This window comes from Sphingomonas sp. 3-13AW (genome assembly GCF_049311085.1).
Classification (GTDB): domain Bacteria; phylum Pseudomonadota; class Alphaproteobacteria; order Sphingomonadales; family Sphingomonadaceae; genus Sphingomonas.
This window is the reverse complement of sequence record NZ_JASNVZ010000008.1, coordinates 1-113,840: the sequence shown is the minus strand read 5'-3', so window position 1 is coordinate 113,840 and position 113,840 is coordinate 1. Positions and strand designations below refer to the sequence as shown.

At 66.8% G+C, this 113,840-nt stretch carries 102 protein-coding genes, 3 tRNA genes, 1 pseudogene and 1 other annotated feature (1 of these 107 running past the window's edge); of the genes and pseudogenes, 56 read left to right on the top strand and 50 right to left on the bottom strand.

The window, feature by feature from the left end; genetic code table 11:
* Positions 1-31: the start of a GTP cyclohydrolase I FolE gene (folE, locus tag QP045_RS10955; RefSeq protein WP_422515012.1), read on the bottom strand. It extends 593 nt beyond the left edge of the window; 31 of the gene's 624 nt are visible here — the first part of the coding sequence; it begins with the start codon at positions 29-31; its stop codon lies beyond the left edge, outside the window.
* Positions 32-412: 381 nt separating this feature from the next.
* Between folE and QP045_RS10950 the strand changes: the two genes are divergently transcribed.
* Complete coding sequence (locus QP045_RS10950; protein WP_422515011.1) at positions 413-691, top strand: SWIB/MDM2 domain-containing protein; 279 nt, start codon at positions 413-415, stop codon at positions 689-691.
* Positions 692-841: 150 nt separating this feature from the next.
* Positions 842-897 (top strand) — a sequence feature (sul1 is cis-regulatory element that is thought to sense ions involved in sulfur or methionine metabolism; They are found in Alphaproteobacteria).
* Between the two features lie 67 nt (positions 898-964).
* Positions 965-2,458: a SulP family inorganic anion transporter gene (locus QP045_RS10945; protein WP_422515010.1), complete on the top strand. Its 1,494-nt coding sequence runs from the start codon at positions 965-967 to the stop codon at positions 2,456-2,458.
* Positions 2,459-2,466: 8 nt separating this feature from the next.
* Here QP045_RS10945 and QP045_RS10940 read toward each other — a convergent pair whose 3' ends face one another.
* Both QP045_RS10940 and QP045_RS10935 read right to left on the bottom strand, forming a co-directional pair.
* Complete coding sequence (locus QP045_RS10940) at positions 2,467-2,904, bottom strand: MerR family transcriptional regulator (RefSeq protein WP_422515062.1); 438 nt, start codon at positions 2,902-2,904, stop codon at positions 2,467-2,469.
* Between the two features lie 14 nt (positions 2,905-2,918).
* Positions 2,919-4,610: a long-chain-fatty-acid--CoA ligase gene (locus QP045_RS10935; RefSeq protein WP_422515009.1), complete on the bottom strand. Its 1,692-nt coding sequence runs from the start codon at positions 4,608-4,610 to the stop codon at positions 2,919-2,921.
* A gap of 225 nt (positions 4,611-4,835) precedes the next feature.
* Here QP045_RS10935 and QP045_RS10930 point away from each other — a divergent pair, with 225 nt between their 5' ends.
* The 9 genes from QP045_RS10930 to QP045_RS10890 all read left to right on the top strand — a co-directional run bounded on the left by QP045_RS10930 (position 4,836) and on the right by QP045_RS10890 (position 15,826).
* Positions 4,836-5,975, top strand: coding sequence for a thiolase family protein (locus tag QP045_RS10930; RefSeq protein WP_422515008.1), 1,140 nt, complete (start codon positions 4,836-4,838; stop codon positions 5,973-5,975).
* Complete coding sequence (locus tag QP045_RS10925; protein ID WP_422515007.1) at positions 5,972-8,293, top strand: 3-hydroxyacyl-CoA dehydrogenase NAD-binding domain-containing protein; 2,322 nt, start codon at positions 5,972-5,974, stop codon at positions 8,291-8,293. Before QP045_RS10930 ends, QP045_RS10925 begins: the two co-directional genes overlap by 4 nt.
* Positions 8,294-8,336: 43 nt before the next feature.
* Positions 8,337-10,127, top strand: coding sequence for an acyl-CoA dehydrogenase C-terminal domain-containing protein (locus tag QP045_RS10920; RefSeq protein WP_422515006.1), 1,791 nt, complete (start codon positions 8,337-8,339; stop codon positions 10,125-10,127).
* 16 nt (positions 10,128-10,143) lie between these two features.
* Positions 10,144-11,049, top strand: coding sequence for an NAD(P)H-dependent flavin oxidoreductase (locus QP045_RS10915; RefSeq protein ID WP_422515005.1), 906 nt, complete (start codon positions 10,144-10,146; stop codon positions 11,047-11,049).
* Positions 11,046-11,795 carry an electron transfer flavoprotein subunit beta/FixA family protein gene (locus QP045_RS10910; protein ID WP_422515004.1) on the top strand — a complete coding sequence of 250 codons (750 nt, stop codon included), beginning with the start codon at positions 11,046-11,048 and terminating at the stop codon, positions 11,793-11,795. Before QP045_RS10915 ends, QP045_RS10910 begins: the two co-directional genes overlap by 4 nt.
* On the top strand, positions 11,792-12,727 hold the full coding sequence (locus QP045_RS10905; RefSeq protein WP_422515003.1) for an electron transfer flavoprotein subunit alpha/FixB family protein: 936 nt from the start codon (positions 11,792-11,794) through the stop codon (positions 12,725-12,727). Before QP045_RS10910 ends, QP045_RS10905 begins: the two co-directional genes overlap by 4 nt.
* Positions 12,728-13,392: 665 nt before the next feature.
* On the top strand, positions 13,393-13,710 hold the full coding sequence (gene sugE, locus QP045_RS10900; protein ID WP_422515061.1) for a quaternary ammonium compound efflux SMR transporter SugE: 318 nt from the start codon (positions 13,393-13,395) through the stop codon (positions 13,708-13,710).
* A 381-nt stretch (positions 13,711-14,091) separates the two neighbouring features.
* Positions 14,092-14,505, top strand: coding sequence for a DUF2147 domain-containing protein (locus QP045_RS10895; protein WP_422515002.1), 414 nt, complete (start codon positions 14,092-14,094; stop codon positions 14,503-14,505).
* Between the two features lie 34 nt (positions 14,506-14,539).
* The gene (locus QP045_RS10890) at positions 14,540-15,826 is read left to right on the top strand and encodes an OmpP1/FadL family transporter (protein ID WP_422515001.1); all 1,287 of its coding nucleotides are present in this window, start codon (positions 14,540-14,542) and stop codon (positions 15,824-15,826) included.
* Positions 15,827-15,942: 116 nt separating this feature from the next.
* Here QP045_RS10890 and QP045_RS10885 read toward each other — a convergent pair whose 3' ends face one another.
* The 7 genes from QP045_RS10885 to QP045_RS10855 form a co-directional block, all read right to left on the bottom strand.
* Entirely contained in the window at positions 15,943-16,884 is a 942-nt protein-coding gene (locus tag QP045_RS10885) for a glycosyl hydrolase family 8 (RefSeq protein ID WP_422515000.1), read from the bottom strand.
* Between the two features lie 118 nt (positions 16,885-17,002).
* Positions 17,003-17,467, bottom strand: a complete 465-nt coding sequence (gene bcsD / locus QP045_RS10880) for a cellulose biosynthesis protein BcsD (protein ID WP_422514999.1) — start codon at positions 17,465-17,467, stop codon at positions 17,003-17,005.
* Entirely contained in the window at positions 17,464-20,877 is a 3,414-nt protein-coding gene (locus QP045_RS10875) for a cellulose synthase subunit BcsC-related outer membrane protein (protein ID WP_422514998.1), read from the bottom strand. Before QP045_RS10875 ends, bcsD begins: the two co-directional genes overlap by 4 nt.
* Positions 20,877-25,226, bottom strand: coding sequence for a UDP-forming cellulose synthase catalytic subunit (gene bcsA, locus QP045_RS10870; protein ID WP_422514997.1), 4,350 nt, complete (start codon positions 25,224-25,226; stop codon positions 20,877-20,879). The genes QP045_RS10875 and bcsA overlap by 1 nt, the downstream gene beginning before the upstream one ends.
* Before the next feature lie 14 nt (positions 25,227-25,240).
* On the bottom strand, positions 25,241-25,951 hold the full coding sequence (locus QP045_RS10865; protein ID WP_422514996.1) for a cellulose synthase operon protein YhjQ/BcsQ: 711 nt from the start codon (positions 25,949-25,951) through the stop codon (positions 25,241-25,243).
* The gene (locus tag QP045_RS10860; RefSeq protein ID WP_422514995.1) at positions 25,948-26,307 is read right to left on the bottom strand and encodes a hypothetical protein; all 360 of its coding nucleotides are present in this window, start codon (positions 26,305-26,307) and stop codon (positions 25,948-25,950) included. The genes QP045_RS10865 and QP045_RS10860 overlap by 4 nt, the downstream gene beginning before the upstream one ends.
* A gap of 537 nt (positions 26,308-26,844) precedes the next feature.
* Positions 26,845-26,921, bottom strand: a tRNA-Arg gene (locus tag QP045_RS10855).
* Positions 26,922-27,087: 166 nt separating this feature from the next.
* Here QP045_RS10855 and QP045_RS10850 point away from each other — a divergent pair.
* Positions 27,088-28,587, top strand: coding sequence for an ATPase domain-containing protein (locus QP045_RS10850; protein ID WP_422514994.1), 1,500 nt, complete (start codon positions 27,088-27,090; stop codon positions 28,585-28,587).
* The gene (locus QP045_RS10845; RefSeq protein ID WP_422514993.1) at positions 28,577-30,628 is read left to right on the top strand and encodes an ATP-binding protein; all 2,052 of its coding nucleotides are present in this window, start codon (positions 28,577-28,579) and stop codon (positions 30,626-30,628) included. Before QP045_RS10850 ends, QP045_RS10845 begins: the two co-directional genes overlap by 11 nt.
* A gap of 4 nt (positions 30,629-30,632) precedes the next feature.
* On the opposite strand, the gene QP045_RS10840 is transcribed toward QP045_RS10845, so the two are convergent.
* From QP045_RS10840 to QP045_RS10825, 4 genes are read right to left on the bottom strand one after another with little or no spacing between them, the layout of a single operon-like run.
* Entirely contained in the window at positions 30,633-31,070 is a 438-nt protein-coding gene (locus tag QP045_RS10840; RefSeq protein WP_422514992.1) for a DUF1178 family protein, read from the bottom strand.
* Positions 31,067-31,891, bottom strand: coding sequence for a carbon-nitrogen hydrolase family protein (locus QP045_RS10835; protein ID WP_422514991.1), 825 nt, complete (start codon positions 31,889-31,891; stop codon positions 31,067-31,069). Before QP045_RS10835 ends, QP045_RS10840 begins: the two co-directional genes overlap by 4 nt.
* Entirely contained in the window at positions 31,888-32,145 is a 258-nt protein-coding gene (grxC, locus tag QP045_RS10830) for a glutaredoxin 3 (protein ID WP_422514990.1), read from the bottom strand. Before grxC ends, QP045_RS10835 begins: the two co-directional genes overlap by 4 nt.
* Positions 32,146-32,176: 31 nt before the next feature.
* Entirely contained in the window at positions 32,177-32,908 is a 732-nt protein-coding gene (locus QP045_RS10825; RefSeq protein WP_422514989.1) for a ComF family protein, read from the bottom strand.
* 43 nt (positions 32,909-32,951) lie between these two features.
* On the opposite strand from QP045_RS10825, the gene QP045_RS10820 reads away from it, so the two are divergent.
* Positions 32,952-33,785 carry a methyltransferase domain-containing protein gene (locus QP045_RS10820; RefSeq protein WP_422514988.1) on the top strand — a complete coding sequence of 278 codons (834 nt, stop codon included), beginning with the start codon at positions 32,952-32,954 and terminating at the stop codon, positions 33,783-33,785.
* Between the two features lie 3 nt (positions 33,786-33,788).
* Here QP045_RS10820 and QP045_RS10815 read toward each other — a convergent pair whose 3' ends face one another.
* Positions 33,789-34,202, bottom strand: a complete 414-nt coding sequence (locus QP045_RS10815) for a (deoxy)nucleoside triphosphate pyrophosphohydrolase (protein WP_422514987.1) — start codon at positions 34,200-34,202, stop codon at positions 33,789-33,791.
* 288 nt (positions 34,203-34,490) lie between these two features.
* On the opposite strand from QP045_RS10815, the gene QP045_RS10810 reads away from it, so the two are divergent.
* Positions 34,491-34,673 (top strand): Flp family type IVb pilin, encoded by a 183-nt coding sequence (locus QP045_RS10810; protein WP_422514986.1) that lies wholly within the window; start codon positions 34,491-34,493, stop codon positions 34,671-34,673.
* Positions 34,674-34,738: 65 nt separating this feature from the next.
* Here QP045_RS10810 and QP045_RS10805 read toward each other — a convergent pair whose 3' ends face one another.
* The 4 genes from QP045_RS10805 to QP045_RS10790 form a co-directional block, all read right to left on the bottom strand.
* Positions 34,739-35,686, bottom strand: a complete 948-nt coding sequence (locus QP045_RS10805; protein ID WP_422514985.1) for an acetyl-CoA carboxylase carboxyltransferase subunit alpha — start codon at positions 35,684-35,686, stop codon at positions 34,739-34,741.
* A gap of 83 nt (positions 35,687-35,769) precedes the next feature.
* A complete protein-coding gene (locus QP045_RS10800; RefSeq protein WP_422514984.1) occupies positions 35,770-36,690 on the bottom strand; it encodes a tyrosine-type recombinase/integrase in 921 nt (306 codons plus the stop codon).
* Positions 36,687-38,465, bottom strand: a complete 1,779-nt coding sequence (locus QP045_RS10795) for a hypothetical protein (protein WP_422514983.1) — start codon at positions 38,463-38,465, stop codon at positions 36,687-36,689. Before QP045_RS10795 ends, QP045_RS10800 begins: the two co-directional genes overlap by 4 nt.
* Positions 38,446-38,583 carry a hypothetical protein gene (locus QP045_RS10790; protein ID WP_422514982.1) on the bottom strand — a complete coding sequence of 46 codons (138 nt, stop codon included), beginning with the start codon at positions 38,581-38,583 and terminating at the stop codon, positions 38,446-38,448. The genes QP045_RS10795 and QP045_RS10790 overlap by 20 nt, the downstream gene beginning before the upstream one ends.
* A gap of 81 nt (positions 38,584-38,664) precedes the next feature.
* Here QP045_RS10790 and QP045_RS10785 point away from each other — a divergent pair, with 81 nt between their 5' ends.
* Together QP045_RS10785 and aroB are read left to right on the top strand one after the other, a co-directional pair.
* Positions 38,665-39,204 carry a shikimate kinase gene (locus QP045_RS10785; RefSeq protein ID WP_422514981.1) on the top strand — a complete coding sequence of 180 codons (540 nt, stop codon included), beginning with the start codon at positions 38,665-38,667 and terminating at the stop codon, positions 39,202-39,204.
* Positions 39,201-40,301, top strand: coding sequence for a 3-dehydroquinate synthase (gene aroB, locus QP045_RS10780; RefSeq protein ID WP_422514980.1), 1,101 nt, complete (start codon positions 39,201-39,203; stop codon positions 40,299-40,301). Before QP045_RS10785 ends, aroB begins: the two co-directional genes overlap by 4 nt.
* Before the next feature lie 3 nt (positions 40,302-40,304).
* On the opposite strand, the gene QP045_RS10775 is transcribed toward aroB, so the two are convergent.
* The 6 genes from QP045_RS10775 to QP045_RS10750 form a co-directional block, all read right to left on the bottom strand.
* Positions 40,305-40,640 (bottom strand): DUF423 domain-containing protein, encoded by a 336-nt coding sequence (locus QP045_RS10775; protein WP_422514979.1) that lies wholly within the window; start codon positions 40,638-40,640, stop codon positions 40,305-40,307.
* 28 nt (positions 40,641-40,668) lie between these two features.
* On the bottom strand, positions 40,669-42,450 hold the full coding sequence (locus QP045_RS10770; RefSeq protein ID WP_422514978.1) for a cation:proton antiporter: 1,782 nt from the start codon (positions 42,448-42,450) through the stop codon (positions 40,669-40,671).
* Positions 42,450-42,893, bottom strand: a complete 444-nt coding sequence (locus QP045_RS10765; protein ID WP_422514977.1) for an iron-sulfur cluster assembly scaffold protein — start codon at positions 42,891-42,893, stop codon at positions 42,450-42,452. The genes QP045_RS10770 and QP045_RS10765 overlap by 1 nt, the downstream gene beginning before the upstream one ends.
* A 48-nt stretch (positions 42,894-42,941) precedes the next feature.
* Positions 42,942-43,484 carry a CvpA family protein gene (locus QP045_RS10760; RefSeq protein WP_422514976.1) on the bottom strand — a complete coding sequence of 181 codons (543 nt, stop codon included), beginning with the start codon at positions 43,482-43,484 and terminating at the stop codon, positions 42,942-42,944.
* Between the two features lie 68 nt (positions 43,485-43,552).
* Entirely contained in the window at positions 43,553-44,923 is a 1,371-nt protein-coding gene (gene radA, locus QP045_RS10755) for a DNA repair protein RadA (protein ID WP_422514975.1), read from the bottom strand.
* Between the two features lie 67 nt (positions 44,924-44,990).
* Positions 44,991-45,203 (bottom strand): DUF2945 domain-containing protein, encoded by a 213-nt coding sequence (locus tag QP045_RS10750; protein ID WP_422514974.1) that lies wholly within the window; start codon positions 45,201-45,203, stop codon positions 44,991-44,993.
* Positions 45,204-45,295: 92 nt separating this feature from the next.
* On the opposite strand from QP045_RS10750, the gene QP045_RS10745 reads away from it, so the two are divergent.
* A complete protein-coding gene (locus tag QP045_RS10745) occupies positions 45,296-46,447 on the top strand; it encodes a glycosyltransferase family 4 protein (RefSeq protein WP_422514973.1) in 1,152 nt (383 codons plus the stop codon).
* Positions 46,448-46,466: 19 nt separating this feature from the next.
* On the opposite strand, the gene QP045_RS10740 is transcribed toward QP045_RS10745, so the two are convergent.
* Positions 46,467-46,796: a DUF2218 domain-containing protein gene (locus tag QP045_RS10740; protein WP_422514972.1), complete on the bottom strand. Its 330-nt coding sequence runs from the start codon at positions 46,794-46,796 to the stop codon at positions 46,467-46,469.
* Positions 46,793-47,431, bottom strand: a complete 639-nt coding sequence (locus QP045_RS10735; RefSeq protein ID WP_422514971.1) for a PadR family transcriptional regulator — start codon at positions 47,429-47,431, stop codon at positions 46,793-46,795. The genes QP045_RS10740 and QP045_RS10735 overlap by 4 nt, the downstream gene beginning before the upstream one ends.
* Before the next feature lie 107 nt (positions 47,432-47,538).
* Between QP045_RS10735 and QP045_RS10730 the strand changes: the two genes are divergently transcribed.
* From QP045_RS10730 to QP045_RS10720, 3 genes are all read left to right on the top strand, one after another.
* Positions 47,539-48,870, top strand: a complete 1,332-nt coding sequence (locus QP045_RS10730; RefSeq protein WP_422515060.1) for a replication-associated recombination protein A — start codon at positions 47,539-47,541, stop codon at positions 48,868-48,870.
* The gene (locus QP045_RS10725; RefSeq protein WP_422514970.1) at positions 48,822-49,730 is read left to right on the top strand and encodes a hypothetical protein; all 909 of its coding nucleotides are present in this window, start codon (positions 48,822-48,824) and stop codon (positions 49,728-49,730) included. Before QP045_RS10730 ends, QP045_RS10725 begins: the two co-directional genes overlap by 49 nt.
* A gap of 17 nt (positions 49,731-49,747) precedes the next feature.
* Positions 49,748-49,823: transfer RNA gene (locus tag QP045_RS10720), tRNA-Thr, on the top strand.
* Between the two features lie 52 nt (positions 49,824-49,875).
* Here QP045_RS10720 and QP045_RS10715 read toward each other — a convergent pair.
* From QP045_RS10715 to QP045_RS10700, 4 genes are all read right to left on the bottom strand, one after another.
* On the bottom strand, positions 49,876-51,219 hold the full coding sequence (locus QP045_RS10715; RefSeq protein ID WP_422514969.1) for a hypothetical protein: 1,344 nt from the start codon (positions 51,217-51,219) through the stop codon (positions 49,876-49,878).
* A gap of 9 nt (positions 51,220-51,228) precedes the next feature.
* A complete protein-coding gene (locus tag QP045_RS10710) occupies positions 51,229-53,403 on the bottom strand; it encodes a GumC family protein (protein WP_422514968.1) in 2,175 nt (724 codons plus the stop codon).
* Between the two features lie 401 nt (positions 53,404-53,804).
* Positions 53,805-54,746 (bottom strand): hypothetical protein, encoded by a 942-nt coding sequence (locus QP045_RS10705; protein WP_422514967.1) that lies wholly within the window; start codon positions 54,744-54,746, stop codon positions 53,805-53,807.
* 84 nt (positions 54,747-54,830) lie between these two features.
* Positions 54,831-56,144 (bottom strand): aldehyde dehydrogenase family protein, encoded by a 1,314-nt coding sequence (locus QP045_RS10700; RefSeq protein WP_422514966.1) that lies wholly within the window; start codon positions 56,142-56,144, stop codon positions 54,831-54,833.
* A gap of 303 nt (positions 56,145-56,447) precedes the next feature.
* On the opposite strand from QP045_RS10700, the gene QP045_RS10695 reads away from it, so the two are divergent.
* The 3 genes from QP045_RS10695 to QP045_RS10685 all read left to right on the top strand — a co-directional run bounded on the left by QP045_RS10695 (position 56,448) and on the right by QP045_RS10685 (position 60,065).
* Positions 56,448-57,806 (top strand): UDP-glucose dehydrogenase family protein, encoded by a 1,359-nt coding sequence (locus QP045_RS10695; protein ID WP_422514965.1) that lies wholly within the window; start codon positions 56,448-56,450, stop codon positions 57,804-57,806.
* Positions 57,803-58,816, top strand: a complete 1,014-nt coding sequence (locus QP045_RS10690; protein ID WP_422514964.1) for an NAD-dependent epimerase/dehydratase family protein — start codon at positions 57,803-57,805, stop codon at positions 58,814-58,816. The genes QP045_RS10695 and QP045_RS10690 overlap by 4 nt, the downstream gene beginning before the upstream one ends.
* Before the next feature lie 130 nt (positions 58,817-58,946).
* Complete coding sequence (locus QP045_RS10685; protein WP_422514963.1) at positions 58,947-60,065, top strand: glycosyltransferase family 4 protein; 1,119 nt, start codon at positions 58,947-58,949, stop codon at positions 60,063-60,065.
* Here the strand turns inward: QP045_RS10685 and QP045_RS10680 are convergent.
* Positions 60,062-60,358: a hypothetical protein gene (locus tag QP045_RS10680; RefSeq protein WP_422514962.1), complete on the bottom strand. Its 297-nt coding sequence runs from the start codon at positions 60,356-60,358 to the stop codon at positions 60,062-60,064. The two genes, QP045_RS10685 and QP045_RS10680, sit on opposite strands and share 4 nt — an antisense overlap.
* Positions 60,359-60,595: 237 nt before the next feature.
* Here QP045_RS10680 and QP045_RS10675 point away from each other — a divergent pair, with 237 nt between their 5' ends.
* The 4 genes from QP045_RS10675 (at position 60,596) to QP045_RS10660 (ending at position 65,442) form a co-directional block, all read left to right on the top strand.
* Positions 60,596-62,782, top strand: a complete 2,187-nt coding sequence (locus QP045_RS10675; RefSeq protein ID WP_422514961.1) for a calcium-binding protein — start codon at positions 60,596-60,598, stop codon at positions 62,780-62,782.
* A gap of 163 nt (positions 62,783-62,945) precedes the next feature.
* Positions 62,946-64,142 carry a glycosyltransferase gene (locus tag QP045_RS10670; protein ID WP_422514960.1) on the top strand — a complete coding sequence of 399 codons (1,197 nt, stop codon included), beginning with the start codon at positions 62,946-62,948 and terminating at the stop codon, positions 64,140-64,142.
* Positions 64,139-64,702 (top strand): polysaccharide biosynthesis/export family protein, encoded by a 564-nt coding sequence (locus QP045_RS10665; protein ID WP_422514959.1) that lies wholly within the window; start codon positions 64,139-64,141, stop codon positions 64,700-64,702. The genes QP045_RS10670 and QP045_RS10665 overlap by 4 nt, the downstream gene beginning before the upstream one ends.
* Positions 64,702-65,442, top strand: a complete 741-nt coding sequence (locus QP045_RS10660; RefSeq protein ID WP_422514958.1) for a serine acetyltransferase — start codon at positions 64,702-64,704, stop codon at positions 65,440-65,442. The genes QP045_RS10665 and QP045_RS10660 overlap by 1 nt, the downstream gene beginning before the upstream one ends.
* Here QP045_RS10660 and QP045_RS10655 read toward each other — a convergent pair.
* From QP045_RS10655 to QP045_RS10635, 5 genes are read right to left on the bottom strand one after another with little or no spacing between them, the layout of a single operon-like run.
* On the bottom strand, positions 65,418-70,364 hold the full coding sequence (locus tag QP045_RS10655) for a beta strand repeat-containing protein (protein WP_422514957.1): 4,947 nt from the start codon (positions 70,362-70,364) through the stop codon (positions 65,418-65,420). The genes QP045_RS10660 and QP045_RS10655 overlap by 25 nt on opposite strands.
* Before the next feature lie 12 nt (positions 70,365-70,376).
* Entirely contained in the window at positions 70,377-71,675 is a 1,299-nt protein-coding gene (locus QP045_RS10650; RefSeq protein ID WP_422514956.1) for an outer membrane beta-barrel protein, read from the bottom strand.
* Positions 71,672-72,589, bottom strand: a complete 918-nt coding sequence (locus QP045_RS10645; RefSeq protein WP_422514955.1) for an endonuclease/exonuclease/phosphatase family protein — start codon at positions 72,587-72,589, stop codon at positions 71,672-71,674. The genes QP045_RS10650 and QP045_RS10645 overlap by 4 nt, the downstream gene beginning before the upstream one ends.
* Positions 72,586-73,539: a glycosyltransferase family 2 protein gene (locus QP045_RS10640; RefSeq protein ID WP_422514954.1), complete on the bottom strand. Its 954-nt coding sequence runs from the start codon at positions 73,537-73,539 to the stop codon at positions 72,586-72,588. The genes QP045_RS10645 and QP045_RS10640 overlap by 4 nt, the downstream gene beginning before the upstream one ends.
* The gene (locus tag QP045_RS10635; RefSeq protein WP_422514953.1) at positions 73,539-74,408 is read right to left on the bottom strand and encodes a glycosyltransferase; all 870 of its coding nucleotides are present in this window, start codon (positions 74,406-74,408) and stop codon (positions 73,539-73,541) included. Before QP045_RS10635 ends, QP045_RS10640 begins: the two co-directional genes overlap by 1 nt.
* A 225-nt stretch (positions 74,409-74,633) precedes the next feature.
* On the opposite strand from QP045_RS10635, the gene QP045_RS10630 reads away from it, so the two are divergent.
* The 5 genes from QP045_RS10630 to QP045_RS10610 are packed head-to-tail and all read left to right on the top strand — an operon-like array spanning position 74,634 to position 81,485.
* Positions 74,634-75,395 carry a glycosyltransferase family 25 protein gene (locus QP045_RS10630; RefSeq protein ID WP_422514952.1) on the top strand — a complete coding sequence of 254 codons (762 nt, stop codon included), beginning with the start codon at positions 74,634-74,636 and terminating at the stop codon, positions 75,393-75,395.
* Complete coding sequence (locus tag QP045_RS10625) at positions 75,385-76,866, top strand: oligosaccharide flippase family protein (RefSeq protein ID WP_422514951.1); 1,482 nt, start codon at positions 75,385-75,387, stop codon at positions 76,864-76,866. The genes QP045_RS10630 and QP045_RS10625 overlap by 11 nt, the downstream gene beginning before the upstream one ends.
* Positions 76,863-77,879: a polysaccharide pyruvyl transferase family protein gene (locus tag QP045_RS10620; protein ID WP_422514950.1), complete on the top strand. Its 1,017-nt coding sequence runs from the start codon at positions 76,863-76,865 to the stop codon at positions 77,877-77,879. The genes QP045_RS10625 and QP045_RS10620 overlap by 4 nt, the downstream gene beginning before the upstream one ends.
* Positions 77,880-77,892: 13 nt before the next feature.
* On the top strand, positions 77,893-80,094 hold the full coding sequence (locus QP045_RS10615; RefSeq protein WP_422514949.1) for a type I secretion system permease/ATPase: 2,202 nt from the start codon (positions 77,893-77,895) through the stop codon (positions 80,092-80,094).
* Positions 80,091-81,485 (top strand): HlyD family type I secretion periplasmic adaptor subunit, encoded by a 1,395-nt coding sequence (locus tag QP045_RS10610; RefSeq protein ID WP_422514948.1) that lies wholly within the window; start codon positions 80,091-80,093, stop codon positions 81,483-81,485. Before QP045_RS10615 ends, QP045_RS10610 begins: the two co-directional genes overlap by 4 nt.
* Before the next feature lie 4 nt (positions 81,486-81,489).
* On the opposite strand, the gene QP045_RS10605 is transcribed toward QP045_RS10610, so the two are convergent.
* Complete coding sequence (locus tag QP045_RS10605; RefSeq protein WP_422515059.1) at positions 81,490-82,878, bottom strand: exopolysaccharide biosynthesis polyprenyl glycosylphosphotransferase; 1,389 nt, start codon at positions 82,876-82,878, stop codon at positions 81,490-81,492.
* A 443-nt stretch (positions 82,879-83,321) separates the two neighbouring features.
* Between QP045_RS10605 and QP045_RS10600 the strand changes: the two genes are divergently transcribed.
* Positions 83,322-83,873, top strand: coding sequence for a sugar O-acetyltransferase (locus tag QP045_RS10600; protein WP_422514947.1), 552 nt, complete (start codon positions 83,322-83,324; stop codon positions 83,871-83,873).
* Positions 83,874-83,885: 12 nt separating this feature from the next.
* Here the strand turns inward: QP045_RS10600 and QP045_RS10595 are convergent.
* Together QP045_RS10595 and QP045_RS10590 are read right to left on the bottom strand one after the other, a co-directional pair.
* Positions 83,886-83,970, bottom strand: a tRNA-Leu gene (locus QP045_RS10595).
* A 119-nt stretch (positions 83,971-84,089) separates the two neighbouring features.
* The gene (locus QP045_RS10590; protein ID WP_422514946.1) at positions 84,090-85,595 is read right to left on the bottom strand and encodes a YifB family Mg chelatase-like AAA ATPase; all 1,506 of its coding nucleotides are present in this window, start codon (positions 85,593-85,595) and stop codon (positions 84,090-84,092) included.
* Positions 85,596-85,843: 248 nt separating this feature from the next.
* Between QP045_RS10590 and rpmH the strand changes: the two genes are divergently transcribed.
* The 5 genes from rpmH to yihA are packed head-to-tail and all read left to right on the top strand — an operon-like array spanning position 85,844 to position 88,939.
* Positions 85,844-85,978, top strand: coding sequence for a 50S ribosomal protein L34 (rpmH, locus tag QP045_RS10585; protein ID WP_422515058.1), 135 nt, complete (start codon positions 85,844-85,846; stop codon positions 85,976-85,978).
* Entirely contained in the window at positions 85,975-86,301 is a 327-nt protein-coding gene (rnpA, locus tag QP045_RS10580) for a ribonuclease P protein component (protein WP_422515057.1), read from the top strand. Before rpmH ends, rnpA begins: the two co-directional genes overlap by 4 nt.
* A 43-nt stretch (positions 86,302-86,344) precedes the next feature.
* Positions 86,345-86,557 carry a membrane protein insertion efficiency factor YidD gene (gene yidD / locus QP045_RS10575; protein WP_422514945.1) on the top strand — a complete coding sequence of 71 codons (213 nt, stop codon included), beginning with the start codon at positions 86,345-86,347 and terminating at the stop codon, positions 86,555-86,557.
* A 25-nt stretch (positions 86,558-86,582) separates the two neighbouring features.
* Positions 86,583-88,283: a membrane protein insertase YidC gene (gene yidC / locus QP045_RS10570; protein WP_422514944.1), complete on the top strand. Its 1,701-nt coding sequence runs from the start codon at positions 86,583-86,585 to the stop codon at positions 88,281-88,283.
* Complete coding sequence (gene yihA / locus QP045_RS10565; RefSeq protein ID WP_422514943.1) at positions 88,280-88,939, top strand: ribosome biogenesis GTP-binding protein YihA/YsxC; 660 nt, start codon at positions 88,280-88,282, stop codon at positions 88,937-88,939. The genes yidC and yihA overlap by 4 nt, the downstream gene beginning before the upstream one ends.
* A 12-nt stretch (positions 88,940-88,951) precedes the next feature.
* On the opposite strand, the gene QP045_RS10560 is transcribed toward yihA, so the two are convergent.
* A complete protein-coding gene (locus QP045_RS10560) occupies positions 88,952-89,575 on the bottom strand; it encodes an exopolysaccharide biosynthesis protein (RefSeq protein WP_422514942.1) in 624 nt (207 codons plus the stop codon).
* 64 nt (positions 89,576-89,639) lie between these two features.
* On the opposite strand from QP045_RS10560, the gene QP045_RS10555 reads away from it, so the two are divergent.
* Positions 89,640-90,308 carry a glutathione S-transferase family protein gene (locus tag QP045_RS10555; RefSeq protein WP_422514941.1) on the top strand — a complete coding sequence of 223 codons (669 nt, stop codon included), beginning with the start codon at positions 89,640-89,642 and terminating at the stop codon, positions 90,306-90,308.
* Here the strand turns inward: QP045_RS10555 and QP045_RS10550 are convergent.
* Positions 90,305-90,751, bottom strand: a complete 447-nt coding sequence (locus QP045_RS10550; RefSeq protein WP_422514940.1) for a cupin domain-containing protein — start codon at positions 90,749-90,751, stop codon at positions 90,305-90,307. The two genes, QP045_RS10555 and QP045_RS10550, sit on opposite strands and share 4 nt — an antisense overlap.
* Here QP045_RS10550 and dapE point away from each other — a divergent pair.
* Positions 90,751-91,902 carry a succinyl-diaminopimelate desuccinylase gene (gene dapE / locus QP045_RS10545; protein ID WP_422514939.1) on the top strand — a complete coding sequence of 384 codons (1,152 nt, stop codon included), beginning with the start codon at positions 90,751-90,753 and terminating at the stop codon, positions 91,900-91,902. The two genes, QP045_RS10550 and dapE, sit on opposite strands and share 1 nt — an antisense overlap.
* Before the next feature lie 4 nt (positions 91,903-91,906).
* Here dapE and QP045_RS10540 read toward each other — a convergent pair whose 3' ends face one another.
* The 4 genes from QP045_RS10540 to QP045_RS10525 form a co-directional block, all read right to left on the bottom strand.
* On the bottom strand, positions 91,907-93,529 hold the full coding sequence (locus tag QP045_RS10540) for a putative bifunctional diguanylate cyclase/phosphodiesterase (protein ID WP_422514938.1): 1,623 nt from the start codon (positions 93,527-93,529) through the stop codon (positions 91,907-91,909).
* Positions 93,530-93,647: 118 nt separating this feature from the next.
* On the bottom strand, positions 93,648-93,941 hold the full coding sequence (locus tag QP045_RS10535; RefSeq protein ID WP_422514937.1) for a Smr/MutS family protein: 294 nt from the start codon (positions 93,939-93,941) through the stop codon (positions 93,648-93,650).
* A gap of 247 nt (positions 93,942-94,188) precedes the next feature.
* Complete coding sequence (locus QP045_RS10530; RefSeq protein WP_422514936.1) at positions 94,189-95,457, bottom strand: murein transglycosylase A; 1,269 nt, start codon at positions 95,455-95,457, stop codon at positions 94,189-94,191.
* Between the two features lie 5 nt (positions 95,458-95,462).
* Positions 95,463-96,107 (bottom strand): Tim44/TimA family putative adaptor protein, encoded by a 645-nt coding sequence (locus QP045_RS10525; protein WP_422515056.1) that lies wholly within the window; start codon positions 96,105-96,107, stop codon positions 95,463-95,465.
* 171 nt (positions 96,108-96,278) lie between these two features.
* Between QP045_RS10525 and secB the strand changes: the two genes are divergently transcribed.
* The 3 genes from secB to trpS are packed head-to-tail and all read left to right on the top strand — an operon-like array spanning position 96,279 to position 99,441.
* Positions 96,279-96,794 (top strand): protein-export chaperone SecB, encoded by a 516-nt coding sequence (gene secB, locus QP045_RS10520; RefSeq protein WP_422514935.1) that lies wholly within the window; start codon positions 96,279-96,281, stop codon positions 96,792-96,794.
* A gap of 40 nt (positions 96,795-96,834) precedes the next feature.
* Entirely contained in the window at positions 96,835-98,397 is a 1,563-nt protein-coding gene (gene murJ, locus QP045_RS10515) for a murein biosynthesis integral membrane protein MurJ (protein WP_422514934.1), read from the top strand.
* 39 nt (positions 98,398-98,436) lie between these two features.
* On the top strand, positions 98,437-99,441 hold the full coding sequence (gene trpS, locus QP045_RS10510) for a tryptophan--tRNA ligase (protein ID WP_422514933.1): 1,005 nt from the start codon (positions 98,437-98,439) through the stop codon (positions 99,439-99,441).
* 91 nt (positions 99,442-99,532) lie between these two features.
* Here trpS and dnaA read toward each other — a convergent pair whose 3' ends face one another.
* The 3 genes from dnaA to mutM form a co-directional block, all read right to left on the bottom strand.
* A complete protein-coding gene (gene dnaA, locus QP045_RS10505; protein WP_422514932.1) occupies positions 99,533-100,954 on the bottom strand; it encodes a chromosomal replication initiator protein DnaA in 1,422 nt (473 codons plus the stop codon).
* 463 nt (positions 100,955-101,417) lie between these two features.
* Positions 101,418-101,681, bottom strand: a complete 264-nt coding sequence (gene rpsT, locus QP045_RS10500) for a 30S ribosomal protein S20 (RefSeq protein WP_229361971.1) — start codon at positions 101,679-101,681, stop codon at positions 101,418-101,420.
* A gap of 97 nt (positions 101,682-101,778) precedes the next feature.
* The gene (gene mutM, locus QP045_RS10495) at positions 101,779-102,591 is read right to left on the bottom strand and encodes a bifunctional DNA-formamidopyrimidine glycosylase/DNA-(apurinic or apyrimidinic site) lyase (RefSeq protein WP_422514931.1); all 813 of its coding nucleotides are present in this window, start codon (positions 102,589-102,591) and stop codon (positions 101,779-101,781) included.
* Positions 102,592-102,650: 59 nt separating this feature from the next.
* On the opposite strand from mutM, the gene QP045_RS10490 reads away from it, so the two are divergent.
* The 9 genes from QP045_RS10490 to QP045_RS10450 are packed head-to-tail and all read left to right on the top strand — an operon-like array spanning position 102,651 to position 109,978.
* Positions 102,651-103,382, top strand: coding sequence for a class I SAM-dependent methyltransferase (locus QP045_RS10490; protein ID WP_422514930.1), 732 nt, complete (start codon positions 102,651-102,653; stop codon positions 103,380-103,382).
* Between the two features lie 31 nt (positions 103,383-103,413).
* Positions 103,414-104,946, top strand: a complete 1,533-nt coding sequence (gene ubiB, locus QP045_RS10485) for a 2-polyprenylphenol 6-hydroxylase (RefSeq protein WP_422514929.1) — start codon at positions 103,414-103,416, stop codon at positions 104,944-104,946.
* Positions 104,946-106,049 carry a hypothetical protein gene (locus QP045_RS10480; protein ID WP_422514928.1) on the top strand — a complete coding sequence of 368 codons (1,104 nt, stop codon included), beginning with the start codon at positions 104,946-104,948 and terminating at the stop codon, positions 106,047-106,049. The genes ubiB and QP045_RS10480 overlap by 1 nt, the downstream gene beginning before the upstream one ends.
* Positions 106,046-107,227, top strand: a complete 1,182-nt coding sequence (coaBC, locus tag QP045_RS10475) for a bifunctional phosphopantothenoylcysteine decarboxylase/phosphopantothenate--cysteine ligase CoaBC (protein ID WP_422514927.1) — start codon at positions 106,046-106,048, stop codon at positions 107,225-107,227. The genes QP045_RS10480 and coaBC overlap by 4 nt, the downstream gene beginning before the upstream one ends.
* Positions 107,214-108,008, top strand: a complete 795-nt coding sequence (locus QP045_RS10470) for a hypothetical protein (RefSeq protein WP_422514926.1) — start codon at positions 107,214-107,216, stop codon at positions 108,006-108,008. The genes coaBC and QP045_RS10470 overlap by 14 nt, the downstream gene beginning before the upstream one ends.
* Complete coding sequence (gene dut / locus QP045_RS10465) at positions 108,005-108,454, top strand: dUTP diphosphatase (RefSeq protein ID WP_422514925.1); 450 nt, start codon at positions 108,005-108,007, stop codon at positions 108,452-108,454. Before QP045_RS10470 ends, dut begins: the two co-directional genes overlap by 4 nt.
* A complete protein-coding gene (locus QP045_RS10460) occupies positions 108,451-108,882 on the top strand; it encodes a hypothetical protein (RefSeq protein WP_422514924.1) in 432 nt (143 codons plus the stop codon). Before dut ends, QP045_RS10460 begins: the two co-directional genes overlap by 4 nt.
* Entirely contained in the window at positions 108,879-109,631 is a 753-nt protein-coding gene (locus tag QP045_RS10455; RefSeq protein ID WP_422514923.1) for a HesA/MoeB/ThiF family protein, read from the top strand. The genes QP045_RS10460 and QP045_RS10455 overlap by 4 nt, the downstream gene beginning before the upstream one ends.
* Entirely contained in the window at positions 109,619-109,978 is a 360-nt protein-coding gene (locus tag QP045_RS10450; RefSeq protein WP_422515055.1) for a DsrE family protein, read from the top strand. Before QP045_RS10455 ends, QP045_RS10450 begins: the two co-directional genes overlap by 13 nt.
* A gap of 31 nt (positions 109,979-110,009) precedes the next feature.
* Here the strand turns inward: QP045_RS10450 and galU are convergent, their stop codons facing one another.
* Positions 110,010-110,879, bottom strand: a complete 870-nt coding sequence (gene galU, locus QP045_RS10445; RefSeq protein WP_422514922.1) for a UTP--glucose-1-phosphate uridylyltransferase GalU — start codon at positions 110,877-110,879, stop codon at positions 110,010-110,012.
* Between the two features lie 112 nt (positions 110,880-110,991).
* Between galU and wecB the strand changes: the two genes are divergently transcribed.
* From wecB to QP045_RS10430, 3 genes and pseudogenes are all read left to right on the top strand, one after another.
* Entirely contained in the window at positions 110,992-112,131 is a 1,140-nt protein-coding gene (gene wecB, locus QP045_RS10440; RefSeq protein WP_422514921.1) for a non-hydrolyzing UDP-N-acetylglucosamine 2-epimerase, read from the top strand.
* Between the two features lie 13 nt (positions 112,132-112,144).
* The gene (gene wecC / locus QP045_RS10435; RefSeq protein WP_422514920.1) at positions 112,145-113,413 is read left to right on the top strand and encodes a UDP-N-acetyl-D-mannosamine dehydrogenase; all 1,269 of its coding nucleotides are present in this window, start codon (positions 112,145-112,147) and stop codon (positions 113,411-113,413) included.
* Positions 113,414-113,683: 270 nt separating this feature from the next.
* A pseudogene (locus QP045_RS10430) lies at positions 113,684-113,840 on the top strand (IS630 family transposase); the annotation flags it as partial.

Below are 113,840 nucleotides of genomic sequence, written 5' to 3'. Positions count from 1 at the left end.
CGTCTTCGGTCGCGGGATTGTCGGCTTGCATTCTGCTTTCCTTGGCCGGTTGGTGCCCAAAACTTGTGCGAACACATCGTTCGGGCCAACAAAACGTCACGCCCGGCGCACAGCGCGTTGACGTCGCGAAGAAGGCAGCGTTAATTCTTCGACGCGCAAAAGGAAACCGCGGCCGTGGCGGGCCGCGTGGCGCGAGGGGGAGGACGCGTGCATCGGGACGAAGGGGCACGGCAAGTCGGCAGCGACGGGAGCGGTGCAGACGCACAGCCCGGCCGCGCCGGGCGAGGTCTTGCCCGGCCCCAAATCAGACCGCACGATCTTCACGAGCGACAAGTGCCCTCGAACCGCGCATAAGCAAGGCAACCACGCGGCCGGACCGGGGTTCGGATCGCAGGATATAAGGAGAACCAGAATGGCCAAGACTTCGACCGCCACCAAGACCGGCGCCGCCCGCGGCGGTATCGCCAAGCCCGTCACGCCGTCGGAAGACCTGGCGAAGATCACCGGCAAGGACCCGCTGCCCCGCAGCGAGGTGGTCAGCAAGATGTGGGAGTACATCAAGAAGCACGACCTGCAGAACCCGCAGGACAAGCGCGAGATTCTCGCGGACGAGACGCTCGAGAAGCTCTTCGGCAAGAAGAAGGCTTCCATGTTCGAAATGAACAAGCTGCTCAACGCGCACATGAGCTGAGCCTGTCGGAGCCGCCCGGCCATCCGGGCGGCTCCACAGCAACTGCGCCCGCCCCACGGGCGGCGCCCTTTTTCTCCTGAACTGCCCGCTGCCGCCCTCGCGCACGGGCTTGCAACCGCGAGCCAGCCCCCATAGAGGCGGCGCAACTCGCAAGGACCCGGTGCAAAACCGGGTGGCTATTCCGGCCGCCGATCCGCCGGACAACAGATCACATGGACTGCGAAGAATCGTCGCACCGGATGCGGCGCCATGTGCCTGCTTGTGGTTTTTGCATTGCCCCAGACCCTTTCCCGCTTCCGGACCGAATGGTTCACCAGCGCCGGTGAGGCGCGCCGTGACGTGCTCGCCGGCATCGTCGTCGCGCTTGCCCTGATCCCCGAAGCGATCGGCTTTTCCATCATCTCCGGCGTCGATCCGCGCGTCGGCCTCTATGCCTCGGTCGCGATCGCGATCGTGATCTCGTTCCTGGGTGGCCGGCCCGGCATGATCTCGGCGGCCACCGCCGCGGTCGCCGTAGTCGTGACCCCGCTCGTGCGCGATCACGGCGTCGATTATCTGTTCGCCGCCACCATCCTGATGGGCCTGATCCAGATGGTCGCCGGGCTGCTGCGGCTCGACCTGTTGATGCAGTTCGTCTCGCGCTCGGTCATCACCGGGTTCGTTAACGCGCTCGCCATCCTGATCTTCATGGCACAGCTGCCGCAGTTCGTCGGCGTCACCTGGCACAGCTACGCGATGGTCGCAGCCGGCCTCGCCATCATCTACCTGGTGCCGCGCGTGACAAAGGCGGTGCCCTCGCCGCTCGTCGCGATCCTGGTGCTGACTGCCATCAGCATCGCGCTCGGCCTGCCGGTGCGCACGGTCAGCGACATGGGCGCGCTTCCGCAAGGGCTCCCCAGCCTCGCGCTGCCGAACGTGCCGCTGACCTGGGAGACGCTGCGCATCCTCCTCCCCTATTCGCTGACGATGGCGGCAGTGGGCCTGCTCGAATCGCTCCTCACCGCCCAGATCGTCGACGACATGACCGACACCGACAGCGACAAGCAGCGGGAGTGCCTGGGTCAGGGCGGCGCCAACATCGCCGCGGCTCTGGTGGGCGGCATGGGGGGCTGCGCGATGATCGGCCAATCCGTGATCAACGTCACCTCCGGCGGCCGCAAGCGCCTGTCGACCTTTACCGCAGGCGCCTTCCTGTTGTTCCTGCTCGCCGTGCTCGGCCCGATCGTCGGCCGCATTCCGATGCCGGCGCTTGTCGCGGTGATGGTGATGGTGTCGATCGGCACGTTCAGCTGGAACTCGCTGCTGAACCTGCGCCGCCACCCCCCGACCTCTTCGGCAGTGATGCTGGTGACGGTCGCTGTCGTCGTCGCCACCCACAATCTGGCGGGCGGCGTGCTGGCGGGCGTGCTGCTGTCCGGCATCTTCTTTGCCGGCAAGGTGCGACGCATGTTCTCAGTCGAGCGTGAGGCTGGGTCGGACGGCACCGCGATCTACCGGGTGCGGGGCGAGATCTTCTTCGCCTCGGTCGACCGCTTCACCCGCGCATTCCGGGCAGAGGACACCGCCCCTCGCGTCGTGATCGACGTCTCGGCGGCGCATTTCTGGGACATTTCGGGCGTGGGCGCGCTCGACAAGATCGTCGCCCGCCTCCGCCGCGACGGCCGCGAGGTCGAGGTCATTGGCTACAACCGCGCCAGCGCCGACCTGGTCGACCGCTTCGCCCTCCACGACAAGACCGGCGTCGAGCTAGGCGTGGTGCCGCACTAAGAGCCCCCTTACAGCCCCTCGATCTCCACCGGCCGCGCTTCCGGTGGCAGGTGCTCCAGCGCCTGCCGCTGGATCTGCTCCAGTTCGCCCAGCGTCTCTTCCAGCGCCTGTTTCTGGCGGCGCAGCAGCTGGATGCGATCGCTGAGGCGCAGCGCCAGCTGGCGCATCTGCTCGTGGTGCTGGGGATCCGCGTCGTAGAGGTCGAGGAACTCCTTGATCTCGCGGATCGAGAAGCCCAGCCGCTTGCCGCGCAGGATCAGCTGCATCCGGGCCACTTCACGCCGGGTATAGATGCGCGTGGTGCCGACCCGGCGGGGCTCGATCAGCCCCTGGTCCTCGTAGAAGCGCAGCGTCCGCATCGTCACGCCGAGCTCGGCCGCCACCTCCTGGATGCCCGATAGCTGCTCGCCATCGGACCCTTCGGCACCATCGGCCGTCTGGCGCATGGATGCGGACGACCTCATGCGGCGGCGCCCGCCTGTTCGGCCTTGGCGCGTTCCTCGGCGACCAACTCCTTCTTGGAGAGCTTCCCGATCAGCGTCTTGGGCAGGCTTTCGCGGATTTCCACCTCGCGCGGCATTTCGATCTTGCTGACGCGCGTGCGCAGGAACTCGCACAGCTCCTCGACGGTCGCCTCCTGTCCGGGGCGCAGCGTCACGAATGCCTTGGGCGCCTGTCCGCGGTACCGATCCGGCAACCCGATCACCACTGCTTCGGCCACCGCCGGATGTTCATACAAGGCTTCCTCGATCACGCGCGGATAGACGTTATAGCCGCCGCAAAGCAGCATGTCCTTTATCCGGTCCACCAGAAAGAGGTAGCCGTCTTCGTCGAAATAGCCGACGTCGCCGGTGCGAAGCGCCCCGTCGATGAAGCAGTCGGCGGTCGCGTCCGGCCGCTTCCAATAGCCCATCATTACTTGGGGCCCGCGCACGCACACTTCCCCGCGCTCGCCCTGCGGCATCAGCTTGGTGGGGTCGATGAGGTCGCGGATCTCCAGCACGGTGCCGGGGAAGGCCGGGCCGGTGCTGTTGCTCTTCACCACGCCGCCGTTGAGCGGATTGCACGCGATGATCGGCGACGCTTCGGAAAGGCCATAGCCCTCCACCACGCGGCAACCGGTGCGCTCCTCGAACAGCTCGCGCACTTCCAGCGGCAGCGGCGCACCGCCCGAGATACAGGTGTGGCAGAAATCGAGTCGCGGCACCCGGCTTTCGTCCAGCTGGTTGACCGCATTGTAGATCGTCGGCACTGCAAAGATCTGCGTCGGCCGCGTCCGCTTCAGCGTGGCCAGGAACTGGTCCATCTCGAAACGCGGCAGCAGGATCATCTCGGCCGCGGTCTCGACCGAATAGTTGAGCACCGTCGTCAGCGCAAAGACGTGGAACAGCGGCAGCACGCCCAGCGTGCGCTCCTGCACGTCGGGCGGCCGGCCGACGTGCATCACCATCTGCTGGCTGTTCGCGGTCAGGTTCGCGTGGCTGAGCATCGCGCCCTTGGGCTCGCCGGTGGTGCCGCCGGTATATTGCAGCACCGCCAGGTCCTGCGGCGTCTGCGCCACGGGATCCGGCGCGGCGCGGTTCGACACCAGCTGGCTCCAGCGGACGTGGCGCGGATCGCCACCGATGCGGGCAAGCTCGCGCCGCTTGAACAGCCGAAGGCCGATCGACTTGGCCCAGGGGAGCACATCCGCGAGCGGGGCCGCCACGACATGGCGCACCTCGGTCCCCGCGCATGCGGCCAACAGCTTGTCGTGGATCGCGACCAGGTCGGGCACGATTACCACTTCGGCGCCGGAATCGACCAGCAGGTGGTTCAGCTCGCGCTCGACGTAGAGCGGGTTCATCGCAACCACCACGCCGCCGATCTTCAGGACGGCGAAATAGGCGATCACATAATAGGGCGTGTTGGGAAGGCACAGGCCGACGCGCGTACCCGGGCGCACGCCCAGGTCCTGCAGCCCGCGGGCGGCAAATTCCACCTGTTCGGCGATCTCGCCATATTTCCAGGTCCGGCCCAGGAAATCGATCGCGATGCGATCCGGATACACCCGCGCGGCGCGCTCCAGCAGGCTGGGGATCAGCCGGGGTTCGATCCGCTGCACGCTCGCATCGGCGTTGGCGTGCTCGGTCATCGGCGCTGCCTCACTCATCGGGCGGACTCCAGCATCCTACGGGGCTGCGTCACTCTGCTCATGCGGCTTTTGCCTCCTCTCCGGCGCCGCTTGCTCTCATTCTGCCGAGTCCGCGTTCACGGACCTCGACATGTCGGCGCCTGTTCCTACCTTAATCAGAATTCGGTTGACGTATAGGGAAATCTCGCACCATTAGGACCGAAAGGTGCCGTTAGGATGCCAAGAGCCTCGGAGAGGATTGAGATGAAGAGCGTTGTGATCGCGGGCTACGCCCGTTCCCCCTTTCATCCCGCGCACAAGGGCGCGCTTGCCCGGGTTCGCCCGGACGATCTCGCAGCCCAGGTGATTCGCGGCCTGATCGACCGCACGGGTGTCGATCCCAAGGATATTGAGGACCTGATCGTCGGCTGCGCCTTCCCGGAAGGCGAGCAGGGCATGAACGTCGCGCGTCTCGTCGGCTTGCTCGGCGACCTGCCGCTGTCGGTCGGCGGCATGACCGTGAACCGCTTCTGCGGATCGTCGATGAGCTCGATCCACATCGCCATGGGCCAGATCCAGATCGGCGCGGGCGAAGTCTTCATCTGCGCGGGCGTCGAATCGATGAGCCGCGTGCCGATGATGGGCTACAATCCCCTCCCCAACCCTGCGCTCGCAGAGAAGATGCCGGGCGCGTACATGGGCATGGGCGAGACCGCGGAGAAGGTCGCCACCAAGTACCAGATCACCCGCGAGACCCAGGAAGCCTTTGCCGTCGACAGCCAGAAAAAGGCTGCCGCTGCCCAGGCCGGCGGGCGTCTCAATGACGAGATCGTGCCGATCCAGACCAAGAACGGCGTCGTCAGCGAAGACGGCACCGTCCGCCCGGACACGACCGCAGAGGGCCTGGCCGGCCTGAAGCCGGCGTTCGACAAGGATGGCTCGGTCACCGCCGGCACCTCCTCGCCGCTCACCGACGGCGCCGCCGCGGTACTCGTCACCAGCGAGGAATATGCCCGCGCCCACGGCCTGCCGATCCTCGCCCGGCTGAAGACGGTCGGCATCTCCGGCCTTGAGCCCGAGGTCATGGGCCTCGGCCCGATCGGCGCCTCGCGCAAGGCGCTGGAGCGTGGCGGCGTCGATGCCGATGCACTCGACGTCATCGAGATCAACGAGGCGTTCGCCAGCCAGGCGCTCGCCTGCATCCACGATCTCGGCCTCAACACTGCCAAGGTGAACATCGACGGCGGCGCGATCGCGATCGGCCACCCGCTGGGCGCCACCGGCGCGCGCATCGTCGGCAAGGCCGCGTCGCTCCTGAAGCGTGAGGGCGGCAAGTACGCGCTCGCGACCCAGTGCATCGGCGGCGGCCAGGGCATCGCGACCCTGCTGGAGGCAGCCGAATGAGCGAGCCCATCCGTAAGGTCTGCGTAATCGGCGCCGGCACCATGGGTGCCGGCATCGCCGCCCAGGTCGCCAACGCCGGGGTACCGGTGCTGCTGCTCGACATCGTCCGCGACGAGGCGGACCGCAATGCAGTCGCCGAGGGGGCGGTTGCCAAGCTGCTCAAGACCGACCCCGCCCCCTTCATGTCGAAGCGTGCGGCCAAGCTGGTCGAAACCGGCAACATCGACGATCATCTCGACCGCATCGCGGAATGCGACTGGGTGATCGAGGCGATCGTCGAGCGGATCGACCTGAAGCAGGCGCTCTATGCCAGGATCGAGGCGGTCAAGCGCCCCGGCACGGCGGTGTCGTCCAACACCTCCACCATCCCGCTCGGCCAGTTGGTCGAGGGGCGCTCGGACCAGTTCCGCCGCGACTTCCTCATCACCCACTTCTTCAATCCGCCGCGCTACATGCGCCTGATCGAGGTCGTGGCCGGCCCGGACAGCGACCCCGAACTGGTGGCGCGCGTGTCGGAATTCGCCGACCGCAGCCTCGGCAAGACGGTGGTTCCCGCGCACGACACGCCGGGCTTCATCGCCAACCGCGTCGGCACCTATTGGCTGGCGGTCGCGATCAATGCGGCGATGGACCAGGGCCTCACCGTCGAGGAAGCCGACCAGATCGGCGGCAAGCCGATGGGCGTGCCCAAGACCGGCATCTTCGGCCTGATCGACCTCGTCGGCGTCGACCTGATGCCGCTCCTGTCCAAGAGCCTGACGTCCACGCTGCCGCAGGGCGACCCCTATTTCGACACCGTGCGCCCGATGCCGCTCGTCGATCGCATGATCGCGGAAGGCTATACCGGCCGTAAGGGCAAGGGTGGCTTCTACCGCCTCGACCGTTCGAACGGCGGCAAGGTCAAGCAGTCGATCGACCTCGTCACCGGCGAGTATCGCGACAGCCGCAAGCCCGCGTCGCTGCCCTCGGGCGCCGACAAGGACCTGGGCAAGCTGCTGGGCGCCAAGGGCAAGGTCGGCGACTATGCCTGGACCGTCCTCAGCCATGTGCTGAGCTACGCTGCCATGCTGGTGCCGGAAGCGGCCGACGACATCGTCGCGATCGATGACGCGATGAAGCTCGGCTACAACTGGAAATTCGGTCCGTTCGAGCTGATCGACCGAATCGGCGCGGCCAAGCTGGTCGAGCGCCTGAAGGCAGAGGGCCGCCCGGTCCCGGCGCTGCTGGAGCAGGTCGGCAGCGGCAGCTTCTATCGCGTCGAAGGCGGCAAGCGCCAGTATTTCGGCCTCGACGGCGCCTATCACGACATCGTCCGCCCCGACGGCGTGCTGATGCTCGAGGATATCAAGCGCACCGGCGAACCGCTCGCCAAGACCGGGTCGGCCGCGCTGTGGGACGTGGGTGACGGCGTCGCCTGCATCGAGTTCACCGGCAAGATGAACGCCCTCGACGGCGAGGTCATGAAGCTGATCCAGCAGGCGATCCCGATCGTCAAGGATCGCTTCAAGGCGCTGGTGATCTACAACGACGGCAGCCATTTCTCGGCCGGTGCCAACCTCGGGCTTGCGCTCTTCGCGCTGAACATCGCCGCCTATGGCGAGGTGCAGACGCTGGTCGCATCCGGCCAGCAGGCGTTGAAGGCGCTGAAATACGCCCCCTTCCCCGTCGTCGCCGCGCCTGCGGGCATGGCGCTGGGCGGTGGCTGCGAGGTCGTGCTCCACGCCGATGCCATCCAGGCCCATGCCGAGACCTATATCGGCCTGGTCGAAACCGGCGTCGGCCTGATCCCGGGCTGGGGCGGCAATGGCGAGATGATCGACCGCTGGCAGCAGTTGGGCCAGCTCCCCAAGGGCCCGATGCCCGCTGTCGCCAAGGTGTTCGAGACGGTCAGCACCGCCACCGTCTCCAAGTCGGCGGCAGAGGCGAAGGAACTGATGTTCCTGCGTGCTCAGGACGGCATCACCATGAACCGCAGCCGGCTGCTCGCCGACGCGAAGGCCAAGGCGCTGTCGCTGGTCGACGGCTACACCCCGCCGGCCCCGCCGGAGTTCAAGCTCCCCGGCGCCAGCGGCCGCCTGGCGCTGCGCATGGCGGCGGACAGCTTCCACAAGCGCGGCATCGCCACCGATTATGACCTGGTGGTGTCGGACACGCTGGCCGAAGTGCTCACCGGTGGCGACGCCGACCTGGTCGACACGGTCAAGGAAGCGGATCTCCTCAAGCTGGAGGTCAAGGGCTTCATGACCCGCGTCCGCGATAGCCGCACGGTCGCCCGCATCGAGCAGATGCTCGAAACCGGCAAGCCGCTGCGCAACTGATTTGCCGCCGGGTGCCTGGCACCCGGCCGGAAAGGAGATCGACATGCAAGTCTACGAAGCCCCGCTGCGCGACATGCGCTTCGTGCTGCACGAGCTGCACGGCGACGACGGGTTCGGCGATCTCGCCGCCCACGCCGAATTCACGCCCGACCTGCTCGACGCGGTGCTCGAGGAAGCCGCCCGCATGGCGCAGGAGATTCTGCTGCCGCTGAACGCGCCCGGCGATATCGAGGGCTGCCGCATCGAAAACGGCATCGTCCGCACCCCCGCCGGCTTCAAGCAGGCCTATGACCAGTTCCGCGAAGCCGGCTGGGCAGCGCTTGCCTCCGACCCGCAATGGGGTGGCCAGGGCCTGCCGGAATCGATCAACAAGCTGGTCGAGGAAATGATCTGCGCGACCAACGTGTCGTTCAGCCTCTATCCCGGCCTCACCCATGGCGCGACCACCGCGATCGAGGGCCATGCCTCCGACGACCTGAAGCAGGCCTACCTGCCCAAGATGGTCTCGGGTGAATGGTCCGGCACCATGTGCCTGACGGAGTCGCATTGCGGCACCGACCTCGGCCTCTTGCGCACCCGCGCGGTGCCGCAGGAAGATGGCAGCTACCGGGTCACCGGCTCCAAGATCTTCATCTCGGCCGGCGACCACGACCTGACCGAAAACGTGATCCACCTGGTGCTCGCCCGCATGCCGGACGCACCTCCGGGGGTGAAGGGCATCAGCCTGTTCCTGGTGCCCAAGTTCCTGCCCAACGCCGACGGCACGCTCGGCAACGCCAATGGCGTCACCGTCGCCGGCATCGAGCACAAGATGGGCATGAAGGCTTCGGCCACCTGCCAGATGAACTTCGACGATTCCGTGGGCTGGCTCGTCGGTGAGCCGCACAAGGGCATGGCCGCGATGTTCACGATGATGAACACCGAGCGCGTGTCGGTCGGCGTCCAGGGCCTGGGCATTGGCGAGGCGGCCTATCAGAGCGCCGTCGCCTATGCCAAGGAGCGCCTGCAGGGTCGTGCGCTCGGCGGTGCGAAGCGTCCCGACCTCCCCGCCGATCCGATCATCGTCCACCCCGACGTCCGCCGCATGCTGATGACGGCACGCGTCTATACCGAGGGTTGCCGCGCCTTGGGCGGCTGGGTCAGCCGTGCGCTTGATGCGGAAAAGGCGTCGGCCGATCCGGAAGTGCGCGCCCGCGCCACCGACTTCATCGCGCTGATGACGCCGGTCGTGAAGGCGCTGTTCACCGACCTCGGCTATGATGCCGCCAACCTCGCGGTCCAGACCTATGGCGGTCACGGCTACATCCGCGAACATGGTGTCGAGCAATATGTCCGAGATGCCCGGATCGCGATGATCTACGAAGGCACCAACGGCATCCAGGCGCTCGACCTCGTCGGCCGCAAGATGCCGGCCCGCATGGGTCGCAACCTGCGCGCCTTCTTCCACCCGGTGTCGAACTTCCTCGACGCGCATGAAGGCGAGGAGGCGATCAAGCCGATGGCGCAGGGCCTGCGCCAGGCGTTTGGCGCGCTCCAGCTCGCCACCGGCATGATCGCACAGCGCGGGATGAAGGACCCGGAGGAGGCCGGTGCGGCCGCCACCGACTATCTGCGCCTGCTGGGCCTGGTCGGCATGGGCTATTGCTTCCTGAAGGCGGCACGCATCGCCCATCAGAAGCTTGCCGAGGGCACCGACGAAGCCGGCTTCTACAAGGCAAAGATCGCCACCGCCGGCTTCTTCTTCGACCGCATCCTGCCGCAGGCGACCGCCGCCTTCCTGGCGATCAAGTCCGGCAAGCGCTCGACGATGGCGCTCGCCGAGGACGCCTTCTGAAGCCGGGGCTGACGCAATGATGCCCCCCGCCTGGGAACACCGGCTCGCCTGTCCCGCGATCGTCGCGCCGATGTTCCTGATCTCCGGCCCGGCACTGGTCACCGCCTGCTGCCGGGCAGGCCTGGTCGGCACCTTCCCCGCGCTCAACCAGCGCACCACGGAGGGCTTTGTCGACTGGCTTCAGGAGATCGAGGCCGCACTCGACGCCGACAGCGCGCCCTATGGCGTCAACCTGATCGTCCATCGCAGCAACACGCGGCTGATGGACGATCTGGCGGCGATCGTTCGCCACCGCGTGCCGCTGGTGATCACGTCGCTGGGCCTCGTGCCCGAAGTGATCGACGCGGTGCACGGCTATGGCGGGCTCGTCTTCCACGACGTCATCTCCACCCGGCACGCGCAAAAGGCGGTGGCGGCGGGCGTCGACGGGCTCATCGCGGTGGCGGCGGGCGCCGGCGGCCATGCCGGTACCCTCAGCCCCTTTGCCCTGGTCGCGGAAATCCGCCGCTTCTTCGACGGGCCGCTGGCGCTTGCCGGCGCCATGTCCGAGGGGCGCCACATCGCCGCCGCCCGGATGATGGGCGCGGACCTCGGCTATCTCGGCAGCCTGTTCATCGCTGCCGAGGAAAGCCTCGCCAGCGCGGAGCAAAAGGCGATGATGGTCGGTTCTTCTGCCGCGGACATCGTCCATACGCCTGCGGTCACGGGTGTGGCTGCGAACTTCCTGCGTCCCAGCCTGGAGGCCAATGGCTGGCAGCCGGGCGAGACGCCTACCCTCGACCTCGCCGAAGAAGCGCGGGCGTGGAAAACCATCTGGTCTGCCGGACACGGCGTGGGCGGCGTCGACGCCGTCCGCCCGGCGGCCGCAATCTGCACGGATCTGATCGCGGGCTATGCCCGTGCTTGGGAGAGAAAAGCATGAAGCTGTTGGTGCCGGTCAAGCGGGTGCTTGACTATAATGTGAAGCCGCGGGTGAAGGCGGACGGGTCGGGTGTCGATCTGGCGAACGTCAAGATGAGCATGAACCCGTTCGACGAGATCGCGGTCGAAGAAGCGATCCGCCTGAAGGAAAAGGGCGTTGCGACCGAGGTCGTGGTGGTCTCGATCGGCGAGCCCAAGGCGCAGGACACGCTGCGCACCGCGCTCGCGATGGGTGCCGACCGGGCCATCCTCATCACGTCGGACGTGCGTCCCGAACCGCTCGGCGTAGCCAAGCTCCTCGCCAAGGTGGTCGAGGAAGAGCAGCCGCAGCTCGTGATTCTGGGCAAGCAGGCGATCGACGACGACAACAACCAGACCGGCCAGATGCTGGCAGCGCTGCTCGGCTGGGGCCAGGGCACGTTCGCGTCCAAGGTCGAGGTCGAGGGCGACACCGCCCATGTCACCCGCGAAGTCGACGGCGGTCTGGAGACGGTGGCGCTGCCGCTGCCCGCGATCGTCACCACCGACCTGCGCCTGAACGAGCCGCGCTATGCGTCGCTGCCCAACATCATGAAGGCGAAGTCCAAGCCGCTCGCGCAGAAGACGCCGGCCGACTACGGCGTCGACCTCACCCCCCGCATCACCGTCCTCAAGGTCGAGGAACCCGCCAAGCGCGCCGCCGGCATCAAGGTCGACGACGTCGACGCGCTGGTCGACAAGATCAAGAGCCTGGGAGTGATCGCATGAGCGTGCTGGTACTGGTCGAACAGCTCGATGGCCGCGTGAAGGACGCGACGCTGGCCACCCTCACCGCTGCTGCAAAGCTGGGCGACGTGGTCGCGCTGGTCGCAGGCAGCGGCGATGCTGCCGTGCAGGCCGCCGACGCCGTGTCGAAGGTCGCGGGCGTCACGAAGGTGCTGCTGGCGAACGATCCGGCTTATGCGAACATGCTGGCCGAGAATGTCGCCGCGCTGGTGGTGCCGCTGATGGCCGACCACGACGCCTTCCTCGCCAACGCGACCTCGATCGGCAAGAACGTCGCCCCGCGCGTCGCAGCGCTGCTCGACGTCATGCAGATCAGCGACATCGTCTCGGTCGAGGGCGCCGACACCTTCACCCGCCCGATCTATGCCGGAAACGCCGTTGCGACCGTGCAGTCGTCGGATGCCAAGAAGGTCATCACCGTGCGCGCGACCGGCTTTGAAAAAGCCGCGACCGAGGGCGGCAACGCCCCGGTCGAGACCGTCGCTGCCGCCGGCGACCAGGGCAAGTCGCGCTTCGTCGGTGCCGAGACCCAGGAGTCCGCCCGTCCCGAACTCACCAGCGCCGCGGTGATCGTCTCCGGCGGCCGCGCGCTGGGTTCGGAAGAGCAATTCCACGCCCTGATCGAGCCGCTCGCCGACAAGCTCGGTGCCGCGATCGGCGCCAGCCGCGCGGCGGTCGACGCGGGCTTTGCCCCCAACGACTATCAGGTCGGCCAGACCGGCAAGATCGTCGCCCCGGACGTCTATGTCGCGGTCGGTATCTCGGGCGCCATCCAGCACCTTGCCGGCATGAAGGACAGCAAGACCATCATCGCCATCAACAAGGACGAGGACGCCCCCATCTTCCAGGTCGCCGACGTCGGCCTGGTCGGCGATCTCTTCCAGATCCTGCCCGAACTCACCGAAAAACTGTAACCGACTAGGGGGCGGGAGCGATCCCGCCCCCAATTTCTTTCGCAGGACCCTCTTCCCGTCATCCCGAGGAACGTCCCGATCCGTCCCGGCTCCATCATCGCAGGAGCAAACCCCGGGAGAGAGATGTCCCTTGATTGCAGGCTTCTGGGCTGCGTGCCACTATTCCCGATGGGCTCGGGAGAAAAGAGCATGCGCTTTCAGAACTTTACCCTGATGATCTTGGCTGCCTCTTTCGCGGTTGCCGGGTGCGATCGAAGCGGACCCGCGAGAACAGTGGCCGAGAGCCAACTCACCGTTGCGGGCCCACGCGACAACGTGGAGCGATTTGCGAAACTACAAGCCTCTCTTCGCCCAGTACGGCCGCTATCGCCGATCAAGTCTCTGGATAACGGTCGTGCAGAACTCACGGTGACCCTCCCCGCCAAACCCAGTGGCCAGGACGTCGTTCATATAACGCGGGAAGCGCTGGCTGCCGGGCTCAGATACGAATTCAAACAACGTCAGATCGTCACGACCGGGAGATCCTGATGCCGACGAGGCGATCTCCGCAGCCTTGAACCCTCGGACACACGCCGCTATCTGCCCCCCCGCGGCGACCACGTTCCCGCCCCGCCATGGGTATCAAGACCGGGACGGCCCGGCGCCTCGTTCAACCGGAGGTGGCCTTGGCCTGGATCGTTCTCATCATTGCTGGTCTGTTCGAAGTCGTCTGGGCGACGGCGATGAAGCAGTCGCACGGCTTCACCCGCCTGTGGCCCAGCGTCCTCACCATCAGCGCCATGCTCGTCAGCTTCGGCATGTTGTCCTGGTCGATGAAGTCGTTGCCGCTCGGCACCGCCTATACCGTTTGGACCGGGATCGGCGCGGTCGGCGCCTTTGCGATCGGCATCCTGGTGCTGGGCGAATCCGCCTCCCCGATGCGCCTCATCGCTGCCCTGCTGATCGTCAGCGGCCTCGCGCTCATGAAGCTCGCCGGGGGCTGACCTTCTTCGGGCTGGCCGGTGGGGGAGGCGCCGGGCTGTCCTACACGCGCGCAAGCTGCTTCAGTCGGGGCATGGTCATCCGACCTTTCCCACCCCGCCCCGCCGGATACCCGAAGCGGACGTGCAGCGCCGCGCGTTGGCCTCACCTTAGCCTCACTTTCCGCGCCTTTCGCGCGCACGGACAGCGTCCTGTGTTGCATTCCTGCACAATCGTGCCCGCCGCGTGTGCGCCAGAAATGTTACGAGACTTGACAGGACGTGCGGGTACCGTAGCGTGCGTGTAACTTCCGCATGCGTCAGGCAACGGCACCAATAGTCCGCGGCCACGACGAAGCGGGACAACGACTTGCCAACAGGCGAGCGGTAAGGAGAGGAACGAGGATGCTGACGATATTGCTCGCAGCCGCGGTCGTCGCTGCGCCCCAGGCGCAGACGCAAGACGCCGCACTCGGCCGATGGAAGGCCGAGACCAAGAACGGAATCGTCGAGATCAGCCGCTGCGGAGATTCGATCTGCGGCCGCCTGCTGACGTCCGACCACCTGCGCACCGATCCCACGCTCAAGGACGTCAAGAACAGCAATGCCGCGCTGCGCGACCGGCCGCTCAAGGGCCTGCAGATCCTGGGCGGGTTCAAATCCAACGGCAAGGAATGGGTCGACGGCACGATTTACAACGCCGACGACGGAAAGACCTATAATGCCAAGGTAACCCCGGTCGGAGCCGACAAGCTAAAGGTCCGCGGCTGCGTATTCGTACCGCTCTGCAAGACCCAGACCTGGACCCGCGTCCGCTAAATCTCTTTTCGTTTTCACCTTCAGGAAGCTGCCAATGTCTCCTCGTATCAAGATTTCGTTGCTCGCCGCTGCTCCGCTGTGGCTCGTCGCCTCCACCGGCGTCGCCAATGCCCAGGCATTCTACCTGCAGGAGCAGTCGGCACGCGCCGCTGGTCGCGCCTTCTCGGGTGAAGTCGCCGACACCGGTCCGCAGTCGCTGTGGTGGAACCCGGCCTCGATCGCCGGCATGGAGAATGCCGAAGCCGCGATCGCCGTCTCCGCGATTCTGCCGCGCGGCGACGTCGTCGACAACGGCACCGTCATCCGTCGCCCGGGCGGCCAGTTCGCGCCGGTCGGCGGCAACCCGGTTGCCAAGAACCCGATCAACAACGGCTTCCTGCCGTCCGGCGCCATCGCGATGCCGCTCAACGAGCGTGTCTCGATCGGCCTCGCGGTCACCTCGCCGTACAGCTTCACCACCAACTATGATGCCGACAGCTGGGCGCGCTACACCGCCGACAAGACCCGGCTGCGCACCATCGACATCCAGCCGTCGATCGGCGTCTCGGTCACCGACTGGCTGCGCGTCGGCGCTGCGGTGAACGTGGAGTACACGGACGCCGAACTGGGCAACAAGATCCCGAACCTGTCCGCCACCCTGCCCGACGGCGAGCAGATCCTGAGCGGCAACGGCTGGGATCTGGGCTGGACCGCCGGCCTGCAGATGCACAACAGCTGGGCGACCGTCGGCATCAGCTACAAGTCGGCGATCGAGCACAACCTGAAGGGCAGCCTTGAGGTCAGCGGCCTGGTTGGTCCGCTTGCCGGCCAGAACGCCACCCTCGAAGGCGTGAAGGCGAAGTTCAAGACGCCCGCGCAGATCATCGTGGGCGGCCGCTTCCGTACCAGCGACGCGCTGACGCTGAACGTCCAGGGCGTGCGCTACACCTGGGCCGACTTCGACGCGATCCGCTTGGGCGCTCCGCTCAACCAGGCGATCCCCGAGAACTATCGCAACAGCTGGAGCCTGGCTGGCGGCTTCGACTATGCCGCGACCCCGGACCTGACGCTGCGTGCGGGCCTTCAGCGGACGCTGACACCGACCCGTGACGGCAACCGTGATGCGCGCGTGCCGGACTCCAACCGCTGGAACTTCGGTGCGGGCGGCTCCTACCGCGTGAGCCCGGCATTCACGCTCGACGGCGCGTTCAACTATGTCGCATTCAAGGATGAGACGATCGACCGCCCGACGATCGCCGCCGGTTCGCCGATTCTGGTCGACGGCCGTACCGAAGACGCGAAGGCCCTGATCTTTACCCTAGGTGGCCGCGTCAGCTTCTAAGGACGCCCTTCCGGCAACGCAGCGCGCACCGTCCCCCAGGGAGACGGTGCGCGTTTTGCGATGTCGGTACGGTCGGGTGGGATGATCGGCAGCCGGAGGCGCTGCCGGCTCAGATCCTACATGAACGCGAGTGCCTGCAGCACGCTGCCATAATAGTCGGCCTGCAGCTGCGGCGCCGGCAGCGGCTTGCCCAGCAAACGACGGACGCCGACCATGGCGCCGGTGGACAGGGCATATTCCGCGGTCTGTCCGGTGCGGACATCGATCCACGCCGGGATCGGCCGCTCCTCATAGCCGCGCCAGAAGCGTGCAATCGCATCGGCCTTGCTGCCCATCCCCGCCATCACGAGGTACAGCGGCACGCGGATCGCATCGAAGCCGAAGCGCGGATCCCGCCCGGGCGTTGGGGCCATGGTGCCGTCCGGGGACAGGTCGACCCAGTCGGTCGGGAGCCCATGCTGGCCGAAGCGCGCGCGCGCGAGCAGCGTCTCCCCGCCCTTCATCACGGGGCCCCACTTCTTGTCGCCATCGACCGCGGCGAACCGCTGCAGGGCCGGCCACACATAATAAGAGGGGTTGAGCGTCAGCCGCCCCTCCTCTTCGAACCACTGGCCGCCGGGGATGAGGAACACATCCCCCCCGACCTGCCGCAGCATGGTATCGTGGAGCGCGTTGCGGATCGCCGCGGCACGCTCCGCAAGGAAGCGCTCGCGCCAGCGCTCCGCGCCCAGCATCAGGCCCCAGGCGATCAGCATGTCGCCATCGGTCGCGTTGTTCTTGTCGGCGAGCGGGTCTGGCGCATTGGGGTCGTACCGCCAGAAGAACAGCGGATCACTGCTGCGGGCGAGCGTCTTTTCGGTCCAGGCGAGCACACGATCGAAGCCGTCGCGGTCGCCTGCCGTCGCCGCCAGGACCAGGGCATAGCCCTGCCCCTCGGTATGGCTGACGCCCTTGTTGCCGGTGTCGATCACGCGCCCGTCGGGCTGGACGTAGCTGCCCTTGAAGCCCGCCCACAGGCCGGGGATCAAACTGGGATTACCGCCAGTCACCTTGCTCACCTTACGCTGGCCGGCGGCGCTTGAGGTGTTCGCACTAGTGTCATGGCCATTGTCTGCGGCCCGCCCAGAGCACGCGACGACCATGCTGCTCCCCACACCGAGCAGCAACGCCCGTCGATCAAGCACCATAGAAGAAATCCACACCTCGTGCGCTGGAGCCGGTCACGCGCGTCCGAATGCTATCGGACCCGCCGAGCTGGCCGAGCCAATGGTCATAGATGCCCGCCAGCACGCAGATCGCGGTCTCCCGCCACCGCGCCAGTTCAACGCCCGGGGGCGGCGACGGCAGTCCGGAGTGAACAATCTCAAGCCCGGTACCGGCGAAGCGCAACGCAGTGCGGCCCCAGCCGCTTTCGGCCCAGAAGGCGTTCATCGACGCCAGGATTTCGTCGTTCGAACGAACCTCACCCAGCGGATAGGCGCGCCCGATCCTGCGGCCGGTCGAACGAAAGAATGCCTCCGCCTGCTCGGCGTCGGCGACCTCCCAGACTTCATCCACCATGTGGCACGCCAGCAGGACCGCCGGCTGAAGCTCCGTTTCCGACACTTCGAGCGGCCACGGCATCAGCATCGGCTTGCTCACTTATCGCCTCCCAACGTCTGTTTGATACCTACCGAGGTACGAACTTCGTTGTATTGGCCAAAAGTGTTAACATTGAAGTCACCACCCACGCGGGTGCTGTTCGCAAGACCGTAGTAGAAGGACGCTCCTGCCGCGAGGCCGAAGCCAGTCGCGCTCAAGCTGTCATACCGCGCGCGCACGTCCGAATTCTGTGCCTTGAGCTGTTCCAGCACCGACTGAGCGCCAGGGTCCGTCGGATAGAGCAGTGCCTCATCCTGCTCGTAGCTCTGGTAGCCGGGCGCCACATTGGCGGCTATGTCGAAGCGGTCTGTATTCATGGCAAATCGTACCGGGAAGCTCACGCTGAAGAAGCTCTGCGGGCTGAAATAGCCGCCGTGCCCATAGCTGAAGTAGTTCTGATTATTCCCGAACGCCTGATAGTTCGCATTGATCCCGATCGTCACCGACGCGCGGGTATCCTGATAGGCACGGGCGTAGCCGCCGGCATTGAACTGCATCGAGTGGTTGTTGCGGACATTCGTGCCTTCATAATGATGCCACGAGCCGTCCAGATAGGCACCGGTGCCGTCGCGGTCCCAGGACAACGAAGCGCCGCCCCCGGTCTTCATGACCGAGCCCCAGAATTCTCCGGTGACCGGATCGATGGTGCCGGCATAGGACGCGACGCTATCGGTGACCGGGCGGCGCTCACCCCAGATCCGTCCGCTTGCCTGCGGCGAAAACCGTGGCGTGAATGCGAGACCCCCCGCAGCGTGACGCTTGGCAAAGCCCAGCGGCGTCGTGCCGAAATCCGCCTGCACCAGGTCGCCCTCATAGGTCGCCGACACCGCGACACCCGCGTCATGCTGGGTGCCGGCCTGGGTGAGTTGGGACGGCTGCTCGGCCACGATACCTTGAGCTTCGGCGGTGCCGTTGCGGCCGAACCGCGCGAGCCCCGAGCCGGTGGGGCGGCCGGAGTCGATGACCACCGCCTGCGCCTGTGCCCCGATGCGGCCGCCGGCAAAGCCGGTGGAAACCTTGGCGGTGCCGCTCAACTCCTTCAACGTGCTGAGGCCCGTCTCACCCGAACGGTCGCGATAGCCGGTCGTCACGTCCGCGCGGGGCGCGCTGCTCGCCGCGAGCCGGCGCATGTCGGCTTCGATGCCCTGCAGCACCGGGTCGCCGGCTGGCGCGCCCATTTGCGGCACAGGTCCCGGCACGCCAAGCGCCCAGCCTTGCACGGGGGCATTTGCAGTCGCCGGCACATAGGGCGCCGCATATCCATCAGCACGCGGCGAGGTGGCGAACGGTGAAGCGCCGGCGGGCGGCGCGAAGCCCGGCGGTGCAGCCATCGCAGCCTGAGGCACGGCAGCCTGCGACCCGTAGGCGAACGGATTGCTGCCGGCCGCGACGGGAGCGAAGGGGTTGGTGGCTACTGCGGTCTGCGCCATTTGCGCAAAGGGGTTGCCGCCGAACGGATTGGCCGAGCCACCCCCCGCCTGCGCCACATAGAGACTACGCGCCTGCTGGAGATATTTGCGCGCGGCACCATCGTCTCCGCGCGCCTGTTCGGCGCGAGCTGCTGCCAGATAGCTGCGATAATCGCCCGGCGCTGCACGGATGGCCTGCCGTGCGGCTTCGCGTGCGGCACCATGTTCACCCGCGGCCGACGCCGTCTCGGCAAAGCCGATCAGGGCGTCGCGGTTATTCGGATCCTTTGCCAGGATCATGCGGTACGTCTGCGCTGCCTGCGCATTCAGCCCGCCGGTCTGGTACAAGCGTCCGAGCGAGGCGAGCACGTCTGCATCGCCGGGCGTTGCTGCCCACGCCTGCTGCAGCACGTCGAAGGCCGGGGCATATTGCCCGGCAAGCCGCAGCCGGTCCGCCCGCGCAACGGCCATGGCCGAACGCAACGTAGCGATCGTCTGCATGCCCTGCGCGCTGCCGCCCGCGAGTTGCGTCGCCCGAGCGATCGCTTCCTCCGCAGCCATGTCCTGGCCGGTCGCGGCGAGCACCCGGACGATCGGATCATAGGCTTCGACGGACGCCACGGGCATGCCGGCCGCGCGCTGCGCGAGCATCGACGCTGCCTGGGTGTCGCCCAGTTCGAACAGCGCCGTGGCGATCGTCGCGGTCTGCGCTGCGGGAAGGCCCGGCGTGTCTGCGATCTGTCGCAGCGACTGGAGCGCCGCCTGCTGCTGTCCCTGCGCCCCCAATGCGCGCGCGCGTGTCACTGCAGCTTCCGCACGCAAGCCGAGCAGGAAGCCGTTCATTTCTTCCGAGCGCGATCCCTCTGGAATGCGCGCCATCAGCGTCTCGGCAGCCCCCAGCTGCCCCGACTGCTGCGCGAACAAGGCCGCGGCATAAAGGGACTCCGGCATCGCGGACTGCGCGAGCGGGCTGATGATGGTGGTCGCGTCCATCGGCCGCCGCTGCTCGCGCAGGAACCGCGCATAGTCGTAGCGCAGCCACGGGTCGTTGGGATCAAGCGAGATTGCGCGATCGTACAGCTGCTGCGCCTGGCCAGGGCGCCCGGCTGCGATCTCGGCCTGGGCCTGCGCCCGGATCGCGCTGACGCGCAGCGCGCCGACGTCGGCACCCCCGCTCGCCCGCGCCGCCTGGGTATAGAGGTTCGCGGCGTCCGCGTAGCGGCCCTGCTGCTGATAAATGCGCGCAAGCAGTTCGGTCGCGCTCCCGGCGGAGGGTCCGCCGCTGCGCGACAGGCGCTCGGCAGTCGCTTGGGCTTCCGCAACCCGACCCGCGTCGAAATCCGCCTGCGCGGCGCGCAGGTCGGCAAAGAAGCTGGCCGACTGCAGTGCCTCCGCCCAACGGCTGCTGTTGCCGCGGCGGGATGCACGCTGGAGCAGGTCACGCGCTTCGGCAAAGCGCTCGCGCCGCAGTTCGACCAGGCCGAGCCCGCCCAACGCGTCCGCATCGTTGGGGGATCGCTTCAGCGCGCTTTGAAAGAGCGTTTCGGCACGCTCGAGATTACCGCTGTCGAGTGCCGTGAACCCGGCGGCCCGCGCGTCGCCGCCCGGATCGCGCGATGGCGCAGGCGCCGGTGCGGCACGACGCGGCGCGGCGGGCGACGGCGCCGCTGGCGTCGGCTGGGGCGCGGCCTGGGGCTTGGGCGCCGGCTGCGGCTTTGGCTGAGCTTGCGGTCGGGCAGGCGCGGGTTTCGCCGGAGCGGGCGCCGGCGCGGGCGCCTGTGTGGATCCCGCCACCCCGCGGCGGGCGATGGCGTTATTCGGATCGATCGCCAGCACGCGGCGATAAGCCTGCACGGCCAGATCGCGACGGCCCCGCCCTTCCCAATATTTCGCCTGCCGCAGCAGTGCGGGCACGGCGTCCGCCTGTGCCAGCGCCGCCGTCGGAGCCGTCGAGACAATGACGGCGCCGCTCAGCAGCAGATACAAGGATCGGGTTCGCATCACTTTTCCACCGCCTGGAGCCGCTTGCGCTCCTGTCGCTTGAGCAAGAAATAAGCCGGCCAGGAGAGCAGGATCGCGGCCAGGAGGCCCGCCAGAGCCAGAAGCCACGGGCGCTGGCTGAACCAATATGCCGCCTTCATCCAGATCGGCAGAGATCCGACCCAATAGCGACCGCCGACCGCAAAGCTGGTCATGTCGTCGCCCGTAAAGATCGAAAGGTCCCCCTGCACGGCTGCGTTGATATCCACGTCGGCCAAGCCGGCGACCATCTGCGGCAGATTGACGGGATTGCTCGCCAGCAGGGCAACGACCGTACGATCAGTATCGAAGGGGGACTGGAAGCTCACGATCCCGGTGAAGCTGTCCGCGCTGTACAGCGTTTCCTCGACCTGCTCGTCCCCATCCCGGCTGTCCGGCGACACGAACTGGACGGCCCGCATGATCGGCCCGCTCTTGCGCACTTGCAGTCGGCCGTTCTGATACTGGACGGGAGCGTTCGAGAAGAGCGAGCCGCTCGCTAGTTTCAGGTCGCCGACCATCAACACGTTCTTGCCGCTCGCGCGATCGGATGCGCCGTCGGTGACAACCGTGACCTGGGTCGCCGCGGCACCCGTCGAATCGCCGAAGCGACCCATCACCGCCAGCAGCGCCTCGACCGTCTCCGGCGCCGGATTGGGTCCGACCATCACCACCGTTTCGCCGAGGTCCGGCCGGATCGTGAAGGGATAGCCGGCGCCCGCAAAGGTGGCGAGGTTCGGCATCCGGGTCGCGTGATAGGCGCGGCCGAGATCGATGGTGCTGTCCGGCAGGATGCTGACCCGCACATTGTCCGGCAGCGTTCCCTCGCACCGCTTTTTGTCGGCAACGATCAGGTTGTAGTCGAAGACCAGCTGGTTCTGCCCGAACAGATTATATTCGGGGAGGACGACGTCAGCCGTCGAGGTGTGGGACTCGGCGGCTTCATCGCCAAGGATCCGACGCCACCAGGATGCGCCCCGAAGCGACTGCGTGCCCAGATACTGGTTGTTGATGGAAACATCGAGCCTGGACGCCTGACGATCGAGCCAGGGTGCACCGGGGTAGCGGTAGCGCAACCGCAGGTCGCCGCCCTGCCGGGGCCAGAAGAACAGGTCCGGCGCCACACGGAACGAGGTGGTGAGCGGGCCCGGCGGGAGCCCCTGTCCCTGCAAGGCGTAGGCCTGAGTGAACTCTCCGAGCTTGACCGGGCGATCCGTGCGCAGCCAGCGCGGAGCACTATACCGTGGCATGGAGGGGATCCGCACACCTGCGAACGAAGCAAAGGCCCCGCCCGCGAGGCCGCGGCTAAGCGCGAGCGCGCCTGCCGCTTGCTTCAGCTCCCGGTCGTCGCGGCCCATCACCAGAAGGAGCGTGCCGGATGGATCGGTCGGGTTGCGCACCACCGCTGCCGAAGGGCCCTGGATGTTCGTGCCGAAACTGCCCATCCGCCGCGCGTTCGTCAGGAAGAGCACGGCGTTGCCGCGGGGAAGCTGGTTGTAGCGCGGCGAGAAGGAGAAGCCGCGATAACTCGCCAGGCTGCCAAACCAGGAGGCCAGCGTCGAAGCTGCCTCCAGTTCGCCCGCGGTCGGCGTGTTCACGAAGACGAACGGCAGGTTCAGGGCGCGCGGGTCGGCGCGATCCACGAACGGGGCCGGCCAGCGCGAAAGATTGGGTTCCAGTGGCAGCGGCTGCACCACAAGGTCGAGATACGTGCGCGTGTGGCTTACATTCGCCCACAACGAACTGTGGAAGGGATCCTCGCAATCGCGTGCATAATGGCCGAGGAACCGCAGGTTGAGCCGGTTCTCGCCCGGCAGGAACAGTGCGGCATCAACCGGAAAGGTCAGCTGCGTCCCCGCGGCCGTCTCACGTACCAGCGGGATGGTACGGACGGTTTCGCCGTTGACCAGCACCACCATCTGGCTGAGGTCGCCGAGCAGAGCGGGCGAATGCGCGAAGGTGAGAGTCATCGCGGCCGACGTCACCACAGCATCGGAACGCACGCCAAAGGGGATGCCGATCTCACCATGGGTACTGGCGAGGCGGATGGGCTGACGCTGCTGCAGATCGCGGAGCGTCAGTCGCACCTGGCGGGTGGCGCCGTTTGCAGCCGGCGCAACCGCTGCCTCCGCGCTTTCGGGCGCTACCTGTGCGCGCGCTACCTCGGGCCGGAGTGATGCGGCGCCTATCAGGGCAAGCGCTATCGCGGCGGCCGCCTTCAACGGTGCGGGGGTTCCCGGGGCAACCGCCTTGGGCTCACGACGGAAGATATTGCGCAGGGTTCCGAGCCCGATCGTGGTGATATGGGCAAGCGAACGGAATCCGGAGACGGTCGGGTGCGGGGCGGCCGGCTGCCAAGCATCGGCACGTCCCATCACGGCCCGCACCAACAGACGGACGCAATCCGGGGACAATTCCGGGAACCGCAGAAACGCATTGGACCCACGGCTCCGCATCGTTTCCACCGGCAAAGTCAGCATGTCGTCTCCCATCGGCAGAGCCACGTCGGTCACGGTACGTCCCGACAAAGAGACCCCCTCCGGCAGCGTGAGCGACAAACCGCCCAGCGATACGTCATTGGTTGTGCCGTCGAGCACATAGCCGTCGTCGAGGTACACGGTGACCGGAAGCTTGACCGGCAGCCGGATGTGGGTGCGGGTCTGTCGCCGCTCCCGCGCGACCGAGACCGCCGCAAGCAGAATCACCACGCTGAACGTAGCCCACGCCGAGTTGAGCAGCAGAGTATCCATCTGAACGTGGAACTCGCCGGGGATAAAGTGTCGGACAAAACCAAATGCGATGCCGAACAGAAGCAGGCCGATGGTGATCAAGTGCGGCTTCACCGTCGTCAGGTCAAAATAGGTTCTGTCGAGCAAGCTGCCTTTGTCCGTCACGTTGAACTTGCCCTCATGCGGCCGAAACAGCGTCCATACCGTTGGCTTTACAAGATGGAAGGCCAACAGCGTCTCATAGATTTCGCCCCAGAACGGGCGTCGCTCGCCGCCCTGGATCCGTTCGCTTGACTGCATTGCCAAGAATAGGTGCGGAATTGCGTACGCAAAGATCAGTCCGGCAGAAGCATGAATGATGTTCGCGCCCGCGATCAAATAAGCCAGCGGCGACGTCAGGAAGACGATGCGAGGAAGCGGAAACTGGAAGTGCAACATCGCGTTGATGTAGCAAAGGCGCTGCTGCCAACTCAGGCCCGGCCCGAACAGCGGATTATCGATCCGCATGATCTGGGTCATGCCTCGTGCCCAGCGAATGCGCTGGCCAATGTGCAGGACCAGGCGCTCTGTCGCGAGGCCTGCCGACAACCTTGCGCCGATGTAGGCGGTGTTCCAGCCCATGCGCTGTAGTTTCAGCGCGGTGTGCGCGTCTTCGGTGACCGTTTCGCCGGCAAAGCCGTTGGTCTGCATCAGCGCTTCACGCCGAATAATCGCGCACGAACCGCAAAAGAAGGTGGCGTTCCACAGGTCGTTGCCGCGCTGGACGGCGCCATAGAACAGGTCGCCCTCGCCCGGCATGTCGCTGGCGCCGGCCAGGTTCCGCTGAACCGGATCGGGCGAATAGAAGTGGTGGGGCGTCTGCAGCAGCGCGAGCTTCGGGTCCTTTTGGAACCAGCCGACGGAAAGCTGCAGGAACGCGCGCGTCGGCACGTGATCGCAATCGAAGATCGCGATCAGTTCGCCATCCGTCTTGCGGAGCGCGGCATTCATGTTGCCGGCCTTGGCGTGAAGATTATCGGTGCGGGTCAGGTAGCCGCAGCCCACCTGGCGGGCCATCACGCGGAATTCGGGCCGCCTGCCATCATCGAGGATGAACACGCGGAACCGGTCGCGCGGATAATCCATGTCCATCGCCGCATAGGCAGTGTTGCGAACGATCTCGAGGCTCTCGTTATACGTCGGGATATAGAGATCGATCATCGGCCAGGTCGAGGGTTCGCCCTCGATGGCGACGACCGGGCGATCGAGCGGCCAGCTGGTCTGGAGAAAGCCGAGAACCAGGATCACCCAGGCGTAGAGTTCTGCCAGGTACAGGCCGACACCGAGCACCATTTCGGGAATGGAGTCGAACTCAAGCGTCGTCGTGGTCCGCCAGATCAGATAGCGAGTAGACATAAGCAGCGACAGCGCCGCGATCGCGAGCGTGCCCTGCCGCGACTTGTTGCGGCCGATCAACAACGCACCGATGATCGTCGTGCCCGCAAAAATCCATTGCGTACGGAAGTCCAGCGGAATGGTCAGAACCCCGATGACCGCAAGCAGAACCGGCACAGCGATGACCACGCGCGTCAGCCGCGACATCGAATATGTCTTCTCTATCATCAAAATGCTCTTGCTTACGCAGCCGTATGTTGGACGTGACCGGACGCTCCGCGTCCGCAGCGCGCAATGACAACTTCGGCAAGCTTCTGGACATCGGTGAGAGCAGCACTGGCCGGGGCGAAAGTGGAAAGCGGCTTCATGGCGGCGAGCGCCTCCATCACCGCTTCGTCACGCCGCACCGTCCCGAGCAATTGGTCCCCCAGCAGCGTGCGGACGAGCTTGTGAATATCGTTCGAGAGCCGGCGGCGATCGTCCATCATATTGAGCACGAACGCGGTACGAGTAAGCGACAGCACGGATGCCGAGGCATCGACCTTCGTGAGGGTTGCGAGCGCCACCGGCGAGGGTGCCAGGGTGCAAATCTCCAGCGCTGCGTGCGGCATCAAGCGATCGCGGAGCTGTGCGCCCCCGGTGCCCAGGTCGACGAGGCAAATCTGACCGCTGCCGGTGCGGGCAAGAAGCTGTTCGGCAACACCATCCACGTCCTGCTCAGGATAGGCTTGAAACACCTCAACGCCGGCGATCGCATCCGGTGTGGCTTCTGCGTCGAGCATCTCGAGCGTTTGAGAGGGAGCCAGGCCGAAGAAGAGCTTCAGCGACTCCTGCGCTGTGCAATCGACAGCGCAAACCTCATGCCCCTGATCTGCCAGGGCGATCGCCAGCCGCGCGGTCAGGAAAGTGGTACCGACCCCGCCCTTGGGCGAACGCATCAGGATCAGAGTCACTTATGGCCCCTTCCGAGCTGATGGAGGAAGTTGCGCAGGTCCGGCTCCTGGGGCCGCTCTACCTGCTTGGAATCCGGCTTGGCCGCGCGGAGATAGCGATCGAACAAGCTTGGCGCGGGCGAGGCCTCGGCACGTTCGGAAATGCTCCGAACTTTCGGACCAGGGGCCGTGCGCTGGTTCTCTCCCTCCGTGGAGAAGGCCGCATCTTGTTCCCGATTGCCAATGATTCGAGGGTCTCGCAGGAGCGCCTGAAACAGGGGCCAAAGCTCGATTTCCTCCGCGGCAGCGGTGAAGTCCCGGTATTCGAGATAATGTCGATCTAATCGATCAAGCAGTGTTTTCGCATCTTGCCGCATCGAGCGCCCCCATCGTTCAATCCGGCAGCTATGGCAATATAGTTAACAAAGAATACTTCTTCCCGATCAGGTTCACCACTTTCTTGAAGGTCATGATTGAGCCTCTTTCCGCAGGGCTGGACAGACGATCGTGCCCTCCACGTAAATAACGTCTGGGCCGCGGCTACGGCGGAAACCCGCCAAAAAATCGAAGGTGGTGATCGCCGAATGGTCCGTGTCATGTCGACAGTTCCGCGACACAAAGGTTACTGACTTTTGTAGCACAATGGGACAAGCGAGGCGGTTTTCAAAGATCTTATGATCTTCATTATTGGCCTAAGCATCTTTCCCAAATGAAAGACGGACACGGCGCAGAACACGAAACGTCCGCTCAACGGGCTGATTGCGCGGGCTCTAGAAGCGCCTCCCCGCGGAACATGATGAGAGGTGCCCCGGTCTGGCGCTGCTTGGAACCTGCGTCTGCCGAGGCGCCCTCCACTTGCAACCGACGAGCCCTGCCCTTCCCGTCGAAATCGCACCGCTATCTATGACCGGAAATGGTGCCCCGGGAGAGACTCGAACTCCCGACCTGCGGTTTAGGAAACCGTTGCTCTGTCCTGCTGAGCTACCGGGGCAACCGCGGATTCCCTAGGTTCGTGCGGGTTTGCAGTCAACGCGGCACCGAGGGAAGGCTGGTTGGGAACCAAGCAGGCCGCTGCGGACTTCTCACAGAACCTAACCGCTGTCCGGATGACCATGGCATGATAAGGGGCGAAACTATCTCTTCTGGACGTCCCCACGATGATTGAACACCCACCGACGATCGCCTCAGGAAATGAGGGATTGGACGAGATTCTCCGCGGCGGCCTCCCCGCCCATCGGCTCTACCTGCTGGAGGGCGCCCCCGGGTCCGGCAAGACCACGCTGTCGCTACAGTTTCTTCGCGAAGGGGCGTTGCGGGGCGAGCGGGCGCTGTACGTTACCCTTTCGGAGACCAAGGAAGAACTCGCCGTCGTCGCCGCCTCCCACGGCTGGAGCATCGATGATTTCGACGTGTTCGAACTCAGCATGGCCGATGAGGTGCTGGGCATCGAGCGCGAGCAATCGGTGCTGCATTCCTGGGAAATGGAACTCGGCGAGACGATCAAGCTGATCGAGGCCGAAGTCGATCGGGTAAGGCCATGCCGCGTCGTCTTCGACAGCCTTTCGGAGATGCGGCTGCTCGCGCAGGATCCGCTCCGCTATCGTCGCCAGGTGCTGGCGCTCAAGCAGTTCTTCGCAGGTCGTGAGGTCACCGTGCTGCTGGTCGACGACCTCACCGCGTCCAAGGAGAACGGCGACACCCATCTTCACAGCCTGTGCCACGGCGTCATAACACTGGAGCGGCAGACACTGGAGTTCGGCGCGGCACGCCGGCGGCTGCAGGTGCAGAAGCTGCGCGGCGTCGACTTCGTCGCGGGCTTCCACGATTTCACGATCCGCAAGGGCGGTCTCGACATTTACCCTCGCCTTGCCGCCTCAGCTAGGGATCACGTGGCATTGGGCGACCCAATCGCGAGCGGCGTGCCGGAGCTCGACGCGCTGATGGGCGGCGGTCCGCTCCGCGGTACGTCGACACTGATCACCGGCCCCGCCGGGACGGGGAAGACGGCGATTGCCCTTCAATATGCCTCCGCCGCCTGCGCGCGCGGCGAAGTGGCCGTGCTTTATGAATTTGACGAGCGCATCAACACGTTGCTGGCCCGCGCCCGTGCCTTTGGGCTGGAGCTGGAAGCCTATCTAAACCAGGGCCTGTTGATCATCGAACAGATCGACCCGGCTGAACTCTCCCCTGGCGAGTTCGCGCAGCGCGTCCGTCGACGCGTGCAAGCCGACAAGGCACAGGTGATCGTGATCGACAGCCTGAACGGCTATCTTGCGTCGATGCCGCAGGAGCAGCAGCTGGTCCTCCAGATGCACGAGATGCTGTCGTTCCTGAACGAACATGGGGTGGCCACCTTCCTGATCGATCCGCAGCAGGGGCTGATGGGCGCGATGCAGAGCAGCGTGAGCATCTCCTATGTCGCGGATGCCGTCCTGTTGCTGCGCTTTTTCGAAGCGGATGGACGCATTCGCAAGGCGATCTCGGTGATCAAGAATCGTGCCGGCGCGCACGAGGATACGCTTCGCGAACTGCGGGTCGACTCTCGCGGTGTGCGGGTTGGCGGCCCGCTGGTCGACTTCCACGGCGTCCTTACCGGCACGCCCTCCTACACCGGCGAACGTTCGCCCCTGCTGGAAAACCGCACGCGTGGGGCATAGATCTGCGGCGGAAGGCCATAAGGTCCTGGTGATCGCCCCCTATGGGCGGGATGCCGAAGCCATCGTCCGCCTGCTCCGCGACCAACGATACGACGCCCACGCCTGTCGCGACCTGGAAGCCGCGGCGGCGGCGCTCAACGAGCATGTCGGTGTGGTGGTGCTCACCGAAGAGGCGACCCGCATGGGTTCGCCTGGACTGCGCGCCGCTCTCGCTGCGCAGCCCTCCTGGTCGGACATCCCCTTTATCCTGCTTGCCGCGAACCGGCGGCGCCCGGGCGGCGGGGCTGAGGGAATGCGCGCCAACCTGCCGGAACTGACAGGCAATGCGATCGTGCTCGAACGGCCGCTGGGATCGACCTCTCTGCTGACCGCAGTCACTTCGGCAATGCGATCGCGCCAGCGGCAGTTTGAGACACGTGACCGGATGCACGAGCTCGAGATGAGCCGCGCCGCGCTCGCGGCCAGTGAAGAAGAGCTGCGGCGGATCGCTGACTCGTTGCCAGTGCTGATTGCATTTGTCGATCGGTCCGGCTGCTATCGCTTCGCGAACCGCGCCTATGAAGACTGGCTCCATATCCCGGCAGAGCAGGTCGTCGGCCACCACGTGCGTGATGTGCTGGGCGAGGAATCCTATCGCGTACGTAGAGCCGACATACGACGCGCGCTATCGGGAGAGACGGTCCGGATGGAGGTGGTGATCCCCCATCCGAACGGAATGCCTCGCGATGCAGAGATACGGTACCTTCCGCGCCGTACGCAGAAGGGTGAAGTGGATGGCTTCCACGTGTTCGGCATGGACATCACCGATCGCAAGCAGACGGAAAAACTACTGGCGGAGCGCGTCGCGGAACGGACATCCGCCCTCCAGACGGAGATGGAGAACCGCGCGCGAGCCGAAGCCGCGCTGCTCCAGAGCCAGAAGATGGAAGCGGTCGGCCAGTTGACTGGCGGCATTGCACACGATTTCAACAACATGCTGACCGGCGTCATCGGCGCGATGGACATCATGAAGCGCCGGATCGCCGGGGGGCGGTATGACGACCTCGACCGCTTCATGGACGCTGCAACCACCTCTGCCCAGCGTGCGGCCGCGCTGACGGCGCGCCTGCTGGCCTTTTCCCGCCGCCAGTCGCTGGACACGCGCCCCATCGAGATCGACCGGCTTATCGGCTCGCTGGAGCAACTGCTGCGCCGCTCTATCCGGGAGAATATCGCGCTCAACATCGTCCCTGCCGCCGAACCACTTTGGGCCGAGACGGATGCGAACCAGCTCGAAAACGCGATCCTGAACCTGACGATCAACGCGCGCGACGCGATGCCCGATGGCGGCCAGCTGACCATCGAGACGCGCGTCGTCGATCTGGATGCTGCCTATGTGGCGACGCGTCCGGACATCGAACCGGGCCGCTATGTCGTGATCGCCGTCTCCGACACGGGCGTCGGCATGCCGCCCGAGCTGCTGGGCAAGGTGTTCGACCCGTTCTTCACCACCAAGCCGATCGGCCAGGGCACGGGCCTCGGCCTGTCGATGGTCTATGGCTTCGTGCGTCAGTCGGGCGGACAGGTTCGCATCCACAGCCAGCCGGGCGCCGGCACGACCGTTTCGCTTTACCTGCGGGCGGTGCATGCCCCGCGGGAGGACGAGGCTGCTCCAGCGACCAACGTCGTTGCGGAAGGAAGCGGGCAGACCGTGTTGCTGGTCGAGGACGATTCCTCGGTCCGGCTGCTCGTGCGCGAAGTGCTGGAGGAACTGTCGTACGAGACGGTCGAGGCGGAGGAGCCGAACGCCGCGATCGCGATCCTCAGCTCGGACCGGCACATCGATCTGATGGTATCCGACGTCGGCCTGCCTGGCATGAACGGGCGCCAGCTTGCGGAGGTGGCGCGCCAGCACCGCCCGGAACTGCCGATCCTGTTCGTCACCGGCTACGCCGAGAATGCCGCGATCCGCGCCGAATTCCTGGGGACGAACATGGCGATGATCACGAAGCCTTTCGCGATCCAGGACCTGTCGGGCAAGATCCGGGAGATGCTGGGCTGATGCTTTAGTTGCGGGCGGTTGGAGGCACGACGGGCAGCGGCAAGGGCGCGACCGGCACCCCCTCCTCCACCAGCGCGCGTGCTTCCTGCAGGGTAGCCTGGCCATGGATGGGGGCAGCACTTTCCTCGCCCAGGTGCATCGCACGTGCGCGATCTGCGAACCGGGGTCCGACCCATTCGGAACCCTCGAGGACCTTTGCCTGGGCCCGGGCGAGCGCGGCGAGCGCCGCCTTCATCGGATCATCGGGGGCGGCAGGTACAGAGGCGCGCTGGTTGCCCTTGGCGGCGACGTTGGGAGCCATCACCGCCTTTTCGACCGCGTCACTGTCGCACAGCGGGCATCGCACGAGACCACGGTCTTTCTGGTCGGCATAGTCGGCGCTCGACCCGAACCAGGATTCGAAGACATGCGCATTCGCGCACCGCAGGTCGAAGACGATCATGCGATACGCTCTACCGGAGGGATCGGCCGGCGATGCTGCAACACGGGCAACCGCGCGCGCACGTCCGCGAGAACTCCGCGATCGAGATCCACAAATCCAAGGCCGGGCGTTTCGCCCATGTCGAGCAGCACCCGACCCCAAGGGTCGACTACCAGTGAATGGCCATAGGTCTGCCGCCCGTCTGCGTGCTTACCCGTCTGCGCAGCGGCCACGACGAACGCTGCCGCTTCGATCGCGCGGGCGCGCATCAGGACGTGCCAGTGCGCAGCACCTGTCGGCGGCGTGAAGGCTGCGGGGATCGCGAGCACCTCGGCGCCGGCATCGCTCAGCGCCCGAAACAGGTCGGGAAAGCGCAGGTCATAGCAGACCGACAGTCCGAGCGGCCCAACCGGCGTGTCGACCACCACGGCCTTATCCCCCGGGGCATAGGAGGCGGACTCCTGCCAACGCTCTCCATTTGGCAGCACGACGTCGAACAAGTGGAGCTTGTCGTAGCGCGCCCGGATCTCGCCATCGGCGTCGATAACAAAGCTGCGATTGGCCAAGCTGCCGTCCGCACGGCGGATCGCCAGTGAGCCGAGCTGGACCCACAGCCGATGTTCGGCCGCCGCCGCCCGCACCGCCGCCAGGACCGGATCGGTGGCCTCGTCGCAAATAGCCGCCGCCGCACGCGCGCGATCCCGGTCAACCAGCCCCGACATCTCGGGCGTGAAGAGCATCGCGGCGCCGCCGGCAGCGGCCTCTGCCGCCGCTTCCTGCAGGACGGCCGCATTGACGAGCGGGTTGATGCCGCTCGTCATCTGCAGCAGCGCGATCTTCATTGGGCGAGCAGCGGGTCCAATCCCCCCTGCTGGTCGAGGGCGGCGAGGTCGTCGGACCCGCCGATATGACGTCCGTCGATGAACACCTGCGGCACTGTCGTCCGACCGCTCGCGCGCTGGATCATCTCCGCTCGGCGCTCGCCGCCCATGGAGATGTCATACTCCTCGAAGGAGACGCCCTTGCTGTCGAGCAGCCTCTTGGCGCGGGTACAATAGGGGCAGAATGCCTTGGTATAGATCTCGATCTTTGCCATCGGGATCAGGTGTGTCGGCGGCGGGCGCTTGTCAATCGTGCGCGTCGTCCAGGACGCGCGCCCAGCACAGCACGGTCACCCGGCGGGCTCCCGCGGCGAGCAGCCGGCGCGTGCAGGCGTCGGCGGTGGCGCCAGAGGTGTAGACGTCGTCGATCAGGACCACCGACTTGTCGGCAATGCGCGGCTGCGCCGCCTTCGGAACGGCGAAGGCGCCCTTCAGCGTCTTTGCCCGTGCGCGCCGACCCAAGCCACGGAGAGGCGGTGTCGCGCGGGTGCGAACCAGTGCATCGACGTCGGCCGGCACTTCCGCGACCCGAGACAAGCTGCCCGCAATCAGGACCGACTGGTTATAGCCTCGCGACCAGAGCCGGCGACGGTGAAGTGGCACCGGCACCAGCAGATCCGCGTCGGCGGGCATCAGCCGCAGCATCAGCCGCGCCATGGTCTCGGCCGCCGCCAGCTTGCCACCATATTTGAGCTTGAGGGCGACATCGCGTGCGACGGGTGCATAGGCGACCGCAGCCCGTGCGCCGGCATGGGCGGGTGATGTCTTCAGGCAGACGGCGCAACACGCATCCTCGCCCCGATCATGGTCAAACGGCAGCGCGCAGGACGCGCACCACGGCGGCCCCAGGAACCGCAATCCGCCCCAGCAGCCGGGGCAGAAACGATGATCCGCCTCCGTCACCTGCCCACAGGCGGGGCAGCGCGGCGGAAGCGCCAGCGCGATGCTGCGTCGGACCAGGGCTGCGACAGCGTTCACGCGATCCTTGTCGGCGCGTCCGCGAAAGCGCACAAGCGCCCGCGTGAATCCTCCCGAGATCTTTGACCGCGCCGCCCGCCGGCTCCGGCGCGACCGCATCGCCAGCCGCTTTGCCGAGGCCGATTTCCTGCGCAGCTTCATGACGGAGGGGCTGCTCGAACGCCTCAATGCGGTGACTCGCGAGTTTGGGGACGTGCTCGACCTGGGCTGCTTTGACGCCGGGCTGGCATTGCCGGGCACGCGCATTGTCCGCGCCGATCCGGGCTTCGCCTTTGCCCGGGCGGCCGGTGGGGTACAATGCGACGAAGACCGGCTGCCGTTCGCGGATGGATCGTTCGACCTCATCGTCTCTGCGGGCACCTTGGACCAGGTCAACGACCTTCCCGGCGCCCTGTCGCTGATCCGGCGGGCACTCCGCCCCGACGGCCTCTTCCTCGCCGCGTTCACCGGCGGCAGCACCCTGGCCACGTTGCGCGCGACGTTCATGGCAGCGGAGCGCGAGCGGCCGGCCGCGCGGGTGCATCCGCAGGTCAATCTCCTTTCGGCGGGTGACCTGCTGATGCGCGCTGGCTTTGCGCTGCCCGTCGCCGATTCCGAGACGCTCAACGTGCGCTATGCCAGCCTGGGGCGGCTGATCGAGGATCTCCGCGGGATGGCGGCAACCAGCCTGCTGGTGGATCGCGCACCGCTGTCGCGAGCAGCCCTGATGGCGGCAGCGGAACGCTTTTCCGAGCGTGCCGACGCGGACGGCCGGGTGCCCGAGCAGTTCGAGGTGATATACCTGACCGGCTGGGCCCCCTCCCCCGATCAGCCCAAGCCCGCGCGCCGCGGCAGCGCTACCGTGTCGCTGGCAGAAGCATTGCGGTCCAAGCGCTAGGGTTCACACCAGCGCTTCGAGGAGGCCGATGAGGGGACGGTCGGCGGGAGGCATTTCCAGCCGGTGGAGCTCGACGGGGCGCAGCCAGCGCAACGCGGTCGCATGACGCGCCTCGACCACCCCGGTCCATTTCCGCAGCGCATAGAGCAGCAGCAGCAAGTGGCGATCGCCCAGCGGCTCGCTCGCGAAGGCAGCCGGCGCAAGGCACGATTGCTCGACCCCGATGCCGAGTTCCTCGTGCAGTTCGCGGATGAGGGCAGCTTCGGGAAGCTCTCCGGCCTCCACCTTGCCGCCCGGAAACTCCCACAGGCCGGCCATGGAAAGGCCTTCGGGCCGCTGCTGCACCAGCACCCGCCCGTCGCCATCGACGAGCGCCGCCGCGACCACCATCAGCAATCCGCTCGTCTTGCTCAGCATTTCTGTACTCCAGCGCGCGTCTAATCGGTTGAGAAACAAGCGAAAGACCGAGGTCGACGCGACGTTGCAAGTTTTTTCCGGACAACGCCCCGGGGTCGCCTCGGCACTATCATGGCCGCTTATGATCTTTCCCACTCGGAAGTCGCCGGCGTCAGACGATGGAAGTTCGTCCTACAGGCGGGGCATCTAAACGCTTTCTCAACGAACGCCCAGCTAGAGCCGCGGACGCTGCCCCGGGTTTCGCCCGGATCAGCCGGGTATGTTGAAGCACGAATATTGGAGATCCCAATGCAGAAGATCCGAACTTTCCTGAAGAATTCCAAAGGCGCGACCGCGATCGAATACGGTCTGATCGCAGCCCTGATCGCCGTCGCCGCAATTGCCGCAATGTCCGGCCTGGGCGGCTCCATTAGCGGCACGTTCAACCGCGTTGGCGGCGAGCTGAACACCGCCGGCACCAACGCGAGCTAAACGCGAAGCTGCATCAGGAGGGAGCGGGACATTCTTTCCGCTCCCTTTCTACTCACGATCCGCTGCTACGCCCGACCCATGTTCAAGAATTTAGCCCGCCGATCGCGACGCAGCTGATCGGCCGCCTGGTCCTCCAGCTCTCCCAAAGCACCGTCTAGAGCCTCTCCAAGGGCCGTAATCGCCGCGGCAGGATCGCGGTGCGCGCCGCCGAGCGGCTCGGGAACAATCGTGTCGATCACGCCCAGGCCATGCAGGTCCTGCGCCGTCACCTTCATCGCTTCCGCCGCATCGGGCGCGCGATCGGCAGTGCGCCACAGGATGGACGCGCATCCTTCGGGCGAAATCACCGAATAGACCGCGTGCTCCATCATCAGCACCCGGTTGCCGGCCGCCAGTGCGACCGCACCGCCTGAACCGCCCTCGCCCAGGATCGCTGCAACCATCGGAACCCCAAGCGCAAGGCTTGCCTCAGTGGAACGCGCGATCGCTTCGGCCTGGCCGCGCTCTTCCGCCTGGATGCCCGGAAACGCGCCCGAGGTGTCGACCAGCGTCACGACCGGAAGGCCGAAGCGGTCCGCTAGTTGCATCAGGCGGATCGCCTTGCGATAGCCCTCAGGCTTGCCCATGCCGAAGTTATGCTTGAGCCGGCTCGCGGTGTCGTCGCCCTTTTCGTGGCCGATCACCATGACCTTGCGGCCGTTGAGCCGCCCAAGACCGCCTATGATCGCCGAATCATCCGCAAAGGCGCGGTCGCCGCCGAGCGGCATGAAGCCCTCGATCAGGCTCGCCACATAGTGTTTGAAATGCGGGCGCTCCGGGTGGCGTGCGACCTGCGTCTTCTGCCACGGCGTCAGCTTGGAATAGGTGTCGCGCAGCAGGCGGTCAGACTTCGCCTGGAGTTTCGAGATCTCCGCCTCGATGTCGACTTCGCCACCGGCTGCGGTGTCGCGGAGTTCGTCGATCCGGCCCTGCAGCTCGGCGATCGGCTTCTCGAAATCCAGAAAAGTGGCCATCAACTCGGGTTCCGTCTCGAATAGGTGCGCTGCCGCCCCTCGCGGCAACATGGCAGCGGGGCGAACAAATCTCAGGGTGCCGGTTACGGCCCGCGGCGGAGGGCGTCAACGAGCGGATGCCGCGCGTTGACCAACTCGACGAGCCGCTGGCTATCCACATGGGTGTAGATTTCGGTGGTGGCGATGTCGGCATGGCCCAGCATCGCCTGCAGCGCGCGCAGGTCTGCGCCGCCCTCCAGCAGGTGGGTGGCAAAGGCATGGCGCAGGACATGCGGGCTTACGCGATCTAGCGGGATGCCTGCCTCAGCGGCCAAGCCTTTCAACAGCTGGAACAGCCGGATGCGCGAAAGGTGCGACTTGCCGGAGGGAAACAGCCACGGCTTGTCTGCCGGCGCGTGCGCACGCCACAGGGCGACGGCAGCGCGGGCGCGATCGGACACCGGCACCATTCGTTCACGCTCGCCCTTACCGCGCAGGATCAGATAGGGTCGGTCCGCGGCCACCGCGTTACGGGGCAGCGATACCAGCTCGGTTGCGCGCAGGCCCGATCCGTAGAGAAGTTCGACCAATGCGGCCAGCCGGAGGTCGAGCGGATTGGGTGCATCGCGGGCGATCCGCGCCTCGATCGCTTCGAACAGCCGGTCCACGTCAGCGGTCGAGAGGATGCGGGGCAGCGGCCGCGCGGCGCCCGGCCTGGGCAGTGCAACCCCGGGATCATCCGCGCGGAGCCCCTCATCGGCGAGGAACGCGAAAAAGCGTCGCAAGGCTGCGGCCTTGCGGGCGACGGTGGCGCGCGAGAGGTCGCCCCAGCCGTCCGCCAATCCACGAAGCGCGTCGCCGTCGGCGTCCGCAAGACGCCCCGCCAGCGCGTCGGAGGCGAGCCTGAGGTCGGTGCCATAGGCGAGCAGCGTGTTGCGCGCGGCGCCTGCTTCGGCGGCGAGCATCTCCAGGAACCGGTCGATCAGGATGCGATCGCTGCCGGCGGACGCGCCGCCCTCGCTCACGCCCGTGCGATCGCCTCGGCAGCGATCATCCGCGCCTCACCCTCCAGCCCGACTGCACGCAGGGCCGCAACGATGTGGAACAACGCCTGCGGGGATACGGCTCGCCAGTCGCGGGTCTGCATGCCGACCGCTGCGAGCAGCAGCACCGAAGCAGGCTGGTCGCGTCCTGCCGCCAGGGTAATCGCCCGCGTCCATGCATTCTCCGCGCCGATCGGCACCTCGAGCGACTTGGCGAGATCCTGGGCGGAGTCCGGGGAGAGCCGCCCCAGCCCGGCAAGGCCCGCAAGCAGCAACTGGCCCTTGCGTGCATCCGCGTCCGCGTAGCGCGACACCGATCGCTCGGAAACCTGACGGCTGCGCGGATCCGCTAGCGCCAGCATCGCCCAGGCGTCGCTGCCATCGGGAACGACCGAGCGCCAGCGCAGCGCGCGCAGGTCCATGCCGGCCGCGAGCATCGAGGCGACCAGCGCATCGGTATCGCCCGCATAATCAGCCGAAGGCGGGATCGCCGCCGCGGCGCGCGCGGTCAGAACCCGACGCGCATAGCTGCGCTGACGGCTCGCACCGCGGTTCCACAGCGCACGCAAGGCGGTCATCCGGTCCGCCACCTGGGCGGCAGCCGAAGCCTCGCGCAAGTCACCGGCAACGGCGCCGAGCTCGCTCGGCGTATCATCCAGTTCGGCGACGGAGGCGTAGAGATCGACCAGCGCACCGCTCGACAACACGCCCTGCGCAGCTGCCAGCTCCGCATCCAGCACGCGGCGCTCGGGCGCGATCGACGGCATCAGCGCATTCCAATAGCGAACCTGGGGGCCAACGGTGTCGAACAGCGCGTCCGGCACCTCGACCGCGGTCGCGTTGGCCAGCCCCCAGCGCCAGGCACTGAGCTGCTCCACGCCATCCCACTCGATCGTGACCGAGCGGCGCCCCTGCGCGCCGGCGCCCAGCACCTTTTCGGCGAGCTTCAAATCGATGTCGGCGCCAACGGCGCGGCGGCGGAATGCGCGCCGGGCAGCGTCGAGGATCGCGCCCGCCTCCTTGGGCTCGCCGGAAAGACCCGCGCACATCGCACGTGCCAGTTCCCAGCCCCGCTCGGAAGAGACGCGCTGCGCCGGCTCGACGATCGAGCAGACCGCGGCCGGGTCTGCCGTCGCCAAGGCGGCCTGCATCGCCACCTGGTACATCTTGGGCGTGAAATTCTGGGTATCGACGGACTGCACCACCGCGCGGGCGGTCGGCGCCTCGCCCATGCGAATCAGCAGCCAGGCGCGCTCGGCAGCGAAGTCGGGCCCGCTCACGCCCGGGGGCGTATCGACATCGGAAGCGAGCGCCCGGCGCAGCGCGATCGACAGCCAGCGCGACGCCACCGGTGCGTCGAGCCGGCGCATCAGCGTCTGCAACATGCGGCCGTCCGCGGCACCAAAGGCGTTGCGGCCAAGCCCGGCCCCGTCGAGACCGATATGGGCCGTCGACCGGCGCGCATATTCCGGCAGCTCGTAGCGGGCGAGCAGCTTGGCATCGACGGGCTGTGGCGTCGCCGTCGCGGAGGGCGTCGGAGTGGGCGTCGGGGTCGGAACCGGTCCGGCAACCGGGCCCTGCGGCACGGCAGACGGCCGCGCAACGGGCGCAGCCTGCGGTGCAGGCGCCGGTGCGACCGGATCGTTGAACCCGGGGGGCAGCAGCGATTCGGGGACGTCCTGGCCAAGCGCCGGCAGGCCGACGAGGCCGGCCAGCACGAGGACGGACGCGAAGCTGCTAGTTCTGGAGATTTTCAAGCGAGACCGCCTTCTCGACCTGCACCGGCTGCTTTTCGGTCTGGCGACCCGCCAGGAAAAACAGCCCGCCGACGATAACGAGCAGGACGACGATCAGAATGACAAGCGATCGGGACATGGTTGTCGAAAACTCACGATTGCGAAGCGGGCGCACAAGCTTTTTGCCCGCGCGCCGCCACGCTGTATAGCGCCGGCCACGATGCTGCAAACCCATGCCTCGACACCGCCCTGGAGCGGAAAGCCGATCGTGCTCGTCGGGCTGATGGGCGTGGGCAAGTCAACCGTGGGCCGCAGGCTCGCGGGGCGCATGCGGCTGCCCTTCGTCGATGCCGACAACGAGATAGAGCGCGCCGCCGGGATGACGATCGCGGAGATGTTCGAACGGTTCGGCGAGGCGCATTTCCGCGACGGCGAGCGCCGCGTGATCGCGCGCCTGATCGACGGCAGTCCCAAGGTGATCGCCACCGGCGGCGGTGCCTTTATCAACGACGAGACCCGCGCCCTGATCCTGGAGCACGGCCTTGCCGTCTGGCTCGACGCGTCACCCGCGGTGCTGGCGGAGCGCGTGGGCCGTCGCGATCACCGGCCACTCCTGCGCGGCAAGGATGCGAAGGCGGTGCTGACCGAACTCGCAGCGGTCCGCAACCCGTTCTACGCAAAGGCGCCCATCCACATCGTCAGCCAACAGGCGCCGCACGAAGCTACCGTCAACGCCATCCTGGAGGCGATCCGCCCGTGACCACCATTCCCGTCTCCCTTGGCAGCCGCAGCTACGACGTCGTGATCGAAGAAGGGCTGCTCGCCCGCGCCGGTGCCCGGTTGGCGCCGATCGCGGCCGGACGGCGGATGCCGATCGTTGCCGACGAAGCGGTGGCGCCGCATCTGGAGACGCTGCGCCGCTCGCTCGATGCAGCGGGGATCGCGAGTGAGCCCATCGTGCTTCCGGCGGGCGAAGGTTCAAAGAGCTGGGCGACGCTGGAACTGCTGATGGACCGGCTGCTCGCCCTGGGCGTCGAGCGGCGGGACCATATCATCGCGCTGGGTGGCGGCGTGATCGGTGACCTGGTCGGTTTCGCGAGCGCCATTCTGAAGCGGGGATGCGGCTTTGTGCAGGTGCCGACCACGCTGCTCGCGCAGGTCGATTCGTCGGTCGGTGGCAAGACCGGCATCAACACGCGCGCCGGCAAGAATCTGGTGGGTGCGTTCCACCAGCCCGCGATCGTCCTGATCGACCCGACGACACTCGATACCCTGCCGCTGCGCGAAGTCCGCGCAGGCTATGCCGAAGTCGTGAAGTACGGGCTGATCGACGATCCGGAGTTCTTCGCCTGGTGCGAGGTTAACGCCGACCGGTTGCTCGCGGGAGACCCGCAGGCACGCGAGGTCGCGATCTCTCGTTCGGTCGCGGCAAAGGCCCGCATCGTCGGCGAGGATGAGCGCGAGACCAGCGGCCGTCGCGCGCTCCTCAACCTCGGCCACACCTTTGGCCATGCGCTGGAGGCCGAAGCCGGGTTCGATGGCTCGCTGCTGCACGGCGAGGCAGTGGCAGCCGGCATGGCGCTGGCGTTCGCCTTTTCCGCCAGCCGCGGCCTGTCCTCGCCCGAGGACGCGACACGGGTCGCAGCCCACCTGCGCGCAGCCGGACTGCCCGACGGGCTGGCGGCGGCCGGCATTTCGGCGAGCGGCGCCCGGCTGGTAGATCACATGCGCCACGACAAGAAGATGGAGGGCGGCACCCTTGCGCTGCTGCTCGCCCGGGGAATCGGGCAGACCTATGTCGACCGCGATGTCGCGCTGGAGGAAATCGCCGCGTTTCTCGACACCCAGCCCCGCTAAGCGTCAGCCGCCGCGCAAGGCACTCCAGGCCAGCCACAGCCAGCCCAGGATCAGCAGGGTCCCGCCGATCGGCGTGATCGCGCCCAGCCAGCGCGGGGCACCCAGCGCCATGGCATAGAGGGTGCCGGCAAAGATCAGCGCGCCCAGCACGAACAGCCAGGCCGGGCCGCGCGCTTCAAGCCGCAGCGCTACCAGCGCCGCCACCGCGTGGACGAGCTGATAGTGGCCGCCGGTCTGCAGCCACTCGCGTGCCTCCCCCGCCGCGCCATGGGCACCGAAGGCGCCGGCCCCGACGGCGATTGCGCCGGACAACGCCGCAAGAAGCATCAACAGGTTCATCGCGCTTCCCCCATCCTCATTCCTCGCCTCACGCCTCACGCGACAGGCCGTCGCGCGCGGTGCTCCCGAGCGTCTGGTTGAACATCACGTCGCGGCCGGCATAGAGGTCCTGCGCCTCAAGCTGCCGCTCGAGGCGCTTTCTATCGAGCTTCCGATACGCCTCTTCGGTGCGGTCGATCTCGGTCTCGTCCACGCCGACACTGGCCATCGCCTGACGCGCCATAGAGACGGCGGAATCATACACGTCGCGGACAAAGCCGCGCACCGGGGCATCCTTGAGGCGAAGGATCGACAAACGGTCGAACACGCGCATGAAGATGGTGGCGTTGGGGAAAGCCTGTTGCACCGCTTCCAGGTCGGCCGTCTCCATCTGCTCGCCGTCGATACAGAACAGCAGCAGCTGCGCTTCCTCGGCGCCCGCGCGTCGCAGCATGTCGATCCGCGTGCCGTCCCCGTAATAGACCTTCATCCCGAAGTCGCCTGCGCGCTGGATGGTGACGGGGTCGGTATCGATCAGCGAGACACTGATCCCCTGCCCGATCAGCATTTGCGCGACGGTCTGACCGAAGCGGCCATAGCCGATCACCAGTGCCGCGGCGCCATCATGCCGGGGCCCATCAAGGCCGTCGATGCTTGGCGTGGGTTCGACGCGGAAGCGGCGCGTCAACATCATCAGGAACGGCGTGGTGGCCATGGACAGCGTCACGACGGCGGAAAAAACGCTCGCCGCCTCCGGTGCGATCAGCAGCGCGTGTTGCGCCTGGGCGAACAGCACGAACCCGAACTCGCCCCCCTGGCTGAGCAGGAGGCCGAGCGCGAGCGCCTTGCGCCACTTCATTCCGAACAGGATCGCCAGCACCGCGATCACGATCGCCTTGGTCGCGATCAGCGCCAGAGCCATGCCCGTCACGAAGAGCGGACGCTCGGCGATCGCCGACAGGTCGAGCAGCATGCCCACGGAGAGGAAGAACAGGCCCAGCAGGATCGACCGGAACGGTTCGACGTCGGCCTCGAGCTCATGGCGATAGGGGCTGTCGGCCAGCATCACGCCCGCGATGAACGCGCCAAGTGCCGTCGAAAGACCGAGGGTCTCCATCAGCGCGGCGGATGCGATGACGGTGAACAGGCCCGCGAACACGAACATCTCGCGCTCGCCCAGGCTGCCGATCAGGCGGAACAACGGCCGCAGCACGAAGCGTCCGACAAGGATCAGACCGGTGACCGCGAGGAGCGTGTAGAGCGCCAGCAACCACCCGGGGGGGCCGCCAGCATCCTCGGGATTGCGCGACAACGCGGCCGTGATCGTGATCAGCGGCACGATCGACAGATCCTGGAAGAGCAGGATCGAAAAGGCGCGCTCGCCATAGGGCGTCTTCAGGCGCCCTGCCGACTGGAGCATCGGCAGCACCTGCGCCGTCGAGGAGAGCGCGAGGGGCAAACCCAGCGCGATCGCAGCCGGGATGGTGAAGCGCGTGAACAGCCAGACGACGCCGGTGATGGCGATGCCACACAGGGTCACCTGGAGCAGGCCGAAACCCAGAATATCCCGCTTCATCCGCCACAGCCGGGACGGGCTCAGTTCCAGCCCGACCAGAAAAAGGAGCAGCGTGATGCCAAGCTCCGCGATCCCCATCTTCGCCTCGGCATCGCCCGCGAGCCCCAGCACCTGAGGTCCGACAACGACGCCCGCGACGAGGAAGCCGAGGGTGGCACCCAGCTTGAGCTTGCGGAAGATAATAACGAAGAAGAGCGCCGCCCCGAGTAACGGCGCGAAGTCATGGACGAACGAGTTCGCTGCCTCGACCTCCATCAGGCAACTTGCCGCTCACGAGCGTGCTCGGCGGCCTCGGCAGCGGCCTCGAACGCGAGCCGGATGGAGGCGTGCCGGGCGCTATGCGGCAGCGCCGGCTCGAACAGGCCGAGACCCGGCCAGTCCGGCGGCGGAGCTTCGCCGGCGAGCCAGCGGGTGAGCGCATCGCGCGCGTCGGCCAGTTCCTCCGGAGTGCGTCCGATCGCATTCGCCGCCATCAGCGACGACGATGCCTGGCCCAGCGCACAGGCCCGCACCAGTAGCCCGAGCGCTGAGACACGGCCTTCCTCGTCGAGGTCGAGGTCCACGGTTACGCGGCTGCCGCACACCGGAGATCGCTTTTCGACGCTCGCCATGGGGCTTTCCAGCCGCTCATGGTGCGGAATGGTCGCGGCAAGCCGCAGGATCTCGGTGTTGTAGAGGGGCGCGGTCACGCCGCCCATGTAGCCCGCCGCAGGCCCGTGTACGAGGGGCGGCAGCGGCAAAATCGTTCAGTCGGTAGAGTTCACCGGATCCTGGCCGAACACGGGCTCGCCGCGGCGGCGGCGATAGACGAAATCCGCGATGCTGGCGCTGGTAGAATCGAGCAGCGGATAGGTGCGTGACTGGGTGATCCAGTCCGGGCGCTGCTTGGGTCCGCCCGCAATCGTATCGCAGACCAGCACCAGCAGCAGGAAGCCGAGGCTGGACAGAACCAGGCCCTTTACCGCTCCGAACCCGAAACCGAGTGCACGGTCGACCGGCCCCAGGATCGACGTGCGCGTGCGCGATCCGACGCCGTTGGCAACCAGCCGCCCGAGGAAATAGACGACGCCCGCGATCAGCGCGAACGCCAGCGTTGCCGCCCCTGCCGAGGTGCCCACGAACGCAAGGAGCGCGACGCTGAGCGGCGTGTGGAACAGCTTGATCGCGAAGACGACGAAGATCCACGCCATCAGCGAAAGAACTTCGGTCACGAACCCCCGCTTCAGGCCCAGCAGGGCCGCGCCGCCGACGATCAGAAGCACCACGATGTCGAGTGCGGTCAATTCCATTCCTGCCCTCCCCAAGCGCCCCGCACGCCCCCTATCGGCGAGGACGGGCGAAGTCGAGCCGGCGGCCCTCAGCGCCCAAGCATGTGGTCCACAAAGGCCGGCAGGTTGCGGAAGGTGGAAAGCGTGAGGTTGCTGCCCTCCGATGCTTGCGCGCCGGGCACCATGGCGCGGCCGAAACCGAGCTTGCCCGCCTCCTTCAGGCGCAGCGCACCATGCGCCACCGGGCGCACTTCGCCCGACAAGGCCACTTCCCCGAACGCGATGGTGTCGGCAGGCACCGGGCGCTCCGAAAGCGCCGAGATGAGCGCAGCGGCGACGGCAAGATCGGCCGCCGGATCCTGCACCCGATAACCGCCGGCAATGTTGAGATAGACTTCGGAGGTGGCGAAGGCGAGGCCGCAGCGCGCCTCCAGCACCGCCAGGATCATCGCCAGCCGCCCCGAATCCCAGCCGACCACCGCACGCCGGGGCGTCGCGCCGGACGCGAGCCGCACCGTCAGCGCCTGCACCTCGACCAGCACCGGCCGCGTGCCTTCCAGCGCCGGGAACACGACCGTGCCGGTGACACTCTCGTCCCGGCTGGTGAGGAACAGCGACGAGGGGTTGGAGACTTCGCTCAAGCCCTCGGTCGCCATCGAAAACACGCCGATCTCGTCGGTGCCGCCGAAGCGGTTCTTCACGGCGCGCAGAATGCGATACTGGTGGCTGCGCTCGCCCTCGAACGCCAGCACCGTGTCGACCATGTGCTCCAGAACGCGTGGACCCGCGATCGAGCCGTCCTTGGTGACATGGCCCACCAGCACCAGCGCCGTACCGCGCTCCTTGGCAAAGCGGATGAGCTCGCCGGACGAGGCACGGACCTGGCTGACCGTCCCCGGCGCACCCTCGATCAGGTCGGAGTGCATCGTCTGGATCGAGTCGATCACGAGCAGGTCGGGAGCCTCACCGTCCCCGAAGGTGGTAAGGATGTCGCGGACCGAGGTTGCCGCCGCGAGCTGCACCGGGGCCTTGCCGAGGCCGAGGCGGCGCGCGCGCAGCCGCACCTGGTCGGCCGCTTCCTCGCCCGAAACATAGGCGACCGACTTGCCCGCCAGCGCCAGTCGCGCCGTCGCCTGAAGCAGCAGCGTCGACTTGCCGATGCCGGGGTCTCCGCCGATCAGCGTCGCGGAACCCTCGACGAAACCGCCGCCGAGCGCGCGGTCGAGTTCGGAGATGCCGGTCGCCATCCGGTCCGGCAACGGGATGTCGCTGTCGAGGCCCGAAAGCTGGATCGCGCGTCCGCCGGACTGAAGATTATGGCGCGCCTGGAACGGTGTGACGACCGCACCGGCGTCTTCCACCAGCGTGTTCCAGCCGCTGCAGTCGCCGCACTGCCCCGCCCATTGCGCGGTCACCGAACCGCATTGCTGACAGACGTAGCGCTTCCGTGGTTTTGCCATGCCGCCGCCGTAGCATGGGCGGAACGAAAGGGGAATATGACGACGTGAGGGCCGAGGCCGTGCGGAGTCAGTTCAGCTCCGACCCTTCCTTCAAGACCTTGCCGCCATCTTCCTGCACGATCAAATAGGCGGGGTTCTCCCTGCTGCCGTTGCGGACGATCTTGCTCCCCTTGATGGTACGCTGGACGCGCCGCTCGAACTTTTCCTCTACCTTGCCGTGCGCGGTGCCGGAGCCCCATTTCCAGCTGACTTGGTCACCCTTGGCATAGCTGTTGGCCATCGCACCTCTCCACCTGTCCATGGGCGACAGCGCCGGGGCAGCAGGATCGGTTCCGGTGGCGCGACGGGCTTTGCGGGGCTATGGGCGCCTCGATGCAGCCGTCCGACCTCCGCGTCGCCCTCTTCAGTGGCAACTATAACTATGTGCGCGATGGGGCGAACCATGCGCTGAACCTGCTTGCCGGGCATCTGCTGGAAAAGGGCGTCGCGCTGCGGGTCTATTCGCCCACCGCGGCCAAGCCAGCGTTTCCGCCGACGGGCGACCTCGTCAGTGTGCCCTCGATCGGCCTGCCGGGCGGGCGCGGCGAATATCGGCTGGGCTTGGGCCTGCCCGCATCGATCCGGCGGGATCTGGCGGCCTTCCGCCCCAACATCGTCCACGTCTCGGCGCCCGACTTCCTCGGCCACCGCGCCGTGCGCTGGTCACAGCGGCAGGATGTCGCCTGCCTCGCCTCACTCCACACGCGGTTCGAAACCTATGCGCGCTATTACGGCATGGGCTTTCTGGAGCCGGTCTTCACCACCATGTCGCGGCGCTTCTACAACCGGGCAGACCAGGTGATGGTCCCCACCCCGTCGATCGAGGCGCTGATCCGCAGCTGGGGCGTGACCAAGCCGATCGGGCTATGGGGCCGCGGGGTCGACCACGATCGCTTCAACCCGCAAGCGCGCAGCCTGGAATGGCGGCGCAGCCTGGGCATCGCCGATGACGAAGTCGCGGTCGGTTTCCTCGGCCGCCTGGTGCTGGAAAAGGGCCTCGATATCTTTGCCGAGGTCGTGGGCCTGCTGCGCGCACGAGGCGTGCCGCACAAGGTGCTGGTGATCGGCGAGGGTCCCGCCCGCCAGTGGTTCGCGCAACGGGTGCCAGATGCTGCCTTTGCGGGCTTCCAGCGCGGCGACGCGCTCGGCCGCGCGGTGGCGTCGATGGACGTGCTGTTCAACCCGAGCGTGACCGAGACCTGGGGCCAGGTAACGTCCGAGGCGATGGCCTCGGCAATCCCCGTCGTCGCGGCCCGTGCGACCGGTGCCGTCGACCTGGTCGATGATGGCCGAACGGGCGTGCTGGTGCCGCCGCGAGACGTCACCGCCTATGCCGACGCGTTCCAGCGGATCATCGACGATCCCGAACTGCGCCGCGCAATGGGCGCCGCCGGCGAGGCGAAAGCGCAGCGCTATCGCTGGGACACGGCGAACCAGGCGGTTCTCGACGCCTATTTGGAGATGCTGGAGCGGCGCGGACGCTGATCGCGCCCGCGCCGGTCGTTCAGGCTGGCTGCCATTCGAATTGAAGCGGCGCCTCTCGGAAGGCGAAGCGGTCGAGGTGCGTCGCCACCGTTCCTTGAAGGCGCTCCAGCTGTTCGGCAGAGCTTGCCTCGATCCGCACCGTCAGCGCCTCCGGCCCAGCCTCGAACAGCGCGCAGCCGTCGCCCGGGAAGTCGGCGCCGCGAGCATTGTGCGGAAAGACCACGCTGCCCCTCTCCGGCGTAAACTCCACCGCCAGGTTGTGGCTCCAGTGCTTGCAGAGCTGTTGCAGGTAGCGGCTGCCGCTTGCGGTCGGCACCTGCGCGACCGCGGCGAAAGACGGGGCGCTCATGGGAGGCGCTCGATACGTTGCGCCGCCTCGTCGAGGATCGCCGCGATCTCGTGCAGCGTCTCCGGTGCGACCTCCTCGCCGCCCAGCCGCTGGCCCAGTACGGCGCGCAGGTTGCCCATCGCGCGCTTCACCGGCCCGCCACTGGCACGTGCGCCCATCGATGCGACCTGGGTCAGCCGCGCCAGCAGCGCCTCGACCAGTTCGCGCTGCTCGTCGAGGTGTGCGATCCCCGCCGGGGTGATAGCAAAGACCTTGCGCGCGCCGTCCTCTGCCTGTTCCTCCACCAGCCCCATGTCCGCAAGCAGGGTCAGGGTCGGATAGACCACGCCCGGGCTCGGCGCATAGATGCCGCCGGTCCGCTCCTTGATCTCTCGGATCAGGTCATAGCCGTGGCGCGGCTGCTGCTCGATCAGGGCAAGCAGCACCAGCCGCAGGTCGCCGCCATCGAAAAGGCGCCGGCGACCGCCGCGCCCACCCCGCCCTTCGCGTTCTTCGCCCCAGCCGCCGAAGCCGCGGCCAAAGGGCCCGCCGCCCCAGGGGCCGGCAAAGTCGCGTCCGCCGCCAAAGCCGGCGTGCGGACCGCAGCCGCCGCGACCCGACCCGTGGCGGTGTGAATGATGATGCATGCCGAACATGGAACCTCCTATCGCTCGATAGCGTCAAGATATATCTTGTAAGGCTCTTCGCAAGAGGCTGCATCGCTAAAGCTGCGCATTTTTGTTTGGACGCCTATATCGGCGACATGGTCGACCTCTTCGCAGCCTTTGATCCCCCTGCTCCTTCCGAGGAGACCCCTGTCGCCGGGCCGCTCGCCGACCGCCTGCGCCCCCGCCGCCTGGACGAGGTCGTCGGCCAGACGCACCTGACCGGGCCGGAGGGCGCGATCGGGCGAATGGTTGCGGCCGGCAAGCTCTCCTCGATGATCCTGTGGGGGCCGCCCGGTACCGGCAAGACCACCATCGCACGGTTGCTTGCCGATGCGGTCGGGCTGCGCTTTGCCTCCATCTCCGCCGTTTTCTCCGGCGTTGCGGACCTGAAAAAAGTGTTCGCGGAAGCACGCGAACACGCACGCATGGGCCGACGTACACTGTTGTTCGTGGACGAGATCCACCGCTTCAACCGCGCCCAGCAGGACGGCTTCCTCCCCTATGTCGAAGACGGCACGGTCACGCTGGTGGGTGCAACCACCGAGAACCCTTCGTTCGAACTCAACGCCGCGCTGATCTCGCGCGCGCAGGTTCTCATTCTGCGGCGCCTGGATGCGGAGGCGCTGGAGACGCTGCTTGCGCGCGCCGAGGAGGTGGAAGGCCGGCCGCTTCCGCTCGATGCCGATGCGCGTGCCGCGCTTCTGGCGAGCGCGGATGGCGACGGCCGCTTCCTCCTCAACCAGGCGGAGACGCTGTTCTCGATTGGCCTCGACGAACCGCTCGATCCGGCCGCGCTGTCCGCCCTGCTGCAACGGCGCATGGCGATCTACGACAAGGACCGGGAGGGGCACTACAACCTTATCTCCGCGCTCCATAAGTCGCTGCGAGGTTCGGACCCGCAGGCGGCGCTCTACTATCTGGCACGGATGCTGAGCGCGGGCGAGGAACCGCTCTACGTGCTGCGTCGGATCACGCGCTTCGCGAGCGAGGATATCGGGCTCGCCGACCCACAGGCGCTGGTCCAGTGCCTTGCCGCCAAGGATGCCTATGACTTCCTGGGTTCGCCCGAGGGAGAACTCGCGATCGTGCAGGCGTGCCTCTATTGCGCCACCGCGCCGAAATCGAATGCGGCATACAAGGCGCAGAAGGCCGCCTGGCGGGTGGCGAAGGAAACCGGCTCGCTCATGCCGCCGCAGAACATCCTGAACGCCCCGACCAAGCTGATGAAGGAGATCGGCTATGGCGAGGGCTATGCCTATGACCATGACAGCGACGGCGGCTTTTCCGGCGCCAATTATTGGCCCGAGGAACTGCCGCCGCAGGCGTTCTACGCGCCCACCGAACGTGGTTTCGAAAAGCGGCTTAGCGAGCGGATGGCATGGTGGGACGCCCGCCGCCACGGTCGAACCCCGGAAGACGAGCGCTGATCGCACCGGACCGCTTCACCCGGTTCGCCGCGATCGACTGGTCGGGCGCAAAGGGGCATCGCCACCGCGGAATCGCGGTGGCGGTGTGCGAGGCTGGAGATGCCGCGCCCGAGCTGGTGCCTGCGCCCCGCGGCGTGTGGTCGCGAACCGACGTGCTCCACTGGTTGCGCGAGCAGGCGGATACACCGCTCATGGTCGGCTTCGACTTCAGCTTCGCGCCGCCGCTGGTCGAGCGCGGCGCCTATCTACCCGGTGAGGCGACCCCCACCACCGCGCGCGCCTTCTGGGCCTATGTCGATGCCGATTGCGACGATGCCGATCTGGGCGCGGCCTCGTTCCTGGAGCGGCGGCGCGGGGTGCATTTCTACCTGGGTGCGCGCGACGGGGCGAAGGCGCAGTTCCTGCACCTACGCCGGTGCGAGGCGGCGTTCAACGCCACCGGCGCCGGCCGCGCCTCAACGCTGTATGATGCCATCGGCGCGGCGCAGGTTGCCAAGGCGAGCTTTGCGGGCATGCGCCTGCTCTACCACCTCGGCCCCGCCGTGCCGGTATGGCCGTTCGATCCCGTCCCGGCGAAGGGCGCCCTGATCGTCGAGATCTACACGACCGTCGCCGCCCGCGCCGCCGGCTTGCGCAAGGGCCTGAGCAAGCTGCGTGACGCAGCGGCGCTGGACACCGCGCTGGCCGCGTTCGGCAGCCGCCCGCATGCGCCGCTGACCGGCTATGACGACCATGCGACCGATGCGATCATGGCCGCTGCCTGGCTTCGTCACGTCGCCGCAAGCCCCGAACTCTGGCACCCGCCGGCACTCAGTACCGAAATTCGACGCAGCGAAGGCTGGACGTTCGGCGTTCTCTGACGCAAGGGAAGCGCAACGCCGGTTTAGCTCAGCTGGTAGAGCAGCGGTTTTGTAAACCGAAGGTCGCGGGTTCGATTCCTGCAACCGGCACCACGCCATCTCCCGCGAAACCTGATTCAGGTCTCGCCCTCGCTTCGGCGGACTCCTAGAGATGCACCAGGCGCATGTGTGAAGCAGGCCTCCTCCAAACCGAAGCCCTCGCCTGATAGATCGAGTAGCCGCACAGCAGGCCGTATAGTGCCAGGCCCTCGACCTGCCAGAAGGGCATGGTCGCCATGGTCAACAGGAAGAAGGCGAAGTGCGCGGCCAGGAGCTTGAAGCGCTCCTCGGCTGCGCGGGCGGCCGCGGTAAACATCACCACCCACAGGGCTATCATCGCGGCCACGCCGAGCCAGCCGAGCTCATAGAGCGTGGCTACCAGGGTGTTGTGCGGATAGACCTTGAAGAGACCCACCCAGCTCTCCGGCCCGAAGCCAAAGAGGTGCTGAATCGGCGTGCCGTCGACCCATGCGTAGATGTAGCTGCTCCAGATCAAGGGGCGCGCGGACATCACCTGGCGTTCGAGATAGTCGAATTCGCGCGGCGGTTTGATCAGTCCCGAAGGGTCCGAAAGGAACGTCGCCAGATCCGCGAACTTCGCGCTGTAGAGCACGACCATGACCGACACGAGCAACAGCCCGGTCACGACTGCGGTACTGGCCATCAGCACCCGTTGCTCGCGCCGGACGCTCACGGTGAATCCCACGAGGAAGGTCGCAATCGCGAGCGGAGCGATCGCCAGGATCGAGGTGCGATATCCGGCGAGCAGGATGCCGACCAGCGTCGCGAGGAGAAAGCCCAGCCGCACGAACCGGGGCGCGGATGTCGCGAAGCAGCCGACCATGAAGCCGGTGACCAGCGCTACCGAGAAGGCCGCCTCGTGGTTGTATCCGCCGATCCAGACCAGTCCGTCGCCCTCCTCCGACCCCTTGGGCAAGTTCAGGGCAACGGAAAGCGCCTGGAACACCAAGAGCGGCAGGAAAGACACCATCGCCCATGTCAGGAACTTGGCTGACGGGTCGAGCCGCATGGCCTGGAATACGGCCAGCGCGATCACCAGAAGATAGGCGTATTTCACCGCCACGTTCAGGCCACCCGCCACGTCGCCATTCAGCGCCGCGCTCACAAGGGCAAGCAGCACCAGCGCGTAGACCGGCAGGAGCCACCGGATCGCCAGGTTGGCCGGACGAACGACGAAGAGCAGCCCGAACCCGGTGACCCCGATGGACAAGAGCGCGTTGCCGGAAAACCCCGCCGCAAAGGGCTTGAACATGTACACGTGATAGGCGCCGGCAATGTAGCGCAGCCACAGTGCAACGATCACGAACGCGCCCGGCTTGCTTCCGGCCCTTCGCGCAGCGATCACGAGCGGCACGAGCAGCAGGATCGTCACGGGCACCAGCACGCCCAGCCCGAAGGACGGGCCGAAGCTGGATGTGCCGGCGTTCACGAGGCCCGGTCAGTCAGCATAATATTGGCGGTACTCGCGCAAATAGTAGCTCGCTTCGTCGAACCCGGCGCGCTCCTGCTCGCGGACGTCGATCAGCGTGAGCACGGCGCCCACCACTTCGGCCTGGACATCGTACAGCCGGCGAAGTGCCGCTGCGGCGGCCTTTGCCGGAGTCTTGCGCCAGCGGACCAGGAAGACGACGCCGTCAGCCATGCTGGCGATCACGCGCGCCTCGTCCACCGGAAGGACCGGCGGGCAATCCAGCAGTACCAGGTCGTAGCGCTCCCGCACGGTGTCGAGGAGCTCCGCCAACCGCGGGCTGTCCGCCAGGGTGATACCCGCGCCGTCGAGGCGCTGCGGCAGCAAATTGGCAGAGGAGAGCGTGTCCTGGACGATCGCTTCGTCGAGCATAGCCTCGCCCGCGAGCACCTCGTGAAGGCCGACCGTCACATCCTTGGCGAATTGCCGGCTCGACGCGCGCTGGCGCGCATCGCAGTCGATCAGGAGTACACTGCTGCCGGACGCCGCGGCGGCGCGGGCCAAGCCCATGGTCGTCGTCGTCTTCCCCTCCCCCGGAACGGAGGAGGTGATTGCGACCACGCACAGCCGCTTGCCGGTGCCCGCAAACTGGATCGAAGTTCGCAATGTCCGGAAAGCCTCCGCAAAGCCCGATTGCGGCCGCTTGATGGGCAATTCGGCCGGTGGCGCGGGGAGGCCCGCCTTGCGGTATCCGGGCAAGGTGCTCGCATCCGGGAGCGACGCGAGCGTTGGCAGCGCGAGGGCTTTCTCGATGCCGTCGCTGCTCTCCAGCCCGCGTTCCAGAAGCTGCAGCAAGACGACAAGCAGGACGCCGACGCCGAGCCCGCCGAGGATAGCGAGCGTCGCGAAGATCAGCGGATTTGGCGAGCTCGGCGCATTGGGCACGCGTGCCCGGCTAACGATATAGGCATTGCTTCGCTCCAGGCCCGCCTGTGCGACAGTCTGGCGATACCGATCGAGAAACGCCTGGTAGAGCGTCCGCGCCGACTCGGCGTTGCGCTCGAGTTCATTCAGCCGGACGGACGCGCGGTTGTCGCTCGCAAGCTTACCCTGCGAGCTCGCGACCGATCCGGCGAGCGAGGCGGCACGCTGGCGGGCGATGTCCGCCTGGATCGACACATTGGCGACAATCCGCTGAACTTCAGCTGCGATCTGTGCGTCGCTCGTCTGCAACGCGGTCTGGGCGCGCACCACCTCCGGGTGGCGGGGGCCATAGCGCTTCTGCAAGGCGGCGACCGTGCGGGCGGACTCGGCGCGCTGGGCGCGAAGCTGGCTCACCACTGGCGAGTCGAGTGAGTCACCCAGTTCCTCGCCCGTGCCTCCGCGGCGCAGCTGGGCACGAGTCGCGGCGAGCCGCGCCTGCGCGGCAGCGCTCTCCGCCCGCGCCTGAGCAAGCTGCGTCGACAGGCCCGAAAGTTCTTCCTGGGTGACCGTGCTCGTGTTCGAGGCCGAGAACAGGTCCTGCGATCCACGATAGGCGACGACTGCCTGCTCCGCGTCGAGGACCTGGCGCCTCAGGCGCTGGAGGCGCTGCTCCAGGAACCGGCTCGCCCGCTCGGTGGCCTGAGCCTTGGTCCCCGCCTGCCCGGAGACATATTCCTCGACGATGGTATTCACCACCTGGGTGGCGCGCTGTGGCGACTCCGCTTCGAAGGACACGCTGATCGCGTAGGAGAGACCGTCGCGCTTGACGGCAAGGCCCGACAGCACGGTGCCGATCGCCCGCTGCTTGCCGATCGGGTCCGGCCGCGTCTGACCCTCCACCGCCATCTTGTTGAACATGGGGTCGCGGTCGAGCTGCAAACGGTCGACCACGCGCCCGATCAGCTCGGGCGAACGCAGGACCTGCACCTCGGTATCGACCGCGGCGGAATCGGGATCGACCGTGGGCACCACGGAATCGACATTGATGACGCGCTCTGCCGTCCGTTCCAACGCGACCTGCGCCGTCGCCACATACCGCGGCTCAGCCGAGAAATAGGCTGTGGCGGAGACGACGATCGCCGTCAGCATCGCCACACAAAGCAACAGCCACCGGCGGCGGATGATCATCCAGAACCGGCGGAGGTCGATCAGGGCGCCCCGATCGACCTGTGCGTCGGGCTCCGGCGGCTGCGACGGGCGGCGTGATACATGTGCGTCCATCGTCAGGCCCCTCCCAACGCAGGGCACCGCGCCCCCGCGAGGTTGACCATGTCGGGCGCCACACAATGCCTTGCGATCACAGAGTCGAATTCCTCAACGTCGGCCATGGGCGCGTAGCCATGGGTAAGTCGGATGGGCAAACCGCCCGGGTTCGGGATAATTCCCAATTGCGTCGGGGCAGTTGCGAGAAGGGAGCGAGGGCCGGTTCGACCAACGGTGAAAACCGCATTGCGCGTTCGTTGCATGTTCCCGCCCTCTTCTGGTCGCCGGACCCCGCAGAATCCGCACGAGATGAGACTGCGCCTCCGCGCTGCAGTGCAGCAAGAGCACGGCGTCGAAACGTGTTCAAAGCGCGCCCGAAGCATCAGGAAGGAAGGTCGGAGCCGTTTGGGCCGCAAAGGTCAGAGCTTGGGCGGCGTGCCGGCAAACTGCACACCACCGGGTACCGACCCCTTGCCACGCGGCCTCACCAGCGGCGTGCCGGGGGGTACCTGGATGTCATGCGATCCGATGATGATGCGCGCCGCGCCGTCATGGACGTCGAAGATCGGCCAGCGTTGCTTGCTGCGGACGATGAGGTGCTCGATGTGGATTGTCAGGGGCTCGCCGCTCGCCTGCGCGGCCATGATCGCGAAATGATTGGTGTCGCCGATCCCGCCGAGCTTGTGCGGCTCCACACTGGTGAGCCGGGTCGCCCGGATGTTCGACCAGAGCCGGTAGTTGCGGGCATTGCCGCCGCTGACGCAGTCGTCGAGCAACGTCTCGGTCGATTTCAGGTCGAACCCGCCATCACTGTTGTTCCAGGCGGCGCATTGCCGAAAGACGAGCCCGGAGTTTCCCCGCTCGCTTGAAAACCCGTCCCCGTTCCAATATTGGCGGTCCTTCCGTTTCCAGCGGAAGTCCCGCATCGTGCAGCGTTCGAGCGTAAAGTCGTGCGCGGTGTCCGCAAAGGCTATCCCGACGGGCAGGTCGCGTGCACCGGTGGTCAGGGTCCCGCTGGCGGTGACGTCCTCGATCCTGCCGTCATGGCTCGCATAGCGGATGCGCGCGAAGCTGCGCGTCAGGCCACTCGCCTTTGCGCCGCGCACTCGCAGCCCCACGCAATCCGCGGATTTTCCGCGTTCGAGCGCACTGTTCTCGATGACGCGGTAGCCGCCCTCCACGTTGACGTCGGTGATCCGCACGTTGCGCACGCCGTCACGGATCAGGAAGAGGCCGTTGCCGACGTCGCGCGCGCGAATATTCCGATAGGTAGCGCCGGAGCGGACTATATATACGGGCTCGCCGTCGGCGGCGATCTCCGTCCCTCCCGCATTCGCGAGGCGTCCTAGCAAGCCGGTCATGTCCCGCCTGCTACCGTCATGAGCGGCGGCGACACCAGTGCACTGCGCCGCGCCGTGTCAGAGGCGCGGCGGAGATGCGGGAACTCAGTGCAGCGTGGCTACGGAGTGCCCGGACCACTGGACGCCGTCACCCGACGGCCTGGACGGAACTTCAGGCATGGACTGCCAATAGACGTGGCGCAGCTGGCTGAAGCGGCGAAAGGCGTCCTCACCTTCCCCGGAGCTCGGCGCAGGCGGCGTGCTCCGGCGCGACCCGCCAGACGCGGATGCAACCGTGCGGCCATTGATTGCGATGGTGGCGGAGAGCGTCCGGTCCAGCACCTCGCGACGCTCGGCGCGATCCTGCCCGAAATAATACAGCGTTGGCGCGGTTGCGTGCTCGTGCACCGCGCGAAGGGCGTCTTCCAGATCCCGATAATTACAGAGCGGCAGGATTGCGCCGCGGACGTCCTCCTGCATGAGGCGCATGTCCGGCGTCGCATGCCGCACGATGTGAAGCGGTATCTGGTGGGTAGCCCCGGCAGACGAGTCCACCACCATCACCTCTCCCCCGCGCGCGCGCGCGTCTTGAAGGAGTAGGGCCAACCGCTCCTTGTCCGCTTCAGACCAGGGAGCGGCGCTGCCGACTTCGTGTCGGCGCTGCATCGCGGCCCGCCAAAGCCAGCCGGCGATCGCCTCTTCCTGATCTTCCGGCACAAGCAGATAGTCCGGCGACAAGGCGGCGCGACCGCCATTGGCCAGCTTGCTTGCGATTACCTGATCCGCGGCAACGCGAAAATCGGCGCTGCGGCCAATGATGACCGGCGACTTGCTCAAGCGCCCTGCCAGATTGCCATGCCGCGTCGGCCCGCCCTCTGCCGCGCCTGCCACGACTAGATCCACGTCCGTTTCGGAAAACAGCGTACCGGCTGGCGCCACCGCCAGCTCAAGCATGTCGAAATAGTTCGGCACCAGCTCGGCGAAGAGGCCTGAGAGAGCGCCGCATCGCCGGTCGAATGCGATCGTCACGCGGTTGCCCGCCGCGAGCGCGCCAGCGAGCGCCTTTGCCAGCTGCAGCACCGGCAATTCGGCGGGCACGACGACGCCCACGATCCCGACCGGCTGATATTCGACATAATCGCCGCGACGCAGGAGGCGCTTCACGACATTCGGCTCGGCCGCCGGTCGCATCCAGGAGGGCAGACCACGCAACGACTCGCTGAGGACGACGCTTGCGGGCGCAACTTGAGTCTGCATCGCCGCTGCTTCGTCCAAGGCGCCATCATCGTGGCCGAGCGCGGCACAAATCGCCGCGCCATTCTCTTCGACCAGCGCCACTGCCCGACGGAGCCGGTCGCACCGCGTCGAAAGCGGCACCGGCAGCTCGGCGAAGAAGGCCGCCCGTTGCGAATTCAGCATCCTCAAACTTTCCAGATCCTGCGAGCGTCATCGCTCTTTTCATAGCGGCGACCCGTGCCAAGACCGCGACGAGTGGGCAAGCAATTCTGAGGGTTAATTTGCTCGTTCAGTTAGCCTTAACTGTGCCGCCTTGGGGCAAGGTCCATGTTGCGACGCAGCGGCTAACCCCCGGTACGGAGAGTAAATTTCGTTTCGCCGTCGATTTCTGTCGCTTGGAAGCTGAGCCGTTGCCACCCACTGCCAATGGGTAGACTGTTCGCAGGCGCAGCAAAAAGTCTGCTCTGTGCGAAGGGAGTATGCATCATGCGTATCGTGATGATTGGGTCCGGATATGTTGGGCTTGTGTCGGGCGCGTGCTTCGCCGACTTCGGACACGAGGTAATCTGCGTCGATAAGGACGAGTCGAAGATCGCGAAGCTCAAGGCGGGTGGCATCCCCATCTATGAGCCTGGACTCGACGATCTCGTCGCTCGGAATGTTGCCTCGGGCAACCTCTCCTTCACCACCGAACTCTCTCAAGCCGTCGGAGACGCCGACGTCGTGTTCATTGCGGTGGGTACGCCCAGCCGCCGCGGCGATGGCCATGCAGATCTTTGCTACGTCTATGCCGCCGCGCGCGAAATCGCTGGCGCCCTGAAGGGCTTCACGGTGATCGTGACCAAGTCGACTGTGCCGGTCGGAACCGGGGACGAGGTCGAGCGGATCATCCGCGAGTGCAACCCCGTTGCCGAGTTCGCGGTCGCATCCAACCCGGAATTCCTGCGCGAAGGCGCGGCGATCGATGACTTCAAGCGCCCGGACCGGGTCGTGATCGGCATCGAGGACGAACGCGCCCGGGCACCGATGGAAGAGGTCTACCGGCCGCTCTCGCTCAACAAGGCGCCGATCCTGTTTACGAGCCGGCGCACCAGCGAGTTGATCAAATACGCAGCCAACGCCTTCCTCGCGATGAAGATCACCTACATCAACGAAGTGGCGAACCTGTGCGAGGCGGTCGGTGCGAACGTCCAGGAAGTGGCGCGCGGCATTGGTCTCGATAACCGGATCGGCTCCAAGTTCCTGCACGCCGGGCCCGGCTATGGCGGTTCCTGCTTCCCCAAGGACACGCTTGCGCTGATGAAGACGGCGCAGGACCATGACGCGCCGCTTCGCCTGATCGAGGCGACCATCGCGGTCAACGACCAGCGCAAGCGCGCCATGGCGCGCAAGGTGCTCGCGGCGATGGGCGGCAATGTGCGCGGCCAGACCGTCGCGGTACTCGGCCTCACCTTCAAGCCGAATACGGACGACATGCGCGACGCGCCCAGCCTGGCGATCATCCAGACGCTGCAGGACGCAGGCGCGAAGGTTCGCGCCTATGACCCGGAAGGCATGGACGCGGCGCGCGGCCTGTTGAACGACATCGACTACGCCACCTCTCCCTATGATGCCGCTCAAGGCGCCGCCGCGACCGTCATCGTGACCGAGTGGGATGCGTTCCGCGGCCTCGATCTCGCCCGCCTGAAGTCGGCGATGGTCGAGCCGGTGCTGGTCGACCTGCGGAACATCTATCCGCCGCACAAGGCCCGGGAGGCGGGGCTTCGCTACGTCAGCATCGGGCGCCCGCAGGAGGACGAGTTCGAGAAGGACGCAGCAGCATCCGGCGAGCGCGAGGCAGCATGAGCGCCGGTGGCCCCGTCCTTGTGACGGGCGCCGCCGGCTTCATCGGCCATGCGGTGTCCGAACGACTCCTCGCGCGCGGCGAGCGCGTGATCGGGCTCGACAACTTCAACGATTATTACGACGTCTCGCTGAAAGAGACGCGCGCCGCTCGACTGGTCGTAAATCCCGAGTTCCGGCTCGTGCGGGGGGACATCGCCAGTCCCGAACTGCTTGCAGAGCTCGTCGCCAGGAACGGCATCCAGCGTATCGTGCACCTCGCCGCCCAGGCGGGGGTTCGGTACAGCCTCGAAAAGCCGTTCGCCTACGAACATAGCAACCTCAAGGGGCACCTTGCGGTGCTCGAGGCCGCACGGCAGGCGGGAGGCGTCACCCATCTGGTCTATGCGTCCTCCAGCTCGGTCTATGGCGACCGCCCGCTTGGGACCAACGGCTTCCGCGAGGATGAGCCCTGCACCGCCCCGGCGTCGCTCTACGCCGCGACAAAGCGCAGCTGCGAGCTGATGAGCGGGACCTACGCCTCGCTCTACGGCCTGCCGCAAAGCGGGCTACGCTTTTTCACGGTCTATGGCCCGTGGGGCCGACCGGATATGGCGTATTATGGTTTCACGCAGAAGATCCTGCTTGGCCAGCCGATCGAGGTCTATGGCGAGGGCAAGATGGCGCGTGACTTTACCTACATCGACGACATCGTCGACGGCGTGGTGGGCGTGCTGGACCGGCCGCCGGCCACGGGCGAGCATCGCTTGCTCAATATCGGCGACTGCCAGCCCGTGGGTCTGATGGAGATGATCTCGACCATCGAGCGCGCGCTCGGCCGTCCGGCGGTCAAGCTGATGCGGCCCATGCAGCCCGGCGATGTCACGGCAACATTCGCGGACATTTCCGCGATCCGGACGCTGACCGGATATGATCCCAAGGTTCCGCTCGCCCAGGGCATCGAGCGGTTCGTCGAATGGTATCTTAGCGAGATTGAACAAGGCGGGAGGGGACCGACAGCAGCAGTTGCCTGAACTGGGGAGTAATCCGGTCGAGCGACTGCGCAGGAGTCAGACAATGCTGCAACCGACAAATGCGCGTACCCGCGGTCGAACCCGATCGCTTATCATTTGCATAACCGGGCTGCGGGGATTTCCGCATGTCATGGGCGGCGTGGAAAGCCATTGCGAAGAGCTTCTGCCACGGATCAAGGCACTTTGGCCGGATCACCGTTCGGTGGTCCTCGGCCGCGCCCCCTATTTGCCGGAACGTCACACGGAGTATCGTGGCGTCGAGGTGGTGGGGATCCCCTGCCCGCGCTCCCAGAGCCTCGAGGCGATCGTCGCGACGTTCCTGGCCGTTCTCGCCGCATGGTGGCGCGGCGCCGACCTGATCCACATTCACGCGATCGGCCCCGGGCTGATGGCGCCCCTCGCGCGGCTGCTGGGGATGCGCGTTGTCGTCACGCACCACGGCACCGACTATCACCGCGCCAAATGGGGTCTGGTCGCTCGAAGCGCGCTGCGCGCGGGAGAATGGCTGGCGGTCACGTTCGCGAACCGTACGATCGCGGTGTCGCCGTCCCTTGCGGCACAGCTGCGCAAGACCTTTCCGTCGCGTGCGCATGTCATCGATTACATCCCGAACGGTGCGCCGGAACTCCCCGATGACGCCGACCCTGAGCGGGTGGTCGAGCGGCTGGGGATCGACGGCGAGTTCCTGCTCGCCGTGGGGCGGCTCGTTCCCGAGAAGGGGCTGCACGACCTGATCGCGGCGTTCGAGCGCTCAGAGTTCAAGGGCAAGCTGGTCATCGTCGGCGCCGCCGATCATCAGAGCGACTATTCCCGGCTGCTGCTCGAAAAGGCGGGTGACCGCGTGATCTTTGCCGGCGTCCAGTCCCGCGCCACCCTGAAACGCCTGTACGAACGGTGCACCCTGTTCGTGATGCCTTCCTACCATGAAGGCCTGCCGATCGCGGCGCTGGAAGCGGCAAGCTGCGGCGCGCGCATGCTGTTGAGCGACATTCCTGCGAACGTCGACATTGGCCTGGGGACTCATCATTATTTCCCCGTGGGGGACGTGGACGTTCTCACCCGGCGGTTCGACGCGGATCTCGACCAACTCCGGGTTGACCGGGAGGGCGTTCTCGCGCGCTTCTCCTGGGACAAGTCGGCGTACGACACGGCAGAGATCTATCGCGCCACACTGGCGCCGAAGCCCAAGCGGAAGCGGAGGGAGCCTGAGGTCTCCCGCCGCTTCGAGACCGAGGCGGAAGAGGGCTAGGCGGTCGATGAGGCCGCCAGCCATGCGCGGACGGCCTCGCGGTCCAGCGCAGCGATCCGGCCTGTCACGACGCGGGCTCCCCCCGGCGTAGTCGTGGCGTGTGCGACGACGGGTCGCCACGCGGAGCCTTCCAGTTCCCAACTGCGAATTCGCCAGCCATCGGCACCGTCCGGATCGATCGACAGCGTCGGACGGTCGACAGCGTCTCCTGCAGGCTCGGATCGAGCGAGTGCAGCCGCCGCACTACTGCCGGCAAGTAGCGGGACAAAGCTGAGAAGCGCACGACGATCCATGACAGTCCCTTTTCTTCAGAATAATCTTATTGGTCAGAAAATATTAACCAATTACGCTTACTTTAATCCGGTCAACACTCCGCTGTCCTAACGGTAGCATCGAGGGGGGTGTCGCTGGATTGCACCGGCCCACGCCGAGCGTGCGGATACCTCCCGGAATGCTCCCGATCGCGACGAACCTGAAGGCCAAGCCAGACGGCAGGAAGTGCTCGCGCACAAAGCCTTGGAGGGCGCCGGATGAGCAGTTTCTACGTTTCTCCCACCGGATCAGGCGACAAGAGCGGCAAGGATATCAACAACGCCGCGTCGGTCGGTTCTCTCAATACGTTGATTGGAAAGGCTGGCCCGGGCGGCGAAGTTCTGCTGATTGCGGACCAGGGCGACTATAAGGTCACCGGCATCATCGGGATCAACAAGGGCGGCGCCGAGGGCGCGCCGGTTACTATTCGCGGCATCGACCACAACGGCAACAGCATGGCCGCGCGCTTCACCGGGTCTCGCCCGACCGAATGGAAGGCAGGCGATGCGGCCGGCAACGAATTGTTCAAGCTGGGCACGGGCGCAGATCATCTCCAGTTCCGGGACCTGCAGATCGACAATGTGGGCAGCGCCTTTCGCGCAACCGCCGATATCAGCGACCTGCATATCGAAGACGTCGGGTCGAACAATGTGCGCCGCTTTTTCGAGAACTACGCAAGCGCGAGCGGCGGCACCGCGACGATTAATGGCCTCGTCATCCGCGACGTGGCGGTGAACGGCTTCTCGCGAAACGCGATCCGCCTCCAGTACGACACCAACAATGTGACGATCGAGAACGTTTACGCGAACGGCGGCGGCCAGGTAGGCGATGATCTTCCCGCCGGGGTGCATCTCGACGGTACGGTGCACCACGTCACGCTGAAAGGCGTCATCGTTGAGAATGTGCAGAGCATCTCCGGATCCTACCGGAACGGCGACGGGTTCTCGACCGAGCGGGGCGTGTACGATGTCCGCTTCATCGACACCGTGGCGCGCGGGAATTCGGACGGCGGCTACGACCTCAAGTCTGAGGCGACGACGCTTTTGAGGGCGGTCAGCGAAGAGAATGCGCGCAATTATCGCCTGTGGGGATCCGCAACCCTGATCGACTCGATCGGTCGGAACCCCGTCTGGCGCGGCGGCTCGTCCGAGCAGAACCAGATCTGGCTCGACACGGCTGCAAACGTCACCGTCATTCGGGGCAGCTTCGTGGACGCGGGATCGCGCACCAAGGTTATCTCGTCCGCCGGGAAACTGGCGCTGCACAACGTCAACATCACGCGTTCAGAACTGGCGACGGTCCTGACCCGCGACAGCCTTCCTGGACTCAGCGGCCTGGACGAGGTGCGCGAGATCGTCGCCCGCGACCAGGGTGAGGCGTCCGCTGGGGCGGATAAATTTGTGCCGGTCAAGCCGCCGGCATCCGAAGCCGTTGCCGACGAGATGATCGGCAACGCGCGGGATGACGTCTTCCTGGTGGATCATAGCGGCGACCGGATCATTGAGCCCCCCTATTCCGGCCGCGACCGGGTGGAGACGACGCTCAACGCATATACGCTCGGCTCGCACCTCGAAGATCTTCGCCGGCTCGGTAGCAAGGACTTCGTCGGAACCGGCAATGCGCTTGCAAACATGATTTGGGGCGCGACCGGCAACGACACGCTGAGCGGCATGGACGGCGCAGATACGCTCATGGGCGGACGGGGCAACGACACGCTGATCGGCGGCAATGGTGAGGACATTCTGAGCGGCGACGGGGGCGCGGATTCGCTCCTGGGTGGCTGGCAATCGGACACGTTGCTGGGCGGGCGCGGCGCCGATCGGCTGGTCGGGGACGTAGAGTGGCTGAACAGCCAGGGTGCCAATGACCTCCTCGACGGTGGCGACGACGACGACCTGCTGATCGGCGATGCCGCAACGATCTACGGCGCCGGTAAGGGCGGCAGGGATCGCCTGGTCGGCGGCGCCGGCAGCGATGTGCTGATCGGCGACGGCGACGTGATGAAGGACAATGCCAAGGGCGGCGCCGACACACTCGAGGGGGGCAGCGGCGACGACTCGCTCTACGGCGACGCGCGCACCTGGAGCAGCACGGTGACCGGCGGAGACGACAAGCTCTACGGCGGTGATGGCAATGACCATCTGATCGGCGGCGGCGGCGCGGACCTGCTATCCGGCGGCGCTGGAGCCGACCGGTTCGTCTTCCACCCCGGCTCGGGCTACGACGAGATCACCGACTTCTCGCGCTCAGAGCGGGACCGGATCGATCTTCGGGCTTTCGAGATCACCTTTGAGCGCCTGCGTTTCACCGGCGTAACAGATGGGACGACGATCCATTTCGGCTCGGACAGCGTCTATGTGCGAGGAGCGGAAAGCTTCCGGCCGAGCGACTTCCTGTTCGGTTGATCCCTTTGGCCCGCCGCCCCCGGGGGCGGCGGGCGGGTGCTAATCGGCCAAGCGCCCCTTTGCGACGATGGAACGGGTCGCGGCGTGGTGCACTGCAACAAAACCTCGTGATACCTGTGACGCTCGGAGCGAGATTCCGCGCGTGACGCAAGAGCGAGGGACGATGCCGGATCGGAAGAGAATACTCTTCATCATCAATTCGCTCGCGGGCGGCGGGGCGGAGCGCGTGCTCACCACCCTGCTGCGCGCGTCCGAACCCTGGCGCGCGCGCTACGACATCCACCTCGCCCTGCTCGACGACGAGCCGCGGACCTATCCGGTGCCGGATTGGGTGACGGTCGAGCAATTGGACGCCCGCTACAGCCTGCTTAGGAGCGTGCGGCAACTCCGCGCGCTCGTCGGGCGGCTGTCACCGGCCGCGACGCTCAGCTTCCTGACCCGCGCCAATGTCGCCAATGCCGCCGCGATGGCAGGCAGCGGCCGCCCGTGGCTCATCAGCGAGCGCGTAAATACCAGCGCCCATCTGGGGAACGGACGGGGCGCACTTGCCGCCAAGCTCATGGTGCGCGTCGCCTACCCGCGCGCCAGCCACGTGATCGCGGTGTCGTCCGGCGTCGTCGAGGACCTCGTCGCCAACTTCGGCGTCTCGCGCAGTCGCGTGACCGCCCTCGCCAATCCCGTCGATCACGAAAGCATCGGCGCGTTTGCCGCGCTTGAGCCCAGCTTTGTGCCTGCAGGGCGCTACATCATTGCCGCCGGTCGCCTCGTTCCCAACAAGAACATGGCGATGCTGCTTCGGGCCTTTGCGGCGGCAGAGCTTCCCACCCGGCTTGTCATCCTCGGCGAGGGCTCGGAACGCGGGTCGCTGGAGCAACTCGCCGCCTCGCTCGGCATCGCCGACCGGGTCGACATGCCGGGGTATGTCGACAACCCCTTCGCCCTTCTCGCCCGGGCCGAATTGTTCGCGATGCCCTCCAATGCCGAGGGCTTCCCCAATGGCCTGGTCGAGGCAATGGCCTGTGGCCTCCCCGTGGTGGCGACGAATTGCGCGTCGGGCCCGTCGGAAATTCTGGCCGGCCGCGCACGCGAGGACGTGACCGGGCCGTTGGATGTCGATGCCGGTGCGCTGGTGCCGACCGACGATGTCGAGGCCTTCGCGAACGCCCTGCGGAGTGTCCATGCGGAGCCGCGGCGCAGCGCCTGCGGGGCGGCGGCGCGGGCGCGCTCGCTCGCCTATGGCGTGGAGGAAGCGGCCTCGAATTACTGGGGCAGGATCGAAGCGGAACTCGCAGGACTGGCGGCCCCGAAGTCGCCTGCCGCGGGGAAAGAAGTTGCGTTGGGTTCGGGAGTAGCAGGATGAGTTGGCACAAAGGGATCGCACTTGCGCTGGCGGTCGCGCTTCTTTCGGGATGCACCGGACAGACGCCGGTTCAGGGAAGCGGCGCAGCGCCGCCTCCGGCTGCAGCCTTCCGCCTCTCGCCGGGCGACAAGGTGAAGGTCGTGACCTATGGCGAACCCTCGCTGACGGGTGATTTCGAGATCACCCCGGCCGGCACCCTCGCCTTCCCGCTGATCGGAGACGTCGTCGCCGCGGACCTCGAAACCGACGCGCTTGCCAGGGCTATCGAGGAGAAACTGGCCGACGGCTTCGTGATCGAGCCGAAGGTGTCGGTGCAGATGGCAAGCTTCCGGCCGATCTACATCCTGGGGGAAGTGAACAAGCCCGGGGAATATTCCTACACCCAGGGCCTCACGATCCGCGGCGCGGTCGCCAAGGCTGACGGCTTCACCTACCGCGCGAACGAGAAGCGCGTGTTCCTGAAGCGCGCTGGGGAGGCAGGCGAGCAGGTCTACCCGCTGACGGCCGACTTCCCCGTCCTGCCGGGTGACACCATCCGCTTCAGCGAAAGATATTTCTGATGGACGCAGTCGTCGCATCGCTGGCGCCCGGCGCCCCGACGGGAGAGTCGGAGAGCAACGAGACCGGGAAACCGCATCTGCGCGGCTGCCCCGTCAGCTTCGCCAAGCTGAAGGCGCTGCTGGCCGCCGATCTTTATCGCTACGCGGGCAGGGTCGGGCTGGGCCCGTTCCTCAAGCATTATGCGTTCACCCCGGGCTATAAATACACCGTCCTGATGCGGACGTGCGGATGGCTCAAACTCAAGCCGCTCAAGGGGTTCGGGCTCTATCCCATCTCGAAGCTGCTGCTGCTGCGGGCGCGCTACAAATATGGCTTTGCCATTCCCGAGTATCTGGAAGTCGGTCCCGGCCTTTTCCTCAACCGGTTCGGCGGCTTCTACTTCCACGGGGACACGGTGCTCGGCAGCAACGTCAACGTCACCCACGGCGTGGTGCTCGGCTATATGAACCGCGGCCGGAACCGGGGCGCCCCAGTCGTGGGGGACCGGACGTTCCTGGGGTCGGGCGCGAAGGTCATCGGCGGCATCAACATTGGTGCCGAAGCGGCGATCGGCGCAAACGCGGTCGTTACCAAGGACGTGCCGCCGCGGGGCGTCGTCGGGGGCATCCCCGCAAAGCTGCTCTCGGACCAGGGCTCAGACGGTTATGTGAACCGCCTCGCCCCGCCCGAACTGCTCGCGGCTTGCGAGGGCGCGCTCCACGGCTGGCGGGAGTCTCAGCCGAACAGGAAGTCCGCCTGATCGAGCGAGGTCACGCCGCGCACCAGGATGCTGTCCGTTTCGCTGAGCCTGACCGTCAATCCCGACGCATTCGCGGTGAAGCGCAGCGCCTCATAAGCGATGGCAAAGGCGCTCAAGTCGATGACATCGGCTTCGGCGCCACCGCGGGTGAAGTCGGTGATCTCGTCCGAGCCCGAGCCCGGCGCGAAGACAAACCGGTCGCTTCCGCCGCCGCCGGTCAGCTTGTCGGAACCACCGCGCGCGCCCGGCGCAAAGCTCACGCCGTCCCCATAGAGAACGTCGTTGCCGAGCCCACCGTCGAGCGTGTCTGAACCGCCGGTCGAGCCCGCGACCATGACGCGCCCGTCACCGATCAGCACGTCATCCCCGGCACCACCGCGCAGGATGTCGTTCCCGCCCTTTCCGGATGCGGTGAAGCTGTTCCCGTCGCCGATGAGGATATCGTCGCCGTCGCCGCCGTCGAGCGTATCCCGGGCCGCAAGCGACGAAATCCACTCCGTGTCGCCGATCAGCAGATCGTTCCCTGCCCCACCCTGGAGCGTATCGGTCTGCTGGCCACCGGTGAGGATATCGTCGCCGTCCTCACCATAGAGGCTGTCCTCGTTCTTGCCGCCATCGAGCCGGTCGAGGCCACTGCCGCCCCACAATGTGTCGTTGCCGTCATCCCCCGAAAGGATGTCGTCGCCGTCCCCGCCGCTCAGGACATTGGCTCCCGCACTGCCGAGCAGCGTATCGGCAAAGGCCCCGCCCTTGGCATTCTCGATGCTGATGAGCCGATCGCCCATGGCATCGGCGCCCGTCGCGGTTTGATAGCGCAGGTTCACCTGCACGCCGCCGAGCGAACCCGTATAGTCGACGGTGTCGAGCCCCGCGCCACCGTCGAGCACATCGCCGCTCGCTCCGCCCCGCAGCGTGTCGTTCCCGCTTCCGCCGGTCAGCAGATCGGCGCCGCCGCCGCCCACGATCAGATTGTCCAGCTCGTTGCCGGTCAGCGTCGCAGCGACGGTGCCGGTATAGACCAGCTCCTCGACATTGGCGGCCAGTACATAGGCGGTGTTGGCGGTGCGGACCCGGTCGCGTCCTTCGCCCGCGAGTTCAACGACTTGGTCGCCCCCCTCATACACGACATAGGTATCGTTTCCGGTGCCGCCGGCCATGATGTCGCTGCCCGCACCGCCGTCGAGCAGGTCGTCGCCCGCGCCGCCGTTCAATACATCGTTCCCGCCGCGGCCGTAGAGAGTGTCCCCGGCGACGGGGTCGTCGCTTCCCGTGATATGATCGGCGTAGTTGGACCCGACGACGATCTCGATGCCGACCAGCCGGTCTCCCTCCGCCTCGCCGCCCAGGTTCACGTTGGTCGCAAGGTTGACCGTCACGGCCGCGGACTTGGTATAGTCGACCTGGTCACGTCCGGCGCCGCCGTCGAGCAGGTCCGCGCCCATGCCCCCGACGAGCTTGTCGTCACCATCCATGCCGTACAACGCGTCGTTAGAGGCGCGCCCGTAGAGGCTGTTCGCGAGTGCATTTCCGATACCGGTGAAGGCGCCGTCGCCGGTGTAGCTGAGGTCCTCGACCCCATCGGCCAACGTCAGCGAAGCAAGGCTGGTGCGAACGATGTCGAGGCCGCCGTCGGCAGCCTCGAGCACTGCGTCCCCGGCATCGTCGACAACATAGGCATCGTCGCCTGCGCCGCCGATCATCATGTCCGCGCCCGCGCCCCCGTCGATGGTGTCGTTGCCGGCACCGCCTTCAATACGGTTCGCGGCGGCATTGCCCGTGAGGATATCCGCGAATGCGCTCCCCACCACCGCCTCGATCCCAAGCAGCCGGTCGCCCTGCGCATCCCCCCGCGATTGGAGTTCCGCGCCAAGGTTGATCGTCACCGCGCTGGCGCTGGACTCATAGACTGCCGTGTCGAACCCGGCGCCTCCGTCGAGCACGTCGGCACCCGCGCCCCCGACGAGCCACTGGTCCGCCGCATCGCCGACGATCGTGTCGGCATAGCCGGAACCGATGAATCGCTCCACGCCCTCGAACTGGTCCCCCTCAGTCTCTCCGCCCGTGCTGACCCCGGTGAGGAGGTTGATCGAGATAGCGGTCGCATTGGCGCTGAAATCGACGCTGTCGAACCCCTCGCCCCCGATCAGCACGTCGGCGCCCGCACCGCCCTGCAACAGATCGTCGCCGCCACGACCCTCAAGCCTGTCGGCGCCGGCGCCGCCCAGCAGCGTGTTGGCACCGTCGGTCCCGAACAGGGCATCGTCGAAGGCAGAGCCTGAGATTGCCTCGATGCCGACCAGCCGATCGCCCGCAGCGTCACCGCCATTGGCGGCAGTCTCCAGCGCGAGGTCGATCTGCACCGCAGCCCCGGACGTCGAATAGTCGGCCAGATCGAAACCCTCGCCGCCGTCGAGCAAATCCGCACCGCCGCCGCCCGTCAGGCGATTGTCGCCAGCGTCGCCCAAAAGAACGTCGTCAAAGGCCGAGCCGATGAGGTTCTCGATGGAGACCAGGGTCTCGCCGGCAGAGCCAGTCCCGCTCGCAAGGCTCACAGTAACAGCGGCGGCACTTCCGGAATAATCCGCGACGTCGGTTCCCTCGCCACCGTCGAGGCGGTCGAGGCCGCCATTGCCGACCAGCCGATCGTTCCCGGTTCCGCCGGCAAGCGCGTTCGCCCCGCCATCGCCGACCAGCACGTCATCAAACGCGCTGCCCTCCACATTCTCGATGCCGGACAGCAGGTCTCCCTCGGCATCGCCCCCCACGCCCCAGCCGCCCAGGGTGACGGCGACCGCGCTTGCGCTCGTCGAATAGTCGGCGGTGTCGACACCCTCCCCGCCGGTAAGCAGGTCCGAGCCTGCACCCCCGGCAAGCCAGTTGTTCGACCCGTCGCCGGTGAGGACATCATCAAAGCGCGAACCGACCAGCCGCTCGATGCCCTCGAGCCGATCGCCTTCCGCTTCCGCACCGAAGCCAAGCCCTTCGGCCAGGTCGACGATGACCGCGCCGGTGGCAGCGGAGTAATCCGCGGTATCGGTCCCCTCGCCGCCGACCAGCGTATCGGCGCCGGTACCGCCCACCAGCGTGTCGTCGCCGCCCCGTCCCTCGATGCGGTCGTCTCCGGCGGCACCGTCGAGGCGATCAGAGGATTCGCTGCCGCCCAGGAAGTCGGAGAAGATAGACCCGCTGACCGCTTCGATGTTCACCAGCCGGTCTCCGGCAGCGTCGCCGCCGCCGGCGGAACCGGTGGCCAGGTCGACGGTCACCGCGGCCATGCTCTCGCTATAGTCCGCCCGATCGAATCCACTGCCGCCGTCCAGGGAATCGGCGCCGGCGCCGCCAATCAGCACATCGTCCCCGTCCCGGCCTGCCAACGCATCGTCCCCATCACCGCCGGAAAGGCGGTTCGCGCCGGCGTCACCGGAAAGGCTGTCGGCGAAGGCAGATCCCTGAAGATCCTCGAACCCGTCGAACAGGTCGCCTTCGGCATCGCCCCCGCTCCCCGTAAGGCGCAGAAGATCGATGCGGACGGCGGCCAGGCTGCCGGCATAGCTGAGGAGATCGCGACCCGCGCCGCCGACCATGATGTCGGCGCCGGCCCCGCCCTCGATCAGGTCGTCGCCCGCGTCGCCCACCAGCATGTCATCGCCCGCCTCGCCGTACAGCGCGTCCCCGCCTGCGCCCCCGACAAGTATGTCCCGGCCGGCGCCTCCGGCCATGATATCGGCCCCCACCGTTGCCACCAGCAGGTCGTCGCCAGCGGTTCCTGCCGCGACCGCACCTCTTTCGCCCGACAGGGTCAGGGTCGAGCCGGTCCCACGCTTTGAAACAATTGTTCCCGCGCCGTTAACCATAGCAAGATCTGCGACAACCAGCTTGCCGTTCCGTTCGGAGAGGTTGAAGAGGAGCGGCGAACCGGGGTCGGAGAAGAGCGCGTTGCGGACAGTCGCGGCGGCACCCTCTGCCAGCCACACATGCTCACGGTTTCCGCCCGCCAGCGGTGCTCCCGCATCGAGGCTGACGATGTTGCTGAGTTGCGCGCCCGTCCCCCAGATCCGGATGTTGCGCCCGTTTCCAGACACGATCGCGCGGTCGACGACCACATTGTCACTCTTGAGGTCCAGTCCGCCGTCGCTGTTGCCCGTGGCGATCACGTTCCGCAGCGTCACATTGTACGTGCCCCGCTCGGTCGCGAAACCGTCACCGTTGCGATACGCATTCACCGTGTCGAGCGCGTTCCGCATGGCCACGCGGTCGATCACGACGTCATGCGCGGTTCCGGTGATGTGGACGCCGATCGCGAAATTGTCGCCATCCTGAAACTGGCTGTCGCCGCGCACATCCTGGATCAGCACATTGCTGCTGTCGTACTGGACCCGGATCGCGCCCTTGGAATAGCCGGCGACCTCGACATCGCGGATCGTCAGGCCCGCGATGCTCGCGCTGGTATTGGTGCCGGACGCGATGTCATCGAAGAATCGGGCGACATTGCGTGCGTCGACATGCTCGATCGTAAGGTTTTCGATGTCAGCGCCGACCCGGAACGGAATCCCGACGTTCTGGAACGCCAAGTCGCTGAAGCGGAGGTGATCGGCACCATCGAGCATCCGGAAGACTTCCTCACCGGACGGATTGGCGGGGTCGAACGACTCCGGCCGCGTTCCCACGATCGTTGCCGCCATCGCGTTCCCCGCCGAATCGACCCCGCGGATCGTGACCGGTGCCCCGTCCGTCCCGCCGGCGACAATCGATAGGGCCTGGGCGGGCGCGGTGTACGCACCCTGGTCCGCGATCAGCAGTACCTCGCCGCCTGGCCCCGCCGCCGCGATCAGCCGGGGCAGGTCACCCAGCGTTGCCGCGTTCGCCGCGCTGGATCCGTCGCCCGATCCGCTTCCCGTAGGAGCAATGTACAACGTGGGCATGCACGCGTCCCTTCATAGGCCCGAGAAAGTAACCCCCACTGAAATCCTGTTGTCGGCAAAGCTCCGCCCCGGAGTAGTGCCCGAACTATCCTGCGTGCGCCGCTGAAGATCGGCACGCAGCGCCATGCGCCGGCTGACGAGATAGGACGCACTCGCCCGCAGCCTCCAGCGGTCGTCCTTCCGATCGATATTGCCGAAGTCGCGCTTTTCGAACTCGGCGCCCGCACTCAGGATGAGGTTCCGCAGCAGTTCGTAGTCAGCCCGCAACGTCGCGTCCGTGGCCAGGTAGCCCGTGGCACTGGCGACCCCCGTTTCCCGGACGCTGCGGTCGATGGTGCCGGTGATCGTCACGAGCGACGTGAGAAAATAGGCGAGTTCGCCACGGATGAGAAAACCTGAAATGTCCTCGAACTGCGCGGGGGCGTAATCCTGCCGGAGATAGCCGACCCGCAGCGCTCCCCTCGCCTTTCTGCCGAGCTCGAAGCTCGAACCCGCAGCCAGTTCGAAGCCCGACGAATCCCGCGCTGGCACCGGGCCGGTCCGTTCGCGATAGTCGCGCTGGTTGATCGATCCGGCGACGAACAGCGCCACGCTTGGACTGAGGGCATATTCACCGATCCCCGTGCCGGTCAGCGTGGTGCGGTCCCGGAAGTCCTGATCGACTACCTCTCCGGTCGGGGTCTCGCCATCCGTATAGTTCCGGTTCTCGAACTCGAACACGCCGCGCACCCGCAGGCGGTTGAACACGTGCGTGTAGATCGCCGAACCTTCGGTCAGGTTGAACCGGTTCGGGCGCACGATGCCGGTCGGGGAGTCCGGCGACACCCGTTCCTCGCTGTAGCGGCCATGTTGCGCCGTGATGTTCAGCGTATCCGACCGGCTGATCGTATAGAGCGCGCCCCCACCGAGGGTGTATTGGGTGGCGTTCTCGCTCGATCGATCGGCGTAGCGGAGGAGATCGAGCTCGCCGCTCAGCGACAATCGCAGCGTCTGCGAAGGGCGGACCAGCGAGACCCGCGGCCGGATGCGGACATAGGCGTCCTCGACCTTGTCGGTCCGTTGCGCGAACAGGTTGTCGTCATACCCGGCAGCTATGGCAACGCGCGGCAACACCTCGAACGCGCCCAGCCGGACCGGCACGGGCGCATAATCGGGCCGGCGCCGGTCGAGCACGCTGGTGTTGCGGTCCCGGCCGAACGGGTTTTCGGTGGCGACCGAACCCAGGCTGTCGGTCGCATCGGACTGTTGCGCGAGCGCGGGCGGCGCCAGCAGGGTGCCGGCGAGCAACAGGATCCCGAAGTGCCGCTTCACGGACGCCCCAGCGTGATGAGCAAGGGGTAATGATCGGAGCCGGTTGCCGGCAGCCGCTGCGCGTCGACCAACCCCCATTCGGGACCGGCATAGAGCTGGTCGATGGGGAGCAGCGGCAAACCGCGCCGCCAGCTCGCAAGCGCACGCGTAACCCGGGTCATCGGCGCAAAGGCGCGGTCCTGTTGCCGCATCGCCGCCGACCAGGGTGTCAGGTTCATATCGCCGCCAAGGATGAGGGGATCGCGGTCGATCCGCAGCAGCGCCTGCGCCACGTCGCGACGGCGCTCGGCCTGCAGCTCGGACGTCGGCCACGGATAATGCATCGTCATCGCGGTAAAGGGCCGCCCGTCCGGTCCCACGATCTTCGCCCAAAGCAGCGGCGGCCCGAACGGACGCCCGCGCGAGTCCTTCAGGAAATAGTCGCTCTGCGCGATCGGCCAGCGCGAGAAGATGGCAAGGCCACATCCCGGCGGGCATTGCGTACCCTGGCCGAAATGCTGCCGCAACGCGTCCAGCATCGGCCGGAAGTTGCCGTCCACCTCCTGCAACATCACTACGTCCGGATTGGCGTCGATGATTGCCTGTGCGGTCTCGGCCGGATCGCTGTTGTCCCGCCAGACATTGTGCGTGAGCACGCGAACCTGCGCACCGGACCCTGGCGCTGCGGGGATATTGCGGACGAGTTCGGGCACCATCGCGATCGCGACGGGCAACAGGCCCACACCCGCCCCCACCAGCGCGAGAACGGGCGACCGCCAGCACAGGAGCGCGCCCAGCAGCGTCACCATGCCGAAGACCGGCATGAACGACGCGAGCGCATCCAGACGCGCGTTGAGGGTCCCGGCGAGCGCCAGCCACGCAGCGACAGCGCCTGCGCCAAGCAGCAGGCCGCCCAGGATCCGGATCAAGCTCACGCCCGTGCCAGCAGCCGGTTCCGCAGGGCATAGCTGCCCTGCCGGAGCGAAGCCGGGATCAGCTTGGCCGCAAGCAACAGGGCTGCGGTACGGATCCCTTCCGGCAGGTAGACGTCGCGCAGGCGGATCTCGGTCGTGCTGGGATACTTCATCGCGTAGCGCGCATAATGCGCGATTTCCTGGTTCACGAGCCGGCGGAGCAGCGCCACTTCGCGCGTTGACGCCTTTGACATCAGCGCGTGCGCCGTCGGCACCAGGCAGGGGAGCTCCAACGTCGTGGTCGATTTGCTGACCTTGTTCTCGGAGTCGCGGTGAAAGGCCGCGGTGGCCTGCGGTTCGTAGCGAAGCTTGCCGAGCGCCATCACGCGAAGCCACAGATCCTTGTCGCCGCCGCGAACCGCTTTCCCTTCGGGGAACAGCCCCGCCTCGAACAAGGCGTCGCGCCGGATGGCAATCGCGCCGGTCCACATCGGACACTCCCGTACCGCAAGCCACGCCTCCAGGAACCGGGCGAAGTCCAGTGTGCAACTTTCGGAGAGCCCGGCAGCGATCCGCTGCGCCTTGTGATGCGTTGCAAACACATGATCGAAGCGTGTCGCGGCGGCTGTGACCGTCGGATCGGCGGCGATGCCCGCGGCGAGTACCGCGAGGTGATCGGCGTACCACAGGTCATCGGCGTCGAGAAAGGCGATCCAGTCCCCGCTCGCCTCCCGGATGCCAAGGTTCCGCCCCGCGTAGCCGCCCGGCCCAGGCGTGGGGAGGTCCAGCAGGTGGATACGAGGATCCTGAAGGGCAGCCACGGCTTCGCGGCTGCCATCGGTCGAACGATTGTCGACCACCAGAAGCTCGTGGGGCGCGCAGGTCTGCGCGAACACGCTCTCTATGGCGGCGCGAACATGCGACGCCTTGTTGTAGAGCGGCATCACGACGGAGAAGCGAGGCTGTGCCATCAATCCCGCACCGCCTTGCGACCGCCGGCAAGATTGAAGAACTCGCTGGCCGCGACTCCCGCCAGTTCCACGGTCAGCTTCATCACGGCCAGGCGCCGGGGCACGCTGAGGCCGGGGGTGACGGCGGCCCTGCGAAGACGGCGCGCCGTATCGACCGCGGTCACGCCAAGAACCCGCGCCAGGCGGCGCCGTCCCTCGGTCCGGTCCCAACGCCCGCCGCTCAGCCGCTGGCGCTTGCGTACCAGTTCGGCGCGGCTCGCCCTGACCGGGTGGCGCACCACCATCTCCGGCACGTAGATAAGCGGCGCGCCCGCGTCGCGGATGCGCAGCGCCATCTGCCGGTCGCCGCCGGACTTGAGCGCCGCGTCGAACCCTCCCAGCCGCCGCAGCAGTGCGGTCTCGCTCGCCCAGTTCGCCGTCGCGCAATTGCCGCGCGCGGCATGAGCCTGGGGGAAACTGAACAGCCGCTCGTAATCGGCGAAGACCACATCTTCCTGCGCGATCTCGTCGAACAGGTCGATCTTTCCGGCAAGCACGCCGAAACCCGGATTTGCTTCGGCAGCCTTTAGCACCTGCTCCAGCCAATCCGGCTCCGGCACGCAATCGGCGTCGGTGAAAGCGGTGATCGGGGCCTGCACATGCGCGATGCCCAGGTTCCGCGCGGCATAGGAGCCGGGGCGCTCCTCGCTCAGCACTTCGACGCCTGGATAGCGACGCGCGACGGCAATGCTGTCGTCGGTGGAGCCATTGTCCACGACGATCAGCTGAAAGGTGTCGCGGGCAACTGTCTGCCGCGCGAGTGCATCGAGGCACCGTTCGAGCACGGCCTGGCCGTTCCATACCGGGATCACGACAGCGACTTTGAACATGAAGAGTTACGCCTGTTCGGGTGCAGTCGCTAGGAAACAGCCCCCTTCAGCACGCCGGGTCAACCATATGCTGCACCAGCGAAGATAGTCCGCCCGTTTAGAACGACGATCTGAGGCAAAGGCGGGTTCGCGCTCGCGCCATTGGCGGCTACCAAGATGATACCGGACCGATGCGGCAATGCTGCAGTGCGAAGGAAGCTCAACCCGAGCAGGAGGCGCGTAGACTTGGCCCAGTCGCTGCCCGAATTGGACGTCACTGCTGAAGTGCTGGTGGTGTCCCTCCAGTCTGCCGAAGTCAGGCGGGCCGCGTTCGCCGAGCGCGCGGCGGGCACGTCCCTGTCGTGGCGCTTCTTCGATGCGTGCACCGCGCCTGCCCCCGGCATGACCATCGACGAGATCGCGATTCGGCGGAACAAGGGCAGGCCCATGACCAAGGGGGAGATCGGCTGCTACGCCAGTCACTTCTCGATCTGGCAAGAGATGGTCGCGCGCGACATCCCCCAGGCGATCGTCCTTGAAGACGATACGGTGGTCGACTGGGCGTATCTGGAGCGGCTCGCGCAGGTCGACCTTCACGCCATCGGTGTCGATTACCTCCGCCTCTATGCGAAGCGCCCGACCTGGCAGCGCAAGGTCCGGGGCGACTTTCTCCAGCATTCCCGCACGATCGTGGAACTGATCGGTCTCGCCTACGGCACCCAGGCCTATGCAATCACGCGGGAAGGCGCCGAGCGACTGGTCGAGCACTGCCGCGTCATGCGCCGCCCGATCGACGACGCCATGGATCGTTCCTGGGCCCACGGCCTGCGCAACCTCGCGCTCTATCCCGCTCCCGTCCTTGAAGCGACGGTGCCATCGGATATCGGCGCCTCCCGTTTCATGGAGAAGTCGGCGCCGGAGTATCATTCCGTCCGACAGCAGGCTTGGCGTCACCTTGAACGTGCGCGGATGCGGCTTCTGAAGGCGAGGCGGCTGCTTGAACGCTGAGACGCCCGACCGCTTCGACGAGAAGCTCCGCGCCCGCAGCCGCAGTTCCATCGGCTGGACGGTTACCCGTTTTCTTTCCGACCAGCTCTTTTCGTTCGTCGTCTTCGTGGTGCTGGCGCGCCTGCTCTCGCGCACGGACATCGGCGCCTTCGCCGTCATGGCCGCCACTGCCGAAGCATTCCGCATCATCGCGACCGCCGGGCTGGTCCAGACCATCGCCCGGAAGCGCGAGGTCACGCCCGCCTTCCTCGACACCATCTATCGCTCGCAGCAGGTGCTCTCGTTCATCTCGGCCGGGTTGATCATGGCGCTCGCTCAACCGATCGCCGACTGGATGGGCGTTCCCGGCATCGCCCTTCCGCTTGCGGTCATGAGCCTGACGCTGCCCCTCTCCTCGTTCGGCAGCACCCACCTCGCTCTGCGCCTGCGCGAATTCGGCCACCGGACCACGGCGCTGCGCTCCGTCGTCGGCGGCGTTCTCGGGGGCGCGTGCGCGGTGGCTGCCGCCTTTGCCGGCCTCGGCCTGTGGAGCCTGGTGATCCAGCGCATCGTGACAGAGCTTGCGGGCGTGGTGCTGTCGCGCCGCTCGTACGACTGGAAACCGGGCTGGAACTTCGACTGGGGGATCCTGCGCGGCAATCTGATGCTCAATGCGAGCCTGATCTACGTCCAGCTCGTTTTTCTCGCGACCGTGCGCGTCCAGGAAGTGGCGATCGGTGCCGGGATCGGCCTCGCGGCGGTCGGCGTCTACCGGACGGCCTGGCGGACGGTGGAGCTGATCGGGCGCGGCGCGATCCAACCCTTCACCCAGGTCGCGGTACAGACGCTTGCGCGAGTGAAGAACGAGCCCGCCGAACTGCGCCGCGCCTATCAATGGATGATCGCCCAGGCGGCCGCCCTCTCCTTCCCCGCGCTGGTCGGGTTCGGGGCGCTGGCTCCGGTCGCGGTGCCCACCGTCTTCGGCGACAAATGGCATGAAGCCGGCGAGCTAGCACAGGTATTCGCGTTCATGGCGGTACCGTTCACGCTCAACTTCTTCGCGTCCCCGTCGCTCAGCGTGCTGGGCGGATCGCGGAGCCTGATCTCCCTTTCCACCACGCAGCTCGTGCTCGGCGTGATCCTGACGCTGGCGTCGCTCCCATACGGCCTGTTCGCGGTCGCGATCTCGTATGTCGGGCGCGCGTATCTGACGATGCCCTTGCAGGTCTTCCTCCTGCAGCGCGTCTCCGGCATCCGGTTCGCGGATACATTGCGCGCAGTCGGATCGCCGCTGGTCGCGTCCAGCGTGATGGGCATTGCCCTCGCGATCGCGATGCGCCTGCTTGAAGGCCGCATGGAGGGGTGGACGACCATCCTGCTGCTCAGCCCGCTTGGGGGCATCCTCTACGCGGCCGTGCTGCTGGCGATTTCACGACCCTGGCGACAGCGCCTCGCCTCGACGCTCAAGCGAACCAGAAAGTCCCGGATATGACCGACAAGAAACCCGCTCGCGTGCTCGTTGCAGAGCTTGCGCGTCAGTTCGAAGGCGTGCTCGACTCCGTGCTGCCGGCGGGCAAGCTCGCGCTGGTCGACTTCCCCGGCCACAGCAACGTCGGGGACTCCGCGATCTGGCTGGGGGAGATGGCCTATCTGCGCAAGCGCGGTCGGCTTCCGGTCTATTACTCCGCCATCAACGACTTTGATGACGAGGAATGCCGCCAGGCGATCGGCGACGGGCCGATTCTGATCCATGGCGGCGGCAACATGGGGACGCTCTGGCCCAAGCACGAAGCCTTCCGGCTGCACCTGCTCCAGAAGCACCGGGGCCGCCCCCTCATCCAGATGCCCGAATCGATCCACTATGCCGATCCCGCGGCAGCAGCCGAAATGGCGGCGGCGATCCGGGCCCACGGGCAATTCACGCTGCTCGTTCGCGACCAACGCTCGCTGGCCTTCGCCAAGGAGCATTTCGACTGCACGATCCGCCTCTGCCCCGATGCCGCGCTGATGCTCGGATCGCAGCAGCGCGCGCCGGCGCGGGTGCCGGTCTTCGCACTCCTGCGCACCGATCACGAGCGCGCTGCCGGCGATGCCGCGGCGCTGCCCGACGGCGTCGTGGCCGACGACTGGCTGGAGGAGGATCCCCGCCAGAAGCGCTATCTGCGCCTTTCGCTCAAGCTCGCGCGCCTGATCTCGCGCGATCCGATGGCGATGCGCGCGACGCGCCAGCGCCGTGTGGCGGAGTGGCGCCTGAAGCGCGGCCTCGCGATGCTCTCGACCGGCGAAGTGGTCGTGACCGACCGCCTGCATGCGCACATCCTGTCGGTGCTGCTCGACATCCCGCATGTCCTGCTGGACAACAGCTACGGCAAGGTCGCTGGTTTCGCAGACCAGTGGACGGGCAGCTACGAGGGGCTGGTCCGCGCGACCCACCAAGCCGAGGCCTTTGCCAAGGCGTTTGACGTCTATCGTGCGCGCGGTGCGCCGCGGATCGTCAACGGCTGAGGGCGGAAAGCTGGTGCGGAACCCCACCACACCGGCCCGACCGCTGGAGGAGCGCGACGCGCCTTCACCGGGTGATTTTGCTGGATCGTCCACGGAAACCGACAGCGGGCTCGCCGCGCTGTCCCAGATCCTTGCCATGCACCGGGTTGCCGTGAACCCGGGCCAGTTGCGCCACGACCTGGGCCACGAACGCCCGGCCGCGCCGACCGACCTGCTGCGCCTCGCCAAGCGGATGGACGGCGTGCGGGCGCGCGCCGTTCGCGCGGACTATGATCGGCTGCGCCGTCTCCCCCTGCCGGTGCTGGGTGCCGGACCGGACGGCTGGTTCATCATCGGCCGCGTCGGCGATGACGCAGCCGCCGTGCAGCGGCCCGGCCGACCGGTGGAGCGCTGGGATCGTTCAGCGCTCGAGGAGCGCTGGTCCGGCGAGCTCCTGCTGATCACGACCCGCGAGACGTCCAATGTCGCCGCCGTGGCGTTCGACATGACCTGGTTCGTGCCCCAGATCGTCAAGTACCGGCGCCTGATCGGCGAGGTGCTGCTGATCACGCTGGCGTTGAACATCCTCGGCCTCGCAGCGCCGCTGTTCTTCCAGAACGTCGTCGACAAGGTGCTGAGCCATAATAGCCTGGCGACGCTGCAGGTGCTCAGCATCGGCTTCGTGATCGTGTCGCTGTGGGAAGTGGCCTTCGGATGGCTGCGCACGCGCCTCTATTCAGAGACGAGCCAGAAGCTCGATGTCGAGCTTGGCAGCCGGCTTTTCCGACATCTGCTCCGCCTTCCTCTCGCCTATTTCGAGAACCGGCGCGTCGGCGACACGGTGACGCGCGTGCGACAGCTCGAAACCATCCGCGAGTTCATGACCAACGCGTCGCTGACCGTGCTGGTCGATCCGCTGTTCACGGTCGTCTTCCTGGCCGCGATGTGGCTCTATTCGCCCACCCTGTTCCTGATCGTCGCGCTGACGCTGCCGGCCTATGTCGTCGTCTCGCTGTTCGTCACCCGGCCGCTCCGGCAGCGGCTCGATGAGAAGTTCGCCCGCGGCGCCGCCAATAACTCCCTTCTGGTCGAGAGTGTCTCGGGCATGCAGACGCTGAAGACGGCGGCGGTCGAGCCGCAATGGCAGGAACGGTGGGAGCGGCAACTCGCCGGCTATAGCGTCGCCAACCAGCGGGTGATCGACCTCAGCAACACCGGCAGCCAGGCGGTACAGCTCATCTCCAAGCTCAGCCTGGCGGCGATCCTGTTCTTCGGTGCTCGCGAGGTGATTTCGGGAGCACTTACCGTCGGCGGCCTCGTCGCCTTCAACATGTTCGCGCAACGGGTTTCGGGCCCGGTGATCCGCATGGCGCAGCTGTGGCAGGATTTTCAGCAGGTCCGCCTGTCCGTGCAGCGCATGGGCGACATCCTCAATGTTCCACCGGAGCCGGGCGCAGGCTCCAGGACCAGCCTGCCCGCCATCCGCGGCGACATCCGTTTCGAGGCGGTCCGCTTTCGCTACGCCGCAGAGGGCCCCTGGACGCTCGACGATATCAGCTTCGAATTGCCGGCAGGCACGTCGCTCGGGATCGCCGGCTCATCGGGATCGGGCAAGTCGACCCTCACCAAGCTGCTCCAGCGCCTGTACCTTCCCGCAAGCGGCCGCATCCTCATCGACGGTGTCGATATCGCGCAGATCGATCCCGCCTGGCTGCGGCGTCAGATCGGCGTGGTGCTGCAGGAGAATATCCTCTTCAACCGCTCCATCCGCGACAATATCGCGCTCGCCGATCCTGCCATGCCGATCGAGCGGGTGATCGCAGCGGCTCGCCTCGCCGGCGCGCACGAGTTCATCCTCACGCTTCCGCACGGCTACGACACGATCATCGAGGAACGCGGCGCCAACCTTTCCGGCGGCCAGCGCCAGCGGATCGCCATCGCGCGCGCCCTGGTAACAGGGCCTCGCATCCTGATCCTCGATGAGGCCACGTCCGCCCTGGACGCGGAAAGCGAAGAGATCGTCCAGCACAACCTCAAGGCGATCGCCGCCGGACGGACGGTGCTCATCATCGCCCATCGGCTTTCGGCGATCCGCCAGTGCGACCGGATCATGACCCTGGAACAAGGTCGCATTGTCGAGACGGGCACGCATGACGAGCTGCTCCGTCTCGGCGGGCGGTACGCCGGCCTGCACAGCAAGCAGATCGGCATTCGTGAAGGGAGTAGCGCCGCGTGAAGGCGCTGGCACACCATTGGTCGGCGGTCCGCGACGCCCTCGAGAACGAGAAAGCGCGCTCTCGGCTGGTGCCCCGTACCGAGGAAACGGACTTTCTTCCCGCTGCTCTTGAGGTGATCGAGCAGCCGGTATCCCCCACGGCGCGGGCTACGGCGTGGCTGTTGCTCGCCCTGATGGTGGTCGTCGTGCTGTGGCTGACGCTCGGCAAGGTCGACGTGGTCGCTTCCGCCTCCGGCCGTCTTGTCCCGGCGGATGACGTGAAGCTGATCCAGCCGGGTCAACCCGGGGTCGTTCGCTCTATCCTTGTGCAGGACGGCCAGTCGGTCCGCGCCGGGCAGCGGCTCGTCGAGCTTGATCCGACCGTCTCGGACGCAGAAGCTGTTCAGGCCGCGGAGGCGCTGCAGACGGCTGAATTGGACGCGGCCCGGCTTCGGGCGATTCGGTCGGCGCTCGATGGGCAGGGCCTGCGCTTCACCCCCCCGCCGGGCACAACCCAGGAGGTGGCTGCGGCCCAGGTCGCACTGGCCAAGGCCCAGTTCGCCGAAATCCAGGCCGGCACCCAGACACGCGCCGCCGATACCGCGGCCGCCCGCGCCAGCAAGTCCGAAGCCCAGATCCAGGCCGCCAAGCTGGCCGAGACCATCCCGCTGCTGGACGAGCAGATCGCCGCCAACGAGACGCTTCTCGAAAAGGGCTATGTCTCCAAGCTGCGCGTCATCGAGATGCGCCGCCAACGGCTCGCCGCGACCCGCGACCGAGATGCTGCGCTCGCCGCGGCCCAGCGCGCAGACGCGCAGATCGCGGTCGCCGGCGGCAATTCGGTCCGTTCCTCAGCCGAGGCGCGCGCCCGCGTGCTGGCCGACCTCGCCAAGGCGGAGAGCGATGCACGGTTGCACAAGGAGGAGCTGGTCAAGGCGCAACGCCGCAGCAGCCTTCAGCAACTTGTCAGCCCGGTCGACGGGATCGTCACCCAGCTATCGGTACATACCATCGGCGGCGTGGTGGAAGCGACCAAGCCGGTCATGGTGATCGTCCCCAGCCGGGCGCGGCTGGTGGCCGAAGTGGCGATCGCCAACCGGGATGTCGGCTTCGTCACACCCGGGCAGTCGGTCGCCGTAAAGGTCGAGGCGTTTCCGTTCACCCGCTATGGCACGGTCCCGGGACGGCTGGAGCAGGTCAGCTCGGACGCCGTGCAGGATGAGAAGCGGGGCCTGATCTACACGGCGCGGGTGGCGCTCGACCGCGACCAGATTTCACGCGACGGCGTTCCGGTCCGCCTGACGCCCGGCATGGCGGTGACCGCGGATATCCGCACCGGGCGGCGTTCGCTTGCCGAATATCTGCTGAGCCCGATCGACGAGGTGCGATCCACCGCCGCGCGGGAGCGCTGACCGCTCAATAGGCGTTGCGATGGACCATGACCTGCGCCGTGCGGAACAGGATCGAGATGTCCCGCAACAGCGTCCAGCCGTGCTGATACTCAAGGTCGGCTTCCAGCCGGTTGAGAATATCGCGCCGATGGACGGTGGCGCCGCGGAAGCCCCGGATTTGGGCGAGGCCGGTGATGCCGGGCTTCAGCGCATGACGGTGCCAATATTGCCGGTCGACCCGCCAGAAGAGCTCGTCGCCAGCGGTCGATCCGAGCGCATGCGGCCGCGGGCCCACCAGGCTCATCTCACCGCGCAGCACGTTGAGGAGCTGCGGCAGTTCGTCGATGCTCGTGGCGCGAATGAGGCGCCCGACCCGCGTGATGCGGTCGTCATCTCGGCTCGCCGACCGCTCCCCTTTTCCATCGGTTGCCTCGGCGCGCATGCTGCGAAACTTGAAGATGAAAAAGATCCGGTTGCCGCGTCCCATCCGCTCCTGCCGGAAGAAGACGGGCCCGGGGGAATCGAGACGGATCGCCACCGCCACCAGGACCATGAACGGCAGCAGGAGCAGCAGCGTGGGAACGGTGATCGCCAGATCGAGCGCGCGCTTCTTGACCCGATTCGCAATGTTGAGCGGGCCCCAGGAGACCACCACCGTCGTCACCCCGTGCCACTGGCGGGTGGTCAGCGGTGCCAGCTCGGCAAGCTCGGCTACCACGATCTCGCCAACGATGTTCACGCCCTTCAACGCCTGCGCCCAGGCGGCCCTCCGATGCCCGGGGCACGTCACCACTACCCGGTCGTAATCGTGGAGCGTCTTGCCAAGGCGATCCAGCATATAAGGGTCGTCCAGGTCGGGGCTAAGCCCCACTGCGCGCGCGTCCAGGATGTCGCGGTTCAAATAGGCCCTTGGTACGTCCGCATCATCGACGATCATCAATTCGGCATCGAGGCGGCCGAAGACTTTGCGTACCAGATGGCCGATCAGGACTCGCTGGACGAGCAGCATTCCCGCACTGGCGATGAGCCCAAGGGCGAGCGCCAGGCGATGGAGGTCGCTGACCACGCGAAGAGAAAAGGCGACGAGGAAAAAGATCAGCAAGGTGGTGCCGAAGGACAGCAGCGCCTGACGGCAACTCTTAGTGGTTTGAGTGAGGCAGCGCGGATTATACGCCTGGTTCTGAAATGCGATCGCCGCATGCACCAGCAGCGCCCCGATCAGCGCGGGGATCAACCCGCCGGAGATCGTCTTTGGCTGCTCGACGGCGAGCCCTACGCTGAAGCCGATCAGAATGGCGAAGGCGTCCGCCACCATCAGGGCCAGGCACAGCCAGATCTTGGCGTCGCGTCGCCTTGGCTTCGCCAGAGAGGTCCGAGTGGGCGATCGGGTAATTGCGAAGTCGATCTTGGACATAGACGCCCGTTCTTCCTCACGCATGTGCTTGCCCCGGCAGGGCAGCAGAGCTTGTTGCATCGCAGCATGTCACGGAACGATCCAAACACAAGCGCGTACCGGGGGGTCGTGTCGGATACGGGACGATCCGAAAATCTCCCGACGTCACCCGCGCGTCGTACTGGCAGGAAGTGTCAATTGTAGCGGCCGTTCGAGCAAATCCGCGCGGCCACGATCACCGCGTAAGTACGGCTCCGGCGCTCGCTGGAGTTCGCGGCGAGGCTTGCGGATTTCTTCGGTTCGAAAGATGACCTTGGTTCTAGGGAACGTGTAACGTGACGGTCTTGCGAGCGCCTTTGGCTCCCCGTTCGACGCGTTCGATTGGCGGCTTGGCCCCTGCTAGGCGAGCCGAGAGCACATCCTTCAGAGGTACATCGATGACGGAACGGTCCGAGAAACAGAAGATGCTGGCAGGCGATCCGTATCACGCCAGCGACCCCGAAATCGCCGCAGACCAACAGGCTGCCGCCGAATGGATGCAGCGCTTTAACCAGACGTCGTCGATGGCGGAGCGGGATACGCTGCTGCGCAAGCGTCTGGGGAGCTTCGGCGCGGGCTCGACCATCCGGCCGCCGTTCCACTGCGACTATGGCAGCAACATTCACCTGGGCGCCGGCGTGTTCCTGAACTTCAACTGCGTCATACTGGATGTGGTTGCAGTGCGGATCGGCGACGGCACGCAGATCGGCCCCGGAGTGCAGATCCTGACAGCCGACCATCCGCGCGACCCGGCTGAACGTGCGAGCGGAATGGAGTGGGGCGTCCCTATCAAAATCGGCCGCAACGTCTGGATCGGAGGGGGCGCCATCCTGCTTCCGGGCGTGACGGTCGGTGACGATGCGGTGATCGGGGCAGGCAGCGTGGTGACGTGGGACGTTCCGGCCGGAGCGACTGTCGCCGGCAATCCCGCACGGGAATTGCAACGAGGGTCATCCGCGGAGAAGCAATCGTCCTGAGCGTCAGGAAGATGGTGCGGGTGGTCGGACTCGAACCGACACTCCTTGCGGAACCGGATTTTGAGTCCGGCGCGTCTACCAATTTCACCACACCCGCACGGTGCGCATTGCCCGACATGGGGCTGGTCGCGGCGCTATACGGCAGGCCTTTCGCAAACGCCAGCGCCTGAACACCGGTCGATCGACAGACTGTAGCCGCCGCGGCTGGAGGCACCTTCAGGCCCGCGGCGCCTGACGCCGGTAGCTGAGCGCCTCGGCAATGTGCAGGCGCCCGACGGTCTCCGCGCCCGCAAGGTCGGCGATCGTGCGGGCGACGCGCAGCACCCGGGTATAGCTGCGCGCCGACAGCCGCATCGCCTCTGCCGCCTGGGCGAGCAGCTTCGCACCGGCAGCGTCCGGCGTGGCGGTCGCCTCCAGGACCTCGCCATCGGCCTCTGCATTGGTACGGGCGGCAACGTCGCGGTAGCGGCTCGCCTGCACCGCGCGCGCAGCGGCAACGCGCGCGCCGACCTCCGCGGATCCTTCGGACGCGGGGGGCAGCGCGAGGTCGGCGGCGCTGACGGGCTGCATCTCAAGGTGCAGGTCGATGCGATCGAGCAACGGCCCGGACACGCGCGCCTGATAGTCGGCGGCGCAGCGCGGCGCGCGCGAACAGGCGAGCGCGGGATCCCCCAGGTGCCCGCACCGGCACGGGTTCATCGCCGCGACCAGCTGCACTCGGGCGGGGAAGCTGACATGGGCATTGGCGCGGGCGACGCTGACGCTGCCGGTCTCAAGCGGCTGCCGCAGCGAATCGAGCACCGCGCGCTGGAACTCCGGCAATTCGTCGAGGAACAGGACACCCAGGTGTGCCAGGCTGACCTCGCCGGGGCGAACACGAAGGCCACCGCCGACCAGCGCCGCCATCGATGCAGAGTGATGCGGCGCCCGAAAAGGCCGCGCCCGCGTCATCCGTCCGCCCGCAAGCGTGCCGGCGACCGAAGCGACCATCGATACTTCGAGCGCCTCTGTCGAATCGAGGGGCGGCAGGATGCCGGGCAGGCAGGAGGCGAGCAGCGACTTCCCCGAACCCGGGGGACCTACCATCAAGAGATTGTGGCCGCCCGCCGCCGCGATCTCCAGCGCGCGCTTAGCCGTTTCCTGCCCCTTCACCCGGCGAAGGTCAGGCCCGAAAACCAGTTCCTCCGCCTCGCCGGGGGCAGGCTCGGGCAGCAGTTGCGTGCCTTTCAAATGGTTGAGCAAGCCGATCAGGTCGGTCGCCGCGCAGATGTTGCCACCCGCCCAGGCCGCCTCGGAGCCTTGTACCGCGGGGCAGATCAGCCCCAGCCCCCGCTCCGATGCGTGGAGCGCCGCCAGCAGTACGCCGGGCGATCCCGCGATCCGCCCGTCGAGCCCGAGTTCGCCGACGACCAGATATTCGGACAGCGTCTCAGCATCCACCACCCCCATCGCGGCCAACAGGCCAAGCGCGATGGGCAGGTCATAGTGTGATCCTTCCTTGGGCAGGTCGGCTGGCGACAGGTTCACGGTGATGCGCTTGGGCGGGAGCGACAGGCCGATCGCGGCGATGGCGGCCCGAACGCGCTCACGGCTTTCGCCCACCGCCTTGTCGGGCAAGCCGACCACCACGAAGGCAGGCAGGCCCGGTGCCAGTTGCACCTGTGCCTCGACCGCTCGTGCCTCAAGCCCCAGATACGCCGCCGTCGATACGATCGCGACCATCACTTCCCCCCTGTCCCCGTCACCTGCATAGCCGGTTTGAAGCGGAGGGAAACAGCGTCCGTGTCTTGCATAGGCAACACACGTGGCCCACATGATGACGATGCTCGTTCCGTCCCCTGCCCGCGCCGCACACCGCAGAGCCGCGTTGACTTGGAAGGGCGGCTTGCCTATGGGCTCCGAGCACATTGCCGCCGGTCTGGGCGGCTTTTTCCGTTATTGTAGACGTTCGATATCCCGGGGAATGAGTGATGAAGCGGACCTTTCAGCCGAGCAACCTGGTGCGTACGCGCCGCCACGGCTTCCGGACTCGCATGGCGACGCCGGGCGGCCGCAAGGTGATTCGCGCCCGTCGCAGCCGCGGCCGCAAGAAGCTGTCGGCCTGACGCGCCTAACCCGTCGCAGCGAGTATCTCGCTGCGAACGGAGGCAAGCGTGCGCCGATGCCGGGCTTCGTGCTGCTGGTACGCGCACGCGAGGATGCCGATCCGACGATGCGGATCGGCATTACCGTATCCAAAAAAGTCGGCAACGCCGTCGCCCGTAACCGGGTGAAGCGGCGATTTCGTGCGCTTGCGCGCGAAATTCTGCCCGAGGCGGGCGTACCCGGCGCGGACCACGTGCTGATCGGGCGTACCGCCGCGATTGAACGGCCGTATGATTCGCTCAAGGCCGAGCTTGCCAAGGCACTGCGCAAGGTGACGCGGTGATCGCAGCGCGCCGCCCCCTCCTCCTTTATAACGGCAGCTCGAGGTGATTGCGCGCTTGCTGATCCTGGTCGCGCGCGGCTGGCAGCTCGGCCCTTCGCTGATCCTGCCGCCCAGCTGCCGCTACAGCCCCAGCTGTTCGGCCTATGCAATCGAGGCCCTTCGCCGCTATGGCGCGCTCAAGGGCAGCTGGCTTGCGGCGCGACGGATCGGCCGTTGCCATCCATGGGGCGGCCACGGATACGATCCGGTACCATGACGACCGAGCACACAGGGATTAGTTGGTGAAGAACGACCAGAAGAACTTTATCCTGTTCGCGGTGCTGGCCGCCGTCATCCTGTTCGGGTGGCAGCCGATCGCCAACCACTTCTTCCCGACCGCCAACCCGCCGGTGGCAAAGGTCGTGGACGGCAAGATCGAGGCGTTGCCGAACCCGGCCGCCGATCCCGCCGCCGACACTGCCACCGCCATCCGCGACCGCGACCTGGTGCTGCGCGAGACCCCCCGCGTCGTCATCGAAACGCCGCGACTGAAGGGCTCGATCAACCTGAAGGGCGCGCGCATCGATGACCTGGTGCTGACGCGCTATAAGGAGACGATCGCCAAGGACAGCCCGCCGATCCGCCTGCTGTCGCCGTCCGGTACGGCTGACGCGTATTTCGCGAGCTTCGGCTGGTCGGGCAACGGCCTCCAGGCGCCTGGCAGCGATACCGTGTGGAAGGCCAGCGGCACCCGGCTGACCCCCTCTACGCCGGTCACGCTGACCACGCAGGTCGGCAGCCAGCGCTATGCCATCGAGATCTCCGTCGATGACGGCTACATGTTCAGCGTTCGCCAGGTACTGGGCAACGCCGGCGCACAGCCGATCCAAACCGCGACCTACGGCCTTCTGAGCCGCCGCGCGCCGCCGCGCGACAAGGATACGTGGAGCATCCACTCCGGCCCGATCTATGAGGTCAAGGGCGGCGTGAACTTCGACGTGGACTATAAGGACGTCGACGAGGCACCGCAGAAGTTCGAGACGCAGGGCGGATGGGCCGGCTTTACCGACCATTATTGGATGACGACGCTTGTGCCGGACCAGGCCAAGAACAACGTCATCCAGTTCCGCAACACCGGAGACAATGTCCACCAGGCGGATTACCGGCCGACCACGTTGACCGGCGTGCAGCCGGGGCAGCAGGTCTCCACGACCTCGCGCTTCTTTGCCGGCGCCAAGGAAGTTGACCTGCTCGACCGCTACCAGGACGACGGCGTGGTCCAGTTCGGCAACGCGATCGACTGGGGCTGGTTCGGCATCGTCGAGAAGCCGATTTTCGCCTATCTCGACTGGCTGTTCCGCATGATCGGCAACTTCGGTGTCGCGATCATCCTGCTCACGCTCACCATCCGACTGCTGATGTTCCCGATCGCACAGCGCCAGTTCGCCTCGATGGCGGCGATGCGCGCGCTTCAGCCCAAGCTGAAGGTGCTTCAGGATCGGTACAAGGACGACAAGCCGCGCCTCCAGCAGGAGATGATGGCGCTCTACAAGCAGGAAAAGGTGAACCCGGTTGCGGGCTGCCTGCCGACGCTGCTGCAGATCCCGGTGTTCTACGCGCTGTACAAGGTGCTGATGCTCACCATCGAAATGCGGCATCAGCCGTTCGTTGGCTGGATCAAGGACCTGTCCGCGCCGGATCCGCTGACGCCGGTCAACCTGTTCGGCCTGCTGCCGTTCACGCCGCCGAGCTTCATCGCGATCGGTGTGATCCCGATCCTGCTGGGCGTGTCGATGTACTTCCAGTTCAAGCTCAACCCGCAGCCGATGGATGCCGCGCAGAAGCAGGTCTTCGGCCTGATGCCCTGGGTGATGATGTTCATCATGGCGCCGTTCGCGGTGGGTCTGCAGGTCTACTGGATCACGTCGAACCTGCTGACGATCGCACAGCAGCAGCTGCTCTATTCGCGCCATCCCGGCCTGAAGAATGCACCTGCGAAATGACCGATGTCCCCACCCCCGTCGAGGCATTCGCCCCGGAAGCGATCGAGGCGGCGCGCAAGCTGTTCGCCGGCCCGATCCACTTCCTGCGCTCGGCCCCTGCACTTGAGCACCTGCCCGACCCGACCGTTCCGGAAATCGCCTTCGCCGGCCGCTCGAACGTCGGCAAGTCGTCGCTGCTGAACGCGCTCACGGGCCGAAACAGCCTGGCGCGGACGTCGGTGACGCCGGGGCGGACGCAGGAGCTCAACTTCTTCGACGTGGGCGACCCGCTGTATTTCCGGCTGGTCGACATGCCTGGCTATGGCTTTGCCAAGGCGCCCAAGGACATGGTCCGCAAGTGGCGCTACCTGGTGAACGACTATATGCGCGGCCGCGTCGTGCTGAAGCGCACGCTGGTGCTGATCGACTCACGTCACGGCATCAAGGACGTTGACCGCGAGGTGCTGGAAATGCTGGACAAGGCGGCAGTCAGCTATCGCATCGTCCTCACCAAGGCCGACAAGATCAAGGCGACGGAACTGGCGGCCGTGCATGAGGCGACAATCGCCGAAGCACGCAAGCGCCCGGCTGCCCATCCGCAGGTGCTCGCCACCTCGAGTGAGAAGGGCATGGGCATCCCCGAACTGCGGGCCGCGGTGATCGAATCGATCATCTGACGCTGACGCGGTTCAGCTGCCCGACTTTGCACCGCCGCTGAACAGCCACCCGAGTCCGCCGCCAACGGCTGCGAGCGCGAGCGCGCATGCGACCGCCATCAGCAGGCCGTCGCGGACCAATAGGGCGAGGCCGAACGACAGGATCGCCGCCATCGGGAGCGTGCTCGCGAACGGCAGAAGTTCGAGCGGTGGCACTGTCGCACAAAGGGCGATGATCGCGATCGCCGCGATCTTGATCATCGGTCCCTTTGTCAGGGCCGGGAGCCGCCCGTGGAACCACCGGTCGAGCCGATCCGCCACCGGTCGCATTTTCTCCGCAGTGTTGACCAGCTTCTTCCCCTTCAGCCCACGTTTCCTGAGGACTCCCGGCAGCCAAAGGTCTTCGCGGCCGAACAGCAGCTGAAGCGCGAGCAGCGCCATCACAAGCGCGAGAGCAGTTGGAAGACCCGGAACGCCACCGGCCGGCGACATTTCGATGAGCGGCAGAAGAATGAAGAAGGGCCCATAGGCGCGGTGGCCCATCGCCTCCACAGCATCGCCCAGTCGGACTTTCTCGTCCCCCGCCTCTTCACCCAGTTCCTTGAGGCGATCGAGCACATCGCCGACACTCTGCGGATCACTTTTACCATCAGCCATCGTTACGCTAACGGAATTGCCCGAAGACGGTTCCGTTGCGGCCGGCAAGGCGCTAGACCGCGGCATGCTTAAGCTCATCCTCGGCAACAAGGCCTATTCTTCCTGGTCGCTGCGCGGCTGGCTCGCGGCGAAGCTCTCGGGCCTGCCGTTCGAGGAAGTGGTCGTTCCGCTCTACGATGCGGAATGGGACCGGCGCCGCGCCGGCGACGAATTCGCGCCGTCTTCCGGCAAGGTTCCGATCCTGTGGGACGGGGATGTCGTGGTCTGGGACAGCCTGGCTATCGTCGAATATCTCAACGAAAAATCCGGGGGTGACCGCTTCTGGCCGACGGATATCGCCGCCCGGGCGATGGCGCGGTCGATGGCGGCGGAGATGCATTCCGGCTTCCAGGCACTGCGTCGGCAGCACAGCATGAACATCCGGCAGGTCTATCCCCCTGCCCGCCTCGACAACGACGTCGTGCACGATGTCACCCGCATTCTCGAGCTATGGGCGCAGGCACGCGCGCGCTTCGGCGGAACCGGCGAGTTTCTGTTCGGCGACTTCGGCGCCGTCGACGCGATGTTCGCTCCCGTAGTGACCCGCTTCGTCACCTATTCGGTGCCGGTGCCGCCCTTTGCTGCCGCCTACATGAACGCCGTGCTGTCGCACCGCTGGATGCAGGACTGGATCGCCAGCGCCCAGGAAGAGGAGTGGGTGATCGAGCGGTACGAGCAGCCGGAGGTACTCTAGGCGCGTTCGGCGCCGCCGATGCGGTAGCCCTCCCCGGGCGTCAGGACCATGTCGATATCGGGATAGTGGCACCGGGTCTGCGACGGTCGTCCGACGGCCACGAACACGCAGTCAGCGTCGCTGCGGTTCTGGAGCACATGCCCGTTGCCGTCGTTCTTCGGAAACGCGGCGCAGTCACCCGCGCGCATCACCGTTTCGCCCGAATCGTCGACCAGCACCGCCTCTCCCGAAAGAACGGCGACGAATTCGTCTTCGCCTTCATGCCAGTGGCGTTGCGACGACCAGGCCCCCGGACGCAGCACCACGTGGCTGACACCGAAGTCCTCGATTCCCGATGCCGGCGCCAGCCGCCGGTACCACCGCCCCTCGACAGCGCCGGCGAAGGGCGCGGGATAGCCGGTCGCATTGGTTTGCGGGATTGTATCGAGATCGAGCTTGGGCAATGCCGCCTCCAACTTTCAAGGGATCGAGCGTGACAGACGTCGTTGAACTTACCAAGGCACTGATCGCAGCCGAGAGCGTGACGCCGGCGCGCGGTACCGTGTTCGACGTTCTGGAAGCAGCGCTCCGCCCCCTCGGTTTCGCAGTCGAGCGGTTTGTCCGGGGGGAAGCGCCGGATGGTCCTGTCGAAAACCTGATCGCGGTTCGCGGCAGCGGTGGCCGTCACCTCGCCTTTGCCGGCCACGTCGACGTAGTCCCTGCAGGCGAGGGCTGGGTTGGAGGCGCCTTCTCCGGCGAAGAGCGTGGCGGGATGGTCTACGGCCGCGGCGCCGTCGACATGAAGGGAGCGATCGCGGCCTTTGCAGCGGCCTGTGGCGAGGTCCCGGCAGAGGCGGGGACGATCTCGTTGCTGATCACCGGCGACGAGGAGGGGCCCGCGGTCTTCGGGACGCGCGCCATCATCGCGCGCATGGCGGAACGCGGGCTCGCGCCGGACCTGTGCCTGGTCGGGGAGCCGACCTCGGCGGCGCGCCTGGGCGACATGATCAAGATCGGCCGGCGGGGCTCGGTCAACATCTGGATCGACGTCCCCGGGCGCCAGGGCCATGTCGCCTACCCGCATCTGGCGGACAACCCGATCCCGCGGCTCGTCGCCGCGCTGGCGGAAATCGATTCGATCGTCCTCGACGAGGGCACGGACTGGTTCCAGCCGTCGAATATCGAAGCCACCGACCTCGCCGTCGGAAATCCGGCGACGAACGTCATCCCCGGCCATGCCTCCGCGCGCCTTTCGATCCGCTTCAACGACCAGCATCGTGGCGAGGCGCTCGTCGATCAGGTGCGGACCATCGTGGAGCACCACGCGCCCGGCGCCCGCGTAACCGGCAAGGTATCGGGGGAGGCGTTCCTGACGCCTCCGGGCAAGTTCTCGGAGCTGGTTGGGGAAGCGATCCGCAAACACACCGGCCTGACGCCGGAAATGTCGACCACCGGCGGCACCTCCGATGCACGCTTCCTTTCCCGGCTCTGTCCGACCGTCGAGTTCGGCCTCCTCAACGCCACCATGCACAAGGTCGATGAGGCCGTGGCGGTGGAGGACCTGCGCACCCTCGCGGCAATCTATGCGACGCTCGCGCGGCGGGTATTGGGCTGACGGCTTAGCTTGCCATCCGATGCTCGGAGGGGGCGTCGAGCCACGCGAGAAACGCCTCCTCCTCCATCGGCGCTCCGATCGCATAGCCCTGCAGCACATCGCAGCCGATCATAGTCAGTATCCGTGCCTGCTCGCTGCTCTCGATCCCCTCCGCCACGGCAGTGCAGCCGAGACCGTGGATCAGTCCGATCAGCGCCTTCGCGATCGCGCGGGTATCGTCGCTATCGGCCACGTGCAGGGTCAGCGTCCGGTCGAGCTTGACCCGATCGATGGGAAGCTGGCGCAGGCGCGCGATGCTGGAAAAGCCGGTGCCGAAACCGTCCAGCGCGATGCTTGCACCATCGCCGCGCAGCAGCGTCACGGCATCGAGCGCGTCCGGCCCGCACGCCATCAACAGGGATTCCTTGAACTCCAGCTCCAGCATGGATGCCGGTGCTCCCGCAGCCGCAACGGCGTCGCGCAACTTGCGCACGAACCGCGCATGGTCGAGCTCGCGCGCACTGACGTTGACGCTCAGCCGGTGGCGGATGCCGCGCGCATGCCAGCGCCCGATGGTAGCGGCGATCTCCTGGATGATGCGATCGCCAATTTCGACGATCAGGCCGCTCTCCTCCGCGCATGCCATGAAGCTGCCGGGGAGACGCACCCCATCGAGATGGTGCCAGCGTAGCAGCGCTTCGGCGCCGATGGCTTGGCCTGTGGTGGCCGACACCTGCGGCTGGAACACCAATCCGAAGTCGTCCCGGTCGATGGCGAGGCGCAGTTCCCCCTCCAGCTTCTGGCGCGCCAGCAACCCCGCCGTCAGCCCCGCGTGGTAACCCTGCACCTGCCCACGCCCGCTGCCCTTGGCTGCATACATCGCCGTATCGGCGGCGCGCGTCAGCTCGAGGAAGCTGGTCCCGTCGACCGGCCAGACGGCCACTCCGATCGAGGCGCCTGCGTGAACATCCTGCCCAAGGATGCGGTGCGGCGCTTCCAGCACAGCCAGGATCCGCTGGGCAGCGCGCTGCGGATCGCTCGCGGCGTGCCCGGAAAGCAGAATGGTGAATTCGTCACCGCCCAGGCGCCCGACGACGGGCTCTTCGTCCGCCCCCTCCCCCGACAGTTGCTCGGCGGCCTGTTGCAGCCTCTGACCCACCTGCGCGAGGAGCAGGTCGCCCGTCGCATGGCCATAGCTATCGTTGATTGCCTTGAAGCGGTCCAGATCCACGAACAGCAGTGCGGCGGGCGGGTTTGGCTGCAGACGCGCCAGGCGGGCAAGCCGATCCTCTACCGACCGCTGGAAATGCGAACGGTTCGCCAGTTCCGTGACGCTGTCGATCTGGGCGGCCCGCTCGACCGCTGCCAGGGTCGCGTTCAGTTGCTCGAACAGGGCCCGCATCGCGCGGGCGAGGGTCGGAACCGTTGACCAGACGCTGTGCGGGATCGCGCTTTCCAGGTCGCCGCGAGACGCCTTGCTCAGGCGCAGGATGGCATCGTCGACCGCACCCGCCGTCGTCGTCACATGCCGTTCGGCAGACGCCCAGCACAGGGTCGCACAGATGATGGCCGGGATGAGCGCGCTGGACGCGATCAGTGCATCGACACGACCATGGCTGGTAGCGAGCAGAGCCAGGAAAAAGCTCACTGCACCGGCGCAGGCTGCGAAAACGATCGCCCGACGATTGAGCGACTTTGCGTGCAGCAACCCTAAAACCTCCACCTTCGCACCGTTCGATGACACTTTGGCGGCAAAGTGTTAACTTTCAGCGTGCCCGAGCAGTCTGGCGTCGCAGCACCACATAGAGCGCGCCTGCGCCGCCGTGGCGCGGATGCGCATGGCGTACGGCGGCGATCCGGCCGGCATGGCGCGATGCCGCCAGCCAGTCCGGCACTGCCGCCCGGATAGCCCCGCGCGCGAATGGCCGCTCCGCCTCCGGCCGCGGCGCGCGGCCAGTGACCAGCAAAAGTACACGGTCGCCGCGCCCGACCGACCGCTCAAGCGCGTGGTCGAGCAGGGCATGCGCGGAGGACAGGCTGTGTCCGTGCAGATCGATCATGCTGTCCGGCGACACGAGCCCGCGCGAGATCCGGCGATCCCAGCTACCGTCCAGATGGTTTGAGGGCGCAGGCGCGGGTGTCGGCGCCGCGCGCGTGAGCGGTGCCGGCACGCGCCCGCGGGGGAGCTTCGCGGGTTTGGGCTCCGGTACGGGTGGCGCCGGGACGGCTGGCTTTGGCTTGGAGGGGACGGGATGCAGCGGGCGCAAACCGGCGGTCACGCGCGCCCAAAGCGCCGATTCGCCTGCGCTAAGGCGTCTGCCGGCCACCGCGCCCTGCGTTCAGCCGTGCCACTGCGCCGCGCGGCAACAGCACAAAGGCGGTGCCGCGTGCCGACATGCCGCCCGCGATCGCGCGCGCCTCATCCCCCGCACCCCAGAAGGTGTCGAAACGGTTGGGGCCCTTGATCGCACCACCCGTGTCCTGTGCCACCCACAGGCCGGTGGCGTCCGTGCGATCCATCGAGAGGAACACGGGCGCGCCCAGCGGCACGAACTTGGGATCAGCCGCGACGCTCGCCTGTCCGGTTACCGGAAGCCCGAGCGCGCCCAGCGGTCCCGGACCGGTCAGTTCGCGGAAGAACACGAAGCTCTTGTTCTCGCGCATGATCGCACGCCCCTCGGCGGGATGCGCGCGCAGCCAGGCGACGATGCCCTGCATCGAAGACTGACCGGGTCCCAGCAGCCCACGATCCTTCATCAGCTTGCCGATGCCGGTATAGTCGCGACCGTTCTGCCCGGCATAGCCGATCCGCATCACCGATCCGTCGGGCAGCCGTAGCCGGCCGGAACCCTGGACCTGGAGGAAGAAGAACTCGATCGGATCGGCGGCCCAGCCGATTTCCAGCCCCCGGCCTTCCAGCGCGCCTTCCTCGATCTGGGTACGATCGTAATAGGGCACGAAGCTGCTGCCCTCGACGCGGCCGCGAATGCGCTTTCCCTTGAGGTCGTTCGAAAACAGGCTGAGATCGACCTCGATCAGGTCGTTGGGCTTGGCATAGACCGGGACGTCATAGCCGCGCTCGCGGCGGCGCGATCCGGCGATTTCCGGCTCGAAATAGCCGGTAGCAAAGGCGCGGCCCTCGCTGACCTGGACCGGCTCGAACTGCGTGGCGAAGAATCGGGCGGCGCCGCCCGCGGGAACGGCGGCAGCCGCGTTGCAGGCCGCCGTCCAGTCGCCCGGCTGCGTAAGGCCGCTCGTGTCCGTGCGGCGGACGAGCGAGGGACAGCTGATCCGAAACGCTGCGAGAGCGCGTTCGGCGCCTTCCGGCGTGATCGGGAGCGCGGCAGGGGCCGCGACGACGCCACCGGCCAATGCAGTTGCGGCACCTGCCGCAGCGGCGACCGGCACGGGCGCGATCGGCGTCGCTGCGACCGGTTGCCGGACCGGCACCGTCGTCGACGGCGGCGGCGACGTGGACGGACGTGCCGGCGACGGCGTCTCCACGCCGCGCGGCACCAGGGTATTCGAACAGCCTGCGAGCAGCACCGCCAGTGCCGCCGCCCCAAACATCCGCATCGAGGTCACGCCTCGTCGGTGTCCGACAGCTTCCAGTTCGGATCGCCGCTCTTGAGCGTCCGCGCGAACGTCCAGACGTCGTGCGTCTCGACCGCGTCGGTGAGCGAGCCCGCGATGACATTCCCTTCGGCATCCCGCGTGACGGCGGCAATGTCGGCGTCGAAGCGGACGGTGATCCGCGCAATCCCGGCCGCGACCGAAGCGTCGGAGATCACCGCGCGCTCGATGGAGACCAAGCGGTTCTCCAGCGTGTGGCCCGCGGCCTCCCGTGCGTCGATCTCACCGGTGAAGGCTGCCTTCACCTCCGCATCGGTGAGCCAGTCGATGGTCTGGCGATCGCCCTTCCAAAAGGCGTCGAGAATCATGCCATAGGCAGACTTCGCGCCTTCCAGGAACTCCGCGACGTCGAACGTCGGGTCGCTGGCGATGATGGCACGCAGGCCATTTTCTGCCGCAGGCTCGACATGACGCTGAGAGACGTCGCGCGGCTCCGGCTGCACGTCGATGGTGCGGGGCACGGGGGGCGCGCCGACCCGCTCCTCGGCGGGGCGGACGAGGGGCTGTTCGTGGCCGGTGCGTTTTCCCAGCACCGCGTAGAGACGCAGTGCGAGGAACCCCGCGACCATTCCCAGAAGAACAACAACCAGCACTTCGCCTCCCAAATCTGACCCCATCAACATAGGAGCAAGCGTCGCCAGTTTCAAATGGCTGCGCGCCGTCTATCGCACCGGCGCCGCCGTTGAACTGGCGCCGATCGCCTGCTAGGCGCCGAGCCGAAAACGCGGCTGGCCGCAAAGCTATCCTTCAACGAGGAAATTCCTATGGACGACCAGAACGACGCCGGCACCGGCGATACCTTCGCCAACGGTTCCGACACCCAGCCGCAGGTCGGCGTCCTCTCGCAATATGTGAAGGACCTGTCGTTCGAAAATCCGAACGCGCCGGGCATCTACCAGGTGCAGGGCCAGCCCAAGCTGGACGTGCAGTTCAACATCGGCGCCACCACCCTGGGTGACGGCGTGCATGAGGTCGTCCTCAAGATCGAGGCACGCGCCGACGTCGAGGGCCAGGCCCTCTACCTGATCGAGCTGAGCTATGCCGGCCTGTTCGGCCTGCGCAACATCCCCGACGAGCATCTCCAGCCGTTCCTGCTCGCCGAAGCGCCGCGCATCATCTTCCCGTTCGCGCGCCGTGTCCTCGCCGACGCCGTTCGCGACGGCGGCTTCCCGCCGCTGATGCTGGAGCCGATCGACTTCGGCGCGCTCTACATGCAGCAGGCAGCAGCCGCTGCGGGCGAGCTTTCGGGCAACGCCGCCGGCACGATCGGGCACGCCTGATACTGATCCGCGGGCGAGCTGACCAAGGCGACTGACCGGAATGAAGCTCGTCCGCACACTCGGCTCGGTAGGCGGGCTCACGCTCGCCAGCCGGGTGTTGGCGCTGGTGCGCGATTCGCTGCAGGCGCGGTACGTGGGGGCGAGTTTCGCCTCCGATGCCTTCACCATCGCCTTCCGCCTTCCCAACATGTTCCGGGCGCTCTTTGCGGAGGGCGCCTTCAACGCCGCCTTCATCCCGATGTTCAATCGCAAGGTTGGCGAGGACGGCAAACTGTCCGCGGCGATCGACTTTGCCGAACGCGCTCTATCGGTGCTGTTCGCGGTGCTGCTGGGCTTCACCGCCCTGATGCTGATCGCGGCATGGCCGATCACCTGGGCGATGTCGCTGGGCTTTCACGACGCCAGCCGCGAGCAGTTTGCCTTTGCGGTCCAGCTGTCGCGGATCACCATCCCCTATCTGATGCTGATCTCGCTGGCCTCGCTGCTGGGCGGCATCCTCAATTCCATCGACAAATTCTGGGTCAATGCCGCGGCACCGATCCTGCTCAACGTCGCGATGGTCACCGCCCTCCTGTTCTTCAACGGCGACCCTTATGAGACGGCGCGGGCGCAGGCCGTGGCGGTGCCCATCGGCGGGCTTTTGCAGCTCGGATGGCTGGCAATCGCGTGCCGCGCTGCTGGCGTGTCGCTCCGCCCGCGCCTCCCCCGCATCGATCCGGAAGTGAAGCGGCTGATGAAGCTCATCCTCCCGGCTGCAATGGGGGCCGGCGCGTCACAGGTGAACCTGCTGATCTCCAGCGCGCTCGCCGGCGGCCTGCTCGCGTCGGGGTCGCTCTCCTACATCTATTACGCAGATCGCCTGAACCAGCTGCCGCTGGGCCTGATCGGCATTGGCCTGGGCACGATCCTTCTCCCCACCGTCTCGCGGTTGCTGGGCGCGGGGCGTGACGCCGAGGCGATGGAGACGCAGAACCGTGGCACCGAACTCGCTCTGTTCCTCACCCTGCCGGCAATGGTCGCGCTGATCGTGGCCGCCGAACCGATCGTGCGCGGGCTGTTCCAGTACGGCCAGTTCGACGCTGCCGACACGCGGGCCTGCGCCTGGGCACTCATCGGCTTCTCGATCGGCCTGCCTTCCTACGTCCTCGTGAAGGTACTGACGCCGGGCTATTATGCCCGTCAGGACACCCGCACCCCGGTCCGCTACGCGATGTGGTCGATCGGCGTGAACATCGCCGCCAATATCGTCCTGATCCCGCTGCTGGGCCACGTCGGCCCGCCGCTCGCGACTGCGCTGGCGTCGACCGTCAACGTCGCGATGCTGTACCGAACGCTGCGTGCGCGCGGTCATTTCGCCACGGACGCGCAATTGCGTCGCCGGATCCCCCGCCTTGCGCTTGCCGCAGTGCTGATGGGAATCGCGATCTTCGCGCTCGAAGGATTGCTCGATCCTTACCTCAGCGGCTCGATGGCGATGCGCTACGCGGCGCTCGTGGTGCTGGTCGGGGCCGGTTGCACGATCTATGGGCTAGCCTGCTTCGTCACCGGCGCGTTCCGCCTGGCGGACATCAAGGCGCTGATCCGGCGCCGCAGCACCAACTGATCGGCGGCCGCTGCACCGCCCAACTGCAAGGACCACAAGATGCGCGTCGTCTCCGGCATCCAGACCACCGGCAATCTGCACCTCGGCAACTATCTGGGCGCCATCAAGCAGTGGGTGGCGATGCAGGATGCGATGCAGCCCGGTGACGACTGCCTGTTCTTCCTGGCCGATCTCCACGCGCTGACGGTCACCCAAGATCCCAAGGAACTGGCGGCCAACACCATCGGCATGGCGGCGACGCTGCTGGCGGCCGGGATCGACCCCGATCGCTCGATCCTGTTCAACCAGGCGCGCGTCCCCGCCCATAGCGAACTCTGCTGGCTGCTGCTGGGCACCGCCCGCATGGGCTGGCTCAATCGCATGACCCAGTGGAAGGACAAGGCGGGCAAGAACCGCGAGGGCGCCAGCGCCGGTCTCTTCACCTACCCCGTGCTTCAGGCCGCCGACATTCTCGCCTACAAGGCGACGCACGTGCCGGTGGGCGAGGACCAGAAGCAGCACCTTGAGCTGGCGCGGGACATCGCGACCAAGTTCAACGCCGACACCGGCGTCGAGCTCTTCCCCCTCCCCGATCCGCTCATTTCGACCGCCGCGCCGCGAATCATGTCGCTTCGGGACGGGACCGCAAAGATGTCGAAGTCCGATCCGTCCGACATGAGCCGCATCAACCTGATCGATGACGACGACACGATCGCGACCAAGTTCCGCAAGGCGCGAACCGATGCTGACCCGCTGCCCGACAGCTTCGACGCGCTGGCCGGTCGTTCGGAAGCGAGGAACCTCGTGACGATCTACGCCGCCCTCGCCAATGCGACGCCGCAAGCGGTCGTGGAGCAATTCGCCGGCCAGGGCTTTGGCACATTCAAGCCGGCACTGGCCGAGCTTGCGGTGACGGTGCTCGGGCCGATCCGCGATCGGCTGACGCGGATGCTCGAGGATCCGGCGACGGTGTCGGCTGCTCTTGAGAAAGGTGCAGGCCGGGCGCGCGACCTGGCAGCTCCGACACTGCGATCCGCGCAGGAGGCGCTGGGCCTGCAGGTCTGAACCGCGCGGCCTCCTTTACCACACAAACGAAAACGGGCGGCCGAGGGGCCGCCCGTTTTTGTATCCGGAGCCGCAGGCAGCGCGCTGGGCGTCAGGCGCCTTCGAGCTGCCGCATGAGCTGACGCACCGCCCCGTCGATCTCGCCGTCCAGCCCGCGCAGCGACTCGATCCGCTTGACCGCGTGGATCACCGTCGAGTGATCGCGGTTGCCGAACTTGCGGCCGATTTCCGGCAGCGAGCGCGTGGTCAGCCGCTTGGCGAGGTACATGGCGATCTGACGCGGCCGCGCGACCGCGACGGCGCGGCGGGCGGAGATCAGGTCGAGCTGCTTTAGCTCGAAATGCGTCGAGACGGCGCGCTGGATGTCATCGATCGTGATGCGCTTCTTCGGACCCTGCAGCATCTCGCCCAGCGTCTGGACCGCAAAATCCATGGTGACCGGCTGGCCGATCAGCTGCGCATAGGCGACGACTCGGTTGAAGGCACCTTCCAGCTCGCGAACGCTGCCGTGGATCCGGCTTGCGAGCAGGTCCATCACATCGTCCGGCACGGGCACGGCCGGATTCTCGGCCAGGCGGCGCGACAGAATCGCGTGGCGTAGTTCGAGTGCCGGCGGCTTGATGTCGGCCACCAGGCCCGCGCCAAGGCGCGAAACCAGCCGGCTCTCGACGCCGTCGAGCAGATGGGGGCTGCGGTCGCACGCGATCACCAGCCGCTTGCCGGCGTCCATGAACGCGTTGACGGTGTGGAAGCACTCCTCCTGCGTCGCATCCTTGCCGGCGACGAACTGAAGGTCGTCGATCATCAGCAGGTCGACGGCGCGCAGCCGCGCCTTGAAGCTGTGGGTATCGCGGGCGCGGACCGCGCTCACGAATTCGAACATGAAGCGTTCGGCCGGCATGTAGATCGCCGTCGCCTGCGGATTGGCCGCGAGGAATGCGTGGCCGATCGCGTGCATCAGGTGCGTCTTGCCCTGGCCGGTGCCGCTGTGGAGATAGAGGGGGCTGAACCGCGGCACGCCGGGCTCGGCAAGCAGCCGGGCGGCATTGCGCGCGACCCGGTTCGAATCATGCGCCACGAATCGATCGAAGGTGAAGCGCGGGTCGAACTGCGACCGCTCCGGCGCGCCGATCGGCTGCGCGGGAACGGACGGCTGCTCGGCTTCCGGCGCCACATCCGACGACGCGGCCGAATCGGCCAGCAGCGTGGCACCCGGGACCGGCGCGGCGGGGGCGATCGATTCGCCCGTCAGCACCCGCGCAGGTTCCAGCCTGCTGGAGGTCTCGACCGAAACGGTGCGCACATGGGGCAGGCATGCGCGGAACTCGAACAACAGCCGATCCGCGTAGTGGCTCTTCACCCAGTTGGTCATGAACGCCGACGGCAGCCCGAGGCGAACCATGTCGGCATCGCTGTCGGGAAGCAGAACCATCGGCTTCAACCAGCGGTCGAACAACCGCTGCCCTGCGGACAGACGCAGGTTGTGGCGCACGCGCCCCCACGCGGCTTCCACGGATGCTGCTGTCCCTTCCCCCGTTCCCGTCACGTGAACACACCTCTCCCGCGGTCGGAAGCAGTGCTTTCCGACCCATCGATTCAACTAGCGATAAGCTCCAACGGTAACCCGGCCATGAAGACGGAAACCGTACGCGAAACTACGCGACACTTTTGCCCCGGAGCCGGGGCGAGCGACTGTTTAGGAAGCACGCGGATCGAAGATCAAGAGCCGGTCGCATCCAAAAAAATAATATAGAGCATTGACACCCCGAACCCCTCGGAATTCCGCGGGTTTCCACTTTTGTCCAGTGAAAACAGATACTTAGCGTTGGCGCCGCTTCGGCACCGGACTCGAATCGTGACAAATCCGTGACTTGGGGTCTCGTACTTGATTCGTGCTCACGCGATGGCGAGCGCGCACGAAAAAGGGGCTCCGCCGAAACCGGCGAAGCCCCTTTTTATCCAGGTACTGCGTGCGCTCAGGCGAGCGTCGACACAGCCTTGGTCAGGCGTGCGAACTTGCGCGACGCGGTGTTCTTGTGAAGCACACCCTTGGCGACGCCACGTGCGAGCTCCGGCTGTGCCGCGGTCAGGGCAGCCGAAGCCGCCTCACGATCGCCCGATGCCAACGCCGACTCGACCTTCTTGATAAAGGTACGAATGCGGCTGACCCGCGCGCCGTTGATTTCCGCGCGACGGTCGTTGCGCCGGATACGCTTCTTCGCCTGTGGCGTGTTCGCCATGTGCCGTCCTGATCCTGTGCTGCATGAACGGGCGCAGAAACTCCACGACCCGGGAAAGCGGCGCCTCTATCCCGAGGCACCCAAAAGGTCAAGCTTTTCAGCGCTGGCACTTGGGGCACCAGAAGGTGGAGCGCCCGCCCTCCGTGCGCCGTTGGACGATCCCGCCGCATGGGCAGTGTTCGCCTTCGCGCCCATAGACGCGCCACTGCTTGGAAAAATAGCCGAGTTCGCCGTCCGGGCGCGCATAGTCGCGCAGCGTCGAGCCTCCCGCCTCGATCGCGGCGAGCAGCACGTTGCGTACCGCCTCCACCAGCCGGTCCAGTCGGACCCGAGAGATTTGCCCGCCGGCACGCGCGGGGGCGATTCGCGACAGGTTCAGCGCCTCGCAGACATAGATGTTGCCCAGACCCGCCACGACGCGCTGGTCGAGCAGCAGCGCCTTGATCGGTGCGACTCGGCCCGAAAGCGCATGGGCAAGGTACGCGCCGGTGAACTCAGGCCCGAGCGGCTCGGGGCCCAGCGCCCGGAACGGTGCCCAATCGTCCAGCACATCGGTGCGTAGCAGGTCGAGCGACCCGAATCGGCGGGGATCGTTGAGCGCCAATGCCCGCCCCGCCTCCGTGTCGATCAGGAGATGGTCGTGCGGCAGCAATTCGGTCGGGTCGACTCGCCACCGCCCGGACATTCCCAGGTGGAACACCAACGTGTCCCCCCGATCGGTATCGATCAGGCCGTATTTGGCCCGGCGGCCGAGCGCCGTCACCGTCGCCCCGGTGAGCCGCTGCCCAAGATCCTCAGGGATCGCGCGGCGCAGGTCAGCACGGCGGGGCACGACGCGCGCAATGCGCTGTCCCTCCAGCACGGGCCTGAGGCCGCGCACGGTGGTTTCGACTTCGGGGAGTTCCGGCATGGTGCTGACGAGCTAGGCAGGGTTTGCCCGGGCCACAAGGCTTGGCTAAGGCGCTTGCCATGACCAACACCGTCTCGTTCGGCTATGAAGAAGTCGCCCCCGAGGAAAAGACCCGCCGTGTCGGCGACGTCTTCGCCAGCGTCGCCTCCCGCTACGACCTGATGAACGACGCCATGTCGGCGGGCATGCACCGGCTGTGGAAGGATCGGTTCGTGCGCCGGGTGAAGCCCCGTCCGGGCGAGGAGATCCTCGACATGGCCGGTGGCACGGGCGACATCGCCTTTCGCATGGCGGCCAAGGGCGCCTCGATCACCGTTGCCGACATCAACCCGGCGATGCTGGAAGTCGGCATGGAACGTGCCCAGCAGCGCGGCATGGACGGGCTGGTGTGGACCGAAGCCAATGCGGAAGTCCTCCAGTTCCCCGACCGCTTCTTTGACGCCTACACCATCGCCTTCGGCATCCGGAACGTCACCGACATTCCCAAGGCGCTGCGCGAGGCCCATCGTGTCCTGCGCCGCGGCGGACGCTTCTTCTGTCTCGAGTTCTCGACCACCCAGTGGCCGGGGTTCGCTGACCTCTATGACGCCTATTCGCACAAGCTGGTCCCCAAGCTCGGCAAGCTGCTCGCCGATGACGAGGACAGCTATCGCTATCTGGTCGAGTCGATCCGCCGTTTCCCCGACATGCCGACGTTCGAGCGGATGATCGGCGAAGCCGGGTTCGTCCGGACCAAGGTGGAGCCGCTGTTGGGCGGACTGGTCGCGATTCACAGCGGGTGGAAGATCTGAGCACCCTTCCCCGCTGCATCGAGGATCGGGCATGACCTCCACTCCCACGCATCTGTGGCGCCTGATGAAATGGGGCCGCACGCTGGCGCGTCACGGCGCGCTGCGCGGCATCGAGCGCGACCCCAGCACGCCGCCGGGCGTGCGCCGCGCTGCCAGGCTGCTGCGGTTCGGCGCAAGGGTGCCCGCGGTGCCCCGCTATGCCGAGGCTCTGCAGGCCCTGGGCCCGGCCGCGATCAAGCTGGGCCAGACGCTGGCGACTCGCCCCGATCTGGTCGGCGAGGGCCCTGCGCACGACCTGCTTGCCCTGCAGGACGCGCTTCCGCCGCTTCCGTGGTCGGTGATTCATCCCGCGATCGAATCGGGTCTCGGGCGGCCGATCGAAAGCGTCTTCGCCGAGATCGAGGAAACACCGGTAGGCGCGGCTTCGATCGCGCAGGTCCATCGCGGCATCACGACCGACGGCCGTACCGTTGCGGTGAAGGTGCTGCGCCCCGGCGTCGAGTACGAGTTCAACCAGGCGATCGACACCTATGAGTGGGCGGCCGCCCAACTCGAAGCCTATGGCGGCGAGCTGAAGCGACTGCGCCCCCGCCTCGTCATCGAGACGATGAAGCGGTGGACCGCGCGCGAGCTCGACCTGCGGCGCGAGGCCGCATCCGCGTCCGAACTCGCCGAGGCGATGCAGGCGGAACCGGATTTCACCGTCCCCGGGATCGACTGGCAGCGCACGACCAGCCGAGTGCTCACCACCGAGTGGATCGACGGCATCAAGCTGTCGAATCGCGCCGCGCTTGTCGAGGCGGGGCACGACCTGCCCGCAATGGCGCGCAAGCTGGTGCAGGCATTCCTGCGGCAGGCGATCGCCGAGGGCTTCTTCCACGCCGACATGCACCAGGGGAACCTGTTCGCGCTGCCGGACGGGCGGATCTGCGCGATCGATTTCGGCATCATGGGCCGGATCGACCGGCGCGCGCGCGTGTGGCTGGCCGAGATCCTCTATGGCCTGATCACCGCCAATTACCGCCGCGTCGCCGAGATCCATTTCGAGGCGGGCTATGTCCCGGCGCACCATAATGTCGCAGAATTCGCGACCGCATTGCGTGCCGTCGGCGAGCCGATGCGCGGCCTGGCGGTCAAGGACATGTCCGTCGGCATGATGCTGGAGAGCCTGTTCAACATCACCCGCGACTTCGACATGCAGACGCAGCCCCATCTGCTGCTGCTGCAGAAGACGATGGTGATGGTGGAAGGCGTCGCCACTGCGCTCGATCCGAACATCAACCTCTGGGAAACCGCCGCACCGTTCGTGCGCGGCTGGATTCGCGACGAGCTTGGCCCTGAAGCAGCCGTTGCCGACCGGATCGTCACCGATCTGCGGACCTTTGCGCGTCTGCCGCAGCTGATCCGCAACCTGGAGGCGCGCTATCCCACGCCGGGCGGCGCGCCCCCCGCTCCCCCGCTGCGCGAGATCGAGGTGATTCGGGTCCGCGGCGGCTGGCGCTACATGGCGGTTGCAGCGACGAGCGCAGCGATTGCGGTGGCGGCGACACTGCTCGCGACCTGATGCTGCGGCCGGCGAGTCCGCTGTGGCTGGTGCATCCCAGCCGCGTCGCTGGCCTCTCGGCCAAGCATGCGCTCGCGTTCGCATTGTTCCTGGTTCTGATCCTGGGCGCGACCGTCGCCAGCGTGCGCGGCGGGCCGGTCCCGGGGCCGCGGGCGGCGATCGAAGAAAGCGACATCAGTGTCCACGACGGAGTCGTCGGCGCGCTCAAGGGTGGTGAGGCCTATTACCCCGCCACCGCGCGCGTGCTGCGCTCGGGGGACTATCCGCTCAAGCCGTTCCTGGCGTTCCGCTTGCCGACGCTTCCGGTGGTGCTCGCCGCCCTGCCCGCCGGCCTTCCGACCCTGATGCTCCTGCTGCTGGCTGCGGCCACGCTCTATGCGTGGTGGCGTCGGTTGCGGGTAGCGCTTGCGCGACCGCTCCCAGTGCTGGCGGGCATGCTTCTGCTGGCGGCGGGCGTCCTTGCCCTGCTCGCACCCGACGTCGCGCTGTTCGGCGAAAGCTGGGCGGGATTGCTCGTCGCGCTCTCCCTCGCCGTCCGGCGCGAGGACCGATGGGTGGAGGCGGTCGCCATCGCCACTATCGCCATGCTGATCCGCGAGACCGCCGCATTCTATGCAATCGCCATGGGACTGCTTGCCTTTGCGGAAGGGCGCCGTCGCGAGGCGCTGGGCTGGGTCGCAGGGCTGGCTGTGCTCGCGCTGGTCCTCGTTTTTCATGCGCAGGCCGTGGCGCAGGTGGTCGGTCCGCTCGATCCCACAACCTCCGACGTCGCGGGCCTCCACGGCTTCGGCTTTTTCGTGCGTGCCGCGATGACCGCGACCGCGCTCCACCTGCTGCCTCCTGCCTTGGGGGCGCTGTTGGTGGCGCTCGCACTTTTTGGCTGGGCGATGTGGGATGATCCGGTGGCACTGCGAGTGACGGTGACGCTCGCTATCTATGCCGCCGCGATCGCCGTGTTTGCCCGGGCCGACAGCTTCTACTGGGTGTTCCTGGTGTCGCCGCTGCTTCTGGTCGGGCTCGCCTTTGTACCCGACGGGTTGCGCGACCTGGTCCGTGCGCTGCTCGACAGGCGGCGGGTTCGGGTGCAGAGGGTCACGCGATGAAGCGCATCCTGCTGATCGTCGGCGGCGGCATCGCGGCCTACAAGGCGTGCGAGCTGATTCGCCTGTGCCGCAAGGCGGGCATCGCGGTGCGCTGCGTGCTGACCGATGGCGGCGCCCATTTCGTGACCCCGATGACGCTGGCCGCCCTCTCCGAAGCGCCGGTCCACACCAGCCTGTGGGACCTCAAGGATGAGGCGGAGATGGGGCACATCCAGCTCAGCCGGGAGGCGGACCTGGTGGTCGTGGCCCCCGCCACCGCGGACCTGCTGGCGAAGATGGCAGCGGGAATGGCCGACGATCTCGCGACGACGCTGCTGCTTGCGACCGACAAGCCGGTCCTCGCCGCGCCCGCGATGAACGTGCGCATGTGGCAGCACGCCGCAACGACCCGCAACGTGGCCCAGCTCCGGCGCGACGGCGTGACAGTGTTGGAGCCGGACGAAGGCGCCATGGCGTGCGGGGAATATGGTCCGGGCCGGCTACCCGAACCGGCGGCCATTCTTGCCGCCATCGAGCGCGCGCTCGCGCCAGAGCCGGAGCCGGCGCTTCTGGCGGGCCGCCACGTGCTGGTGACTGCCGGCCCGACGCAGGAGGCGATCGACCCGGTGCGCTACATCGCCAATCGATCCTCGGGTCGCCAGGGCTATGCCATCGCCGGCGCCCTGGCAAAACTCGGCGCGCGGGTTACGCTGGTATCCGGGCCGACTGCCCTCCCTACGCCGCAGGGCGTGACTCGGGTCGACGTGGAGAGCGCGCAGCAGATGGCGGACGCCGTCGAGGCAGCCCTTCCCGCCGACGCCGCGGTGATGGTGGCGGCGGTCGCGGACTGGCGCGTGAATGCCGCGCCGCGCAAGCTGGCAAAGGGCGACATGGAGAGCCGGCTGGAGCTGGTTCCCAACCCCGACATCCTCGCGACCCTGGGCCACGGACCGCGCCGCCCGGGGCTGCTCATCGGCTTTGCAGCCGAAACGCATGACGTCCTTGCGCATGCCGCCGAGAAGCGTGCACGCAAGGGCGCAGACTGGATTGTCGCCAACGACGTGTCGGGAGACGTGATGGGCGGGACTGCCAACGCGGTCCACCTGGTGACGGCAAACGGCGTAGAAAGTTGGGAGAGAATGGACAAGGAAGTGGTGGCACAGCGGCTGGCCGAGAGAATTGCGCATGCGCTGGCATAGGCTGCTCTCCGTAGCGCTGGGTCTGGGGCTGGCGGGATGCGCCGGCAGCGGCGCCGGTGATGGCACGCGATCTGCCTCCATCACGGCGGCCGACGCGGGCGTACAGGAGCAGGCATTCGGTGCCAGCGGCCGCCGTTCGGTCAAGGCGCTGGTCTATGTCCTTCATCGCGACCGGACCGGAGCGCAGGCGGAGGAGAGCGACCGCTTCGCCCGCGAGCTGGCGCAGGCGTCACCCGGGGCGCGTGTCATCGCCCTGACCCAGTCGGAGAGCATCGGCGACGCCGAAAGCCGCGGGTTCACGCGTGAACGCATCAACCGCCTGGCCGACTATATCGAGGCGCGAAGCAAGCGCTATCCGGGTGTGCCGACCGTCCTCGTCGGCGACGGCGGCGGCGCGGCCCTGGCTGCCAATCTTGCGGGGCTTCGGCCAAAGCTCGTCGATGGACTGGTGCTGGCCGCCTGTCCCTGCATGCTGCCCGAATGGCGCAAGCACATGGAAAAGCGGATGCCGCGCGGCACGTTCAAGCCCGCGGCCAACAGCCTCGATCCGCTGATGACCGTAGGCGGCGTCCGTTCGGAGACAAAGGCGGCGCTGCTGGTCGGCGCGAACGACCCGATCACGCCCCCCAAATTCTCGCGCGGCTATGCCGAAGCGCTGGCGCTGCGCGGCATCGCCACGGATTTCCGCGTGTTGCCAGGGAAGGGAAATGACATCCTGACCGATCCTGAAGTGCTCTCCGCAACCACCCGGATGCTCGCCGCACTGCAGGCACCCCGATGAGCGGCGGTCCTGTTCGCATCGCGGTACTTCGGCTGGAACATGGCCGTGATTTGCCGCTCCCCGCCTATGCCACCGCTGGTGCCGCGGGCATGGACGTCGTCGCTGCGGAGGATTGCATCCTCGCCCCCGGCGCGCGCCATGCGGTTGCGACCGGCTTCGCGCTCGCGATTCCGGAAGGCTATGAAGTGCAGGTTCGTCCGCGCTCGGGCCTGGCGCTCAAGCACGGCATCACCTGTCTCAACACCCCCGGCACGATCGACAGCGATTATCGTGGCGAGGTGAAGGTGATCCTCGCCAACCTCGGCCAGGAACCGTTTGCGGTGCGTCGTGGTGAGCGCATCGCCCAGCTCGTACCTGCACCGGTGCTCCACGCCACGCTCTCGGAGGTGACAAGCCTCGATGAGACGGCGCGTGGCGACGGCGGCTTCGGATCCACGGGACGATGACCGGCTTGCCTGCCGTGCTGCTGGTGGCGCTCGCCGCACAGGTTGCGGCGGCAGTGTCTGCACCGGCGGAACCGGACCGGCGGCGGACATCCCCGATCAATTGGGAGGCACTCGACGCGCTGCCCTATCGCGTGCAGCCCGAGGTCACTCCCCAGATGGTGGAGTTCGTCAGCGGAGAGATGCACGAGGGCCGCTGCACGGCCCCTGCCCCGGTGGCGGGGAAGCGCCGGGTCCACACCGACGTAGCCGTCCTGGTCGGCGCCGGCGCCAGCGTGCGCGCGACCATTCCCCGGGCGATCAATTGCCCGACGGTGGAGCAATATGCGGCCGGACTGGTGCTCGGCTTCGCGCGCGGCAACCTCAATCCCCGCTTTGCGGTCGAGGGAACCTGGTACCGCGTCAGCATGACCTTCGACCTGCCCGAATGACGCTGTCGGACGCGGAGCTGGAGCGCTACGCGCGCCACATCGTGCTGAGGGAAGTCGGCGGCACCGGGCAGGCTCGTTTGGCCGCCGCGCATGTCGTCGTGGTCGGAGCCGGAGGCATCGGGTCCCCGGTCATCCAGTACCTCGCCGCGGCAGGGGTCGGGACGCTCAGCGTGATCGACGACGACCAGGTCGACCTTTCCAACCTGCAACGTCAGACCCTGTTCGGCACCGCCGACGTTGGCCGGCCCAAGGCTGAGGTCGCGCAGGAAGCAATCGCCCGCCTGAACCCGCATGTTGCCGTCACCGTTCACCAGATCCGCGTGGACGCAGGCAGCGCGGCAAGGCTGATCGCCGGCGCTGACGTCGTCGTCGACGGCACCGACAATTTCGCGACGCGCCTTGCCGTCGCCGACGCAGCGACGGCGGAGCGCGTTCCCTTGGTGGCGGCCTCGGTCGGAGAGTTCGAGGGGCAGTTGGGCGTCTTTCGTGGGTGGGAGCCGGACAAACCCTGCTACCGCTGCTTCGTCGGGCACGACCCGGAGCGCCCGGACCGCAGCTGTGCCGACACGGGTGTCCTGGGGGCGCTCACCGGGGTCGTCGGCAGCCTGGCAGCGCTGGAAGCGATCCGTGCCATCACCGGCTTTGGCGAGGATAGCGCGGGCAAGCTGCTGCTGATCGACACCTTGGCGCTGCGTTTCCGGACTCTTGTGCTTCCAAAGGATCCCGGGTGCCCCGCATGCGGGGGCTGACGATCCTGGTCGCCACTGCCGATCCCGCGCGCTTTCGCGCCGCCCTTTCCACCGCCGCGGCGGCCGCTGCCCTCGGGTCGTCGGCGCGCGTGTTCCTGCAGGAGGAAGCGGTGGCGCTACTGGAACGCTCCGACGATCCCGACGCCGCGCGCCTGCATGCCGCCGGGTTGCCGGACGAGTCCGAGCTGCTGGCGATCGCACAGGAAAGCGGCGTGCAGCTGGTCGTCTGCCAGTCCGGCCTCGCGCTCGCGGGCCTGGAACTACACGCCCTTCCCGCCGGCACCGAGGCCGGCGGGTTGGTCAGCGTGCTGGCGACCCTTGGCGATGATCGCCTGCTGGCGTTCTAGGCGGCCCGGCACGCCGGCCGGGTCGGTTCGATCAGGCGAGCAGATCCTTGGCGAAGGCGCGAACTGCCGGTCCCACGTCGTCCCGCGACAGCGCCGTCGCCAGATTGGCCTGGAGGAAGCCCGCCTTGTCGCCGCAGTCATAGCGGACGCCCTGGAAAGTCACGCCGTGGAACGGCTGGTTGCCGATCATCTGCGCCATTGCGTCGGTAAGCTGGATCTCACCGCCCGCACCCTTCTCCTGGGTTTCCAGGATGCGCATCACTTCGGGCTGAAGCACGTAGCGGCCGATCACCGCCAGGTTCGAAGGCGCGGTGCCCGCCTTGGGCTTCTCGACCAGGCCCTTCACCTCGGTAAGCGTTCCGTCCCGCGAGCCGGGGGTGATGACGCCATATTTGTCGGTCTGGTCGTCGGCCACTTCCTGCGCGCAGAGCAGATTGCCGCCGACCTTGTTATAGGCTTCGACCATCTGCTTCAGGCAGCCCGGCTGGCCCACCATGAAGTCATCGGCGAGCAGCACCGCGAACGGCTCGTCCCCGACGATGTCGCGCGCGCACCAGACCGCATGGCCGAGGCCCATCGGCTCCTGCTGGCGGACATAGGCGACGCGGCCGGGCTTCAGCCGGGTCGCATCGAGCACCTGGAGCGACTTGCCGCGCGCGGACATGGTCGCTTCCAGCTCATAGGCGATGTCGAAATGGTCCTCGATCGCAGACTTGCCGCGGCCGGTGACGAAGATCATCTGCTCGATGCCGGCCTCGATCGCTTCTTCCACCGCATATTGGATCAGCGGGCGGTCCACGACGGGAAGCATTTCCTTCGGCATGGCCTTGGTCGCCGGCAGAAAGCGGGTGCCGAGACCCCCGACCGGAAACACTGCCTTGCGAAGTGGCTTGATTGTCATGCTCGCTCCCTATGATTGATTTGCAGCTGAACGGCCGATGGTTGCTGCGCCCCCCAGCTCCTTAGCCACACGGGAATTAGCACTCCCGGTGTATCCGCGATAGAAGGCGGCCATGGTTACGCTCCCAAGCCGACGTATTCTGGTCGTATTCGGTACACGGCCTGAGGCGATCAAGCTCTTTCCTGTCCTGCAAGCCCTTTCGGCACGCCCGCAACTGGAGGTGCGCAGTTGCGTCACCGCGCAACATCGCGGGCTGCTCGATCAGGTGCTGTCGATCGCGGGGGTGGTGCCCGACATCGACCTCGACCTGATGGAGCCGGGCCAGTCGCTCGACCGGCTGACGGCGCGGCTGCTGCTGGCGCTCGGCGAGGTGATGGACCGGGAGAAGCCCGACCGGGTGGTCGTGCAGGGCGACACCGCAACCGCGATGGTGGGGGCGTTGGCCGCCTATTACCGCCAGATCCCGGTCGCCCATGTCGAGGCCGGGCTCCGCTCGGGCAACATCTATCAGCCCTGGCCCGAGGAGGTGAACCGGCGGATCGTCGCACCGATCGCGGACCTGCATTTCGCCCCCACGGAGACCGCCGCCGCGGCGCTGCGGGCCGAGAACATCGCGCCTGCCTCCATCCACGTGACCGGTAACACGGTGATCGACGCGCTCCACGCCACGCGAGACCGGATCGCAGGCGATCCCACCCTCGCCGCCGGGATCGCGCCCTTGGGGAAACGATACGCCGGAAAGCGGATCGTCCTGGTCACCACCCACCGCCGGGAGAACTTCGGCGACGGCATGGCAGCGATCGCCCGCGCGGTCGGCCGGATCGCCGATCGGCCCGATGTCGCGGTGATCTTCCCTGTCCATCCGAACCCCAATGTCGTTGCCGCAATGGACGCGGTGTTGGGGGATCGGCCGAATGTGGCGCGCATCGAGCCCCTGGATTACCCGAACTTCATCCGCGCCCTGGAACTCGCCCACATCGTCTTGACCGATTCCGGCGGGGTGCAGGAGGAAGCACCCGCGCTGGGCAAGCCGGTGCTGGTGATGCGCGAAACCACCGAGCGTCCGGAGGGCGTCGTCGCCGGCACCGCGCGACTGGTCGGCCCCCACGAAGACCGTATCGTTTCGGGAATTTCCGAACTGCTGGACGATCAGCAAGCCTATGCGGCCATGGCCCGCGCGCATAACCCGTTCGGCGATGGCCGGGCATCGGCAAGGATCGCGGAGATCGTGGCACGTGATTTCGGACACTGAACTGAAGGTTTGCATGTTGGGGCTGGGCTATATCGGCCTGCCCACCGCCGCAGTGATCGCCCGCTCCGGCGCCACAGTTCTCGGGATCGACGTCGACCCCGCGGTGGTGGAGACGGTGAACTCGGGGAAGGTCCACATCGAGGAAATCGACCTCGATGGCCTGGTCTCCGGCGTGGTCGCCCGCGGCCTGTTGCGCGCGTCGACCGAAGTCGAGCCGGCCGACGTGTTCGTGATCGCCGTGCCGACGCCCTTTGGCCCCAACCACGCCCCGGACATCACCTATGTGCTGGAAGCGGCGGCGGTCATCGCCGGCGTGCTGAAGCCTGGGGACACCGTCATCCTCGAATCCACCTCCCCGATCGGGACGACCGAGAAGGTCGCGGCGCTGATCGCCGAGCGCCGTCCGGACCTGGCCGTGCCGGGCCACTGCACCGGCACGGCCGACCTCGCCATTGCCTATTGCCCGGAGCGCGTGCTGCCCGGCCGCATCCTGGTCGAACTGATCGACAATGACCGCGTGATCGGCGGCATCACCCCGCGCTGCGCCCGCAAGGCACTCCACTTCTACCGCCGCTTCGTGAGAGGCGCCTGCGTCACCACGACCGCGCGCGCGGCCGAGATGACCAAGCTGACGGAGAACGCGTTTCGCGACGTCAACATCGCCTTCGCCAACGAACTGTCGGTCGTCGCCGACACGATGGGGATCGACGTGTGGGAGGTGATCCGCCTGGCCAACCGACACCCGCGGGTGAACATCCTGTCTCCGGGCCCTGGGGTCGGCGGTCACTGCATCGCGGTCGACCCGTGGTTCCTGGTCCATGCCGATCCGGAAAACACGCAGTTGATCCGCACGGCGCGCGAGGTCAACGACGCCAAGATCGAGCACACCATTGCGCAGGCCGAGGCGCTCGCGAACGCGGTGCCGGGCGCTCCGATTGCGTGCCTGGGTCTGGCGTTCAAGGCGAACATCGACGATTTCCGCGAGAGCCCGGCCCTCAAGGTTGCACTCCACATGGCCGAGCGCTTCGGTTCGCGCGTGCGGATCGTGGAGCCGTATGCGGCCAGACTGCCGGAGGCGTTTGAGGGCACCGGCGCCCAGCTCATCGACCTGGACACCGCGCTGGAGACCTGCCCCGCCTTTGTCGTGCTGGTCGACCACGACATCTTCCGCTCTGTGCCCCTCGACGAGCGTGCCGACAAGAGCGTCCATGATTCCCGCGGCATCTGGCCGGACCAGCCGAAGGCTGCTCCGGGGAGGCCGCGACTGCGTATCTCGGGCTAACCGTTCGCACCGCCGAACACCCGCCCCGGCGCGCGGTTTCGCCGCGCCACTCCTAGCCTAGGACTTTCGCTCGGCAGAACAGAGCGACGTTTTATCAAAAGTTCGGCGACAGCATGAAAAGCAATGACCCGGCACGCCGATTGGCATGCCGGGTCATTGGATCTCGAACAGCCGAACTAGAGCGGTTTTCGAGCGAGCTGAATCGAGAGGGATTCACATGGCCGTGGTTTTCTGATTCACGATCCCTGCCGGCAAGGGAGGCCGGGATGGATGGGTCGAGCCTTGTCGCGTGATCTGCGAGACCGTGTGGTCGCCGCCGTTGAAGGTGGGGTGTCGTGCCGGCGGGCGGCCGAGCGGTTCGGGGTCAGCGCGGCGAGCGCGATCCGGTGGCGACAGCTGGCGCTGCGCCATGGCACGCCGGCGGCCA

Excerpts from the sequence above, each read along its gene's own strand:
- QP045_RS10950 (WP_422515011.1), top strand. The coding sequence starts at position 413 with ATGGCCAAGACTTCGACCGCCACCAAGACCGGCGCCGCCCGCGGCGGT.
- QP045_RS10940 (WP_422515062.1), bottom strand. The coding sequence starts at position 2,904 with ATGCGCCAGACGGCCGATGGTGCCGAAGGGTCCGATGGCGAGCAGCTA.
- QP045_RS10935 (WP_422515009.1), bottom strand. The coding sequence starts at position 4,610 with ATGAGTGAGGCAGCGCCGATGACCGAGCACGCCAACGCCGATGCGAGC.
- QP045_RS10930 (WP_422515008.1), top strand. The coding sequence starts at position 4,836 with ATGAAGAGCGTTGTGATCGCGGGCTACGCCCGTTCCCCCTTTCATCCC.
- QP045_RS10925 (WP_422515007.1), top strand. The coding sequence starts at position 5,972 with ATGAGCGAGCCCATCCGTAAGGTCTGCGTAATCGGCGCCGGCACCATG.
- QP045_RS10920 (WP_422515006.1), top strand. The coding sequence starts at position 8,337 with ATGCAAGTCTACGAAGCCCCGCTGCGCGACATGCGCTTCGTGCTGCAC.
- QP045_RS10915 (WP_422515005.1), top strand. The coding sequence starts at position 10,144 with ATGATGCCCCCCGCCTGGGAACACCGGCTCGCCTGTCCCGCGATCGTC.
- QP045_RS10910 (WP_422515004.1), top strand. The coding sequence starts at position 11,046 with ATGAAGCTGTTGGTGCCGGTCAAGCGGGTGCTTGACTATAATGTGAAG.
- QP045_RS10905 (WP_422515003.1), top strand. The coding sequence starts at position 11,792 with ATGAGCGTGCTGGTACTGGTCGAACAGCTCGATGGCCGCGTGAAGGAC.
- QP045_RS10895 (WP_422515002.1), top strand. The coding sequence starts at position 14,092 with ATGCTGACGATATTGCTCGCAGCCGCGGTCGTCGCTGCGCCCCAGGCG.
- QP045_RS10890 (WP_422515001.1), top strand. The coding sequence starts at position 14,540 with ATGTCTCCTCGTATCAAGATTTCGTTGCTCGCCGCTGCTCCGCTGTGG.
- QP045_RS10875 (WP_422514998.1), bottom strand. The coding sequence starts at position 20,877 with ATGCGAACCCGATCCTTGTATCTGCTGCTGAGCGGCGCCGTCATTGTC.
- bcsA (WP_422514997.1), bottom strand. The coding sequence starts at position 25,226 with ATGATAGAGAAGACATATTCGATGTCGCGGCTGACGCGCGTGGTCATC.
- QP045_RS10860 (WP_422514995.1), bottom strand. The coding sequence starts at position 26,307 with ATGCGGCAAGATGCGAAAACACTGCTTGATCGATTAGATCGACATTAT.
- QP045_RS10850 (WP_422514994.1), top strand. The coding sequence starts at position 27,088 with ATGATTGAACACCCACCGACGATCGCCTCAGGAAATGAGGGATTGGAC.
- QP045_RS10840 (WP_422514992.1), bottom strand. The coding sequence starts at position 31,070 with ATGATCGTCTTCGACCTGCGGTGCGCGAATGCGCATGTCTTCGAATCC.
- QP045_RS10835 (WP_422514991.1), bottom strand. The coding sequence starts at position 31,891 with ATGAAGATCGCGCTGCTGCAGATGACGAGCGGCATCAACCCGCTCGTC.
- grxC (WP_422514990.1), bottom strand. The coding sequence starts at position 32,145 with ATGGCAAAGATCGAGATCTATACCAAGGCATTCTGCCCCTATTGTACC.
- QP045_RS10815 (WP_422514987.1), bottom strand. The coding sequence starts at position 34,202 with ATGCTGAGCAAGACGAGCGGATTGCTGATGGTGGTCGCGGCGGCGCTC.
- QP045_RS10810 (WP_422514986.1), top strand. The coding sequence starts at position 34,491 with ATGCAGAAGATCCGAACTTTCCTGAAGAATTCCAAAGGCGCGACCGCG.
- QP045_RS10805 (WP_422514985.1), bottom strand. The coding sequence starts at position 35,686 with ATGGCCACTTTTCTGGATTTCGAGAAGCCGATCGCCGAGCTGCAGGGC.
- QP045_RS10790 (WP_422514982.1), bottom strand. The coding sequence starts at position 38,583 with ATGTCCCGATCGCTTGTCATTCTGATCGTCGTCCTGCTCGTTATCGTC.
- QP045_RS10785 (WP_422514981.1), top strand. The coding sequence starts at position 38,665 with ATGCTGCAAACCCATGCCTCGACACCGCCCTGGAGCGGAAAGCCGATC.
- QP045_RS10775 (WP_422514979.1), bottom strand. The coding sequence starts at position 40,640 with ATGAACCTGTTGATGCTTCTTGCGGCGTTGTCCGGCGCAATCGCCGTC.
- QP045_RS10770 (WP_422514978.1), bottom strand. The coding sequence starts at position 42,450 with ATGGAGGTCGAGGCAGCGAACTCGTTCGTCCATGACTTCGCGCCGTTA.
- QP045_RS10765 (WP_422514977.1), bottom strand. The coding sequence starts at position 42,893 with ATGGGCGGCGTGACCGCGCCCCTCTACAACACCGAGATCCTGCGGCTT.
- QP045_RS10760 (WP_422514976.1), bottom strand. The coding sequence starts at position 43,484 with ATGGAATTGACCGCACTCGACATCGTGGTGCTTCTGATCGTCGGCGGC.
- radA (WP_422514975.1), bottom strand. The coding sequence starts at position 44,923 with ATGGCAAAACCACGGAAGCGCTACGTCTGTCAGCAATGCGGTTCGGTG.
- QP045_RS10750 (WP_422514974.1), bottom strand. The coding sequence starts at position 45,203 with ATGGCCAACAGCTATGCCAAGGGTGACCAAGTCAGCTGGAAATGGGGC.
- QP045_RS10745 (WP_422514973.1), top strand. The coding sequence starts at position 45,296 with ATGCAGCCGTCCGACCTCCGCGTCGCCCTCTTCAGTGGCAACTATAAC.
- QP045_RS10740 (WP_422514972.1), bottom strand. The coding sequence starts at position 46,796 with ATGAGCGCCCCGTCTTTCGCCGCGGTCGCGCAGGTGCCGACCGCAAGC.
- QP045_RS10735 (WP_422514971.1), bottom strand. The coding sequence starts at position 47,431 with ATGTTCGGCATGCATCATCATTCACACCGCCACGGGTCGGGTCGCGGC.
- QP045_RS10730 (WP_422515060.1), top strand. The coding sequence starts at position 47,539 with ATGGTCGACCTCTTCGCAGCCTTTGATCCCCCTGCTCCTTCCGAGGAG.
- QP045_RS10725 (WP_422514970.1), top strand. The coding sequence starts at position 48,822 with ATGGTGGGACGCCCGCCGCCACGGTCGAACCCCGGAAGACGAGCGCTG.
- QP045_RS10710 (WP_422514968.1), bottom strand. The coding sequence starts at position 53,403 with ATGGACGCACATGTATCACGCCGCCCGTCGCAGCCGCCGGAGCCCGAC.
- QP045_RS10705 (WP_422514967.1), bottom strand. The coding sequence starts at position 54,746 with ATGACCGGCTTGCTAGGACGCCTCGCGAATGCGGGAGGGACGGAGATC.
- QP045_RS10700 (WP_422514966.1), bottom strand. The coding sequence starts at position 56,144 with ATGCTGAATTCGCAACGGGCGGCCTTCTTCGCCGAGCTGCCGGTGCCG.
- QP045_RS10695 (WP_422514965.1), top strand. The coding sequence starts at position 56,448 with ATGCGTATCGTGATGATTGGGTCCGGATATGTTGGGCTTGTGTCGGGC.
- QP045_RS10690 (WP_422514964.1), top strand. The coding sequence starts at position 57,803 with ATGAGCGCCGGTGGCCCCGTCCTTGTGACGGGCGCCGCCGGCTTCATC.
- QP045_RS10685 (WP_422514963.1), top strand. The coding sequence starts at position 58,947 with ATGGGCGGCGTGGAAAGCCATTGCGAAGAGCTTCTGCCACGGATCAAG.
- QP045_RS10680 (WP_422514962.1), bottom strand. The coding sequence starts at position 60,358 with ATGGATCGTCGTGCGCTTCTCAGCTTTGTCCCGCTACTTGCCGGCAGT.
- QP045_RS10675 (WP_422514961.1), top strand. The coding sequence starts at position 60,596 with ATGAGCAGTTTCTACGTTTCTCCCACCGGATCAGGCGACAAGAGCGGC.
- QP045_RS10670 (WP_422514960.1), top strand. The coding sequence starts at position 62,946 with ATGCCGGATCGGAAGAGAATACTCTTCATCATCAATTCGCTCGCGGGC.
- QP045_RS10665 (WP_422514959.1), top strand. The coding sequence starts at position 64,139 with ATGAGTTGGCACAAAGGGATCGCACTTGCGCTGGCGGTCGCGCTTCTT.
- QP045_RS10660 (WP_422514958.1), top strand. The coding sequence starts at position 64,702 with ATGGACGCAGTCGTCGCATCGCTGGCGCCCGGCGCCCCGACGGGAGAG.
- QP045_RS10655 (WP_422514957.1), bottom strand. The coding sequence starts at position 70,364 with ATGCCCACGTTGTACATTGCTCCTACGGGAAGCGGATCGGGCGACGGA.
- QP045_RS10640 (WP_422514954.1), bottom strand. The coding sequence starts at position 73,539 with ATGGCACAGCCTCGCTTCTCCGTCGTGATGCCGCTCTACAACAAGGCG.
- QP045_RS10635 (WP_422514953.1), bottom strand. The coding sequence starts at position 74,408 with ATGTTCAAAGTCGCTGTCGTGATCCCGGTATGGAACGGCCAGGCCGTG.
- QP045_RS10620 (WP_422514950.1), top strand. The coding sequence starts at position 76,863 with ATGACCGACAAGAAACCCGCTCGCGTGCTCGTTGCAGAGCTTGCGCGT.
- QP045_RS10605 (WP_422515059.1), bottom strand. The coding sequence starts at position 82,878 with ATGTCCAAGATCGACTTCGCAATTACCCGATCGCCCACTCGGACCTCT.
- QP045_RS10600 (WP_422514947.1), top strand. The coding sequence starts at position 83,322 with ATGCTGGCAGGCGATCCGTATCACGCCAGCGACCCCGAAATCGCCGCA.
- QP045_RS10590 (WP_422514946.1), bottom strand. The coding sequence starts at position 85,595 with ATGGTCGCGATCGTATCGACGGCGGCGTATCTGGGGCTTGAGGCACGA.
- rpmH (WP_422515058.1), top strand. The coding sequence starts at position 85,844 with ATGAAGCGGACCTTTCAGCCGAGCAACCTGGTGCGTACGCGCCGCCAC.
- yihA (WP_422514943.1), top strand. The coding sequence starts at position 88,280 with ATGACCGATGTCCCCACCCCCGTCGAGGCATTCGCCCCGGAAGCGATC.
- QP045_RS10560 (WP_422514942.1), bottom strand. The coding sequence starts at position 89,575 with ATGGCTGATGGTAAAAGTGATCCGCAGAGTGTCGGCGATGTGCTCGAT.
- QP045_RS10555 (WP_422514941.1), top strand. The coding sequence starts at position 89,640 with ATGCTTAAGCTCATCCTCGGCAACAAGGCCTATTCTTCCTGGTCGCTG.
- dapE (WP_422514939.1), top strand. The coding sequence starts at position 90,751 with ATGCCGCCTCCAACTTTCAAGGGATCGAGCGTGACAGACGTCGTTGAA.
- QP045_RS10535 (WP_422514937.1), bottom strand. The coding sequence starts at position 93,941 with ATGATCGATCTGCACGGACACAGCCTGTCCTCCGCGCATGCCCTGCTC.
- QP045_RS10530 (WP_422514936.1), bottom strand. The coding sequence starts at position 95,457 with ATGCGGATGTTTGGGGCGGCGGCACTGGCGGTGCTGCTCGCAGGCTGT.
- secB (WP_422514935.1), top strand. The coding sequence starts at position 96,279 with ATGGACGACCAGAACGACGCCGGCACCGGCGATACCTTCGCCAACGGT.
- murJ (WP_422514934.1), top strand. The coding sequence starts at position 96,835 with ATGAAGCTCGTCCGCACACTCGGCTCGGTAGGCGGGCTCACGCTCGCC.
- trpS (WP_422514933.1), top strand. The coding sequence starts at position 98,437 with ATGCGCGTCGTCTCCGGCATCCAGACCACCGGCAATCTGCACCTCGGC.
- rpsT (WP_229361971.1), bottom strand. The coding sequence starts at position 101,681 with ATGGCGAACACGCCACAGGCGAAGAAGCGTATCCGGCGCAACGACCGT.
- mutM (WP_422514931.1), bottom strand. The coding sequence starts at position 102,591 with ATGCCGGAACTCCCCGAAGTCGAAACCACCGTGCGCGGCCTCAGGCCC.
- QP045_RS10490 (WP_422514930.1), top strand. The coding sequence starts at position 102,651 with ATGACCAACACCGTCTCGTTCGGCTATGAAGAAGTCGCCCCCGAGGAA.
- ubiB (WP_422514929.1), top strand. The coding sequence starts at position 103,414 with ATGACCTCCACTCCCACGCATCTGTGGCGCCTGATGAAATGGGGCCGC.
- QP045_RS10480 (WP_422514928.1), top strand. The coding sequence starts at position 104,946 with ATGCTGCGGCCGGCGAGTCCGCTGTGGCTGGTGCATCCCAGCCGCGTC.
- coaBC (WP_422514927.1), top strand. The coding sequence starts at position 106,046 with ATGAAGCGCATCCTGCTGATCGTCGGCGGCGGCATCGCGGCCTACAAG.
- QP045_RS10470 (WP_422514926.1), top strand. The coding sequence starts at position 107,214 with ATGCGCTGGCATAGGCTGCTCTCCGTAGCGCTGGGTCTGGGGCTGGCG.
- dut (WP_422514925.1), top strand. The coding sequence starts at position 108,005 with ATGAGCGGCGGTCCTGTTCGCATCGCGGTACTTCGGCTGGAACATGGC.
- QP045_RS10460 (WP_422514924.1), top strand. The coding sequence starts at position 108,451 with ATGACCGGCTTGCCTGCCGTGCTGCTGGTGGCGCTCGCCGCACAGGTT.
- QP045_RS10455 (WP_422514923.1), top strand. The coding sequence starts at position 108,879 with ATGACGCTGTCGGACGCGGAGCTGGAGCGCTACGCGCGCCACATCGTG.
- QP045_RS10450 (WP_422515055.1), top strand. The coding sequence starts at position 109,619 with ATGCGGGGGCTGACGATCCTGGTCGCCACTGCCGATCCCGCGCGCTTT.
- galU (WP_422514922.1), bottom strand. The coding sequence starts at position 110,879 with ATGACAATCAAGCCACTTCGCAAGGCAGTGTTTCCGGTCGGGGGTCTC.
- wecB (WP_422514921.1), top strand. The coding sequence starts at position 110,992 with ATGGTTACGCTCCCAAGCCGACGTATTCTGGTCGTATTCGGTACACGG.
- wecC (WP_422514920.1), top strand. The coding sequence starts at position 112,145 with ATGTTGGGGCTGGGCTATATCGGCCTGCCCACCGCCGCAGTGATCGCC.